The organism is Sulfurivirga caldicuralii (assembly GCF_900141795.1).
GTDB classification, from domain to species: Bacteria; Pseudomonadota; Gammaproteobacteria; order Thiomicrospirales; family Thiomicrospiraceae; genus Sulfurivirga; species Sulfurivirga caldicuralii.
In genome coordinates this window covers 53560-166114 of record NZ_FSRE01000003.1, presented here as the reverse complement: position 1 = coordinate 166114, position 112555 = coordinate 53560, and the positions used below count along the sequence as shown (strand labels likewise).

The following is a 112555-nucleotide window of genomic DNA, read 5'->3' as shown; positions in this document are numbered from 1 at the left end:
GATGCCGAGCACGCGCTGGATCCCACCTATGCCGAAAAGCTGGGCGTGGATATCGACAATCTGCTGGTCTCCCAGCCCGATACGGGCGAGCAGGCGCTGGAAATCGCCGACATGCTGGTGCGCTCCGGCGCGGTGGATATCGTGGTGGTGGACTCCGTGGCGGCCCTCACGCCCAAGGCGGAAATCGAAGGCGACATGGGGGATGCTCACGTGGGTCTGCAGGCGCGCCTAATGAGCCAGGCGCTGCGCAAGCTGACCGCCAATATCAAGCGCACCAATACGCTGGTGATCTTTATCAACCAGATCCGCATGAAGATCGGCGTGATGTTCGGCAACCCGGAAACCACGACCGGCGGCAACGCGCTCAAGTTCTACAGCTCGGTGCGTCTGGACATCCGCCGCGTGGGTGCGCTGAAGAACAAGGACGAGATTATCGGCAACGAGACCAAGGTCAAGGTGGTCAAGAACAAGCTGGCGCCGCCGTTCAAGGAAGTCCGTTTCGACATCCTTTATGGCGAAGGCATCTCACGCCTTGGCGAAATCATCGACATGGGCGTGGAGCACAAACTGATCGAGAAGGCGGGTGCCTGGTACAGCTACAACGGCCAGAAGATCGGTCAAGGCAAGGAAAATGTGCGCTTGTGGTTGAAGGAACACCCGGAAGTGGCTGAGGAGATCGAACAGCAGCTGCGCGCCAGGTTGTTGCCCAACGCCCGTGAAGCCGAATCAGCGGGTGACACTGCCGAAGAATGAGTGCGGACTGGCCCCCGCAGCTGGAACAGAAAGCGGTTGAGTTGCTGGCGCAGCGCGAGCACGGCATCCGCGAGCTGCGTGGCAAGCTGGCCCATCGTTTTGTGGAGGTTTCTCCTGAAGCGCTGGATGCGTTGCTGCAGGCCCTGGTCGAGCGCGGCTGGCTCGATGAGCAGCGCTTTGCAGAAAGTGCGGTCAACAGTTATCTGGCACGCGGTGATGGGCCGATGAAGATCCGCCACAAGCTGGCGGAGCGTTTTGAAGAGCCGTGGCGGTTGGATGAGGCGCTGGCGCTCCCCGATGAGGTGTGGGTGGAGACGGCGCGTGAAGCGCTGATCAAGAAATTCGGCGGCGCCGAAAAGCCCGCAGACCGCAAGGAGGTGGCGCGGCGGCTGCGTTTCCTGCAGGGACGTGGCTTTACGGCGCAGCAGTGCTGGGCGGCTTTTGAATGAATTCTCTCAAGATTGTGGAAGTGCAATGAATAAAATGTCCACCGCGCAGTTGCGCAAGGCGTTTATCGACTATTTCGTGGAAAACGGCCATAAGGCGGTGCATTCGTCGCCGGTGGTGCCGGCCAATGACCCTACCCTGCTGTTTACCAACGCAGGCATGGTGCAGTTCAAGGATGTGTTTCTGGGGCTGGAGCAGCGTCCCTACACGCGTGCCTGTTCGGTGCAGCGCTGCATTCGTGCCGGCGGCAAGCACAACGATCTGGAAAACGTCGGTTATACCGCGCGCCACCATACCTTTTTTGAAATGCTGGGCAACTTCAGCTTCGGCGACTATTTCAAGCGCGAAGCCATCCGCTATGCATGGGAATTTCTTACTCAGCGTCTCGGCATTCCCGAAGAGAAGCTGTGGGTCACCGTCTTCCACGAGGATGACGAGGCGGCGGACATCTGGCTGAATGAAATCGGGGTGTCGCCGCAGCGCTTCAGCCGCTGCGGCGAGAAGGACAACTTCTGGTCCATGGGTGATACCGGTCCGTGCGGCCCCTGCTCCGAGATCTTCTACGATCACGGGCCCGAAGTGCCGGGCGGGCCGCCGGGGTCACCGGAGGAGGACGGCGACCGCTACATCGAAATTTGGAACCTGGTGTTCATGCAGTTCAACCGCGATGCCGACGGCACGCTGACCCCTCTGCCCAAGCCGTCCGTGGATACCGGCATGGGGCTGGAGCGTCTGGCGGCGGTGATGCAGGGCGTGCACTCCAACTACGACATCGACCTGTTCCAGGCGCTCATTGATGCCGCCCAGCAGGTGACCGGTGCGCAGGACCGCAACAGCAGTTCGCTGAAGGTGATCGCGGACCATATCCGCTCCACCAGCTTCATCATTACCGATGGCGTGCTGCCCTCCAACGAGGGGCGGGGCTATGTGCTGCGCCGCATTATCCGCCGCGCCATTCGCCACGGCTACAAGCTGGGACAGAAGCAGCCGTTCTTCCACATGCTGGTGCAGCCGCTGGTGGAACAGATGGGCGATGCCTATCCGGAACTGAAGGCCGCCGCGCCGCAGGTGGAAAAGGTGCTGCGCCAGGAAGAAGAGCGCTTTGCCGAGACGTTGGAAAACGGCATGAAGCTGCTGGAGGCGGCCATGGCTGAGCTGTCCGGTGACACCATTGCGGGTGATGTGGTCTTCAAGCTGTACGACACCTATGGTTTTCCGGTGGATCTCACCGCCGATGTGGCCCGCGAGCGCGGCCTGAAAATCGATGAGGCCGGCTTTGAGGCGGAAATGCGCAAGCAGCGCGAACGCGCTCGCAAGGCTGGCAGCTTCAAGGTGGACATGAGCAAAAAGATCGACTTCGAGGGCGAGACCGAATTCGTCGGCTACCAGCAGGATGCGGCGGATGCCACCGTGCTGGCGCTCTACAGGGATGATGAACGGGTGCCCGAGCTCAAGGAAGGCGAAGAGGGCATGGTCATACTCGACCGGACGCCGTTCTACGCCGAGTCGGGTGGTCAGGTGGGCGACACCGGTTCCCTCACCGAGGGCATGAACAGCTTCCATGTGGCAGATACGCAGAAGCAGGGCAAGCTATGGCTGCATGTCGGGCGCGTCACTGCCGGCAGCCTGCGCGAAGGCCAATCAGTACACGCACAGGTGGATGTGGCCCGCCGTCGTGCTGCCGAACGTAACCACTCGGCCACGCATCTGCTGCATGCGGCCCTGCGCAATCATCTGGGCGAGCATGTGGCGCAAAAGGGCTCCCTGGTCACGCCGGAGCGTCTGCGTTTTGACTTTTCCCACTTTGAGCCCATCGCACCGGAAACCCTGCGCGCCATTGAGCGGGAAGTGAACGAAAAGATCATGGAAAACGTGCCCGTCGTCACCGAGGAGATGAGCCTTGATGCGGCGCGAGAAAAAGGTGCCATGGCCCTGTTTGGCGAAAAATATGGCGATGTGGTGCGCGTGGTGGATATGGGCGACTATTCCATCGAGCTGTGCGGTGGCACGCACGTGTGCCGCACCGGTGATATCGGGCCGTTCCGCATTGTCTCCGAAGGCGGCGTCGCTGCTGGCGTGCGCCGTGTGGAAGCCATCACCGGTACCGGTGCGTGGGACTGGATATACAGCCGCGAGGACGCCCTCAATCGTGCCGCAGAGACGCTGAAGGCGAAGCGGCCGGAGCAGCTGCCCGAGCGTGCCGAGCAAATCGCCCAGCAGCTCAAGCAGCTGGAGAAGCAGGTGGAGCAGTTGCAGGCCAAAATGGCCGCCGCCCAGGGCAGCGAACTGGTGAGCCAGGCACAGCAGGTGGGCGATGTGCAGGTGCTGGCCGCCAGGGTGGATGGCGCGGACGGCAAGGTGCTGCGCGAACTGATGGATCAGCTCAAGCAGAAACTGGACAATGCCGTCATCGTTCTCGGTGGCGCCAAAGACAGCAAGGTGGCACTGGTGGCCGGCGTAAGCAAACCGCTGACGAAGCGGTTCAAGGCCGGTGAGCTGGTCAACTTTGTGGCCCAGCAGGTGGGCGGCAAGGGCGGCGGCCGCCCCGATATGGCACAGGCCGGCGGCAGCCAGCCTGAAAACCTGGACGCAGCGCTGGCCTCTGTGGCACGCTGGGTCGAAGAAAGGAATGGATAAGCGACAATGGCACTGATTGTTCAAAAGTACGGCGGCACGTCTGTGGGCTCGGTGGAACGCATTCAGAACGTGGCCGACAAGGTCATCAGGACGGTGGATGAGGGTCATCAGGTGGTGGTTGTGGTCTCCGCCATGAGCGGTGAAACCAACCGCCTGACCGCCATGGCGCAGGAAATTCAGCCGCGCCCCAATCCGCGCGAAATGGACGTGCTGCTCTCCACCGGTGAGCAGGTCACCATTGCGCTGCTGAGCATGGCGCTGATGCAGCGCGGTTACCCGGCCGTGTCCTACACGGGCTGGCAGGTACCCATTCTGACCAACAATGTGCACACCAAGGCACGTATCGAAAAGATCAACGACGACAAGCTGCGCAGCGAGCTGAACGCCGGCAAGATCGTGGTGGTGGCCGGTTTTCAGGGCGTGACGCTCAACAACGAGATCACTACGCTGGGGCGTGGGGGATCGGATACCACCGCCGTGGCGCTGGCCGCCGCGCTGAAGGCGGACGAGTGTCAGATCTACACCGACGTGGACGGCGTCTATACCACCGATCCGCGCGTGGTGCCCAACGCGCGCCGTCTGGATGTGATCACCTACGATGAAATGCTGGAACTGGCCAGTCTGGGCGCTAAAGTGCTGCAGATCCGTTCGGTGGAGTTTGCCAGCAAATACCGCGTGCCGCTGCGTGTGCTCAGCTCCATGAAAGAGGGTGGCGGCACCCTGATTACCTCCGAGGACAAAGTAATGGAAAAACCGCTGATTTCCGGAATTGCATTCAACCGCGACGAAGCCAAGCTGATGATTCTGGGCGTGCCGGACAAGCCGGGTGTGGCCTATCAGATTGTGGGTCCCATCTCCGACGCCAACATCGATATCGACATGATCATTCAGAACCAGGGCGTGGACGGCACCACAGACTTTACCTTTACCGTGCACCGCAACGACTGCCCGGCCGCATTGGAGATCCTCAAGCGTCAGGCGGAAAAGCTGGGTGCGCGTGAAGTGCTCGCCGACGACGGCATCGTCAAGGTGTCGCTGGTGGGGATTGGCATGAAGTCCCATGCAGGTATCGCGGCGCGCATGTTTGAGGTGCTGGCGGAGCGTGGCATCAATATTCAGATGATCGGCACTACCGAGATCAAGATCTCGGTGATCATCGAAGAAAAATATTTGGAAGAAGCCGTGCAGGCGCTGCACGATGCCTTTGAGTTGGAGCGATAAGTGAGCATGAAGGCTCCTTTCGACGGCGGCGTGCTGATCAAGACCTATGGCTGTCAGATGAACGAGTACGACTCGGAGAAGATGGCTGCGCTGCTGAAAAACACCTTTGGCCTCGAGCAGGTAGACACGCCTGACGCGGCGGATGTGCTGCTGCTCAATACCTGCTCGGTGCGCGAAAAGGCGCAGGAAAAGGTGTTCGACGAGCTGGGCAAGTGGAAGCAGTGGAAGGCCGAAAAGTCCAACCGCATCATTGGCGTGGGTGGCTGCGTGGCTTCTCAGGAAGGGGAACACATTCGCGAACGCGCACCCTACGTGGACGTTATTTTCGGCCCGCAGACACTGCATCGCCTGCCGCAGATGATCCGCGAGGCGTTGCAGGCACGGCAGCAGTCCGAGCAGCGTGCGCCGGTCATCGATATTTCCTTCCCTGAAATCGAAAAGTTCGATCACCTGCCCAAGCCCGAAGCCAGCTCGGTGACGGCGTTTGTCTCCGTCATGGAAGGCTGCTCCAAGTACTGCACCTTCTGTGTAGTGCCCTACACCCGTGGCGAAGAGGTGAGTCGTCCGTTTGAAGACGTGATGGCTGAGGTGCGCGCACTGGCCGCGCAGGGCGTGCGTGAAATCAACCTGCTGGGGCAGAACGTGAACGCCTACCGAGGGGAGATGGCCGACGGCGATATTGCCGATCTGTCCGTGCTAATTCATGCGGTGGCGCAGGTGCCCGGCATCGACCGCATCCGCTTTACCACCTCGCACCCCAATGAGATGACACAGGCGATTATCGATACCTTTGCCGAAGTGCCGGAACTGGTGTCCCACCTGCACCTGCCCATTCAGTCCGGATCGGATCGCATTCTTGCGCTGATGAAGCGCAACCATCTGGTGCTGGAGTACAAGTCTGTCATTCGCCGCATTCGCCAGCATCGGCCGCATCTGAGCCTGTCCGGCGACTTTATTGTGGGCTTTCCCGGGGAGACGGAAGAGGACCATCTCAAGACGCTGCAACTGGTGGAAGAGCTGCAGTATGACCGTTCCTTCAGCTTTATCTACAGCCCCCGTCCCGGCACACCGGCGGCGAGCCTGCCCGATGACGTGCCCATGGAAGTGAAGAAGCGCCGCCTCTACGAACTGCAGGAACTGCTCAACCGGCAAACACAGGCATTCAGCGAGGCGATGGTGGGTACGGTGCAGCGCGTGCTGGTGGAGCGCCCGTCGCGCAAGAGCGTGCATGAGATGGCCGGGCGCACCGAAAACAACCGCGTGGTCAATTTCCCCGGCAGCGTGGAGCTGATTGGCCAGTTCGTGGATGTGAAAATCACCGATGCCTTTACCAACTCCCTGCGGGGTGAAATCGTGGACACGCCCGAGGCGGATCGCGTGCGCGCGCCGCAGTATTACGCCCTATGAGCGACCATCTGCTGCATACTGCTGCCTTCGAGCTGACGCCCCACGACAATGAACGCCTGCAGAATCTGGTGGGGTATCACAACGAACACCTGGAACAGGTGGAGCTGCGTCTGGGGGTGGAGGTCAACCACCTCGGTTTTCAGTTTCGTGTGACCGGTCTGGCCGACCGCATCGTGCGTGCAGAGCAGGTCATCCGCGATCTTTATGCTCTTGCCGCCAATGAAACCCTCGATCCGCAGAAGGTGCATCTCGCATTGCAGGCGCACGGCCACACCGAGGCGCAGACAGTGCAGGAGTGCGAACGCCTGCTCAAGCTGCGCCGCAAGGTGATCCGTACCCGCAACCCCAATCAGGCGCAGTATCTGGACAATCTCGGCCGCTACAACATCAATTTCGGCGTGGGGCCGGCCGGCACGGGCAAGACATGGCTGGCAGTGGCCGCTGCGGTGGATGCGCTGGAAAAGGAAGCGGTGCGCCGCATCGTGCTGACACGTCCGGCCGTGGAGGCAGGGGAGCGTCTCGGTTTTCTCCCTGGTGACCTCTCTCAGAAGGTGGATCCCTATCTACGCCCCCTCTACGACGCCCTGTTTGAAATGTTGGGCTTTGACACGGTGGAGCGCCTGATCGAAAAGAATGTGATCGAAGTGGCGCCGCTGGCCTTCATGCGCGGGCGCACCCTTAACGAGTCCTTTATCATCCTGGACGAGGCGCAGAACACCACCACCGAACAGATGAAGATGTTCCTGACGCGTCTGGGCTTTGGGTCCCGGGCGGTGATTACCGGCGACATTACCCAGTGCGACCTACCGCGTCATCAGACCTCCGGCCTGCGCGATGTGCTGGAGGTATTGGAAGGCGTGGATGGCATCGGTTTCACCTTTTTTCAGGCGCAGGATGTGGTGCGTCATCCACTTGTGCAGAAGATCGTGCGCGCCTATGATCGACGGGACCGACATCGCAACCGGGAGGAGGGGACGCCATGATCGAGTTGCAATGGGGTATCGAACCACAGGCCGTGCCTACAGAGGAGCAGGTTACCCAGTGGGCGCAGACTGCGCTGAGCCGGGCCGGCCGCAGCGGCGATCTGACTGTGCGCATCGTATCTCCTGAAGAGATTCAGGCGCTTAACGCGACCTATCGCGGCAAGGATCAACCCACTAATGTGCTCTCGTTTCCCTTTGAAATCCCGCAGGATGTGGCCGACGCACTGGATGATGCCTATCTGGGCGATGTGGCCATCTGCGCCGAGGTGGTGGCGAATGAGGCCGAGGCGCAGGGTAAACCCCTGACAGCGCACTGGGCGCACATGGTGGTGCACGGCACCTTACATTTGCTGGGGTTTGACCATATAAAACCTGACCAGGCGCAGGAAATGGAACGCCTGGAAACTGAGATTCTGGCTGAACTGGGTTTTGCCAACCCGTATGAAGAGGTTTGAAATACATACATGGACGCTGAACAGACATCGAGCTGGTTTGATAAGGTCAAGCATCTGTTTAACGATGAACCGGAATCCCGCGAGGACTTGCTGGAGATTCTGCGTGAGGCTGCCAAGCGTGGCCTGATTGAGACGGACGCGGAGCGCATGATCGAACGGGTCCTGTACGTCAGCGACCTGCGCGTGCGCGACGTGATGATTCCCCGTTCGAAAATGGTCTATATCGAGGATGAAGCGCCGCTGGAGGAAAGCCTGCAGCGGATTGTGGAGGAGGGTCATTCCCGTTATCCGGTGCTTAATGAAGAGCGCACAGAGGTGTTGGGCATCCTGATGAGCAAGGACGTGCTGCGCGCGCTGATTGCCGGGGAGCTGGAAGACAATGAGGCGCTGCGCAAGCTGTATCGCAAGCCAGTGTTTGTGCCCGAATCCAAGCGGCTGAATGTGATGCTGCGGGAGTTCAAGTCCGGCCGTACCCATCTGGCGCTGGTGGTGGATGAGTATGCCGAATTGTCCGGGCTGATCACCATCGAAGACGTGCTTGAAGAGATCGTGGGCGAGATCGAGGACGAGCACGATGAAGGGGCCCAGCTGGTGAAAAAGCGCAAGGGCTTCTTTGAGGTGGACGCTACCATGCCACTGGAGGACTTTAACCGCTATTTCGACACCCATTATGAATGTCCGGGTGTGGAAACCATAGGCGGATGTGTAATCTCGCGTCTGGGGCATATCCCGGAAGCGGGCGAACAGTTGGCGCTGGATGGTCTGACGCTTGAAGTGCTGAAAAGCGATGGCCGTCGCGTACAGACCATGATTGTGCGCAAAGTGAAAGATGAAGCCACCGAGGCAGCGGATGCCGCGGATCCGTCAGGCGATTAAACACCCCTTTCAGTGGTTCGCTGCGGCACTGCGACCTGATCGCCAGGGGCTTGCAGCAGCCGCGTTCGGCGCGATGGCAGCTTTTGCCTTCGCGCCGTTTTCTTTTGCGCCACTGGCGCTGCTGGCGCAGGCAGGTCTGTTCTGGTTATGGTTGAAAACCGACACGTCGGGTCAGGCGGCGCGGCTGGGGTTGTGGTTCGGTCTCGGCCTGCATGCGGTGGGCAGCAGCTGGCTGTATAGCAGCCTGTATGTATATGGCCAGACGCCACTGTGGCTGACGCTGATCAGCGTCGCGCTGTGGGTGCTGTATCTGAGCCTCTTTCCGGCGCTGGCGGGCTGGATTGCGCGTATTTTCTTCAGTCCACGATTCCCGGTCATCAGTCTGCTGACGCTGTTTCCTGCAGCATGGGTGCTGAGTGAGCTCATCAAGCAGCATCTGTTCGGCGGTTTTCCCTTTCTGCAGATGGGCACCAGCCATGTGCTGACGTGGCTGGACGGCTATGCACCGGTTTTTGGGGGGCTGGGGGTGAGTTGGGCGCTTGCTCTCAGTGCCGCAGCCCTGGTGTGGCTGGTGCGCAACGGCGCGTGGATGGGCGCAGCGTTCATTTTTGCGGTGGTCTGGCTGGGTGGCGGACTGTTGCAGGATATCAAGTGGACGCAGCCAGTCGGGGATCCTGTGGATGTGGCCCTGTTGCAGGGTAATATTCCCCAGGACAAAAAGTGGCAGCCGGATCAGTTCATGCCGACGCTGAAGCGCTACATAAAGATGACGCGTGAGAACCTGGGCGCAGATGTGATCGTGTGGCCCGAGACGGCCGTGCCTGCCTTCTTTGATCTGGTAGAGCGGGGCGCATTGAAGACGTTTATCCGCGATGCTCGCCTGATTCACAAGCCCATTCTGGTGGGCAGTATCTGGCGGGACGTGGAAAAGCGTCGGTATTACAACGCGCTGATCAATGTGGGCAGTGATCCGTATCAGGTGTATCGCAAGTATCATCTGGTGCTGATCGGCGAATACTACCCGTTTTCGGACTGGCTCAAGCCGCTGTTTGACCTGTGGAACATTCCCTTCGATCAGTTCAGCCCGGGACCGTTTCCGCCCGAGCCCATGAAGCTGGGCGACCATCATGCCGGCATGGCCATCTGTTTCGAGACCATGTTTGGGCATGAACTGGCGGCGCAGTTGCCGCAGGCCGACTACTTCATCACCGTGAGCAACGATGCATGGTTTGCGCATACGCTGGAGCCGGCACAGGCGCTGCAGGATGTGCAGATGCGCGCCATCGAGCTGGGGCGCCCCTTTGCGCGAGCCACCAACACGGGCTACACTGCCGTGGTTGACCACAACGGCCACATCGTCAAGCAACTGGCACCGTACAAACAAGGCGCCTTGCGGGCGACCCTGCAGCCGCGTCAGGGCATGACGCCCTTTGCACGCTGGAAGGAGCTGCCGGTTTTGCTACTGTTATTGCTGGTATTTGGCGTGGTGCTGGGCGATCGTTACCTGCGGCGAGCCGTGTAAATTTTTCTTGCATCGGTCGATAAGATGTAAGAACATTAAAGTTAACTTTATCATTCAATATGGTTGAATGGATTTGATAGAGTGTTGGCACGCCTTGTACTGTACACTTCACAAAAGCCATTTCAATCTATCAAGGAGCAGGTGATGAAAGGCACAACCACGCTGTCCGTTTTATTGACCATGATACTTAGTGGGGCAGGTTATGCCCAAACAGATGAGCCCCATGCGCCGCTCAAAGCCCCCATGAAGCCGGATACGCTCAAAAAATACTATGTCGATCTGGATCGTGATGGAGTCGTGGATGTGCTGGATGAATGCCCCAACACGCCCAAGGGGGTCAAGGTGGATCTGCTGGGCTGCGAGATAGACAGCGACAACGATGGCGTGCCGGATTCAAAAGATATGTGCCCGAATTCGCCTGCGGGGACCAAGGTCAATCTTGTGGGCTGTGTGGGCGATGATGATCAGGATGGCGTTCCCAATGATCGAGATGCCTGTCCGCATACCATTCTGGGCAAAAAGGTTGATGCCAAGGGTTGTGCACATGACGATGTTTCATCCCATGCCCAGGCAGCTCCTTTGGAGGAAGCGCCACTGGAAAGCAAGCCGCTGAAGGAGGTTGAGCACGGCGATGCGGTGACAGTCAGTTTGCATTTGCGCTTCCCGACGGGAGAGTATCACCTGAGTGCGGCGCAAAAGCAGAAGATACGCGATGCCTTTGCCAAGTTGAAAGCGCTGGAAGGCGATCAGGTCCTGCTGATTGAGGGCCATACCGATGCCATTGGCTGCCAGGATGATAACCTGAAGCTCTCCTGGAACCGGGCGGAGGCGGTTCGCCAGTTCCTGGTTAATGAGCGCTATTTGCCTGCAAGCAAAATCTATATTGTTGGCTGGGGCGAGAATAAGCCTGTTGCAGATAATTATGATGTGGCTGGCCGTGCCCAAAATCGTCGTGTGGACATGAGTGTCGTCAGTCCTGATGCCTTGCCGGCTGAGGCCGTGCATGAGATTCCGGATGACATGCGTGGCTATGTCCGTCGTCCCGGCCGTTGCCCATTGCCGGACAGCAAGTAAAGAAAAGCAGTGCTGCGTGCAACGTTTGCCATCGCCATCGTTGTGGCGACAACATTTGGGTGGGCTCGTCTTGCAAGCGGGCCACCCGTTGTTGTTTCCCCGGCAACCATTCAGAAAGTGGAAAAGCGTTATGGAAAGCCGGCGGCAGATCGGCTCAGAGCCTGGCAGCGCTTGGTTGAAAAGGGGTGGGGCAAGCCAGAGTTGGAGCAGCTGAAACTGGTTAATGATTTTTTCAATAATCGCATTTTTACGACTGACCGACGCCTGTGGCACAAGGAAGATTACTGGGCAACACCTGTTGAATTTCTGATAAAAAATGCCGGAGACTGTGAAGACTTTGCCATTGCAAAGTACTTTACCTTGAGGAAGTTGGGCGTCCCAGACAGCAAACTTCTGTTGACCTACGTTAAGGCTATTCGCCTTAATCAGGCCCACATGGTGCTCACCTATTACAAAACTCCTCGCTCAGTCCCCCTGGTTCTCGACAATATCAATCCCCGTATTCTGCCCGCTACGAAACGCCCTGATCTGGTGCCCATCTATACCTTCAATGGTGGCGGACTGTGGTTGGCAAAACAGCGTGGAAAAGGTAAGTTGCTGGGTCAGAGTGGACGACTCAAAAAATGGCGTGAACTACAAACGCGTCTGGAGGGTATTAAATGAGTCTTAAAAAGCAGTTGATGCTATTTATCAATGGGGTGGTGATTGTGCTGCTGGCGGCCACCTTTTGGATCAACCTGGATAACACGCGCAGCTTTTTACAGCACCAGCTGGAATCCCATGCACAGGATACGGCGACCAGCCTGGGATTGACGCTGAGTCATGTAGCGGACCCCAACGATGTGGCGACGATGGAGACGATCATTAATGCCATTTTTGATCGGGGCTATTATCGCGAAATCACCTTGACCGATCCGGACGGAAAGGTGCTTTACAAGCGGGAAAACCCCCTCAGGATCGAAGGTATCCCCAGTTGGTTCATCAACCATATTGATCTGCATCCGGCTTCTGCCGAAGCCTATGTGGTGGCAGGCTGGATTCCCATTGGCCATGTCAAGGTGGTGAGTCATCCTGGCTATGCCTATGCGGAGTTATGGCAGAGCTTTTTGAACCTGCTGAAGCTGTTTGTCATTATTACGCTGGCATCATCAATCATCGTGCTGCTTTACCTGAAAAAACTGCTTGCGCCGCTGCAGAAGTTGGTGGACCAGGCACGTTCGATTGTGCAGCGACGCTTTGTTTATCAGAAAGAGTTGCCCAAAACGCCAGAGTTGCGTCAGGTTGTTATCGCCATCAATAGCATGGTGGAGCGTTTGAAGACCATTTTTGAGCGTGAAGCGCGACATACGGCGGAGCTGCAGAAACTGGCCTATACCGATGAGGTGACCGGGCTAGGCAACCGTGCACACTTCGAAGTGATTTTGAATTCTACCCTTTCAGATGACGCCAATGCGTTGCCCGGTTCGCTGGTCATTGTTCATCTGGACGATCTTAAAAAGATTAATTCTGAACACGGCTATCTTAAAGGCAATGCGGTCATGAAGGCCCTTGCTGACCTCTTTTCTGACCTGGCAAGCCGTTATCCCCAGAGTACACTCGCCCGTATCAATGGCGCAGAAGTGGCCATACTGCTGCCCCAGGTTCCCACTCATCAGATTGTGGAAGCAATAGAACAACGCATTCAACAGTGGCCAGAGCGTCTTAAAGATCTTTTACTCTCTCCTTCGGAAGCGGTGGTGTACGCTGCAGTGACCGATTTCAGAGCCGGCGAGCACAAGGCGGATGTGCTTGGCCGGGTGGATCATGCCTTGAAGACGGCACGCGATCGCCACCTTAAGGTTTGCGTGCAGGCAGCTGTGGCGGAAGAGAATCAGGATTTCGTCCCTGTAGTGCGGGATGCGCTCGAACGGGGGCGCCTCATTCTGCTGGGGCAGCCTACCGTGCATGCAGAGGATGCCCGGCGACTGCACGATATTGAGATTTATGCCCGTCTGCAGGATGACCAGGGCAATCTGCTGGAAGCCCGGCGATTTATCCCAGTATTGAAAGCGCTGGGAGCCGAAGGCGAATTTGACCGTCTGGTTCTTAGCAAGGTTTTTGAACACGCCAGTCGCCAGCAAAGGACTGTGCCCTTTGCGGTTAACGTAACCGAGCGCGTATTGCTGGATGGTGATCTGCAACATTGGTTGCTGCGGCAGCTAAAAACGCATCAGCGCTCCATTGCTTTTGAAATGCCGGAATATTTCCTGGAGCAGCACGCCAGCGCTTGTCAAGACTTTATGGCGCGTGTGCGTGAAGCGGGCGGACTTGTTGGTTTTGATGGTTTTGGCCGAGAACTTGGCGAACGACACGATCTGCATGCCTTGCAACCTGATTATGTCAAACTGGCCCATGGCTTTATCAAACCGCTGCTGCAAGGGGATGAGAAAACGCAGGCCTATCTGGCCAGCATTCTGGAGATGACGGAAAATCTGGGCATTGATGTCATTGCCACCGGCATCGAAAGTCAGGAGGCTGCTGAGGCCTTCAGGGTGCTGGGCTATGAATGGCTGCAGGGGCGGTATATGGCAGATGCAGAGCGATTGAATACCGATGAGTGAACCAACCCAAACCACGCCGGAAAAAGAAGAGTTTGTTGTCCCAGCCGGGGATGAGCTGCGCGATCTTTCGTTTCGTCATGATCCGCTGCTGGCCGCGATGGTGGTGGTGACCCGCCTTTTTCATCGTGAGCTGACGCCTGAATCGCTGGTGGCCGGACTGCCGCTTAATGACAAGCCCCTCACGCCGGAGCTGTTGCCGCGGGTAGCGGAGCGCGCCGGGCTCAAGGCGAAATTCAAGCGGCGCAAGCTCAGCGAACTCAACAAGCTGGTCCTGCCTGTTATTCTCATCCTGAAAAACCGCCAGGCGGTGGTGCTGACGGATATCGATCACTCCGAGGGGAAAGCCCAGCTGATTATTCCGGAGCTGGAAGAGGGCGCGCGCTGGTTTCCACTGGATGAGCTGGAAGAACAATATACCGGCTATGCCGTGCTGTTCAGCGAACAGTTCACCCCCCAGCAGAAACCGGCCAGTGATATTTCCACCTATGATGGTCACTGGTTCTGGTCCACCCTGTGGCAGAACAAGAGTGTCTATCGCGATGTCATTATCGCCAGCATTGTTATCAATATCTTTGTACTGGCCAACCCGCTTTTTATCAAGAATGTGTACGACCGTATCGTCCCCAATAACGCCATCGAATCCCTGTGGATGCTGGCGATTGGCGTGTCGGTCATGTATCTGTTTGATTTTCTGCTCAAGTACCTGCGCAGCTATTTTTTGGAGATTGCTGGCAAGAAGTCCGATATTTTGATGTCGGCGCGTCTGTTTGAGCAGACGCTCGGGCTGAAAATGAGTGAAAAGCCCGATCGGGTTGGTGTTTTTGCCAATCATCTGAAGGAATTTGACAGCATCCGTAACTTCTTCACCTCGGGCACTATCGCCAGCCTCGTGGATCTACCATTTGCCATTCTATTTATCGTGGTGATTTACTGGATTGCCGGGCCTCTCGCCTATGTGCCGGCGTTCATTATCGTGCTCGTGTTGCTCTACAGCCTGTTAATGCGTGGTCCGATTCAACGGGCTGTTGAAGCCAGCTATGCCGCTTCAGCCCAGAAGCATGCCGTTCTTATTGAAACACTGAATGCACTGGAAACCGTCAAGGCGCTGGGCCTGGAAGCCAAGTCTCAGTGGAAATGGGAGCAGGCGGTCGGTGAAATCGCCAACGCCAGTCTGCGGGCCAAAATGCTGCAGAGCAGTGTGGGGCGTTTTACCGGCTTCATGCAGCAGATGAGCACCATACTGGTGATCGTTGTCGGTGTTTATCTGATTCGCGACAACGAGATTACCATGGGGGCGCTGATTGCCTCGGTGATGCTGGCGCAGCGAGCTATTGGCCCCATGGGGCAGGTTGCCAATCTGATTACCAGCTACATGCAGACCAAAACGGCGTTGCAGCAGCTGAATGAGTTGATGAAAAAGCCTGTAGAGCGTCCGCAGGCGCAGCACTTCATACACCTGAACTCGGTGAAGGGAAAAATCGAGTTCGAGCATGTCAAGTTTGCCTATCCCAATGACAATAAGTTGGCGCTTGATGATGTCAGTTTCGTCATACAGCCCGGTGAGCGGGTGGGCATCATTGGCCGTATCGGTTCCGGAAAAAGCACCATTGCCAAGCTGATCCTTAAGCTGTATGAGCCGACGGAAGGCATGGTGCGGATTGATGATATCGATATTCATCAGATCGACCCGGCCGAGCTGCGCCGCTTTATCAACTACCTGCCCCAGGAGATACAGCTGTTCAAGGGCACGGTGTGGGAAAACATCGCCTACCGTGCGCCCTATATCAGTGATGAACGCGTGCTGGAAGCGGCAAGAATTGCTGGGGTGGACGATTTTATCCGCCAGCATCCTTCCGGCTATCATCTGGATGTGAGCGAAGGGGGCAGTTCGCTTTCTGGCGGGCAGAAGCAGAGTATTGCAGTGGCGCGGGCACTGTTGCTGGATGCGCCTATTTATATCCTTGATGAACCCACGAACGCCATGGATGCCCGTTCTGAGCAGCAGTTTCTGGCGCGCATGCAGGATCGCATAAAGGGACGCACGCTGGTGGTCATCACGCACAAAACCTCGTTGCTGACACTGGTGGATCGATTGATCGTAATGGAAAAAGGCCGGATTATCGCTGACGGACCGAAAGAGGCCATTCTCGAGTCGTTGAAGGCGCGGCAGAAGGGGAGTTCGGCATGAACGGTAGAAGGGCAGGGTCATGAGCGAGAAAATGCCTGCACCCAGGGATGACGATCTGGAATTTGTGCACAGTGTTGCCCAGGCGGCACTGGAAAAACCGACCACCAAGTCGCAGCTATTGGTCTGGTCGGTCTTCCTTCTGATCGCCGCGTTTTTGCTGTGGGCTAACTGGGCCCAGGTGGATGTGCGGGTCCAGGCCGAAGGCCGTGTCATCCCTTCTTCACAGCTGCAGGTGGTACAGAGCTTTGACGGCGGCATTGTGCGCGAAATCTTCGTCAAGGATGGAGACAAGGTGAAAAAGGGACAGGTGCTGATGCGGCTGGACCGCACGCAGTTTGCCAGTTCTTATGGGGAGAATCTGGTCAAGGAGGCTTCATTACGGGCACGGATTGCGCGCTTGCGTGCCATTGTTGAAAACAAGCCCTTAAAGCTGAAGCTGCCCAGTGACCCTCGCCTTGCTGAAATTTATCAGAATGAAATTGATCTGTACAAGCGCCAGCTAGCCCAGCTCAAGACACAGGAAAATATTCAAAGTACCAAGATCCGTCAGGCCCAGCTGGAGTTGAAGTCTGCCCAGGATCAGCGTGCCCAGCTGCAGGAAAGCTATAACCTGATTCAAAAGGAAATCCGCATTACCCAGCCACTGGTAAAGCGTGGCTATGCATCGGAAGTGGACCTGCTCAAGTTGAAGCGGGAGGCGAATGATATTCGTTCAAAACTCCAGGACGTTCAGAACACCATTCCCAAGTTGCAGGCCTCCATTCGAGAAGCGCGTGCCGAGTTGAAAAAAATCCAGCAGGAGTTCCAAAACAAGGCCCATCAGGAGCTGAATGATGCCGAGTCGGAACTGGCGGCGCTACAGGAAACCCAGAAAGCGCTGCGGGAGCGGGTACAGCGTACGGATCTGGTCAGTCCCGTTAATGGTATCGTTAAACGGGTTCTGGTGACCACCATCGGTGGCGTGGTCAAACCGGGCGACCCGGTGGTGGAAATCGTGCCCGAGGATGATGTGCTGATTATCGAAGCGCGCGTACGGCCACAGGATATCGGCTTTCTGCGCCCGGGATTGCCCGCCAAGGTTAAGTTTTCCGCTTATGACTTTGCCATTTATGGTGGACTGGAGGGTAAGGTGGTCAACATCAGTGCGGATACGATTACCGATGAAAAAGGTGACAGTTACTATCTGGTGCGTATCAAGACCGACAAAAAATACCTCGGTACCCCGGAACACCCCTTGGCGCTTTTGCCGGGCATGACAGCGACGGTAGACATTATTACTGGTAAACGGACCATTCTGCAGTATCTGCTGAATCCGATTGTCAAGGTTAAGGAAAACGCACTAAAGGAATGAGGCATGAGCAAGCCCGTCTATCTCGATCTTGAAAGCGCCAGTTTGAAATCCCACTGGGGCAAGGTCGTACCCAATGCAGAGTTATTGTCTGACAAGCGGGTGCCAGGCTCGCCCGGTATCGTGGTATTGGAAGTCAAGGCGGGCAATGACCTTGAGCCATCGGATCGTGACACCATTCAGGCACTGACTCGGCAGGGGCATCGCGTGCTGGTGACGACGCTCTATCCTTTGCCCGCCCAGGGGGTTGCCGTTATCCGGGCGGGTGGGCATGGCTATATCCATGGGCTGGCGCACCCGGATCGAATCAGGTCCGCACTGGATGCGCTGCAGAGTGGTCAGGTGTGGCTGAATGAAGAGGTGCTGTCGTCACTGGTTGCCGCACTGGCGCCTGCTGAACCGAAAATCAAATGGCCCGAAAATCTTACCCGGCGGGAGCGAGATATTGCTCAGGCGATTCTGGAAGGAAAAAGCAATGCGGAAATTGCCGAGACGCTCTTTATCGCCGAATCAACGGTTAAAACCCACATCAAGCATCTGTTTGAAAAAATGGGGGTGCATGATCGTTTGGGCCTTGTACTGAAGTTGCGGGGCGAAGCGCCGATATCTTAAGTTGGGGCAAGCTTTCATCTTTTTGTTCTTTTGGGTCAATTTTGTGGCACGGTGATTGCTTAGAAATATCCCGAAAGCAAAGAGGATGAAACCATGCGTCAATATTCCATTACTCCAATTGTATGTGGTCTGCTGATCAGTTGCTCGACGTGGGCAGATACGCTGCCGGAAGCCATCAAGGATGGCCTGAAGCTCAATCCTGAAGTACGGGCAGAGCTGGCCAAGTACCGTGCCTACCGTTACGACCTTCGCGAAGGCAAGGCCGATTACTATCTGCAGATTGACCTGAATGCCGGCATTGGCTACGAGGAATACAAGAGCCCAACGGTTAGCAAGGCCAAGGGGCTGACGCGGCAGGAGCTGGCAATCAAGCTGACGCAGAACCTGTTCCGCGGTTTTGCCACGCAGAACAATGTCAAGCGTCTGCAGGCCCGTCTCGATGCCCAGGGGCTGTATGCCGAGTCGGTCGTCAGCGACATTGCGCTGGAAATTTCCAAGGCCTATCTGGATATCCTGCGTTCGCAGGAGCTGGTGCAGCTGGGCAAGTTGAACGTGGAAAACCACAAGAAGATTTTCCAGCAGATCAAGATGCGCTTTGATTCCGGTCTTAGTGACGAAGTGGAGCTGGATCAGGCCAAGGCCCGCTATGCACTGGCCCAATCCAACCTGCTGGCGCAGAAGTCAAAACTGGCGGATGCGCTGGCACGCTATCACCGTCTGGTTGGTCATGATGCACCGCGTGAACTGAGTCTGCCAACATTTGATTACAAGATACCGCCCGATCTTGAAACTGCCATTAAGATTGCCCTGACGGATCATCCCCGTCTGCTGTCTGCCTATGCCGACGTGGCAGAAGCCAAGGCCCAGGCGTTTGCCAACAAGGGGAACTTCTACCCGACGGTCAATCTGGAAGTCGAAAAACGCTGGGATCGGAATACAAATGGTGTCAAGGGTAGCACGGAAGACTTCCAGGCCATGGTGCGCATGAACTACAACCTGTACAAGGGCGGTGCCGATGAGGCCAAATACAAGAGCACGGTTGCGCTTTATCAGCAGGCCATGGAAATTCGCAACCGCGCGCGCCGTGAGGTGATGGAGGACCTGCGCTATGCCTGGGATACCATGACCATGGCGCAGAACCAGCTGCAGTATCTGGACCAGCACATTCAGCTGACTCGTAGCACGCTACTTGGCTACCGCAAGCAATTTGCGCTGGGGCGTCGCTCACTGCTGGATCTGCTCAATACCGAAAACGAGTACAACCAGGCGCTTACCAAGATGACCGAAACCCGCTATGACCTGCTGCAGGCGCAGTATCGCGTAGTGGCGGATATGGGACATCTGCTGGACATGCTTAAAATCAACTACGATGTTAAAACAGCAGCGGAAAAGGCTGAAGTGGAGTCCAGCTATCTGAAAGAATGAGCGAAGTGTTTCTACCGCGCTAAAACCCGCCGGGACGGCGGGTTTTTTATTGGCGAGTCATGGCGTTAATCAGTGCCTCGTCGGAGAGCACCACCGGATTCCCGAGCATGGAGCCGGCGCGGCAATTCTGGATGACCGGTTCAATGGTGTCCGGGGTGATGCCATAGCGTGCCAGATTGCCGGGGCCATACTGGCGGTTGAGCGTTTCCAGTGCTTCCACCAGGGCCTCAAGTGCTTCTCGATCGTTCAGTTCGGGGCGGTGGGTCAGCAGTCGCCCCACCTGTGCGTACTTGTGCAGGGTCTGCTGGTGTGCGGGCTCGTCACTGGCCATGAGGGCACGGATGTTGGCGGCGGTCACGGGTGCCAGCAGCGCCGCGCATACGGCACCGTGCGGCGCTTCGAAGAAGGCACCGATGGGACCGGCCAGACCGTGCACGGCCCCCAGCCCGGCATTGGCGAGGGTAATGCCGGACAGCGATGCCGCCAGCATGAGCCAGCCGTAGGCATCCAGTTTCTGATAGGCGTCGCCGCGCTCGATCTGCTCAAAGGCATTGAGCCACAGCTGCATGCCGTGCCATGCCAGCGCATCGGTAATGGGGTTGGCCTTGCGCGTGGTGTAGGACTCCAGCAGTTGGGCAAAGGCGTCCATGCCGGTGCTGTGCAGCACCTCGCGGGGCAGGGTTTCGAGAAAGAGGGGGTCGAGCCAGGCCTCTTTGGCCAGCAGAGTGTCGTGGCGGAAGGACTTCTTGAATTCGCCCAGACGGGACAGGACGGCATTCTTGGTGGTTTCGGAGCCGGTGCCGGCCGTGGTGGGGACAGCCAGCCAGGGGATCGTGACACCGGGAAACAGCTTGCCGGCACCGACACCTTCCAGGTAGTCCATCACTGAAGTGCGCGTGGGTAGCAGCCCCGCGACCGCCTTGGCCGTATCCAGCACGCTGCCGCCGCCAATGCCGATGACCCAGTCCACGTCGGCCGGCGTGCGCGCCACGATAGCGTCCACCAGCTCCGGACTGGGTTCTCCGCTGACCGTTTCCACAGGGGGGTCCCCGACTTTTTTCAGATCGCGCAAAAACTGTTGTCCGAATTGGCTGGCCAGAACGCTCGGGGAGGCCACAATGAGCGGTTTTCGGCTGATTTTGGCGACATACGCGGCCAACTGATCGCGGATGCCGGGGCCAAACCGCAACGCGGGCAGCTGGGCGAGATTGAATGGGGTCAGCGAAAACGGCAGGGCGGGGATAAAGTTGTCACAGGCCATAAGGGCATCTCCGAAGAAACTTTGAATGCGCTCGCGTTGCTCGCTAGATGGTAGCAGATTCAGGGTGGGCAGCGCAGCCATAGGCACTACCAACGCATGACGTCCAACGCGAAGCGGTCGCCTTTATGCTGCAGCTCGCAGGGACAGGGCGATTCCGAACCCATTGTTGCACCACGCCCGCATGGAGCGACCCTCTCACATTCCCTGCGTCTTGTCGTCTTGAACCGGGTCGTTCCTGTTGCGACCCTTCAGCGCTTTTGCGAAGGGGCCTGCACGGGTCTTCTTCAGGCTTCCTTGCTTTGGGCCAGCATGGCTTTGAGGGTAGCCAGATGATCCATGCCCCTGGCTTTGGCGGCTTCGGGATCGCTCTGCTGACCCGGACGCCCTTCCCATTCCAGGTGTTCGTCAGGAATTTCGAATAGGAAGCGGCTGGGTTCGGGGGTGATATCCTCGCCATAGCGGCGGCGCTTGCGGGCGTAGGTGAGGGTGAGGCTGCGCTGTGCGCGGGTGATGCCCACGTAGGCGAGGCGGCGCTCCTCTTCCAGCCCCGGGGATTCCAGATTTTCGCGGTGGGGCAGCAGCTCTTCTTCCATGCCGACCAGATAGACGTGGGGGAACTCCAGCCCCTTGGCGGCATGCAGGGTCATCAGGCTGACCGCGTTGACCGCCTTTTCGCCCTGCTGGCGGTCGAGGATGTCGATCAGCGAGAGGTGGTTGATGATGTCGGCGAGGCTGAGGTCCTTCTGATCCTCTTCCTGCGCCTTGGCGATGAGGCGCTCGATCCACAGCAGCAGGTCGCGCACGTTTGCCATGCGCCGTTCCGCCTGGGCGGGGGAACTGGCGGTTTCGCGCAGCCATTCGTCGTATTCGATGTCTTCCAGCAGCTGGCGGATAAAGGGCAGCACCTCATTGCCCGCAGCGTTGTCGGCGGTCCGAATCCAGTTCATCAGCTGTTCGCCAAAGGCGTGCACGCGCTGCAGGCGGCGGGCGTCCAGTACGGCAGACAGGCCCACTTCGCTGCAGACATAGGCGAGGCAGGTGTTGCGGTTCTGGGCGTAGTGGCCCAGCTTCTGCAGGGTACCGGCACCGATTTCGCGCCGCGGCGTGTTGACGATGCGCAGAAAGGCGGCGTCGTCTTCAGGATTGACCACCAGCCGCAGGTAGGCGAGCACGTCCTTGATTTCGGCGCGATCAAAAAAGCTCTGCCCGCCGGAGACCACATAGGGGATGTTGAGTTCGCGCAGCGCTTGCTCCAGCGCGCGTGCCTGATGGTTGCTGCGGTAGAGGATGGCGTAGTCCTCCCAGCGGGTCTGGTGCTTGAACTTGTGCACCTGAATTTCCGTGGCGACCCGTTCGGCTTCGCCCTGTTCATCCTCTGTAGGCAGGACGCGGATCGGATCGCCCAGCCCAATTTCCGACCAGAGGCGCTTTTCGAACACGTGCGGGTTGTGGCTGATGAGCGCATTGGCCGCCTGCAGAATGCGGTTGGTGGAGCGGTAATTCTGCTCCAGCTTGATGACGCGCAGTTTGGGGAAATCCTGCTGCAGCAGGGCCATGTTTTCCGGCTCGGCGCCGCGCCACGCGTAGATGGACTGGTCGTCATCGCCCACCACGGTAAAGCGGGCTTCGGTGCCTACCAGCGCCTTCACCAGCGCATACTGGGCGCGGTTGGTGTCCTGATATTCGTCCACCAGCAGATAGCGCACCCGGTTCTGCCAGCGCAGGCGCACGTCGGCTTCGCTGGAGAGGATCTGCGCCGGTAAGGTGATCAGGTCGTCGAAGTCTACGGCGTTGTAGGCCTTGAGCTGCTGTTGATAGCGCAGATACATCTGTGCGTGAAACTGCTCGTTTTCGTCCTCGGCTGCAGACAGGGCTGCATCGGGCGTAATCAGCGCGTTTTTCCAGCGGGAGATGGCGTGCTGCGTGGCGGCGATCACGTCGGCATCCACCTCGTGCTTTTTCAGCAGCTCCGCCAGCAGTTTCTGCGTGTCGGCCGCATCCATGATGGTGAAGTTGGCCTTCAGGCCCACATGGTGACCCTCTTCCCGCAAAAAGCGCAGCCCCAGCGTGTGGAAGGTGGAAACATTCAGCCCCTTGGGCGGCGTATCCTGCATCAGCGCCGCTACCCGCTCCTTCATCTCCCGTGCTGCCTTGTTGGTGAAGGTGACGGCATAGATGTTGCGCGGTGAAACGCCCTTGTCCCTCACCAGGTGGGCAATCTTGAGGGTGATGACGCGCGTCTTGCCGGAACCGGCCCCGGCGATGACCAGCAGTGGGCGCTCGGTTTCCAGAACGGCCTGACGTTGTTGGGGATTGAGACTTTGCATAGGCGGCTCATTATACGGCACCGCCACTGCACCGCTGCACGCTCGCGACAGGGGCGATTTGTCCATTCTGGGCAAAAGGTGCTCTCTCGGCATACGGCCTGTGATACCGCAAGCGCTGCATTGGGCTAAAATCGCCCTTGTCCCACCAGGTTGCGGCAATATGGCCGCATCTGCCACGTTACGCGCCTTGAATTTGGCCCCACCAGACCCTGCGGCGCGCGCCTTGCATCTGCGGCCATCATGCCCCAGCAACGCGAGGCGCACAGCGGCACTGTGGCGGTACCAGGGCCCTCATCAATCAGGAGAATGGAAGAAATGGACGCAGCAACCATTGCGCAGCTGAAGCAGGACATAGTGTTTGAAACCGAACTGGCCGGTCGCTCCATGAACTTTCACAGTACCTGGGGCCTGTTCAGCCCGCGTCAGATCGACAGCGGCACGGCGCTGCTGCTCAGGCACCTGGATGTGCGCGAGGACGAGGTGGCGCTGGATATCGGCTGTGGCTATGGGCCGCTGGGGCTGGCCATTGCGGCGCAGGCACCGCGTGGCGAAGTGCATATGGTGGATAAGGATTTTGTCGCCGTGGAGTACGCCAACCGCAATGCGCAGATCAATGGGCTGGCCAATGCCCGGGCCTATCTATCCAACGGCCTCTCCCACGTGCCCGAAGGGCAGCGATTTACCACCGTGGTCTCCAACATACCGGCCAAGGTGGGCAAGGAGCTGCTGACCATTCTGCTGTGGGACAGTTATCAGCGTCTGGAACCGGGCGGGCAGATGGTGGTGGTGACCATCAATGGTCTGCGTCAGTTCATGAAGCGCTACATGGCGGAGATTTTCGGGGACTACAAGAAGGTCAAGCAGGGACGGGATTACACGGTATCGCGGGCGGTAAAGCTGGCATGAGATGTGCTTTGCGCTCTTGGAAGCAGATAAATATAAGGTGGCCGCACCCCGTGAGCGGCACCTGAAAGCAGAGAGGTGCATCTGAATCATGTTTTGCAGCAAGGAAAAGGCTCGTATTGAGCAGCTAAGTCAGGAAATCGAGCGTCTGCAGGCGGAAAAGCGGCAACTGGAGCAGCAGCTTGCCGAGGCGGCGCGGCAACAGCCTGCCGCTGTGCAGGATGAGGAAGCGACCATTACCCCCTTCTGCCGCAAAATGAGCCAGGCCTACGACAAGTTCTACGGCAGCTGCAAGGACTTTCAGGGCAGCATGACTACCATGGGTCAGCGCCTTGCCGTCGGCAAGCAGGATGTGGTCAACAGCGCCAAGCTGTCCAGTCAGGCTCAGCGGGATATTAATGACATGGGTGCGCGTATCCTCAAACTGTCGCAGGAGGCTACAGAAACGGCTGGCGCAGTGGATACGCTCAAGCAGCGTGCTGAGGAGATTGGCAGCATCCTCACCATGATCGAGGACATTTCCGAGCAGACCAACCTGCTGGCCCTGAATGCCGCCATCGAAGCGGCCCGTGCCGGGGAACACGGTCGCGGTTTTGCCGTGGTGGCGGACGAGGTGCGAGCGCTGTCGGGCCGCACAGCCAATGCCACTGCGGATATTTCCCGTCTGATTCAGCTGGTGCAGCAGGAGGTGGGCGCGGCGCGCAGAAGAATGCGTGATGTGGCCTCTGAAAGCGAACGTCTCAACGAAACAGCGCAGCAGGCCAGCCAAAACCTGGGGCAGATGCTACAGACCTCAACTCAGATCGAACAGACGGTGACGGCCGGCGCGCTACGCAGTTTTATCATGAATGCCAAGATCGACCATCTGATCTACAAGATGGAGCTGTACCGCCTGATGCTAGGCCTGCGCAATGACCTGCGGCCGGAAGATGTTGACAATCCCAAGGCGTCCCGTCTCGGCAAGTGGTATTACGAAGGCGAGGGCCGCGACTGCTACAGTCAGCTGCCGGGTTACGCGGAAATCGAGCCCATTCATAACGAGATGCACGTGCTCGGGCGCCGGTTGGTCGAGGCGTGGCTGGCCGGGGATCAGGAGCAGGCGCTGGAGACGCTGCTGCGTCTTGAAGACGTGAGCGCCCGTCTGCAGGCGGCGCTGGAGCATCTGGCATCTCAGGGGGAAGAGCGCCCGGATATCCTGTGCATGGGTGGGCACTAATTTCCTTCCTTGTGGCGCGCTACGCCGGTAGAATAGGGCTTATCGCCACGCATAAGGAATCATGATGAGCCGTTTCCCCCTGTATAGTTTTCTTGCCCTGCTATTGTTTGCCATGAGTGCGGAAGCCGCCAAGTTTGGTGGCGGGCGCAGTTTTGGCTACAAGAAGCCCATTCAATATCGTGCGCTGAATGCCAAGCCCAAGGCGGCCCCTACCTCGCCCAAGACCACAAAACCCGCTGCCAGTCAGCGGCCGCGCAGCGGTATGACTGGCTTGCTTGGCGGTCTGCTGGCAGGCGGTCTGCTGGCGGCGCTGTTCATGGGCGGTGCGTTTGATGGCATCACCCCGGGCGACATTCTGGTGCTGCTGCTCATCGGCGGCGCTATCTGGTGGTTCGTGCGCCGCCGCCGGCCCCGGCCGGCCGTCGCCGGCGGCGCGGACTATGCCGACGACGCTGCGCCGGCGTCCGCCGCCCAGCAGCGCAGTAGCCTTTCCGATGGCATCCGCATCGGCGCCAATGTGGGCGGCAGTGGTGTGAAGGAGAACAGCGTCGGCGGGGAAACCCTGCCGCCGCCTCCGCCGTGGTTTGAGGTGTCCGGTTTCGAGCAGGGCGCCGTGGACAATTTCCTCGCCGTGCAGAAGGCCTGGGATGCGGGCGATACGGAAACGCTAAAGGCCTATTGCGATCCAGCCTGTTTTGAAGCTATTGCCGAGCAGATTCGCGCCGGCGAAAACCAGACCGAGGTCGAACAGGTGACGGCGCAGGTGATCGACTGGGATTACGACAACGACCGCTTTGTGGTGTCTGTACGCTTCAGCGGTCTGGTTCGCGAAAACGGTGGCCCGGCTCACGGCTTCACCGAGGTATGGCATGTGGCAAAACCGGCAGACGGATCGGGCGACTGGAAGATTATCGGAGTGCAGCAGCTGTAAGGCGCAGGGAGGCGCGATGAAACGTTGGCTGAGCATGGCCGTTCTGACCCTGGGGCTGATGCTGAGCGGGTGCGGCCAGGAGAAGCTTCACATCAAATCGGTCAGGTTCGTGGATGTGGACAGGGGCTCGGGCCTGTTTGACCGTGCCATTGAAATCTGCTTCGACAAGCCGGTGGAATCGGAATACTGGCATCGTGTCATCTTCATGTCCAAGGATGGGGTCAAGTTTGAAGGCGAAGGCATCATCAAGCCGCTGGCCACAGCAAAAGACCCCCGCTGTCAGGTCAAGATCATCTACATGTACATCAACAAGAATTCGCCCCCCAATGCGCGGGTGCTGGTGCACGACCATATCAAACAGGGCAATATCGCCCAGTTGCTTATCCAGCTCTATCCGCACAAGCCGGAAAGCGACAAGGCGGTACCCATGGATGAAAAGCTCTTCCGCGACCTGTAGAAGCCGCAGCGTATAACGGCTAAGCAGCGTATAACGGCTAAAAAGTGCCGTGGCGAGAGTGGCTGCAAAGTTGCCACGGCTTCGACCGTTCAGAGGTGTTGCGCAGGTGCTGACGTTCCACAGCCCGCAAATGGCTCAACCCGCCGCATGGCGGGTTTTTTATGGGCATGTGCCTGCGCATGACGGTGGCCGGTTCAGGGGGGCTGCCGGCCTGGCGGGAACGCCCTAAACGGAGAATGCATGACGTGATGGAAAACATAATGGCCTTGCCGCGCGCGTGGGGCGGGGCGGTGATGCGCGCTGACTTCAAGGCGCAGCTGGAGGACTTTGAGGTCATCGAACAGCTGCCGTTTGTGCTGGACGGCGCGGGCGAGCACTTGTGGCTGTGGGTGGAAAAGCGCGGCGCCAACACCGAGTGGGTGGCACGTCAGCTGGCGCGTTGGGCCGATGTGCCCCTACGGGATGTGGGCACGGCAGGGCTGAAGGATCGCCACGGCGTCACCCGGCAGTGGTTCAGCATCTGGTTGCCGGGCCGCGCCGAGCCCGATAGTTCACCCGAGATAGACGGTGTGCATGTGCTTGAACAGGTGCGCCACGGGCGCAAGCTGCAGACGGGTGCCTTGTCCGGCAACCGCTTTGTGATTACCCTGCGCAATGTGGTGGGTGATCGCTCGGCAATCGATGCTCGCCTGCAGCAGCTGGCAACAAAAGGCTTTCCCAATTATTTCGGGCCGCAGCGCTTCGGCCATGACGGTGCCAACTGGGCGCGGGCGCTGGCGTGGGTCGGTGCCGGCATGCCCAGGGTCAAGCCCGCGCAGCGCAGCCGACATCTTTCCGTGCTGCGCAGCGGCGCCTTCAACGCGGTGCTGGCGGCACGGGTGCAGCAAGGTAGCTGGAACCGCTTCATGGCTGGGGATGTGCTGCAGCTGGACGGCTCCAAGCGTGTCTTTGCCGATGACAACAGTGCCGAGCTGGCTCTGCGCGTGCAGCAGAAGGATCTGCATCCCACCGGTCCGCTGCCGGGGGAAACACCTTCGCTTGCGCAGGGGGAAGTGCTGGGACTTGAGCAGGCCGTGCTGGCCCCATTTGAGCTGGAACCCGTCTGGCGGGCGACACGCATGAAGTCAGCGCGACGGGCGCTGCGCGCCGTGGCGCAGGAGCTGACATGGGTGTGGCTGGATGCGCACATGCTGCAGCTGCGCTTTTTTCTGCCGGCGGGCCGCTATGCCACTGCGCTGTTGCGCGAACTGATGGACGATGACCGGCTGAGCGACCCTGCAGTATAGGGGGTCTCTGACCTTTTCGATGCGCAAAAAATTGGCTCGCAAAAAAGTCGGGGACCCCCACTTCCACAGCCGTCTGCGAGGGAATTTTGGTGTGTTTCACCTGCTGGTGCGTGCATAGGTTTACGCTGACTGGATTTGTTTCGGGATTCGCAGTAATCGACAGGTCTTGCTAAAGTCTGGCTCTGGCGGGCAGAATTTTTCCCCGCATACAAAAAACCCGCCGAAGCGGGTTTTTTGCGGGGTTTGAAGCCGATCTTATACGGAGTAGTACAGATCGAACTCCAGCGGGTGAGTGGTCATGCGCAGTTGCGTGACGTGCTCCATCTTCAGGTTGATGTAGTCGTCGATCATTGCGTCGGTGAACACGCCACCGGCCTTCAGGAACGCACGATCCTTGTCCAGCGCATCCAGTGCTTCTTCCAGGGAGGCGCACACCTTGGGAATGGCCGCTTCTTCTTCCGGCGGCAGGTCGTACAGATCCTTTTCCGCCGCCTCGCCCGGATCGATCTTGTTGAGGATGCCGTCCAGACCGGCCATCAGGCAGGCTGAGAATGCCAGGTAAGGGTTGGCGCTGGGATCGGGGAAGCGCAGTTCCACGCGGCGCGCCTTCGGGTTGGGTGCATACGGAATGCGGATGGACGCAGAGCGGTTCTTGGCGGAGTAGGCCAGCAGAATGGGCGCCTCGAAGCCCGGGACCAGACGCTTGTAGGAGTTGGTGCCAGGGTTAGTGAAGGCGTTCAGGGCGCGGGCGTGCTTGATCAGACCGCCGATGTACCACAGGGCTTCCTGCGACAGGCCGGCGTAGAGATCGCCGGCGAAGATGTTCTTGCCATCCTTGCTGAGGGACTGGTTGATGTGCATGCCGCTGCCGTTGTCGCCGACGATGGGCTTGGGCATGAAGGTGGCGGTCTTGCCGTGGGCGTCTGCGGTGTTGTGCACCACATACTTGAGCATCTGCACTTCGTCAGCCTTGTTCACCAGCGTGTTGCCGGCTACGCCGATTTCACATTGACCGGCGGTGGCCACTTCGTGGTGATGCGCTTCCACGCGCAGACCGATCTGCTCAAGCAACGTGCACATGTCGGCGCGGATTTCATGCAGTTGATCCACCGGCGGAACGGGGAAGTAGCCGCCCTTCACACTGGGGCGGTGGCCGATGTTGCCGTTTTCATAAACCTTTTCACTGCTCCAGTCGGCTTCCTGTGCGTCGATTTCATAGAAGGCCTTGCCCATCTGCAGGCCCCAGCGCACGCTGTCAAAGATGAAGAATTCGGGCTCAGGTCCAAAGAAAGCCGCATCGGCGATGCCGGTGGATTTCAAATAGGCTTCCGCTTTTTTGGCGATGGAGCGGGGGTCCTTTTCGTAAGGGGTATAGTCGGTTTCCAGAATTTCGCAACGCAGCACCAGGGTGGTATCGTTGGTGAACGGATCCAGGAAATAGTTTTCAGCGGTGGGCATCAGCACCATGTCGGAGTCATTGATGCCTTTCCAGCCTTCGATGGAAGAACCGTCGAAATTGTGCCCTTCGGTGAACATGCTTTCGTCGGCCTCATGCGCTGGAATGGTGACGTGTTGTTCCTTGCCGTGGGTGTCGGTGAAGCGAAGATCAACCCATTTAACGTCGTTTTCCTTGATAAAGTTGAGGGCGTCCTGAGACATAGGGCCTTTTCCTTTTGGTTGGTTGAACGTAAGAGTGAAAAATTCGTCTCCCAATGTTAGCGAACCCCATGCCAGATTGCCAGTTAAAAATTCTTATGCGTGCAAGCGATTGAAATCGCAGGGATAATGAAGGGGGTGGTGCCTGTTTCAGCAGATTGCACCGGGGCGGCGATGCTGTGGGGTGGTGAATACATGCACCAAGTTGGTGCAGGTGTCGCGACACAGAAATGTCATAAAACCACTGGTAAACTGTTTAAAAATAAACCCCAAATTTGAGGAGAAACCCCATGCGAGCCAGTCCGAGCAGTTTCAAGAGCCACTCTTTGCAATCCTACAACCGCGACCTTGAGGCGCTGATGAACCATATCCTCGAGCTGGGCGGGCTGGTGGAAAAACAGCTCGACCTGGCAGTGTCGGCCATGCAGCTGGGCGATGTGGAAAAGGCCAAGGAAGTCCGTCAGCTGGATCGCCTGATCAATGAAACCGAGCAGAACACCGACAAGGCGGCCATTCAGCTGGTGGCACGTCATCAGCCAGCCGCCTCAGATCTGCGTCTGATCATCAGTTCTCTGCGCATTGGTATCGATCTGGAGCGTGTGGGTGACGAGGTGGTCAAGCTGGCGCGCATGGTGGAGTTTTATGAGCGCATGGGCGGTGAATGTTCACAGCTGAAGATCGGTTCGGACTTTTATCGCCTGGTGGATATGGCGCGGGAGATGCTCAAGCGTGCGCTGGATGCCTATGCGCGTCTGAACATGAAAGAGGCGGTCGGCCTGCTGGAGGATGAGGAGCGGGCGGATGAACTCTACAAGCGGATCATCGATGCGGTGAAGGCGGAAATGCACGAAAACCCCGCTGTAAAGCTCGGCTGCTATCTGGAATTTGTCAATGTGGTCAAGGCGGTTGAGCGCATGACGGACCATCTGGCCAATGTGGCGGAAAGCATTATTTACATCATTAATGGTCGCGATGTGCGCTCGCCCGACCACGACATGATCGAGAAGTTGGCGAGCGAGGCTGGAGAAGCGCCGCAGGCGGACGAGTAGGCCGATGAGCGAGATGCAGCGCATTCTGGTTGTGGAGGACGAAGCGGCCATTCGCGACATGCTGGCATTCACCCTGGGGGCGGCAGGTTATGAGGTGGTGCAGAGTGCCAATGCCGAGCAGGCGTGGCAGCAGCTGCAGGACCGATTGCCGGATCTGGTACTGCTGGACTGGATGCTGCCCGGCACCTCGGGTGTTGCCTTTCTGCAGCGCCTGCGCAAGGATGCCCGTTTTGCCCGGCTGCCGGTAATCATGCTGACGGCAAAGGGTGAGGAGCTCGATCAGGTAGAGGGCTTTGAAGCGGGGGCCGACGATTATGTCGTCAAGCCGTTTTCGCCGCGTGCGCTGGTGGCACGCATCGGTGCCCTGCTGCGACGCGGTGGGGTGAGCGAAAGACGCCCTGAAGCGGACGTCCTCAAGGTGGGGGATCTTGTTCTGGAGCGTGCCAGTCACCGCGTGCGCTGCAAGGGCAAGCCAGTTGCGCTGGGGCCCACCGAGTACCGTCTGCTCGACTTTTTCATGCATAATCCCGACCGTGTGTTTACGCGCACGCAGCTGCTGGATCAGGTGTGGGGCAATCACGTGGTGGTGGAAGAGCGCACCGTGGATGTACACATTCGCCGTTTGCGCAAGGCGCTCGAGCCGGCAGGGTGTGAGCGCATGGTGCAGACGGTGCGCGGCGCCGGCTATCGTCTTTCCGAGTTCGAGGGGGAATAATGCGTGCACTGCTGCGCGCGGAACTCCCCAATCTGCTTGTCTTTGCAGGTGCCGCCCTGCTGTGGGGGCTGCTGACAGACCTCTGGAGTATCGGCTGGTTTGCGGCCTTTGTCGGTTATACGCTCTGGCACATCTGGATGGGCAGCCGCCTGTATCACTGGTTCAATAACGCCTTTTACGAAACTCCTTCCGAGGAATTTTTCGGCCTGTGGGGCGAGTTTGAGAGGGCCCTGTGGCGGCGCTTGAAGCGGCTGCAGGCCAATTTGCGCCGGTTGCGTACAGCGCGTGATCATGCTCGTGCCCGACTCGAGCACCTCCCCATGGCGCTGGTTGAGCTGGATGAGGGGTTTCGACTTGTGTGGCGCAACCCTGCCGCAAAAAAACTGCTCGGCTTGCAGCGCAGTGATGCCGGTCGGCATATCCGTCAGTTTCTGCGTGCACCTGAATTTGTCCAGTGGCTTGAGCGGGGTGCCTTCGAAAGGCCTCTGAAATTGTCGCTGCCAGGGCAGACGCTACAGGTGGTGCAGGTGCAGCTCATCCCCTTTGAAGGGGGGTGGCTGATGCTGCTGGAAGATATTACCCAGGCGTATGATCTGATGCAGATGCGACGGGATTTTGTCGCCAACGCCTCTCATGAACTGCGTACCCCCCTGACAGTGTTTACTGGCTATCTGGAGACGCTGCTGGACATGCTCCCGCCGGATCTGGAAAGCCTGCGCCCGGCGCTGGAGCAGATGGAGCAGCAGGCGGTGCGCATGCGCAGAATCATTGAGGACCTGCTTACCCTGTCGGCCGTGGAGCGGCAAAGTCGCCTGGAAAATGAACACTGGATCGATATGTGTGCACAGCTGGATACGTTAAGAGACGAAGCGGACCTGTTAAGTGCTGGCCGGCATGAAATCACCTTTTCCTGCGAAGAGAAGGGACGCCTTTATGGGGATCCGAATTTGCTGCGCAGTGTCTTTACCAACTTGTTGTCCAATGCGGTGCGCTATACGCCTGAAGGCGGGCGCATTGCGGTGCGCTGGTATGTCAGTGAAAAAGGCGGTTTTTTCGAGGTGGAAGATACCGGCATCGGCATTCCGCGGGAGCATATCCCGCGCCTGACGGAGCGTTTCTACCGCGTGGATACAGCGCGTTCCCGGGAAACGGGTGGAACAGGTCTGGGGTTGGCCATTGTCAAGCATGTACTGGAGCTGCACGGTGGGCATTTGGAGGTGGAAAGCTTGCCTTATGTGGGCTCAACCTTCCGGGCGGTATTTCCGATCAACCGTGTCACATAACTTTCATATTTGTGTCATGCGGGTGTTAAACCCTCGCGGCACAATATGCTCTGTCCTTGAGACACCATCTTTGTTTATCTTGGAGGATAGTCATGCTGAAGAAAGTCATGCTGGCCGGCACATTTGCTGTAGCCGCAACCACTGCCTATGCAGGCACCACTGTTCAGGGTACCGGATCATCTTTTGCCTACCCACTGTACAAATCATGGGCAACCGAGTACTACAATGCAACCGGCAACAAGGTGAACTACACCGCCACGGGTTCCGGTACTGGCATCAAGGCCGTTTCTGCCCGCGAAGTGGATTTCGGTGGTTCTGACAAGCCGCTGGCGCCCAAGACCCTGAAGAAAAAGGGACTGTATCAGTTCCCGACAGCCATGGGCGCAATCGTCATGGCTTATAACGTGCCGGGTGTTGATCACCTGCGTCTGAGCGAGAAAGCGCACGAAGGCATCGTGCTGGGGTCTGTGAAGTATTGGGACAACCCGCTGCTGAAGAAAGAGAACCCCAATGCCAACCTGCCGCACAAGCCCATTCTGTTTGTGCACCGTTCTGACAAGTCCGGTACCACGTTTGCCTACACCTACTACCTGTCCAAAATGAGCAAGACCTGGCGCAAGCGTTTCGGTGCCAAGAAGATGGTTAACTGGCCGATGGAAAACCGTATCGGCGGCAAGGGCAACTTCGGTGTTACCACAGCCATCAAGACCAACAAGTATTCTATCGGCTATGCGGACTATGCCGATGCGGTACACAATGGTTTGAAAATGGCGGAAATCGAAGCGCCGAGCGGTGAATACATCAAACCTTCTCTCGCTTCTTTCCAGGAAGCGGCCAAGTATGCCGACCTGGATCCCAAGAAGGATTTTTATGCTAATATCGCTTACCCGCCCAAAGGGTATCCCATCGTAACCGCTACCTTTGTGCTGATGCCTCAAGAGAAGCCTGAGCGAAGCAAGGAAGTGGTTAAATTCTTCGACTTCGGCTTCAAGAATGGCGATGACAATGCCACAGAGCTGGGTTACGTGCCGCTGCCGGCAGACGTTAAGGAAAAAATCCGCGGTTACTGGAAGGAAAAAGGTCTCTATTGATCCATTTGCCTGCCTCGCACACGGGCAGGCTGGATTAAAATGTGATGTTGTTGCCCCCGTTAGGGGGCTTTTCGTGCACTCGCTAAGGGTTTAAGGGTGCCTTTGCCCATACGGTGTTTGCTCACCTTATGGGCAAAGGATGAGGGTCAGGCTTTATGGAAAAAATCTTTTCTCGGCTAAGCTGGTTCAGTGCAACGACTGTACTGTTGGTTCTGCTCGCAACACTGTATGTGCTGTATGTTCAGGCCAAACCCGCTATCGATGCGTATGGGTGGAAGTTTATCTTGGACCCGCGCTGGGGCGTTGAGGTGGCCATTGACGAGCAGGGTCGGGAAATTCCTCGGGATGAGTTTTTTCACACGGAAGAAAACGCTGCGGGCAGCATGGTTCTGGATGAAGATGGCATCCCCATGGAGGATGAAACGGAAACCGGGCAAGCTGACCTTGAGCGAAATGCTGAAGCGGGCGTCACAATCAAGGAAATCTATGGCGGTCTGGTACCCATTGTCGGCTCGGTACTCTCGACCTTGATTGCCATGGCCTTCTCCATTCCCATTGCCATGGGCATCGCGGTCTTTCTCTCAGAAATTTCCATTGAGGCCCTCAAAACGCCGGTGGGCGTAGCGATCGAGCTGCTGGCGGCGATCCCTTCCATTATTTACGGTATGTGGGGCCTGTTCTTCTTTGGTCCATTCATCGCTTCCATATTTGGCGGCAGTTCGGTGTCGCTGCTGGTAGCCGGGCTGGTACTGGGCGTGATGGTCATTCCGTTCATGGCTGCACTCAGTCGTGATGCCATTAATACCACGCCCGATGTGCTTAAAGAGTCAGCCTATGCGGTGGGCGCAACCCGTTTCGAGGTGGTGAAGGACATTATCTTCCCGTACGCAAAGACCGGTATTCTTGGTTCCATCATTATTTCTCTCGGCCGTGCACTGGGAGAAACCATGGCAGTGGCGTTCGTGATCGGCGGTGTTTATCAGCTTGCCGAACATGTTACAGATCCGACCATTTCAATCCCGGTCGCCCTGGCGAACAACTTTGCTGAGTCCAGTGGTTTGAGTCTGGCGGCGCTGTACTATTTGGCCTTTATCCTCTTTGTGGTGAGTTTTGTCATCATCTTCCTCGCGAAGGAATTCCTGCTGCGGAGGGCGAAAGTATGAATCTGCAGAACCGTCGCCTGTTCTATAACCGGGTATTTTCGGTGCTCTCTATAGGAACTGCCCTGTTGGGCCTGATCTTTCTGGGCTGGATCATCGTGACGCTGGTCATTAAAGGGACAGAAGCCATGTCTCTGGATCTGTTTACTACGGATCTGATTAACAATGGCCTGCGCAACCTTCTGTGGGGGCAGTTCGTGCTGTCCATTCTGGCCACGGTGCTTGCCATACCCATTGGCATGCTGGCGGGTATCTGGCTGCAGGAGTATGGCAATCACACCAAGTTCGCCACCTTTATTCGCGATCTGTCGGATGTGATGATGTCGGCACCCTCCATTGTTATCGGTACCTTTGTGTATGCCATTCTGGTGGTGCCGGTAGGGCATGCCAACGGTTGGGCCGGCATCGTTGCGCTGGCGATTCTGATGCTGCCAATCGTGGTGCGCACAACTGATGACATGCTGGGGCTGATCCCTCGGGAGCTGCGCGAGGCCGGTGTGGCACTGGGCATTCCCAAGTACCGCATCATCCTCGATATCATTATTCGCGGTGCCAAGGTGGGTATCATGACCGGTTTGCTGCTGGCGTTTGCCCGCATTGTGGGCGAAACGGCGCCTCTGTTGTATACCAGCGGAACCAGCCAATACTGGACCACCAATCTGAATGAAACCTTCCCGTCCCTGACGGTATCGATTTACAACCTGGCCACGCACCCCCAGGAAGAGATGGTGAAGCTGGGCTGGGCGGGCGCGCTGATTCTGGCAGTATTCGTACTGGCTTTGAATATCATTGGCCGCTACCTCGTGCGCAAGAAACACTAAAGGATAAGGGATAGAAAACGTATGGATGCGAATCTGATGATGGAGGTGAAGGACTTTTCCTTTACCTACCCCAATGCACCCAAACCTTCGCTGAAGCACATCAATCTGCGGGTCGTGAAAAATCGCATCACGGCCCTGATCGGGCCGTCCGGGTGCGGCAAGTCCACGCTGCTGCGTGCCATGAACCGCATCCACGATCTCTATCCCGGCTGCAAGTACGAAGGTGCCATCAACCTGCAGTGTGTGGATGGCTCTGTCAAGAATATTCTCGAGTGGACAAAGGAAAACGACCTGATCCGTCTGCGCCAGAAGGTGGGCATGATCTTTCAGAAGCCGACGCCGTTTCCCATGTCCATTTATGACAACATTGCCTATGGGCTTAAACTGCAGGGTATTCGCAGCAAGTCCGAACTGGATGACCGGGTGGAAGAGGCCTTGCGGGATGGAGCACTTTGGAATGAAGTCAAGGACCGCCTGAAGGATGATGCGCGTGGACTTTCTGGCGGCCAGCAGCAGCGTTTGTGTATTGCCCGTTCCGTGGCCTTGCGTCCGGATGTGATTCTGTTCGACGAACCCACCTCTGCGCTGGACCCCATCTCCACCGTTGCCATTGAAGAGATGATCATGGAGCTGCGTGAGCAGTACACCATCTGTATCGTGACGCACAACATGCAGCAGGCGGCGCGGATTTCCGATTACACCGCATTCATGTATCTCGGTGAGCTGATCGAATACGACGAAACGGACACCATCTTTACCAATCCGTCGCAGAAACAGACCGAGGATTACATCACCGGACGCTTTGGCTGATTGGTAACCGGTTGCGTGCTACACTGAAAGGCCCGGCTTCCACGCCGGGCCTTTTGCTATTCGATGTGTGGAGGAGGTGACTTATGCGGCGTACCATTCTGGTGATGATGCTTTCTGCGGCGGCTGTCCCCGCCATGGCCTACAACGACTTTGAATCCTGGTCGCATCAGCAGCGCATACAGATTCTGCAACAGGCGGAGGAATGCAACCGCCAGGCCAAGACACGTGATGAGTATCGACGCTGCGAAGCGAAGGAGCGTGAAGCCCGGCAGGCCTTCAAGCAGGAGGCCTTCCAGCGGCGCAAGCAGAAACTTATCGAGCACATCAGGGCGCGTCTGCAGTGCGTTGAGCAGGCAGATTCGCCCGAGGCACTCAAGGCCTGCAAACCCGGCAAGCGTCGTCATCAGCGTTGATGCAACCCTCCTCGCAGCGGCCTAGGCCCCTTCCACCCGAGTTTTTTGACAAGCCATCGCTGCAACTGGCGGTGGCCCTGCTCGGCAAGGTGGTCATGCGCCGTGTGCAGGGCGAGTGGCTCGGCTGTCGCATTATTGAGACGGAAGCCTATTACCTGAACGAGAAGGCGTCACATAGCTCCCTAGGGCGTACGCCGGCCCGGGAAGCCATGTTCATGCCGGCGGGCACTATCTACATGTATTACAGCCGCGGCAAGCCCTCGCTTAACGTGAGTGCGCATGGGGCGGGCAATGCAGTGCTGATCAAGTCGGGCGTGGCCTGGCGCACGGATCCGCAAGCCCTGGCGCTGATGCGCGAAGGGCTCGGGCGGGATAAGCCCGCAGACAAGATCTGTTCCGGACAGACGCTGCTGGCGGAGGCGCTGCATCTTCAGGTGGAGGACTGGCGTGGAAAGAAGTTTGATCCGGAGCAGTTTTATATAGGCGATGACGGCCACCAGCCTGAGCAGATCATTCAGACAACGCGATTGGGTATTGCCCCGCAACGGGATGCGCATCTTCCCTATCGTTTTGTGGATGCAGCCTTTGCTCGGCAGGCGACGCAGAATCCAATTCGACGCACCACCGTGGAGGGGCAGGATTATGGGGTGCTGTCTTATGACGAGGCGCTGAAAGTGGAGACACAGCATGGTTGAAAGTCATGGCATCAGCTGGGCGTGGTGGGTGCTGGCATGGATCGGCACGGCACTGGCCGTGTGGGGGCTGTATCGGTTGCTGCGCGGCCCTTCGCGTCCGCCTGCGCCCTCGGAAGACGAGAACAAGTTGTGAAAGAGGGCGGGTGTCACAACGGCGGGCAGTTTAAGCAGCGAGCGTTTCTGTCCACTTCCTTATCAATAGGCTGCCTTATAAAAATGGTAAATATTTCTATTTTTTGTGGTGAGGCGCGGCAGCATTAACTTGGGGGAAATGACTAAAAGGGCTTCCCTTGCTGTTCTGCCATATTGGCAAAATGCGCCGTGGCAAAATCCATGGTGTTCACATGGTTGTCAAACCAGTTGGGCCAGGTTTCCATGACAAACTGTTTCAGTGGTGCCAGTTCGCCTTCCTTGCGATAGCGCTCAATCACCTGGGTCAGAATCTCAAACACCCGTTCGTGTTCGCCACGATGTACTGCATAGGCCGGAAAGCCGCAGGCTTCCATAATAGCGTGCTCACTATCGAAGTGGGCGCGGGTATGCGCCAGCCATTCGTCCAGTAGCGGTACCAGATCCCCACGGCTGTCGCCCAGTTCAAGCGCTTCGATGGCGTCGGCAATGCGGTTGACCAGCGCCACTTCTTCCTCGTGGGTGTGGTTCATGTCTTCCCGGGCAACGCGGGGCATGTTTTCCGGTGAGTAAAGCATGGCAGCGACTTTGATCTGAAGGTATTTGACTATCTTAATCAACAAGGCCTCGCTCTCTTATAAAAATCACACGCTACATGTCATTTATCGATTAAATGGCACAAAATATGTTTGCTGTTTGAGCGATTGTCATGACAGCTTCCTTTTGTTGAGTTACGATGGGTAGTAGCAGTTAGGACAGAGGGCGGCGTTTTGCATGAGGTGAGAGGACTTATAAGGCAGCTGGCGTTTGTCTTTGCCGGGATGTCCCTGCTCTTCGGCCTTGTTGGTTGCAGCGAGCAATCATCGTCGTCTATCGGCAAAACTCAGTGGGCCTATGGGGATCAGTCCCCCCTTGATGGTGAAACGAAGACCTACACCTTTGCCATTCATCCCCTTTACAGCCCGGCCCGTCTGTTTGAAGCCTTCGGCCCCGTCATCGATTATCTGAATGCGCGCCTTCCCAATGCGCGGCTGGTGCTGGAGGCTACGCGCAATTATCCCGAGTACGATCAGAAGATCATTGCGGGTCGACCGGATTTTATTGTCCCCAATCCGTTTCAAACGCTCATTGGGCTGCGCCATGGCTATCACGTCTATGCCAAGGTTGCCAATGATGAGGACTTTCGCGGCATTATCCTGGTGCGAAAGGATGGCAGGATTCGAACCCCCAAGGATTTGAAGGGCAAGGTGATTGCGGCACCTGGCAAAACCGCGCTGGCGGCGACAATGATGCCGAAATATTTTCTGGCCACGCACGGTGTCGATGTTCACAAGGATGTGCGTTATCTGTATACCGGAACCCAGGAGAGCACCATCCTGTCATTGACATTGGGCAAGGCTCAGGCGGCGACCACATGGCCAGTGCCCTGGCGATTGATTCAGGTACAGCGGCCGGAGCTGGCGAAACAGATTCGCCTCGCATGGCAGACGGACACGCTCCCCAACAACAGCGTCATGGCGCACGAACGTGTGCCCCGTGCGCTGGCGAGACAGGTTGCAGATCTTCTGGTTGCGATGAAAGACGATCCGCAAGGGCGCCGCCTGTTGGAGCAAAGCACCTTTACGGCCTTTGAGGCCGCAAACAACGCCACCTATGATCCGGTGCGCATGTTTATCGAGCGATACAGCAAGCTGGTTGAACCTGTCGAGATTCCCTGATGAGTGTGCTGAACCCATTCAAAAAAACCCGCCTGCGTACCCAGCTGATTCTGGGGGTGGCGCTTGTGCATGCCGTGCTGATGGCCTTTTTTGTGTGGGATTTGTCCCAGCGGCAGGAAGAAACACTCTACAGGCAGGCCAAGGATTCAGCCACCCATCTGACGCGTATTTTTGCCGACAGCATCAGCCTTTGGGTGGCCTCCAATGATTTTCAAGCAGTGGGGGATGCCCTTAATTCATTGAAGAGCCAGGTGCCCGATCTGATCAAGGCTGAAGTATTTGATAGCCGTGGCCAGATTCTTGCCCATACGGAGCCAGAGCAGCTGGGCCGTTTTGTGGCAGATGAGAAAGCTGTGGCGCTGTTGCGCACACCGCCTGATGCCAGGGTGCTGTCTTTGCACATGGACCAGTGGACTTTCGATCTGGCAGCACCGGTTTATCTTCAGGATCGTATCGTAGGTTGGGTGCGGCTGCTGTTGGACGAGCGGGACCTTGCGCAGGCGAATAGGCGTGTCATTGTTGAGGGGATGGCTTATACCCTGTTTGCCATTGCGGTTGGCAGCCTGCTGGCGTGGCTGATTGGGCGCATGCTGACACGGCGCCTGCAGCGCCTCGAACGTGTAGCCGAACAGGTGGCAGCAGGAGAGCGATCGGTTCAGTTTGAGGACGAGCCGGGCTATGCGGATGAACTGGCCCATCTTACCGCCAGTTTTCAAAGCATGCTCGCTGAGCTGCAGAGAAAGGAGCAGGCACTCATTCAAGCCCATGACCGCCTCAAGCGCATTTTTGACATGCTGCCGCTTTACATCGTGGAACTGGACGAGAACGGGCATATTGAATACGGCAACCCGCGTTTTTACCGCATTACCCACTTGAGCCCGGCCAACCGAAACGTGCCTTTCGAGCAGATCGCTCAGTTGGTCTCTACTGAGACGGACACGCCCATTTCATTGGACCGCCATGCCCTTGCGCTGGTGAACAGGCCACGTCAGTTCAGCGCCCGGCTTGAAGGTGGAGAACGCGAGGAAGCGGTGGATGTCAACATGTTGCCCATCACCGATGAGGCGGGGCGGCGTCATGTCATCCTGCTGATGCAACCTGAGGAAAGGGATAATTACCTGCTGCAGGAAATCGCCTGGCAACAGCGTCATGACCCGCTGACAGGTCTGTTGAATCGTCAAGGTATTCTTGCACATCTGGAGCAGATGCGGGAGGGGCTTGACCAGCAGGCACCATCGGAGAATGCCTGCTGGGCCGTTCAGATCAATCTGGACCATTTCCGCTCCATTAACGAGATGCTCGGATTCGCAGGCGGTGATGAGGTGCTGCAGATCGTGGCGGTCATGCTCAGTCAGCACTTTGCAGACAAGGGCGTGCTTGGCCGCCTGGGCGGGGATGATTTTGTTTTTGTGTCTCGCGAGCCCATGACTGAAGCGGGAATTCGCGCACTGGTTGCAGACTTTCAGGAGAAATGTCGTAAGCCAATCGTGATCAATGGCCGCCGTATTTCCCTGGATGCCAGTGGGGTGGCACTGGCGCTGCAGGAAGTGGACATGACCCCGGAAGAAATCCTGCTCAAGCTGGATTTTGGCATGCAGGAACTGAAGCATTCCATGCGCGGGCAGTTTGTTGTGCTCCTGCATGATACGGACGCGCTGCTGGATCGGAAGCTGGCTCAGGTGAGCTGGCTACAGGAAGTGAAAAAGGCCCTGCAGGAAGATCGCGTTGCTTTGGTCGCCCAGCCCATCGTCTCGCTGCAGCCGCCGTTTTTGCGCAAGGCAGAGGCTTTGGTGCGGATCCGGGACGATCAGGGTGAGTTGGTCGCGCCCTATCACTTCCTGCCGGTGGCGGAGCGGTTTGGCCTGATGCCCGAGCTGGAAAAGCGTATTTTCGAAAAAGCGCTGGATTGGTTGAAAACACACGGCGCTACAATCGATCAGCTCAATTTGAACATTTCTGCGGCGACCTTGACTTCGCCACTTTATCGCGATGTCCTGATCGCTCAATTAAAACGCCTGCCGGTTGCGCATGTCCGCAAGCTGTGCTTCGAGGTGACGGAATCGGCCCATCTGGGGGATGTGGAAGAAACACGGGCATTGCTTGAGCAGCTGGGTGCACTGGGCTGCAAGCTGGCCATTGACGATTTCGGCTCCGGCTATGCGTCCTTCAACTACCTCAAGGCGTTGCCGGTGGATTACGTCAAGGTCGATGGCGAGTTCATCAAGGGCATGCTGGAAAACCAGGTGGATCGCGCCATGGTGGAAGCCACGGCCAGGATTTGCCGCGAGATGCGACTGACGGTGGTGGCCGAGTATGTGGAGAACGCTGAGCTGGTGCAACTGTTGCGTTCCATGGGCATAGCCTATGGACAGGGCTACTATTTCTCTCCACCCGTTGAGCTTGATGTGCTATTAAGCGAAGACTTCTGGATGGAGCTGGAAAAGCGCCTTGAAGTGACCAGCATAGAACAGCGCGCTGGCCATATTCATTGATCAGCTTTCAAAGCGCGCCATCACTTCCACATGGCTGGTATGAGGGAACATGTCCAGCAGGCGAATGTCATGCAGCCGCCAGCCGTTTTCCCTCAGCAGTACAGCATCGCGAACTAAGGTGGCCGGATTGCATGAGACATAAACCACTGCTTCTGCCATTTTAGGCGTCAGCCAGCGGCTCACGGCTTCGGCACCTTCGCGCCCCGGATCCAGCAGCACCTTGTTGAAGCGCACCCCGGCCCACAGGCTTTCCTGCGGCGGATTGAACAGGTTGCTCTTGAAAAAGCGTACATTGTTGAGACCATTGCGTGCTGCATTGGCGCGTGCATGCGCTACCAGGCTGTCCAGTCCTTCCACACCCACCACAGCGGCGGCACGTTTGGCCAGCGGCAGACTGAAATTGCCCACTCCGCAGAAAAGATCCAGCACATGGTCACCCGCCGTCGGTGCAAGCCATGCAACTGCCTGTGCCACCATGGACGCGTTAATGGTACGATTGACCTGAATAAAGCCGGCAGGATCAAACTGCAGGGCAAGACCGTCCACCTGGTATTCGGGCAGGGTTTCAGCGTGCTGATCCGCCCAGAACACGCCATTGTCTGCATTGACGAGCGTCCATTCCTGCGGACTGCGTCCGAGCTGACCGCTCAACGCACTGCGCCGCTGCTGCCAGGCGGCATTAAGCGGTTCCTCCAGCACGGGGCATGATTCAATATCCACTATGTCCCGACTCCTTGCAGCACGAAACCCCAGCTGGCCGCCTTTTCGTGTCCTGATCCCGGCAAAACGTGCTCGGCGGCGATAGCCCTGATCCGGTCCGATGATCGGCTCGTGCCAGCGCAGGAGGTCGTCCAGCCCATGGCGGGCGAGCTGCTGCAGCAGATTGTGCTGTTTCCAGTGGTGCTGGGCGGCCGGCTGCAGGTGTTGAAGCTGACAGCCGCCGCAGCGTCCGAAATGGGGACAAAAGGGGGTTTGTCGCTGGGGCGAAGGCGTCAGGATTTCGATCAGCTCCGCCTCGGCAAAGCGGCGCTTGCGCCGGGTGATGCGCGCGCGGACCGTTTCCTCGGGCAGGGCGCCGGCCACAAACACGGCCAGGCCGTCGTGGCGGCCAACACCGCGGCCATCGTGGGTGAGGCCGGTGATTTCAAGCATAAGGGTTTCAGCCACGCTTTTGTCCTGCCAGCAACGTCCAGTTGTCCTGCTCGTCGTGCAGCGTCAGCACGATGCCATGGTTGGCGTAGTGCTGGATCAGATCGGCCGCCTGTTCCGTGAGCAGGCCGGAGAGGATGAGGCTTCCACCGGGCTTGAGATGCTGCGCCAGAGTGGGCGCTAGCTCCTTGAGCGGGCCGGCGAGAATATTGGCCATGACCAGGTCAGCCGGTTGTGGGGGGGCTGCTTCAAAGTCCTTTACCAGACGAAAATCGATGGTTACGTCATTGCGACGGGCGTTTTCTTCGCTGGCGAGAATGGCCTGTGGGTCGATGTCGGTACCGTAAACGGCCTGAGCGCCCAGCTTGGTCGCGGCAATGGCCAGCACGCCCGAGCCACAGCCATAATCGATGACCTGTTGTCCGGCAGGCGGGTGGGCATCGAGCCAGCGCAGGCACATGGCAGTGGTGGGGTGGGTGCCGGTGCCGAAGGCCATGCCCGGGTCTAGCAGCAGGTTGACCGCGTCGGTTTCGGGTGGTTCGCACCAGCTGGGTACGATCCACAACCGCTCGCCAAAGCGCATGGGCTGGAACTGATCCATCCATGCGCGCACCCAGTCCTTGTCCTCCAGTATTTCCACCTTGAACGGCGTGTCTTTCAGTACCGGCAGGGCGTGTTTAAGTGCCTGTACGATGGCCTTGCCATCCACGTCAGCGGAAAAAAGGCCGGTGACGTGGGTCTGCTGCCACAGGGGTGTGGTGCCCAAATCCGGTTCAAAAATTTCCTGCCCGCCGCCCTCGGCCTGGGTGACGGAAAGCGCCCCCTGCGCCATGAGCGCTTCACTCAGGGGCTCTACCTGGGCTTCCGGAACCTGTGCGGTAATCTGTATCCAGCTCATGCGCAATCGTCATCCCATGATTCGCTTTCATGCCACAGGGTCTCCTGATCAGTGAAATTTAGCCACGCCAGCTCTTCTTCTGTGAGTGGCTCTGGTGGATCAGCCAGAAAGCGAGACAGCCAGTCGGACTGATGAGAAGGCTGTGACGTATCCGAGGCGTGCTGTTGGACTGTGTGAGCATGTTTCATGGCGTTATCTCTCAAAAGAAAAACGCCCCGCAGGGCGTTTTTGCAAACTCATACGGGCTTGATCAGACCAGGTGTTCCAGCCGGTGCTCCAAGTAGTGGATGTTCTGGCCGCCTTCGCGGAAGCCGCCATCGGCCATGATCTCCCGCTGCAAATGCACGTTGGTATCGATGCCGAGAATCACCAGCTCCTGCAGGGCATGCTCCATACGGGCGATGGCTACGTCACGGGATTCCCCATGGGTGATCAGCTTGCCAATCATGGAGTCGTAGTAGGGCGGCACTGTATAGCCGGTATAGATGTGGCTGTCCCAGCGCACGCCCGGGCCACCTGGCAGGTGCAGGCGCTTGATGGTGCCGGGTGAGGGCATGAAGTTCTTCGCAGGGTTTTCTGCATTGATACGGCATTCAATGGCGTGGCCACGCAGCTGCACGTCTTTCTGTCTGATGGACAGGGGCTTGCCCATGGCGATTTCGATCTGGGCGCGCACCAGGTCGATGCCGGTGACCTGCTCGGTAACCGGGTGTTCCACCTGCAGGCGAGTGTTCATTTCGATGAAGTAGAACTCGCCGTTTTCATACAGGAATTCGAAGGTACCGGCCCCGCGGTAGCCGATATCCAGACACGCCTGCACGCAGGCGGCGCCGATGCGCTGGCGTTGTTCTTCGGTAATGCCAGGTGCGGGGGCCTCTTCCACCACCTTCTGATGGCGGCGCTGCATGGAGCAGTCCCGTTCGCCCAAGTGGATGGCGTTGCCCTGGCCGTCAGCCAGCACCTGGATTTCGATATGGCGCGGGTTCTCGAGGAACTTCTCCATATAGACTTCCGGGTTGCCGAACGCGGCCTGCGCTTCGGTCTTGGTCATCTGGATCGACTTGATCAGATTGGACTCGGTATGCACCACACGCATGCCGCGGCCACCGCCGCCGCCGGAGGCCTTGATAATGACCGGATAGCCGATTTCGCGGGCGATGCGCTTATTTTCCTCGTCATCATCCCCCAGCGGGCCGCCGGACCCGGGCACGGTGGGCACGCCCGCCGCTTTCATCGCCTTGATGGCGGAGACCTTGTCGCCCATTAGGCGAATGGTCTCCGGGCGCGGGCCGATAAAGATGAAACCGGAGTTCTCAACCTTTTCGGCGAAGTCGGCGTTTTCGGACAGGAAGCCGTAGCCCGGGTGAATGGCTTCGGCGTCGGTGACTTCCGCTGCGGCGATAATGGCAGGCTGGTTCAGGTAGCTGTCAGTGGAACTGGCCGGGCCGATGCACACCGACTCGTCCGCCAGCAGGACATGTTTAAGCTCGCGGTCTGCTTCGGAGTGTACCGCCACGGTCCTCAGCCCCATTTCCCGGCAGGCGCGCAGCACGCGCAGGGCGATTTCACCGCGGTTGGCGATCAGAATCTTTTCCATGCAAGCCTCCGCTCAGTCCTGCTCGATAATGAACAGCGGCTGGCCGAATTCCACCGGCTCGGCGTTTTGCACCAGAATCTTCTTGATGGTGCCGGATACTTCGGCCTCGATGGGGTTCATGATCTTCATGGCTTCAATGATGCACAGGGTGTCGCCCACATTGACGTGATCGCCCACCTGCACGAATGGGTCGGCATCCGGCGCGGGAGCGGCATAAAAGGTGCCCACCATGGGGGATTTGACCACAAAGCCGCTCTCTTCCGCTGCGGCCGGGGCCGCTGCACTGCTTTCCGCACTGGGTGCAGCTGTCTGTGGCTGTGCCGGCGCCGCAGCAGGTGCCGGGGCGGCCTGCACCACCTGCTGGGTCGGTGCCTGCATGATTACCGGCTCCTTGTTTTTGGTGATGCGGATGTTGGTGTCGCCTTCCTTGATCTCGATTTCGGAGATGTCGTGGCTCTGGACGATTTCCAGCAGTTTACGGATGGAGCGTAAATCCATGGGAGGTATCCTCGCTTGTTTATTTCATGAGTTCGGCGGCCGCCTGCAGACCCAGCAGGTAGCCCTGGGGACCCAGCCCGGCGATGACGCCCTGAGCCAGATCGGAAAAATAGCTGTGCTTGCGGAAGGGTTCGCGCTGATACACGTTGCTGATGTGGATTTCGATAAAGGGAATGCGCACCGCTGCCAGCGCGTCCCGTAATGCCACCGAGGTGTGGGTGAAGGCGGCCGGGTTGATAAGGATGAAGTCGGTGCCATCCTTCCACGCTTCATGAATGCGCTCGATCAGTTCGGCTTCGCTGTTGCTCTGAAAGTGGTCCAGGCGCACGTGATAGACATCGGCGAGATTTTCCAGCTGTTCGACGATTTCATCGAGGCTGAGATGGCCGTATTTGTCCGGCTCGCGGACACCGAGCATATTGAGATTGGGGCCGTTGAGCACCAGCACTCTGCGCATGGCGAATTCCTTCACGAATTTGTTCAGATTATAGCGATTCGTGAAGCAAACAGGCGCGAAAATGCGGTAAAAATGCCCAAAAACGGCCTCTTTGCGACATCCGGGACGACTGGCGAAAAAACGGCCCGTGAAAAAGTCGGGGACCCCCTCTCAGCGGCGCCCGGCGAGCGCCTTGCGCAAGGTGGCGGCAAATTCTTCCGGCGACTGGGTGCCCACCACGCGCAGCGCCTTGATCTCGCGCCCCAGCGGGTCAAAGAAGAGAATGGCCGGCGGACCGATGATCCCCAGCTTTTTCATCAGTGCCTTGTGTTCAGCCGTGTTGGCGGTGACGTCCGCCTGCAGCGTGACAAATTGCTTCATCAGCGTCTGCACCTGCGGGTCGCTGAAGGTGAAGCGCTCCATCTCCTTGCAGGAGACACACCAGTCGGCGTAGAAGTCCAGCAGCACCGGCTTACCTTGACCCAGACGCGCCTGCAGTTGCTCGAAGCTGTCAATCTTTTCAAACAGGTCGTGCGCCGAGGCAGTGGCAGCTGCCGTGCCGCCGCTCACTGGCTTCAGCGGGGTGAGCAGATCCGGTGTGCCCCGTGCCAGGCCGATCAGCAGGACGATACCCCACACCAGCAGGGCCACGCCCAGCGCCTTCCACAGCTTCCACCAGCCGGATTTTTCGCCTACTGGTTCCAGCGCACCCAGGTAGATGGCCGAGCTGATGGCCAGCAGCGCCCAGCCCAGGACGCTGAGCCAGTCGGGCAAAATGCGATCGGCGATCCACAGCGCCAGTCCCAGCATGACCACGCCGAATACGGCTTTAACAGCATCCATCCAGCCGCCGGCGCGCGGCAGGTATTTGCCGCCGAGGGTGCCGGCCACGATCAGCGGCAGGCCCATGCCCATGCTCATGGCAAACAGCGCGGCACCGCCCAGCACGGCATCGCCGGTCTGACCGATGTAGATGAGTGCACCGGCCAGCGGCGGCGCCACGCAGGGGCCCACAATCAGGGCAGAAAGCACACCCATAATGGCCACGCCGGTAAGCGTGCCGCCTTTCTGTTTGTTGGCGAGGGCATTGATGCGCGTCTGCAGGCTGGCGGGCAGCTGCAGTTCATAGAATCCGAACATGGACAGTGCCAACGCCACAAACACCAGTGAGAAGGCGCCCAGCACCCAGGGGTTCTGCAGCGCCTGCTGCAGGTTGGCACCGAACAGGCCCGCCAGCACGCCGGCCACGGTATAGGCCACCGCCATGGCGAGCACATAGGTGAGCGAGAGCACAAAGGCGCGGCGCGGCGTGATCTGCTCGCCCTGACCGACGATGATGCTGGAGAGAATGGGAATCATCGGGAAGACGCACGGCGTAAACGCCAGCAGCAGGCCGAAGATGAAGAAGGTGCCGATAATGACCCAGAAGCCGCTGTGCTTGAGGGTTTCGGTAATCTGGTCGGTTTCGGACAGGGCGCCGTCCTGCCTCGCCTGCATTGCAGAGGCGGCTTGAGAGGCCGGGCCTTTGGGTGCGGTCTCTGCCTGCCGGGGCGGCGCCTGCTCGGCTGAGGTGGTGACCGCTGCAGCGGCTTTTATCGTCAGAGTTTTTTCCTGTGGTGGGTAGCACACGCCGCCTTCCCAGCAGCCCTGATAGTGCACGGTGAGCGTGCCGCTGCCGGAGACGGGCACTTCGATTGCCAGACCGCGGTGATAGACCTCGGTCTTGCCAAAAATGGGATCATCCTTGATGTCTGCCGGCGGCAGCGCCCAGCTGCCCAGCTTCAGGCCCGTGCCGGGGGTGAGCTTGATCTTGTCCTTGTACAGGTAGTACTTGGGTGCGATGGCCCAGCGCAGCGAAAGCACGTCATCCTTCTGTTCCGTGCTGAAGGCAAAGGCCTTGTCCACGGGCAAGGGCTCGTCGTCATCGCTGCCGTCGGGCGTGATCAGCGATTGCAGCGCCGCCAGTGGGTTGTCGCCATGGGCCTGGTCCGCGGCGGCCTGTTCGGGCAGGGTGACGCTCACGGTGCGGGTCTGGGGTGGGTAGCACACGCCCCCTTCCCAGCAGCCCTGATAGCCGATGGTGAGCTTGACCTCACCCGCAGCCCCCTTGATGGTCAGCGGCACATCCAGATTGCGGTGATAGACGGGCGTCTTGCCGAAAATGGGATCGTCCTTGATGTCCGCCCTGGGCAGCTGCGGCTCAACCGTGCCCTGACTGGCGCTGAATTTCAGTTTGTCGCGGTAGAGATAGTAGCTGTCGGCGATGCGCCAGTGGGCCACGGGCTGGCCGTTTTCAACGGTTACGCCCTGAAACTCGAAGGCCTGGTCAACGGGCAGAGGATCTTCGGCGTTGGCCCATGTAGTCAAAAGGGTAAGCACAAGAGTTATTAGTAAGCGCATCATGGCAGCTCCTTCGGGCAGCGAGTGAGAATCGTTATCATACCGTATTGCGGATGGAACCAGTGACTGGCGGGCGCAGGATCGTCTCTTTGACCAGTTGCCAACTGAATGGACGCCCATTGCGGTTGAATGTGGTGGGCAGGGCTTTCATGGGCCAGCGTTCGATTTCCCTGCCGTGCGCATCCCGCCGGTGTTGCACAGTAGCCGTATCCGCCAGCGCATTGCTGATGAACAAAACGGTCAGTGCCAGAACGGATCCTCGCATGGGTCACACCTCTGCTGAAGCGGTTGAAAGTCGTTCAATGGTGGCGAAAAGCGCTGCGCTGTAGGTATGTGCGGGGCGGGGAAGGACGCCGTCAACGGCGGCCTGCATGATTCGCAGGGTTGGGCCGAATACGGCCGCAGTCAGGACCATTTCATCCAGTGGTGGCAGATCGCCGTTTTCCCGGGCACGCACCACCAGGCTGCGCATTTTTTCAAAGGGCTGCTGGGTGCACAGCGGTGGCTGGTGCGGCAGAAATTCACGGTGACGCGCATACAGAATGAAACTGACCAGTTCCGGCTCGGCATCAGTGAGCGTGAGCATCCATTCGATCAGGGCGTGGATCTGTTCCATGGGCGTTTCATGCTGGCTGATCAGCTTCGCCATGGCCTGATCCAGTCCGTTAATCAGCTGCGTGATCAGCGCTTCAGCCAGATGCTGTTTGTCCTTGAAATGGTGGTAGATGGAGCCGGTGCTCACGCCGCTTGCTGCGACAATGTCCGGAATACGGGTGTTGAAATAGCCCTGCTGGATAAAGCAGTGCAGCGCACCCAGCAGAATTTTCCGCTCGGTTTCAGACAGGGTTTCAAGGTGCAGCAGCTGCTCGGCAGATTGCGCGCTCATGGTCGTGTGTCCAGCTTATGAATGGCGTCATGCAGCTGGCGCTGGAACTTTTCCGGCGTGGTGATTCCTACCAGTGGCGGAGCGAGCAGTTCAGCCCGGTTATCGAGGATAACCGTGGTCGGGAACAGGCCCAGAGCGTATTTTTTATACAGGTCCCGTTTCTGGATATAGTCGTTCATGGGGTCGAAGTAGAACCATTCACTCTTGTCGGTCATGTTGATTTCATAAAACTGGTCGGCAGGCAGTTCGCCGCTGGCAACCATGGGTTCCATGACGCGTTCGCGCAGCATCTGGCAAAAGGCGCAGCCATCAACAGTAAACAGCACTACATAGTATGGCTGTTTCTCCGGCTGTGCGGCGGGTGTCGTCAGGGGGAAGAAAGCCAGAAAAATGGCAATGAGGGTGGAACGAATCATGTAGCACCTCGCGTAGATTGAATGTTCATTCTAATGGCGTTTTGGGGTGTGTCAAGACAAATTGGCTACAATGGATGAGTCGGAAAGGAGTATGGAATGTTTCAATGGATTTTTCTTGCGCTGCTGCTGATCCCGCTGGTGGAACTGTATGTGCTCATCAGCGTGGGTAGTGTGATCGGTGCTCTGCCCACTATCCTGTTGACCCTGTTCACCGCCGTTGTGGGTGCGTGGCTGATGCGCAGTCAGGGCCTGATGACGCTGCAGCGGCTGCAGGCACAGCTGGCCATGGGTGAGCCCCCGCAGCTGTCGCTGGTGGAAGGCGGCCTGATTCTGCTCGGCGGCATGCTGTTGTTGATCCCGGGGCTGATGACCGACGCGCTGGGCTTTGCCCTGTTGATTCCGCCGTTGCGCAAAAAGCTTGCCGAACGGTTTGTGGTGCGCCGTTTCGGTCCCGGTGCGGCTGGCTACCGCACCACCGTGATCATCGATGGTGAAGTGGTCGATTGGGATGAGCGGCCTGCGTCTGCCTTGCCGCCCCAAGACCATAACGAGCGTTCATAACGTCCAGCGTCGCTCAGGCGATCTTCAGGTGTTGACGCAGCACCCAGGTTTCGATGCTTTCAGGAAGGCCGAGCAGGAAACCCTGCCCCATATCACTGCCGGCCTTCTGCACAATCTCCAGTTGAACCTGCTTTTCCACGCCCTCGCTGATACTGCGCAGCTCGAGAATGTGGGCGATTTCCACCAGCAGGCGATAGAGGCGTTCGGCCTTGGGGTGGGTCTCCATCCGCTGCGTCAGTTCGGCGGAAATTTTCACAAAGCGCACGGCTTCGGTATCGACAAGATCTACCACAGTGCTCAGCGACGCATAGCCCGCACCAAAATCGTCGATGGCAAACAGAAACCCATGGCGTTTGTGCAGCTCGATCAGGTGCCGGGGATTGGCTGCCGCGTCTTTTTCGTTGATTTCCAGAATGACGAGGCGGTCATTGAGCACCCGATGGGTGAGGTGATGCAGAGCGGTCAGAAAGGTTTCATCTTCGAGTGAGTCGGGCAGCACATTAATAAAGAAGATTTGCGCGAGCTTTTTCAGTTCCTCGGCTTCTTCTGCGATTTGCCGAATCACCTTTTCGTCAAAGGCGGCACTCAGCCCAAGTTTGTGGATGCGCGGCAGCAGCAGCTCTGCACTGATCAGCCCTTCTTCGCTCGGTACGCGCGCCAGAATCTCGAAGGCGGTGCGTTCCTGCGTTTTCAGATTAACCAGCGGCTGGAGACACAGCGTCACCTGCCCATTCGAAAGGAAATGGCGGAGGGTGCTTTCCTTGAACAGGTCTTCCTCAATCCGGTTCAGCAGCGCTTTCAGTGCTGCTTCACTATCTAGGCGGGCGATGAGGGTGGCTGCCTTGAAGGTTTGCGGATGGCTGAGCAGGCGTTTGAGGACGAGGCGATCCACCGCCGGCAGGGCATTGAGTTGCACGGCAATGCAGGTGGGTGGGCTCGCTTCGTTGGATGCCTCTACATACGCCTGCAGGATCTGTTGCAGCGCCTCACCGTCCAGATCCAGGCTGAGCAGATAGAAAGCATTGTCCAGCCCGTGAGCGTAGCAGAGGTGTTGCGGGTGGCGGGCAACCAGCTGTGCCACGCGCTGCTCTTCCCGGCTCAGATGAGCATCTCTAGCTTCCTCCCCCTGTGCGGCTGCCAATTGCTGAAGCCAGTCATGGCGAACAATGGTGAGGTAGCAATGATCGCTGAGTGTGGGCGCGGATTCAAGAAATTTGACGAACTGGCTGAAGCGATTGGTTTCGTAATTGAAATACAGGGTGATCAGCAGCGCCACGAGCTGCTTGACATTGACCTTTACATCTTCAAACAGCAGGTAGGCTTGTTCATAGGCTTGCTGCAGCAGTTTCTGTCCGATCAGGGCCGCCAGGCGCAGCACGTTGCCATGCAGGTTGCGGATCTCCCGGGTGGACTGGGGATCAGTGCATACCATGAGGGATTCGGGGTAGCTCAACGCTGTCTCAAAGGCATCGCTGAGCGGTGCGAGCTGCTCAAAATCGGCGACGGCCTTGGTGTTGAGTGCATGGATGAGCTGCTGATACCACGCCTGATAGCGCTGGATAAGGACACGGTCCGCCAGGCGCGAATTCTTGGGGAAAACGTCGCCATTCTGAGACAAGTGGGCGAGATAGTGCCAGGCGATGGCGTTTTTGGTGGTCTCGAAGGCGGTATCGATACGATCAAACAGAGCGATCAGGTCCGTATCCTGCTGATGTGTGCGCTCATAACGGAACAATGCTGCCTTGAGGGCATTGATGTCGCCCATCAGCAGGGCATAAGGCAGATCGTTGGCGATGGCTTCTTCCGCCAGAGCGCTGGCAACGTCCAAGGTTTCTTGCGGGTTGAGGAAGGTGCGCAGAAAGGTGCGCACCATGCGATCTACCGGTGCCTTGTCGTACAGCGCCTGCAGTTCCGCGCTCAAGGGATGTTGCTGGCGGAACTGCGCCAGTTCCTCCATCAGCGCGTCGATGATTTCTTCCGCCAACAGCATGTCTCGTCTTTAAATGTTTTGATTTAATCATAGCATAAGATTGGCGGATCGGGGGCGTTTAACGGGGCCGTGCAAGCCATGCCTGCTGCTTGGCTTCCAGCGCTTCCCAGCGCTCGAAGGCGGCTTCCAGCGCCTGTTCAAGCGCTTCCAGTTTTTGCTGCGCTGCCTTGATGGCGTCGGGGGCCTGCTGAAAAAAGGCGGGATCGCTCATCTGCTCGTGCAGCTGGGCAATGTCGGCCTCCAGCGTTTCGATGTGCTCGGGCAGCTGTTCGTATTCGCGCTGCTCCTTGAAGGTGAGCTTGGGCGGCTGATTTTTTCGGGTGGCAGAAGGGGGGTCCCCGACTTTTTTTGCCGCCGATTTTTGCGCCGGCTTCTTGCCCGGGTTTTCCCAGGCATTTTTGTACTGTTCAGGCCGCTGGCGCAGCCAGTCCTCATACCCGCCCACATATTCGTTGACCACGCCGGGGGCGTCGAACGCCAGCGTGCTGGTGACCACATTGTCGATAAAGGCGCGGTCGTGGCTCACCAGCAGCAGCGTGCCGGGATATTCCAGCAGCTTTTCTTCCAGCAGCTCAAGGGTTTCCATATCCAGATCGTTGGTGGGCTCATCCAGCACCAGCAGATTGGAGGGGCGGGCGAAGACACGGGCCAGCAGCAGGCGGTTGCGCTCGCCGCCGGAGAGGGCAGACACCGGCTGGCGCGCCCGCTCGGGACTGAAGAGGAAATCCTGAATGTAGCGCATCACGTGCACCTTGCGCTCGCCAATCTGCACCCAGTCGGAGTCGTCCACCACGGAGTCGGCGACGCTCTTGCCGGGATCCAGCTGTTCGCGGTGCTGGTCGAAATAGGCGATCTCAAGGCGGGTGCCCAGCTTGACCTTGCCGCGTTCGGGCTTGAGCTGTCCCAGCAGCAGCTTGAGCAGGGTGGTCTTGCCGCAGCCGTTGGGGCCGAGAATGCCCACCTTGTCGCCGCGCAGAATCAGCGTATTCAAATCCTGCACGATGGGCTTGCCGTCGATGCTGTAGCTGAGGTGCTCCACTTCGATGACCTTTTTGCCGCTCTTGTCGGCAGCATTCACGCTGATGCTGGCCCTGCCCTTGCGCTTGCGGCGGTTGGCGGCGGCTTCGCGCAGCGCCTTGAGGGCGCGCACACGGCCCTCGTTGCGGGTGCGCCGGGCCTTGATGCCCTGGCGGATCCAGGCTTCTTCCTGCGCCAGCTTCTTGTCGAACTCGGCATTGGCCCTTTCTTCGGCGGCCAGTTGCTCGGTCTTGCGGCGCAGGTAGTTGTTCCAGTCGCCGGGGAAGCTCTGCAGCTTGCCGCGATCCAGTTCGACGATGCGCGTGGCCAGCTTCTGCAGAAAGGCACGGTCGTGGGTGATGAAGACGATGGCGATATCGAGACTCTTGAGGAACTTTTCTAGCCACTCGATGGAAGGAATATCCAGATGGTTGGTTGGCTCGTCCAGCAGCAGGATATCCGGCTGCTGCACCAACGCCTGCCCCAGCAGCACCCGGCGCTTGAGCCCGCCGGAAAGATCGTCGAAGCGAGCCTCGGCGGGCAGGTTCATCTCGGTGATGATGGTATCCACCTGATTGGACAGGCGCCAGCCGTCACGGGCATCAAGTTCGTGCTGGATGCTTTCCAGCTCGCTGAGCAGCGCCTTGTTGTCCGGTGTCTGCGCCAGTTGCTGACTGAGGGCATGGTGGCGGGAGAGCAGGGCGCTGATGTCGCCCGCGCCGGTGGCAATCTGGTCGTATACGCTGCCGGGCAGGTGCTCAGGCACCTCCTGCGGCATCATGGCCACGCGCATGTTGTCGGCGGTGATGATTTCGCCGTCGTCCGGCTGGATCTGCCCGGCGATGATTTTAAGCAGGGTGGATTTGCCTTCGCCGTTGCGTCCGACGATACAGATGCGCTCGCCGGCCTCGATTTCCATGTTCTGGTGATCGAGCAGGGGCTTGTCGCCGTAGGCGATGGAGAGGTTGTGCAGGGTCATCAGGGCCATGGCGGTATTATCGGTGTTTTACTTCCAGAATCCAGTTGGGACTGGAGCGCATGGTGTGCAGGTAGGTTTGCACAGTCGCTTCGCGGCGCAGCCAGGGCAGCAGGACGTATCTGGCGGCATCATCGTGCTGCCACAGGTTGATCAACAGCGTGCCCTGTGGAGTGAGGGCATCCAGCAGGGGCTGTATAAAGGCGTCCGAAGTGAATTGCGTCGGCATGCCGATGTCATCGTACAGGTCCACAAAAATGGCATCGAAGCGCTCGCTGTTGCTGAGGGTAAAGTGGAAGGCGTCCTCAATGTACGCCTGTTGCGCCAGTTCTTCGGGCAAATGGAACCACTCCTGCGCCACCTTGATCACCTTTTCGCGCAGCTCCACCAGCGTCTGTCGGCACTCGGGCAGGGCCATGTGCAGCTGGGTATTGAGGCACCCGCTGCCCACACCGAGCGTGAGCACTCGGGCAGGGCGCTGCTGCATCAGCAGATCAAATACGGTCTGTTGGTATTCAAAACCGAGGGTAAAAGGTGCATTGAGATAGTAGCGCCCCTGTTCTACCGGCGTGCCGAAATGCAGGGTGCGCACGGTGTGCTGACGGTCCTGGCGCACCTGAATCAGCCCGAACGGGTCGCGCGTGGCGAAAACGACCTGCAGGTGCTTCACAGGCTGAGCCACCACAGGCGCAGACGATAGCCCCATGCGGTGCCAATGCCCACGGCGTTCATCCGGATGGTGCCATCCCTGCCCACAAAGAAATCGGCCGGCACGGCTTCGGCACCAAAAAGTTTCAATAAACGACCGTCCGGGTCATTGACTGCTCGATCCAGTGGAATGTCATGGTCTTTTGCATACTCAATGGCGGCATCTTTGTTGCCGCTTTGTGTAATAATTTGAACAACCGGCCACTGCTCATTGATGCTGGCAATCGCTGGCGCCGTGAGCTTGCAGATGGGGCACCAGCTGGCGGTAAAGTGAATCAGATAGGGGTGCGGCAGGCTGTCCAGCGGCAAGGGCTTGCCGGTTAAAGTCGTCAACGCTTCGACCGGTAAACGGTCATGGGCCAGCTGGCGCGTCTGCCACCACTGCACGGCCTGGAAGACGAGCACCATCAGCAGGAGTGTGCCCAGCAGTTGACGCAGAAATGCCCTGATTTTTGTCCTGATTGTTTTTGACTCCATAAGTTGGCATTGACCTTGCATCTTTTTGGAAGCAGTCATTTTACGCATAGGAGCAACGCACCATGAGCAAATCCAGTCCGATCGCGCCCACCGGCGTGCGCCATACCTTTGACGAGGATGTGATTCTCGTCTCCAAGACGGATACGCATGGAACCATCAAGTATGCTAATCCGGCCTTCTGCCAGATCGCAGGGTACAGCGAAGAAGAACTTCTCGGCCAACCGCACAATATCGTGCGTCACCCTGATATGCCCCGAATTGTCTTCAAGCTGCTGTGGGAGCATATTCAGAGCGGGCACGAGTTCTGGGGCTATGTGAAAAACCTGAGTCGTGATGGCGGCTATTACTGGGTGTTCGCCCATGTGACACCGACGTTTGATACCGCCGGAACCATTATCGGCTATCACTCTGACCGCCGTGCACCCAAGGAGAGCGCGCTGGCAAAGGTTGAACAGCTTTATGCAACGCTGCGCAAGCTGGAAGCCCAGGGCGGCATGGCCGCTGCCGAGGCCTTTTTGAACGACATGCTTGACAAAGAAGGGAGTCGCTACGATGAATTTGTGTTCAGCCTGTAAGAACTGGTCTTCCCTCGACAAGATTCGCTATGCCAACTACGCCTCACTGGCGCTGTTTGCCATCGCCGAAGGTGCGGACGTGGTTGAAGGCAATATGGACTGGACCACGGCGCTGGGACTGTTCAACTTTCTGTTCGCGTGGATGATCTTTATCAATGTCCTCAGCATGCGAGAGAGTCTCAAGACCATTTCGAGTCAGATCGCACAGGGTGCAGATGGCAATCTTGAACCCCGTATCGTGGGGTTCAAAGACAAGGGCCACGTAAGAGAAGTCGTTGACAACCTCAACTATTTTTTCGATGAGATTGATGCCTTTATGCGTGAATTGCGCACACCAATCCACGAAGCGGCCAAGGGCAATTTCTACCGCCCGATGGTGGCAACCGGTTTCCGGGGTGACTTCAAGGAAGCTGCTGAAGAGATTGCCAAGCCGCTGGAGGCGATGAAGCAGAACCAGCTGTTTATCGAGCGTGTCACCCTCAACAGTGAGCTGAGCAAGCTGGGTGGTGGGATGAGCAAGGGGCTGGTGATCCTGCAGAAGGATTTGCTGCGCAGTAACGAAAAGGCGCAGCGTATTCGTGAAGCCAGCGAAGAGACCGCCCGAGTTGCTGATCGCAGCAATCGGGAACTTTCGCGCATGTCTGAAATTCTGGATTCGCTGATCCACTCAGTGGCGCAGTCGGACGAAGTGGTGCAGAAGCTGAGCGAAAAGGCCGAAAGCATCAATAACATCGTCAATCTGATCAAGGACATTGCCGAGCAGACCAATCTGCTGTCACTCAATGCGGCCATCGAGGCGGCCCGCGCCGGTGAATATGGCCGCGGTTTTGCTGTGGTGGCAGACGAGGTACGCGGCCTGGCCAACCGCACGCAGGAAGCGGCCAATGAGGTGACAACCACTGTAGAACAGCTGGTGCATGAAGCACGTAATACCAGTGACCGAACGCGGGAAATGGCGCGTAGCGCGGCCACGGTGCAGGACTTTATGGACAAGTTCCGTGAGGTGCTGAAGGAAGTGGACGAAAACGCGAACTTCTCCAGTGCCTATGCCCGGGTAATGTTCGAAACCGTGCATCTGGCCATGGTCAAGCTCGATCACATCATCTACAAGAGCAAGGCGTTCAGTAGCGTGTTTAATGGTGAAATTGAGCTGCAGCAGACCGACCACACCAGCTGCGCTTTTGGCAAGTGGTATTACAATGAAGGTCAGCAGCAGTTCAAGGACTTCATGGACATCTACCGCCGCATTGAGCCACCCCATGCCGACTTCCATGCACACATCAAGGATGCGCTGGAGTATGTGGTGGATGACGAAACCATCATCAAGCATAGGGATGAGATTCTGCACCACTTCACCCGGGTGGAAGAAGCCTCGGATATCCTGTTTGGCCTGCTGGATCAGCTGCTGCAGCGTTTCGAGGAAAAGGTTCTGCAGGAGAGCGACCGCTGAGGCGCTTGCGCAAACCCTCTCAACGGCTGTTACAGGGGTGATTCTTGTGCAAGGGCGCTCCCAACGTGGGGCATTTCATGGGAGTCAGCTGCAACGCAGCCTTGACCGAGAATCGTCCTGTCTTGGCAGGATGCGGCGGTACGGCAGCATCGACGGCGCCGCGTGTCCTGGATTTGAGCCTGCCAAACCCTGCGACGTGCGTCTTGTAGCGGTCAGCGTCGCGCCAGCAACGCGAGCGCATTATAGGGTTTGCAGGGGTGCCCTGAGTGTGTTCGGCATGAGACAAAAACCGGTTGCGGTAGCCGTGTAAAAAACCATCCCCTGCTAGCGTGCAGGGTGTTTTTATTCTCGAAATGGTCACGCCGACAGCTGCATCAGCGGTGCAGCCTGTTATCCTGCTCCGTTTATGGGGGGGTGAGCTAGCATCCCACCAACGACCAGAAGATCGATCGTCCGTGTCAGGTTTTGGCCCAGCACAGTCAAATGGTTTTTTGGGCAAGGGGGCACGCTTCCCACGATGGTATTTCGCTTGCCAGCCTTGAGCGGCAAAAATTGCCATTGCAAAAAGTCGGGGACCCCCTCTCTTCAGGGGGCGGGGGGCATGATCTCATCGAAGCTGTGAAAGCTGGGGAAGCCCCTGGGATCCACTGGCGGCATGTGCGGGCTCACGTGGCTCGCGGCCAGCAGATGGCGGATGCCATATTGCTGCGCGGTCTGCAGCGCGTGGATATTGTCGTCGATCAGTAGCGTGCGTACCGGGTTGTAGCTGAAATCCCGGCGGATGGCTGCCCAGATGCGGGCATCTTCCTTTGGCATGCCATAGTCGTGGGCGCAGAGAATGGTGTCGAAATGGTCGCCGATGGCGGTCTGCTCCAGCTTGAGCATCAGACTGTCGCGATGCGCATTGGTGACCAGCGCCAGCCGCTTGCCCAGCGCACGCAGCCGTTGCAGAAAGGTTTCCACGCCGGCGTGGGGACGGATCAGGTGTTTCAGGTCATGCTTGTGCTGCGCCACCGGCAGGTCAAACACCTGTGACCAGTAGTCGGTGCAGTACCATTCCAGCGTGCCCTGCTTGACTTCGATGGCGCGGGTTACCTTTTCTCTGGCCGCTTCCAGCGGCAGCCCTTCCTTTTCCGCCACAAGGCGGGGCAGGTAGTCCCTCCAGAAGTGCCAGTCGAAGTAGAGATCCAGCAGCGTGCCGTCCATGTCCAGCAGGACGGTATCGATTGCTTCCCAAGGCAGCTTGACCATCGTAGAATGACTCCCATGAAAACCTTGCCGCAGATTCTATCCCAGCGCGTGGTGGCCCGCTCACGCATATTCACCGTCGAGGCGCTTGACCTGCGTTTCTCCAATGGAGCCGAGGTGGGGTTCGAACGCCTGCAAAGTGGCTTGAATGGGGCGGTGCTGATCGTGCCGATCACCGACGATGACCAACTGGTGCTGATCCGCGAATACGCTGCGGGCATGGGGCGCTACGAACTGGGTTTTCCCAAGGGCAAGGTGGACGCGGGCGAAGGCTGGCGTGAAGCCAGCGTGCGCGAGTGCATGGAGGAAGCGGGCTACCGCCCCGGCCAGGTGACGCTGCTGGATAGCGTCTCGCTGTCGGCCGGTTACATGAACCATGTCACCCACCTGGTGGCGGCGGAAGCGCTGGTGCCGGCCACGCTGCCCGGCGATGAGCCGGAGCCGCTGGATGTTATCCACTGGCCCCTCGGGGACTGGAAGGCGCTGCTGGACGAGCCGGAATTCAGCGAGGGGCGCGCCTATGCCGCGCTATTGCGCACGCTACTGCATAAGGAAATGTTGTGAATAACGTTGATCTGCGCCTGTGGCTGCCTCAGGTGTGTGCGCTGGCAGAGAAAGCCGGGGCGAGCATTCTGGAGATCTACCGCAGTCATGACTATGACACCACGCGCAAGACGGATGGCTCGCCGGTCACCACGGCGGATACCGCGGCGGATGCCATCATTATCGCGGGGCTACAGGCGCTGACCCCTGACATTCCCGTGGTGACGGAAGAAACACTGGCCGAGATTCCCTTCGAGCGCCGCCGCGACTGGCGCACCTACTGGCTGGTGGATCCGCTGGACGGCACGCGTGAGTTTCTTGCCCGCACCGATGAATTCAGTGTCAATATCGGCCTGGTCGTCGATGGCAAACCGGTGCTCGGCGTGGTGTATGGCCCCTGTCTGGACACGCTCTATTTTGGTGGCCCGCTGCTGGGCGCCTGGCGGCAACAGGGGGCGCACGTCACGCCGATCCGTGCGCGCAAGACGCTGCTGGCACCAGCTCGGGTGGCCATGAGCCGCCGCCATGGCAAGCGCGCCGACGCCTTTGCCGAGGCCTTGCCGGTGCCCACGGAAACGGTACACATGGGCTCCGCACTGAAAACCTGTCTGGTGGCCAGCGGTGAGGCCGACTACTATCCGCGCTTTGGCCCCACTTCCTACTGGGATACTGCCGCAGGGCATGCAGTGCTGCGCGCCGCCGGCGGTGACATTGTGGACATGCACGGCCAGCCATTGCGCTATGTGCAGAGCGAAGACCTGCTCAATCCATTCTTTATAGCCCGTGGACCGGTCATTCCAGCCGAGGCGCTGGCCGTAGCCGCCCAGCTGGCCGCGCAGGGCTAGTTCCTTCGTTCATTCAAGAACAATGATGCTGTCGGTGCGAACTTACTGGCTGAAATGGGCTGTCAGCTGCAGGCTGAGGCGCGCATTGGCGGCATAGTCGTGCTGCCGTTCGAAGGCGATCTCCGGTGAAATGCTCAGCAGCAGCCAGCGGCGCAGCACCGGACGGCTGTAATTCATGCCTGGCCCCCACCACACCAGCTCAGGCTGAGGCTGATTGCTCCACTGGGCGCTCAGGTGGCCATTGAGAGAATGGGCGGCAGGCAGCCAGACGAACAGTTCTTCGCTGGCGGTGAAGTCGAGCGTCTGCGAATCCAGATAGCCGTCGAGCTGCAGCCGCTGACGCCACAGGCGGCGGCTGTCCAGCCCCCTGTCAAACAGCCAGGCGTAACGCCCGCTAAGGCCGCGGTCGCTTTCCCACAGCCACTGCAGATGGGTGGTCCATTGCCAGCTGGGCGTGAGCGGCTGGCGGTCTCGGTTGCGCCAGCGCACGAATACGCCCGGCGTGATGCCGTGAAAGTTGGCGCCGAAATCCAGCGTGCGCAGAATGCGGGCGGTGCGCTTTTCAATGCTGCGGATGCCCACGAAGGTCTGATCGTCGGTGCTACTGTTGGAAGCATGGCCGCCCAGTTGTTCCGGCTGCGGTGCGCGGCTGGTGTCGTTGAGCTGGCGGGTGACGAACAGCTTGAGCCTGCGCTCGCTCACCGGCAGGCTCAGGTCGAGCCCGATGCGGGGTTTCCAGTCGGGCTTGTCCAGCCGCGAAAGGGTGACGCCGTAACCCAGCTTGAGGCGGGAAAGGTTGCTTTCTGGCACGGTTTCACCCGACAGGCGTGCATCGACCCAGCGACCCAGTTCGCTGACCCACACCGTCATGCGCGTATGCGATCGATCAACCCAACTGTCCGTTGCCGCGTGGAGGGTGAGCGGCAGGCAGCATGCACACAAAAGCAGCATCAGTTTTCGCATAATCCCTTGAATCCGTAGCCGCCCCCGCCGGGGGTTTTTAGCAGCAGGCGCTCACCTGGCTCCACCGTGACACAGGCGCAGGGCGGCAACACTTCTTCGCGGCCATCGGCCCGCTGCAGGGTCTGTCTGCCTGCTCGTCCCGGCAGGCCCCCAGCCAATCCATAGGGACGGGTGCGCCGCCGGGAGGTAAGCAGGGAGAGCTGCATGGGGGCGAGGAACTCGATACAGCGTTCCACCCCCTCGCCACCGCGCCAGCAGCCGTCACCGCCGCTATTTTGCCACAACTGAAAGCGGCGCAGGCGCACCGGATAGCGGCGTTCGAGGATTTCCGGATCGGTGAGGCGGGAGTTGGTCATGTGGGTATGCACGCCGCTGGCGCCATCGAAACCGGGGCCGGCACCGGCACCACCGCAGAGGGTTTCGTAGTACTGATGGGTGCCGTCGCCGAAAGTGAGGTTGTTCATGGTGCCCTGACTGGCGGCCACCACCTGCAGTGCACCCAGAAGCGTATCGGTAATCTGCTGGCTGGTTTCCACATTGCCGGCCACCACGGCCGCTGGATAGCGCGGCGACAGCACCGAGCCCTCGGGCACGATCAGCTCCACCGGACGCAGAAAGCCGTCGTTGAGAGCGATGGGATGCTGAATCAGGCAACGCAGCACATACAGGGTGGCTGCGCGGGTAATGGCGCGGGGCGCATTGAAGTTGTTGGGCTGCTGTTCGCTGGTGCCGGTAAAGTCGATGATCAGTCGGTTGGACTGCGGGGTAATGGTTACGGCGAGGGTGTAGCCATGGTCGGTGGTGTATTCGAAACGGCCGCCCTGCAGATCAGACAACAGCGCGCGCACCGCCTGTTCGGAAAACGCCAGCACGAAATCCATGTAGCGCTGCACAATATCCACATCCATCTCGGCGCACAGCGCCTGCAGTGCCTGAATGCCGCGCTGATTGGCAGCCAGCTGCGCTTTCAGGTCGGCCAGATTCTGTGCCAGATTGCGTACCGGCCAGCGCGCCTGCGTCAGCGCGTCCGTTACGGTTTTTTCCTGCAGCACGCCGCGGCGCATCAGCGGCACACAGTCCAGCAACACGCCTTCTTCCTCAATGTGGCTGGAGTCAGCCGGCATGGAGCCGGGGGTGGTGCCACCTACATCGGCGTGGTGGCCGCGGCTGGCGACGAAAAAGGCGAGACGGTTGTCCACGAACACCGGGGACACCACGGTGATGTCGGGCAGGTGGGTGCCGCCGGCGTAGGGATCATTGAGCACCCAGGCATCGCCGGGCGCGAGCAGATGCCCCACCTTATCGCGCACGGCACGCACCGACTCACCCATGCTGCCCAGATGCACCGGCACGTGGGGTGCATTGGCGATCAGTTCCCCATTGGCGTTAAACAGTGCACAGGAGAAATCCAGCCGCTCCTTGATGTTAACTGAATGGGCGGTGCGCGCCAGCACCACACCCATCTGCTCGGCGATGTGCATGAAGCGGTTGTTGAACAGCTCCAGCCACACGGGGTCGGCCTGTTGCAGTGGCGGGCGGGCCGTGGTGCGGGCCTGTGTCTGTTCAAACAGCAAATTGCCATCGTCCTGCAGCGTGCCCCGCCAGCCTGGGGCCAGATAGAGGGTGCCGGTGGGTTCCAGTACCAGCGCTGGTCCGGCAAGCGTTTGGCCCGACGTCAGCGCTGAGCGTTCATAGACGGGCACCGTCTGCCAGCGGCCTTCGCTGTAGAGAGGTACCTGCTCCAGCGGGTTGGCGGGCGGGCCGTGGCGAATCGGCATGGGCGGCAGGTCGGGTGCGGCGGCGGCGACCTCCAGTGTGAGGCTGTGCAGTTGGATGGGGGTATCCGCCTGCACAAAACCAAACTGCTGCTGGTGCAGGCGCGCAAAGGTCTGCGCAAGCGTTTCGGGGTCGGTCTCGAGTGGGGCGGCAATGTCCAGCAGCGTCTGGGCACCGGCGTAGTGCAGGTGGAAGAGGGTTGTGTGGCGCGCCGGGGTTTCGCCCTGTGCCGCCAGTTCTGCCTCGGCCGCCTGCAGCCAGGCGCGTGCCTGCGCCTGCCACTGGGGCCAGGCCTGCAGCGGTGCTTCAATGGCGTGGGTGGCAAGCACGCTGGGGGCCGCCTGACCAATACCCCACGCCGACAACACGCCGGAGTAGGGGTGCAGCAGCACGCGATGCACACCCAGCTTTTCCGCCACGGCGCAGGCGTGCTGGCCGCCGGCGCCGCCAAAGCTCACCAGTGTGTAGTCGTCCAGCACAATCCCCTTGCGGGTGGTAATGTCGGCAATGGCGTTGGCCATGTTTTCCACTGCAATGGCCAGTGCGCCCTCGGCGGTTTCTTCCGGCGACAGGCCAGTCTGGAGGCTCAGGGCCTCGAAACCGCGGCGGGTGGCGTCCACATCCAGCGGCTGGTCGGCGTCGGGACCGAACACGGCGGGGAAGTGCTGCGGCTGAATGCGGCCCAGCAAGACGTTGCAATCGGTAATGGTGAGCGGACCGCCACGGCGGTAGCAGGCCGGGCCCGGATTGGCGCCGGCGGATTCCGGCCCCACGCGCAGGCGGCCGTGTTCATAGGTGACGATGGAGCCGCCGCCAGCTGCCACGGTGTGGATGGCGAGCATGGGCACCTGCAGGGCCACATTGGCGATTTCGGTTTCCAGCACCCGTTCCAGCTGGCCGGCGTAGTGGGACACGTCGGTGGAAGTGCCGCCCATGTCAAAGCCGATCAGCTTGTGAAAGCCGGCCCCTTCACCGGCACGCACCATGCCGACGATGCCGCCGGCAGGCCCGGAGAGGATGGCGTTGCGGGCGTGAAAGTGCTCGGCCGGCGTCAGCCCCCCATGGGACTGCATGAACTGCAGGGGGATGCCGGCAAGGGCATCCCGAACCTGTGCCACATAGCGTTGCAGCACCGGATCCAGATAGGCATCCACCACGGCCGTGCGCCCGCGGGCGATAAAGCGGGGCAGGCCGCTGAGTGCATGGGAGGCGCTGATCTGGCTGAAACCTTCCGCCTGCGCCCATTGCGCCACCTGTCGCTCGTGCTCGGGATTGCGATCGCTGTGCAGCAGGGCAATGGCGACGGCGTCATAGCCCTGCGCCTTGAGCTGCTGCAGTTGCGCGCGGGTGGCGATTTCGTTGAGCAGCTCGATTTCGCGGCCTTCGGCATCCAGACGACCGTCAATTTCCACCACGGTGGTGTAGAGGGGCTGGGGCAGACGGATGTTCAGCGCAAAGATGTGGGGGCGGTGCTGATAACCGATCTGCAGGGCATCGCGGAAACCCCTGTGGGTGATCAGCGCCACCGGCACGCCCTTGTGTTCCAGTAGCGCATTGGTGGCCACCGTGGTGCCCATGCGCACCTGACTGACCTGTTCGGCCGGAATGGGCGCGTCAGCAGGCAGACCAAGCAGCTGGCGGATGCCGGCGATGGCGGCGTCGGCGTAGTGCTCCGGGTTTTCCGACAGCAGCTTGTGGGTGTGAATGCGCCCTGTCGGGTCCAGCGCGACAATGTCGGTAAAGGTGCCGCCGCGGTCGATCCAGAACTGCCATGCGCCCATCAGCCGTCTCCCCTCTGTGCGCCCTGCCAGCGGTGATGGGCCGCATCGGTGCGGCTGCTCACCGGCTCCTGATGAATCATTACATCCGCCTGCGGGAAAGCCTGTTTCAATGCTTCGGTGACCTCTTCGGCAATCCGGTGCGCCTCTACCAGCGGCAGGTGGTCGTCCAGCTCCAGGTCCAGCTGGATATGCAGCGTCGGACCGGAACGGAAGGTGCGCAGGTCATTGAAGCCCCACACCCTGGGATGGGTGAGGACAATTCTGCGAATCTGTTCGAGCGTCTCTTCCGGAAGCTGTTTGTCCAGCAGTTGATCCAGGGCATCCCGGCCTACTTCGAGGGCGCTGTAGCCGATCCACAGGCCCACCAGCAGGCCGAGCCAGACATCCGCCTGTGTCCAGCCGAAATGGGCCAAATAGAGGGCAGCCAGAATGACCAGATTGCTGGCGATATCGCTGGCGTAGTGCAGGGCATCGGCCGCCACCGCGGTGGAGCCGGTCTTTCTGGCTACATGGCGCTGAAAGCTGACGAGGACGAGGGTTACGGCGAGGGAAAACCACATTACGGCGATCGCCCATTCATCGTGCTGCAGCGGCTGCGGATGCAACAGGCGATCGAGCGCGTGCAGGAGGAAAAAAATGGCCGAGCCAAGAATAAATACGCTCTGTGCCAGCGCCGCCAGCGGTTCTGCCTTGCCGTGGCCGAAACGGTGATCTTCGTCGGCGGGCCGCAGGGCGTAGCGCACCGCCAGCAGGATGATGAGCGAAGCGATGGCATCCATGCCGGAGTCGAGCAGGGAGGCCAGCAGGCTGACCGAGCCGGTGACATACCATACCACCGCCTTGACGCTCACCAGCAGCAACGCGGTGAGGAACGAGGCGAGGGTGATGCGGCGCAGCAGAGCGTTGTTCGCGGTCATGGGAGCATTATAATCAACTGCCTCCTCCCCGGCTTCTCGGAGCGGTAAGATGGTGCCATGCCCAGTTCGGATACAAACACCAACCTCTGGCCAATCGTGTTTCAGGGCGCCTTCTGGCGATCTGTGTGGGCGCGTTTTGTTCAGGCTGGCGGGCTTGACAGCGCCGCCGCATTGGCCTATACCACCCTGCTTGGGCTGGTGCCGCTGATCGCGCTCGTCCTGAGTGTGCTGTCGGTGAGCCACTGGTTTGACGCTTGGCGTGATGAGATCGTACATGCGTTCGTGCGCATGCTTTCGCCCGAGGCGCTGGACCGGGTGGAGGCGGCGCTGGTGAGCTTTTCCCGTCAGGCGGCGGCGCTGAAAGGCCCAAGCCTGCTCTTTCTGGCGGTGACGGTGGTGTTCCTGCTGGATGCGGTTTACAAGAAGGTGGCAGCCATCTGGCTGGAGGCCGAGCGTTCTCGCTGGTGGGTGCGCGTACTGCATTATCTGGGAGTGAGCCTGTTGGGGCCGATTCTGCTGGTGGCGAGCCTGGCGATCAGTTCCTGGCTGCTGGCGCTGCCATGGCTGACCGATTCCGACCTGATCAGTCAGGCCCGCTATCAGTTGCTGAAGGGTGTGCCGACGCTGCTGACTGTGGTCGGTTTTTACCTCTTTTATCGCTATGCGCCGCCGGTGCCGGTCAAGCCACGAGCCGCGCTGCTGGGTGCGTTGCTGGCCACTCTGCTTTTGGGGTTGCTTAAGTTCGGCTTCAGCCTGTATGCCCAGTGGGTGCCCACCTACAAGGTGATCTATGGCGCGCTGGCGGCGGTGCCGCTGTTGCTGGTGTGGCTCTACCTGCTGTGGGTGCTGGTGCTGTTCAGTGCGGCGGTGGTGTGGGGGCTGGATCGGGTTTTGTTGGGTAAGTCGTTGAAAACGGGCTATAATGAAATGGACCGGCAAAACGGAGGGGTAAAACGATGATCAACGGCATTAACGAAGGTCTGCAGTCTGCACTGCAGAGCGTGGTGCCCAAAAATGAAGAGGCGCGTGAAGCGCCCGCACAGCAGCGCGTGGAGCGCGAAGCGGAAGGCGTAAAGGTGTCGCTGGGGCAGACGCAGCAGGCGCAGGAGAGCAAGGCGGTGGAGGATTACCGCGCCCTGGCGCAGAAGGCAACCTTGGCCAAGTCGCAGGTGGAGGATCAGCAGGCCGAACAGCAGCAGCGTACGCTGACACGGGATCAGGCATTTCTGGCTGCTGCGGCCGTGCGCAATAACGGCTGATCGCACTTTTTGGTCTCAGCATAAAACCGCCGCAAGGCGGTTTTTTTGTGCCTGACAATAGATTGTGTATCTACAAAATGTATATACGGTGAGTGTCGGCAGGAGAGGCGCGAAGAAGATGGCTTGCTGCAACAGCGGGACAGTTTCTGATGCCGTATCAGCTGGATACGAATATCTGCATCGCTTGATAGGGGGTCCCCGACTTTTTTCAGTTGCCGTTTTTTGCGCGCTTCGCATCGATGCGTGCAAGCACGTAGTCGGCGTATTTTTCTGCCATATTGAGCCCCAGCCCCTCCAGCGCGCCGCGGAAGCCGCCGAAGGCGCTCACTTCAAAGCAGACGGGGCCGTCAGCGGTTTCCGCCATGTCCACAGTGGTAAAGTCCAGCCCGAACAGCGCCTGCGCCCGGCGGGCGATTTCGATGGTCTCGTCGGTGGGGTGTGCCTCGGCATACTTGCCGCCCCCGCTGGTGCTGGTATGCCACTGCTCTCCCTTCACGCGCGCGTAGGCGCCCTGATATTCGCCGCCGAGAAACACCAGTCCCATGTCCTGTCCGGGCAGCTCCAGCTTTTTCTGCAGATAGAGGATGCCGTGCTGACTCTTGTAGGCGGCGAGGCGGCTCATGAGCTGCTTTTTATTCAGTTTGCCGGCCTCCAGCACCACCATGCCCTTGGCTTTGGTGGAATAGAGGGGCTTAAGGATGACGCTGCCAAACTGATTCACCACGTCGATAGCTTCGTCCACCTGCTCGGTGATGACGGTGGGCGGCATGGGAATCTGCCCGCGGCGCAGGGTGAGCGTGCCGCTGAGGCGATCTACTAGCCGGGCGATGCGCTCAGGACGGGAAAAGACGGGCACGCCGCAGACTTCCGCAAACTGCAGCAATTCCAGCCGGTCGAGCATGAGCGGGCTGTATTGCGGGCCGACCTTCTTGATGACGATGCCGTCCAGTTTACACAGGTCGTGGCGGTCACTGTGGATAACGCGGCCATCCAACTCCACGCGCAGGTGCGCCGGGTCGAGGATGGCGCGGAAGCCGGTGCGGGCTTCCAACGCGTCTGCGAGGGCTTCGGTGGACCATTTGCCGGGCAGGCCGACGACGGCGATCTTAGGGGTGCTCATGGAACAGGGCCTCATCAAGGGTATAGCGTGGCAGGTCTTTTCGTTTCATGCGTGCCAGACTGGCGAGCAGCACCTGTCCCAGTTCCAGCAGGCGCTGGGCGTGCCAGGGTTCATACACGAAGCGGGTGCTGGTAATCAGGCCACGGGCCAGTCCCAGCGCAAGACGGGCGTCAATGGCGGGATCTTCCAGACGGGGGCCGACGTGGTGAGCGAAGCGGTGCACGCGGGACATGGCGTTGACGATGCGACGCCGCACCGTGCGCTGATAATTGGGCGTGCGGTAGAAGGATGCCATGAGGATGGCCAGATCCTGAATGTAGTCGCCCTCGCTGGCGCGATTGAGGTCGATGAGCGTCAGGGTGTCGCTGTCAGGATCGTAGAGCACATTGTCAATATTGAGGTCACCGTGAATGGGGACCGCCAGCACCGGGGCGAACTTTCTTTCCAGCCGTTCGCAGCGCTCGATCAGTTTCTCCAGCGTGGGGATGTTGGCTTCGCCTATGCCCTGCAGCCCCTTTTTGAATTCGGGATGCACGCGGTAGATATCGGGCAGCCGCCGGCGCAGTTGCGCCATGAAACGCGGCGGCTCGGCGCGTTTCTTGCCTGGCTGCCATATCTCGTCCAGTGCGGCAAAGAGGGCAGCCAGTCCGCTGTAAAGGGCTGATTCGTCATCAGCCAGCAGCCAGTGTTCAAGGGTTTCGCCCGGCGCACTGGTCAGCGCCATTACCGCCTGTTTTCGGTTGCGCTTGAAGGCGAGCACTTCGGGCACCCGTTCCGGCCACCGTCTGGCCCATTGCTGCAGTTGCTTGTGCTCCTGCGCCAGTTTTTCTGCCGTGCCCTGCTTGACGATGATGCTCTGCTCGCCATCGGCCACTTCATGTACCAGCGCGCCGGAGCGGGTATGGGGGATGGGTTCGAAGTGCAGTTCGCCCTTGACCTGATCGCTCAGGGGCTTGAACAGAATGGCGGCCTCCAGCCGTTGCGGGCTGCCCAGCTGCCAGGTCATGAGGCCCTCGATGGCCTGGGTAAGCGGCCCGTCCAGCGCTTCCAGCTGCCACAGCCACTGGTACTGGCGCAGGATGAAAGGGGCATTTTGTCCGCTCTTGAAACGCTTGTCGAGCAGGCGATGCAGACTTTGCAGCGGTGGCGCCAACGCCTGCAGGGCTTTGTTGAGTTCCTCGGGGGAGAGGCTCTGCTCCACGCCCTCTTCGAGGCGGCGCAACAGGTGCTGCAGGGGGGCGAAAAAGGCAGGCAGTCGCTTGCGCAGGCTTTTCAGCAGCTTGCCGCGCCTAATCAGCTGCCCCTGTTCCGCCAGTTGCAGGCCGCAGGCGCGCAGGCCCAGCTGTAGCTGGATCAGCCCCAATGCCGGCATGCGGCGCGAGTCGTCCGCCAGATCGGGGCCGAGCAGATCCCACAGCGCCACCTGCTGGGTATCCAGCGCCAGCCGCGCCTGTTGCAGGACGGGGTCGGGATCCGTCTGCTGCAGACACCAGCGCCCTAATGCTTCCAACTGCCGATGCAGGGCGGCAAAGCTGAAGTGCAGGGGCGCCAGCGGTGTGGTGGGTTTCATCGGGTTTCGATAAATAGGGGCGTATCGTCGATATCGCTTTCGTCGTCACCCTGCCAGGTGATCTTGAGGCGTAACGATTGGCTCTTGGGCGACTTTTGCACCTTGACGCGAAAGCGCCCCAGTGCCTTGGGACGCAAAGTGAGGGTGTCGTCTTCGTCGGTAAAGGTGATTTCGCCCTTTTTGATGCCCTTGGCGATCGCTTTGAGGAAGGCCGCCAGATTGTCGGCGTCCTGCAGGGACTCGTGCTCGAAAATCTGCGGCTTGTGGCTCATGGCAGCGCTCCTTACAGGTCAAAGTCCTTGAAGTCTTCCACATCCACGTCGCTGTCCACCTGACCGACCAGGTAGGAGGTGATTTCGGACTCCTGCGGCGCCACCTGTACATTGTCAGACACCAGCCAGTTGTTCATCCATGGCAGCGGATTGGAGCGCTTCGGGAACAGCGGCTCCATGTTGATGGCACGGATGCGGATATTGGTGATGTATTCCACGTAATCCTTGAGAATGGAGGCGTTGAGACCAATCATGGAGCCGTCCTTGAACAGATAGTCGGCCCAGCGTTTCTCCTGCTCGGCGGCCTCCAGAAAGATGCGGCGTACTTCATCGTCCAGTTCGTGGGCGATCTGAGCCATTTCCGGGTCGTCCTTGCCGTCGCGGATGATATTGATCATGTGCTGGGTGCCGGACAGGTGCAGTGCCTCGTCGCGGGCGATGAGCTTGATGATCTTGGCGTTGCCTTCCATCAGCGAGCGCTCGGCAAAGCTGAAGGCGCAGGCGAAGGAGACGTAGAAGCGGATCGCCTCCAGTACATTGACCGATACCAGCGTGAGGAACAGCGCCTTCTTGATTTTGCGACGGAAGTCGTCGTTGCTGTCCAGATCGATCTCGTCCGCGTACATCTTGTTGGTCAGGTAGATAAGGCGGTCGTAGTGCTCGGTGACGGAAATGGCCCGCTCGATGATCGCTTGGTTGGTGACGATGTCGTCGAACACCTTGGAGGGGTCGGTGACGATATTGCGGATGATGTGCGTGTAGGAGCGGCTGTGAATGGTTTCGGAAAAGGACCAGGTTTCGATCCAGGTTTCCAGCTCCGGAATGGACACCAGCGGCAGCAGCGCCACGTTGGGTGAGCGGCCCTGCACCGAGTCGAGCAGCGTTTGATATTTCAGGTTGGAGAGGAAAATGTGGCGTTCGTGATCGGGCAGCTTGGTGTAATCGGCGCGGTCCTTGGTCAGATCGATCTCTTCCGGGCGCCAGAAAAAGCTCAACTGACGCTCGATCAGCTTTTCGAAGATGGGGTGTTTCTGCTGGTCGTAACGGGCCACATTGACGTTCTGACCAAAGAACATGGGCTCCTTGAGCGCGTCGTTGGGCGCGCGACAGAACGTGGTATAACGGTGGTTTTCCTTGCAGCTCATGGATGTCCCTCGGTACGTTTGATTATGGTATTGTAGTCAAAAACCCTGTGGACACCTATCGACCAGTGAACCGTTTTGCCGAAGGACTGCGCACCCTGTATGGCCGCAAGATGGTGGTGGCCAGTGAAGATGCGGCGCTGCGGGACGAGCTGGCCGGCTTTCTGCGCCGCTATGGCGTGGATGTGACGCTGCTGGACAGTGCCGCTGCGATTGAAGCGGAGATCGAAAAGCGCCTGTTGGGCACGCAACGGGTCTATCTGGCCATCCTGATCGACGAGCCGCTGGCTGAGGCCATTCTGCCCCGCTGGCGCTCGGCGCTGCGCATTAACCCGGTGCTGGGCGAGACGCCCGTAGCGGTGCTGGCATCGCCGGCCCGTGAAGGCGCATGGCAGGCGGTGGAAGAGGTACGCTATGTGCTTTCAGCGCCGCCGCTGCCGCGGCAGATGCTGAAGTGGCTGGGCACCATCAGCCGCTGGCGCAGTTTTGTGCAGGAGCTGGAAAAGGTGGGGCCGCCACCGGTGCACCTGCAGCGCCGGCAAAAAGAGGTGCCCGGCAAGCATTGATCCTTTGTTTTGCCCGGTTCGTCTTGCGCCTTTTCATGCCAAGGCTTTGGTAAAAACGGCCAATCTTTTTACAGCGGAAAGCACGTATGCCTGCTCCCAAAGGCGCAGGCAGTCGCTCTGTGCGGCTCGGCATTTGTCCCTGGCATTTATCCGGTGACATTCTTTAGCCACTGCGGCGTGTTCGCATCGCCGTCCCAGGCGATGACATCAATGCGCAAGCTGGCGTTGGCATAGCGCGGGTGCTGCTGCACAAAGCGTTGAAAGCAGTGCATCAAGCGCTGCAGCTTATGTGGGGTAACGCTTTCCATGGCCGACCCATGCGTGCTGTTTTTGCGGTAGCGCACTTCAAAGCAGATCAGCGTGCTGCCGTCCCAGCCCAGCAGATCCAGTTCGCCGCCGCGGCAGGCATAGTTTTCCGCCACGATTTCGATCCCCTGACGCTCAAGCCAACGCTTGGCCGCCTGTTCCTTTTTCTGTCCGAGCCAGCGGGAAAAGCCTTTCATGATCCAATATAGACCCACAACGGCGCCAGCAGGCTGAGCACGAAGGGGAGCGTGGTGATCAGCACCGCAGCCGCGGCCATATCCTTGATACGGCCGATAGCGGGGTGGCGTTCGGGGTGAAGATGGTCGCACAGCGCTTCGATGGCGCTGTTGAAGAGTTCTGCCGCCAGCATAAGCGCGCTTGCCAGTGCAAACAGTAGCCAGTGTGTCGCACTGGCCTGCCAGCCCAGCAGCCACAGGCTTCCCGCACCTGCCAGCAGCACCTGCGTGCGCAGGCTGTTTTCGCGCTGAAACGCATACCAGCCGCCGTGCAGGGCGTGGCGGAGGCGTTGCAGGAAGGGACGGTTTTTCATGGCAACCTGGGCTCCGAAATCAACGCGCGGGCGCATGCAATCGCGGCAAGGCCAATCAGCGCACCGCCGATCACGTCACTCGGATAATGCACATTGAGTATAACGCGACTGGCGATGATAAGAAGCGCCAGCACGCCCAGCATCACCGCTACTAGGTGCTTATGGACACGCCACAGCAGCCAGCCGCTGAAGGCATACAGAGCGATGGCGACGGCGGCGTGGCCGGACGGATAGCTGAAACCGCTGGCATCAAAGAGCATGCCATCCGGTCGAGGGCGTGCAAACAGCCGCTTGAGTCCTTCTATCAGCAGCGCACTGCTCAGAGTGGCACACCAGAGCTGCCACACCAGATGCCGGTACCGTTGCCAGAAAAGCAAGGAGAGAAACGCCAGCCAGAGCAGGTCCGGGACGCGATAACCCAGCTGGGTGAGGGCAATCCACACAGGCAGTGCATGCTGGGCGGCATTGTCGCGCGCCCAGTGCGAGACAGCAGTATCCAGTGCTTGCACTGCAGGCACTTGGATCGTGACGCCCAGCGTCAGTGCGGTCAGCAGCAGCAACAGGGCAGCAAGGGTGAGGCGCAGGCGTGGTCTCATGCCGTCGCAAAGGGCGCCAGGATGCGCACCTCGGGGAAGGAGGTCTGCACGGCGGCTGCCGCCGTGTGAGGGAGCAGCAGTTTCAGATTGGGGCCGGCGTCCATGGTGAACCACACCGGTGTGCCGCTGGCACGGAGCTGCTGTACGGTGTGAATCGCTTGCACGGTCTCGGGTGTCCAGTAAAGGATAGTGGGCCGGGTGGCAATCATGGTGGCGTGCATGGTCAGCGCATTGTGCTCGGCGCTGTCGCCCAGTTTTTCCATGTCGTGGTCGCGGATGGCCGCCAGTTGGGTCTGCACGCTCTGTTCGGCAAATGTCGGCCAGGCGGTATACAGCGGGCAACTGTTGACAGTCTGCTGCATGCCGGCGGTGGAGCCGATGGGCTTTTGCGAGGTGTCCACCTCTACCAGCCCGATGCGCAGGTCTGGCCAGGTCTCGGGCAGGCCTTCGGCGTAGCTGTCCGTGCCGTCGTCTTTCTCGCCTCGATGCCAGACGGCGAAGCCATCATACAGGGAACGGCTGGCGGAGCCGGAGCCGATGCGTGCCAGCATGGACAGCGTCTTGTAGTCCAGTTGCCAGTCGAACAGGGCGTCCAACGCCTTGATCAGCGCGGCAAAACCGGAGGCGGAGCTGGCCAGACCGGCAGCCGTGGGGACGGTATTGGTGGTTTCCACCGCAAAGCCCAGCCCGTCGGGACGAAACAGGTTGAGAAAACGGCTAAGACGCTGCGCAAAAGCTTCCGGGGCTAAAGCGCCATTGAGCGTGACGGTGTCCGCACCTTCCGTGAGCGTCAGACGGGTGTGGGTGCCCAGCTCTGGCAGGCTGATGGAGAGGCTGCTGTTCTGCGGCAGATTGAGTTCGGCATTGCGTTTGCCCCAGTATTTGGCCAGCGCGATATTCACCGGTGCCCAGGCTTCGCCGTGCTGGCCGGGCGTGCCGGTGCAGTGCGGCACCAGTTGGGTGACAAAATCTTTGCGGTTCATGCTTCCGTCCACCATTCGGCGCCGTCTTCGCTGATGTCCAGTGTCAGACACTCATAACCGGGCAGATTGACTTCACCCAGAGCGAGCACGCAGTCGCCCAGACCGGAGCCGCTGATTTTGGCGGCGTGGCCCAGCTCGCGCGCTTCATAGACGATTTTCGCCAGGGTCAGGTCGCACACGCCCAAGGCGTCCATCAGGCCGTGATAGACATTGAACAGCCGGTTGAACAGCGGGTGGGTGATGTCTTCATCGGCCAGCGCCTTGACGGCGCGGCGGGTGGTTTCGCCCATCAGGTGGTAGAGATCGTCGCGCAGCTCCGGCACAGGATCCCACGCCTGCGCGACGCGCTCCAGCACTTCGCCGGTGGGCGTCTTGTAGCCGCTGTAAATGAGTGTGACCCGTTCGCAGAAGGGAATGGGGGTGATGGCGGGCAGCTTCGGATCCAGCAGAATGGTGCCACCGTAGAGGCTGGCAGCCAGATCCGCACCGGAGCCGCGCCCCTGGATCATCTGAATCAGTTCGCGTCCCTGCTGAAACAGGTGTAGCTTGTGGGCAGCTGCCCCCGTCAGCAGTGGCTGCAGACCCACCAGCGTTGCCGCCAACGCGGCGGCGGAGCTGCCAAGCCCCATGGTGGGGGAAATGTCACTTTCTATGGTGAGCTCGACGCCGGAGGTGAGACAGTGCGCCTGCTGGCGCAGCGGTGCCAGCACAAAGCGCAGCTTGGGGTCGTCGTGCAGGTCGTCCAGTGGCGCGGCATAGTCGGCCAGAGCCGAGGTGATACGCAGCTCACGCGCGTCCAGACGCTGCCAGCGGATGGTGAGCCACTGGTCCAGCGCGCTGACCAGCGCCGGTTCGCCATAGACCACGGCATGTTCGCCCAGCACCATGGTGCTGGCCGGGGCGCGACTAACCCAGCGGGAGGGCGGTGGCATTGAAGTCATGCAGCAGGACCTTGTCGGGGGGTGATTCACCAAAGTATAGCACCATGCCGGCTGCCACTCCGCGTACGCTGCCGGCCCCGGAAACCTTCGCGGCACCGCTGCGGTTCAGTTTGCGAATCAGGGCATTGACGCGGTCGGGCACCACACCGATCTTGCGCAGCAGCACGTGATTGGTCTGAATGGCCTCGTGCAGCTGCTGCATGTCGTGCCTTTCCAGTGCAGTTCTAACGGTTTCTGTGGTGGCGGCAAAAGCCTCCCAGATGGAATGTGAAGCAGGAAAGCGCTGGCGCACGGCGTATACGCACTCACCGGTGCTGGCATCGGGTGGGCCCGTGTCGACAAGCCAGAAACGGGGAAGCGCAAGGTCGATGGGTTCCCATTCCAGTCCGGTCGGACTGCGCGTCAGCCACAGCGGCGTATTGTGCAGGATGGTGGCCGGGTCCAGCCCGCTGCTGCGGCCGTGGGCGTAGTGCTCGCTGCGGATGGCAGTGGCGAGCAAAGCATCATCGGCCAGCGGTGTGTCCACTAATTCATTCAGTGCCTTGAGCAGTGCCGCGACCACGCTGGCGGAGCTACCCAGGCCGCGCCCCTGCCACGGATGTCCACTGATGCGTACCTGCCACTGACCTTCCGGCAGTGGCAGCAGGGCGTGATATTGCCACAGCGTCAGGGCGACCAGATCGGTAGGGGATTCAAGCACGGCCCGCTGTGTCTGCTGCCAGAGGGCATGTTTTTGGGCGCATTGTGCGGCCCAGACGTCCCAGGGCAGGGCACACTGTGCATCGAGGTCAGGCAGGTCGATGAAAAAAGTCGGGGACCCCCTTTCGCAGTAGGTGATTTCAGCCGTGGTCTGTAGGGGAAGGGGGACGGCAATGGCCGGTGCGCCGGCGACAATGCTGTGTTCGCCGCTGAGGATGGCCTTGGCGGGCGCCTGCGCGGAAACCGTGGTCACGTCATGCCTCGCGGCGTTCGTACAGGCGCTTGTGATCCTTGATGGCCTTCAGCCGGAAGGGGCCGCGGTTGTATTCGGGCAGCACCACCTGACCCTCGTAAAGGCCCTCGGGCTGGGTGTGGTACAGCTGCAGATACTCGGCGTAGTTGAGCGGTGCGCGGTGTTCGATCTGCCAGCGGTGATCGTCGCTGAACAGGTGATCCTGATAACCGGGCTGGACGACGCCGGTAAAGAATTCGGACACGCAGCCGGAGCCGTAGCTGAACAGACCGATGCGTTTGCCTGTCAGGTCTTCGCTGGCGTTGTCCAGCAGAGAGGCGAACCCGATAAACAGGCTGGCGGTGTAGCTGTTGCCCAGCTGGCGGTTATAGGCCTGCCCGGGTGCCAGCAGCGCCTTCATCTCCTCGTCGCTCAGGGAAACGCCGGCAACTTTCGTGAGGGCCTTGTGTGCCTTTTCTGCCATTTTGGTAAACGGCAGGTGGTAGCAGAAGTAGTCGATATCCTCATAGCCGCGACCGGTATTGATAGTAAAGTGCTTCCAGGTTTCCTTGAGGCTGTTGAGATAGACCTTGGTGGAATACTTGCCGTCCACCAGCGCGGTTTCGCGGTAGTTGGGGCGCCAGAAGTCCATCACGTCGTCGGCGTAGAAGCCGGAGCCCGGCTCCAGCACCAGCAGGCGCGGATCCTTCTTGATGATCATGGCGGCCGCGCCGCACCCCTGGGTGGCTTCGCCGGAGGAGTCCACATCGTACTTGGCGATGTCGGCAGCGATGACCAGCACCTTTTCGTTGGGGTTGGCGTGCACGAGGCCCTGCGCCATCTGCAGGGCGGCGGCACCGGCATAGCAGGCGTGCTTGAGCTCGATCAGGCGGCAGTTCTTGTGCAGGCCCAGCAGGCCATGCAGATAGGCGCTGGCAGACTTGGACTGATCCACGCCGCTTTCGGTCGCCAGCAGCACGGCGGTAATCTTGTCGCGTTCGATCTGATCCAGCAGGGGGGCGGCGGCCTTGGCAGAGAGGGTAACGATGTCCTCGTCAGGGGGCGCAATGGACATGCGTTCCTGACCGATTCCCACGTAGAACTTGTTGACATCGATGCCTTTTTCTTCGGCGAAGGTGTCCAGCCCCAGATAGTAGTCCGAGGTGGCGAAGTGGATCAGATCAATGCCTACATTCATATATGAGACTGTCTCGCTGTCATGCGCGCAGAATGAGCTGCGCGTTGTCATACGCCTGCTCAAAGGTGGCGGCGCCGGTTAGAAACTGGGCGGTGCGGTATTCCCGATAAAAGCGTTCGATGACCTGAATGACCGCTTCGGTGGATTCGGTGGCGGCCTGCAGCAGTGGGCCGGCGACCCCGCACATAAAGCTGCCCATTATAACGCATTTGTAAAGATCCACACCGGAGCGCAGTCCGCCGCTGGCAATGAGGTGGGCACGCTCCCGATAGGGGCGGGCGAGCTGCAGGGCTTCCAGCGTGGTCAGCCCCCAGTCCTGAAAGGTGATGCCCAGATCGTCATCGCTGCGGTGGGCCTCAATACGGCTCCAGCTGGTGCCGCCACGCCCGGCCACGTCGAAGTAGCGCACGCCCGCCTGTAGGCCAAGCTCAATATCTGCAGGGGAGAGGCCGCAGCCCACTTCCTTGAGAATAACGGGAATGGGGAGATAGTCAGTCACTTCGGCAATTTTGTCGGCCAGCCCGGCAAAGTTGCGATCGCCTTCGGGCTGGATGACTTCCTGCAGGGGATTAAGGTGCAGATACAGGGCATCTGCTTCCAGCGTATCCACAATGCGGTCGATATCGTCCAGGGTAATGCCTTCGTTAAGCTGTACGGCGCCCAGGTTGGCGATCAGCGGAACCGATGGCGCGTAGCGGCGCAGGCGAAAGCTTTCCGCCGCTTCCGGATGCGCCAGCATGATGCGCTGCGAGCCTACGGCCATGGCCACGCCCATGGCTTCGGCGGCTTCGGCCAGGTGCCGGTTGATACGCCCCAGCGCATCCCCTTGCCCGCCGGTCATGGAACTGATGAGGAATGGAAAGCTGAGCGTGTAGTCGAGAAAGGTGCAGCGGGGGTCGACGGCGTCGTAATCCAGCTCGGGCAGGGCGCGGTGCATGAGGCGAATCTGTTCCAGGCCGCTCTGGCGGCGATCCACCGCTGTGTCCTCAAGCACCACGCGGATATGGTCTTCCTTGCGCTGCTGCAGCGAGCTCATGAGCCTTTGCGCTCCAGTTTCAGGTGGGCGGCCATCAGCTCGCCTGGATTGGTTTGCGCCGCCAACAGGGACAGCTCGCCGCACAGCACCGTGGCGGCGCAGATGCCTGCCAGGCGCCGGGCGTTTTCGCCGGGGAGGGCGTCGGGATCTGTACAACCCATGCGCGCCAGATTTTCCTGCACGAAATCCAGCCCCTTGCCGTTGCCGACGGTGCCGACGATCAGGTTGGGCAGGGTGGTGGAAAAATAGAGATCGCCGTTGTCGTGGACTTCGGCGTGATCAATGCACTGGGAGCCTTCCACGATATTGGCAGCATCCTGCCCGGTGGCCAGATAGAAGGCGAGCAGCATGTTGGCGGCGTGGGCGTTGGCACTCATCAGGCTGCCAGCGGCGATGCTGCCCAGCAGGTTTTTCTTGATGTGAAGCTCCACGAGTTTTTCCGGTGTGGTCTTTAGATACCGTCGCACCAGTTTTTCCGGCAGCCAGGTTTCCGCGACCACGTTCTTGCCACGACCGTGCAGAGCATTGACGGCGGAAACCTTCTTGTCGGTGCAGAAGTTGCCGGAAATAGAGACGTAGCGCAACTGCGGGTGATGTTGCAGTAGCCACGGAATCAGCTGATCGGCTGCATGGGTCACCATGTTGTGCCCGGAGGCATCGCCGGTGGTGAACTCGAGCCGCAGAATAAGCAGGTTGCCGATGATTTTAGGGTGGATTTCGATCAGGCGGGCGAAGCGGCTGCTCTGGCTGACCACCGCCTGCAGACGGTCCTGCTGTTCGAGGATGGCCTGTGCTGCCTGGTGCGCTTCATGGGCATTGACAGCCTGCAGGGTGATGGAGCGGCTCATGCGCGCATCAATCAGCGTGATGCGTATGCCCCCGGCCTTTTCCGTCACGCGGGCGCCTCGATTGACCGACGGCCATAGCGGTGTTTCATAGGTAGCCATGGGGGCTTCCACGCGGTCCTCAATGTCGCCGCGAAGAAGCAGGGGGCCCACCCACTGCATGGGAATCTGTGCAAACTGCATGGAAGCGACTCGGTCCTTGAGTATGAAGCGTTTCGGCATTATTAAAGGCAAGTGGGTGGCTGTCAAGAAACGTTCATCATTGTTATATGAAAATTTAATTAAACTTTAAATGTTGATAATGACTGTCTGTTGAAAATAAAATGAGATGCCCCCATGTTCAGAAAGTGTTATTGAGTCTTTTTCAACCCATTCGCCAAGGAGGTGAATCATGACAACCGAAACCCGTATGCCATTGCTGGGCGAAACCTTTCCATCCCTTGAAGTGCAAACCACCCATGGTCCCATGTCTTTGCCTGACGATCTGAAAGGCAAGTGGACCGTGCTGTTCAGTCATCCGGCTGACTTTACGCCAGTGTGTACCACGGAATTTGTCGGCTTCCAGAAGCGTGCCGATGAGTTTGCCGCGCTGAACTGTCAACTGATCGGCCTGTCCGTGGACCAGGTGTTCTCGCACATCCAGTGGGTGAAGTGGATCAAGGAGAAGCTGGGTGTCGAGATCACCTTCCCGATTATTGCCGCGACCGATACCATTGCTGCACAGATCGGCATGCTGCATCCCAACAAGGGCAGCAATACGGTCCGTGCCGTATTCGTGATCGATCCGGAAGGCGTGATCCGCACCATCCTGTACTATCCGCAGGAAATCGGCCGCAACATTGACGAGATCGTGCGCGTGGTCAAGGCACTGCAGACCTCCGATGCCAATGGTGTGGCCACACCGGCCAACTGGCCGAACAACGAACTGGTGGGTGATCACGTGATCATTCCGCCGGCCTCCGACGAGAAAACCGCGGATGAGCGCGTCACGCAGTACGAATGCTTTGACTGGTGGTTCTGCCACAAGTCGCTGTAATCGTGTTTTTCTCTGCGCTAATAGGGAAAGCGGCCTGCGGGCCGCTTTTTTGTTGGCATGAGCCTTGCTTGGGTTCGCGTGGAGAAAACTTGCGTGCTGGAAATTTGGCGGAGACACCATGCTCAAGAACATGACGATACGACAGAAGCTTTACATGGGGATGGTCGGCGTCACCATTCTGCTGGTGGTGATCACCGCCATGGCGGTGGTAAGCCTGAACATGGCGCAGAAGCAGGTCAATACCGTGATTCGGGTGGATCAGCCCAAGGCCTTCGGCACGCTGACGCTGGCCAAGGAGATCGAGCATTTCGAAGTGGGGCTGGTGACCTACATGCTTACCGGTGATCCAAAACGATATGCCGAGCTGAAGAAGCGCCTTGCCGGACTCAAGAAGAAAGTGGCCCGGCTCGAGCAGCGTTTTGACGGAGAGAACCGTGCCCGCCTGCAAAAAATTGCTGCCTATCTGAACGAGCTGGAACAAAAGTTGCCGCATATCGAGGCGATGCAGCAGGACAATCAGCTGAAGTACCCGGCGCTGAAAGTGGTGAGCAGCGGCATGGACCGTGCCGCTCAGACGATCCAGACCGGTCTGTCCGAAATGGTGCTGTCCGAATTGACTGAAATGGATCCTGACCGGGTGGACCTGTTGCAGCAGCTCATCGAAATGCAGAAGACCTGGCTCAATATCATGATCAACCTGCGCGGTTATGTGGCCTTCCGCAGCGAGAACATGGCGCAGAACATCGACAATTTTCTCGATACCTTCGAGTCGCAGCTGGACAAGTTGTCTCAGGCCGAAGACCTGATGCTTGTAGAAGAAGACAACCTGCCCAGGCTTCGTGAAGCCTATCAGACTTGGCGGGAAAACTACATGACGCTGAAGGGCATTCTCAGTGGGCCCAAGTGGCGCATGGACGTGTGGACCCAGGTGCATGAGCTGGATCCCCTGCTGGAACAGATGACCGCCGAGCTCAATGCGCTGCTGAAGGTGGTGCTGGATGAAATCCGCCAGAAGGGCGAGGCCGTTGAGGCGAGCACCTCCAAGAATATCTGGATCATGAGCTCACTGGCCGGTGTGGGTCTGCTGATGGGTCTGCTGGTGATGGCGGTGGTGATGCGTTCCATCATGCAGTCGCTGGACCGTCTGCGCCATGCCATGGACAAGGTCTCCAGTGGGGAGGCCGACCTCACCCTGCGTCTGCCCGAAGACGGGCGTGACGAGCTGGCGGAAATCTCCCGCGGTTTCAATCAGTTCGTCTCCCGCATTCAGAACGTGGTTCGCCAGCTGGTAAATGATGCGCAGAATATGGAGCGCGTCGCCCTGACCTTGTATGAGCAGAGCGAGCAGGCCGAAAAGGGTATCGAAGCGCAGTTCTCCAGCGTGGAAAAGCTCACCGACTACATGCAGCGCCTGCACGAAGAGGCACGCCGCATCGAGGGCTTCAGCACCAATACGGCCGGCGCGGCGAAGGATGCCCACACCCGCGTGGAGAAGGGTATCGAAGTGGTGGGCGAGGCCCAGTCTACCATGCAGACGCTGAGCGAGGTGATGCACAGCCTGCGCGAGAGCATCACTCTGCTGGATAAGGAGAGCGAAACCATCGGTTCGGTGGTGAACGTGATTGAGGAAATTGCGGAGCAGACCAATCTGTTGGCGCTCAATGCGGCCATCGAGGCGGCACGCGCCGGCGAGCATGGACGCGGCTTTGCCGTGGTGGCGGATGAAGTGCGGCAGCTGGCGCAGCGTACGCAGGAATCCACCCATCAGATCACGCAGGTGATTACCCGTATCCGCGATAATACGCGCAAGACCGTGGAACGCATGGCTGCCGGCGAAAAGGCCACCGAGCAGGGCGTGCACGCCATCGAGATGGCCGAGCAGGGACTCAAGCCGGTGGCCGTGCTCATGAACGATCTGGATTCACTCAGCGATGAGATGCTGCGCGTGGCACGGGAAGAAGCCAGTTTGGTGAGCACCATCGGCGATCAGGTTACCCAGATTCGTGAAGTCACTGAAGAGACGGTCACCCGCACTCAGTCAACCCGGGAAGAGGGCGAGCGTCTCAAGCAGCTGGCCCAGCATCTGGAGTCGCTGCTGCGCAATTTCAGAGTGTGAGTGTGTGCAAATCACTTCCTTTTGCGTCTAATTTCATTAAGAGATTGACTTTTTGATTTTGGGTGCGGGTGTGGGGGCAGGATCAAGCCGTTTTGTTCAAGGGGAAAACCCGCCGTTTTGCGACGTGGGTGCTGCTCGTTTTTCTTTCTGTCTGGGTTGGCGTCAGTTACTACGTTTACCAGATGACCTGGCACACCATGCTGGAGCGGGCAGAAAACGAAGTCCGCAAGATGACAGTGATGGAGCTGGCCATCCGGGGTTATGTGGATGAAGAGCTGAAACCATTGTTTTATCAACTTCAACAGGCAGGACATATCTCCGCTGACTATTATGCGCCTCAGGGCTTTTCGGCCACCTATGTCATCAGACATGTTTTTCAACGTTACGACGCGGCGATTCAGGCACGGGAAGCCCTTCTGAAAAACGGTGTCCGTTTTCGTATCGTATCCGACAACCCCCTGAATCCTGCCAACCGTGCAAGTGCTGACGAGTTGCAGTGGTTGCAGTATTTCAGGGCGAATCCGTCCACTACTGAGCACTTCGAACTGTTAGAAAAAAGGGGGTCCCAGCAACCCTGAAACTTTATCGCCCTTCACAGCCCAATACCCAGGCGTGCTTGCGGTGTCATGGAAACCCTGTTCAGGCTCCGCCGGGGCTGCGCAAGCTTTACGGCGGAAGCAACGCTTTTGGTGAGTCGCTCGGGTGGATCCGGGAGGTCAGCGTTTATGAGGTGGACCTGCAACCCCTGTGGAGTGAGGCGCTGTCCCGGATGGTACAAATATCAGTGCTGTTGTTTGGGGCTTTAATGGTGCTTGCTTTTGCGGTGATCTGGGTATACAGACAGCTGATGAAAGATCGTGTCATTATTCTGGAGCAGAAAAGGCAGTTGTTTGATCTGGCCAACCGGGATGCGCTGACGGGCCTGTTTAACAGGCACCGATTGCAGACGCTCTTGCCGCAGAAGCTGGCCGCACTTCAACAGGGTAGCATCCATTCTCTGGCAGCCGTCATACTGGATATCGATCACTTCAAGTCATTTAATGACCGCTTTGGGCATGACGTGGGTGATCTGGTGTTGAATCAGGTAGGAAAGGCTTTTCAGTCCATGTGTGGGCTGGTCGTCTTCCGTTTATCGTCTGGGCGGTGAAGAGTTTCTGCTACTGATCGAAGATCCACCGGAAAACGTTTGTGAACATATCAGGGCGTGTCATGGTCAACTCCCGCAGGTGTTTGAAGGGGTGCCCGACCAGATCCATTACAGTATTGGCGTTGCACTGGCCACCCCTGATGATACACTGTCATCCTTGCTGAAAAAGGCAGATATTGCTCTATATTATGTAAAACGAAATGGGCGTAATGCGGTGGCCTGTTTCGACGACCTGCCTCCAGAGATCAAACAGAACCCAAAGCATTAGCCCAAGGCAATCAGATTATTATGGCGCTCGATTACCCACGTCTTGATCCCGTTGCCCTTGATCTGGGCGTTTTTCAGGTGCGCTGGTACGGCTTGATGTACCTGATCGGCCTCGGCGGCGGCTGGCTGATCGCCCGCTGGCGTGCACGGGCTTCGCACATCTGGGACGCAGAGCGGGTGGATGATCTGCTATTCTATGTGGCGTTTGGAGTCATCCTTGGCGGGCGCCTTGGCTATGTGCTGTTCTATAACCTGCCCCATTATCTGCAACACCCGCTGGAGATTTTCGAGGTCTGGCATGGCGGCATGTCGTTCCATGGCGGTCTGCTGGGCGTGATCGTGGCCATCTGGCTGTTTCAGCGCAAGTACCGCATTCCGCTGCTGGTCATCGGCGACTTCATCGCGCCGCTGGTGCCGCTGGGCCTGCTGGCCGGGCGCATTGGTAACTTCATCAACGGTGAGCTGTGGGGGCGTGTCGCCTCGCTGGACAGCCCGTTGGCGATGCGCATTGTCGATCCGCTCACCCAGGAAGTGATGGTGCGCTACCCCACGCAGTTGCTGGAAGCCCTGTTGGAAGGGCTGGTGTTATTCGTGGCACTTAATCTCTACGCGCGCTTTCGCCCGCCCGTGGGGGCGCTCTCGGGCGCCTTTCTGGCGGGGTATGGCCTGTTTCGCTTCATTGTGGAATTCTGGCGCTCACCGGATCCGCAGCTGGGCTATTTGGCGTGGGGCTGGCTCACCATGGGGCAGGTGCTCAGCACGCCGATGATTCTGGCCGGCATCGCCCTGATGGCATGGGCCTATGCGCGCAACCGCGGACAATTTGCCTGGTAAGGAGGGCAGTGTGAGACAGTATCTGGATCTTTTGCAGCATATTCTTGACCATGGCACGGACAAGTCGGACCGCACCGGTGTGGGCACCCGCTCCGTGTTCGGCTATCAGATGCGCTTTGACATGGCGGACGGTTTTCCGCTGCTGACCACCAAGAAGCTGCATATCCGCTCTATCATTTACGAACTGTTGTGGTTTTTGCGGGGCGACACCAATATCAAATATCTGCACGACCACGGCGTCACCATCTGGGACGAGTGGGCCACGGAAGACGGCGAGCTGGGGCCGCTCTACGGCAAGCAGTGGCGCGCGTGGGAAACGCCTTCCGGTGAAACCATCGACCAGATTTCCGAGGTGATCGAGACCCTCAAGACCAATCCGGACAGCCGCCGCATGATCGTCACCGCCTGGAATCCGTCCGACCTGCCGGATGAGTCCCTGTCGCCCCAGGAGAATGTCAAGCACGGCAAGATGGCGCTGGCGGCCTGCCACGCCTTCTTCCAGTTCTACGTGGCCAACGGGCGTGTATCCCTGCAGCTCTATCAGCGCAGTGCGGACACCTTCCTCGGCGTGCCGTTCAATATCGCCAGCTATGCGCTGCTGCTGCACATGGTGGCGCAGCAGACCGGCTACGAACCGGGTGAGCTGGTGTGGACCGGTGGCGATGTGCACCTGTATCACAACACGCTGGAGCAGGCGAAGCTGCAGCTCACCCGCGCGCCGCGGCTGCTGCCGAAGCTGACGCTGAAGCGCAAGCCGGCCAGTATTTTTGATTATCAGTTCGAAGACTTCGAGATCAGTGATTACGACCCGCACCCGCACATCAAGGCGGAGGTGGCGGTGTGATCAGCCTGATTGCCGCCATGGACCGCAATCGCGCCATCGGCCGCGGCAACGCGCTGCCGTGGCACCTGCCTGATGACCTGAAGCACTTCAAGGAGCTGACGCTGGGCAAGCCGATGGTGATGGGACGCAAGACGTTTGAGTCGCTGGGCTGTCGCCCACTGCCGGGTCGTCCCAATCTGGTGGTCAGCGGCAATGGGTTTGCCCATGAGGCAGTGCAGACCTTTCCTACACTGGAAGCCGCACTGGCGGCGGGTGAAGCCATGCACGACGAGGTGATGGTTATCGGTGGTGGGCAGATTTATGCCCAGGCGTTGCCACTGGCGCAGCGGCTGTATGTCACGCGCGTGGATGCGGAGATCGAGGGAGCAGATACGTGGTTCCCGCAGTGGGATTCACACTCTTGGCAATGTGTGGAGCGAGTCGAACATGCCGCCGATGAGCGTCACCCTTGGCCGTTTGTCTTTGAGACCTGGGTGAAGCAGGCGGTTTGAAGGTTGTGCCGCCAGCGCAAACAAAAGAAAACCCCGCGAGCGCGGGGCTTTGTGTATCAGAACATGAGCATCTGCAGGCGGCGGCGATATTTCTTGACCAGCTCCGGTTCTTCGGCCACCAGCATGTCGAACACCTGCAGCAGCAATTCCTTCACCTTACCGTCCATAACATTGACGTCCGGCGTCAGCGCCTCGATAAAGGTCTGCAGTGCGCCTTCGTAATCCTGCGCCAGCAGCTTGTGCGCGGCCAGTGCCACTTTCAGCTCCACATTGTTGGGATCTTCGGCCAGCTTGCGCTCCACTTCCTCGCGCGGACCGGCGCTCTGGGCGGTTCTGGCGAACTTGAGAATCAGCCCCAGCGGCTTGCCGCGCTCCGATTCGCGCACCGCCTGCGGCAGGGCGTTGTAGATTTCGGCCGCCGCGTCGATCTGACCGCTCTTGAGCAGCATGTTCACCAGATCCAGATGAATGCGGGTATTGTTGGGGTCCTGCGCTGCGGCTTCCTTCAGCAGGCCGATGGCCTGTTCCACCTGAGCGGCGCTGAATGCGGCCCAGGCCTGCTGGCGCAGCGCATCGGAAGGTCGGCTCAGATGGGGTTCCAGAAGTTGCTTGAACGCTGCTTCCGGTTGAGCGCCCATCAGCTCGCCGACCACCTCGCCATTGCTGAACAGCTTGAAGGTGGGCACGGAGCGTACCCCATACTGCATGGCCAATGCCTGCTCTTCGTCGATATTGACCTTGGCCAGCACGAACTGACCGGCCATTTCTGCGGCCAGCTTTTCCAGCACGGGCATGACCATGCGGCAGGGGCCGCACCACGGCGCCCAGAAATCCACCAGCACCGGGCGTTCCTTCGAACCCTCAATGACGACATCGTTGAAATTGGCCTGATTGACGTTGACGATGAACTCATTCTGACGCATGACGCAGCTCCTTGATCTTGTATAGTATCTCCAGCGCCTCGCGCGGGGTGAGGCTGTCCGGATCGAGTGTGTCGATAAGATCCAATATGGGGTCCGGCGGCGCGTTTTCAACGGCGCTGAACAGCTCCAGCTGTGGCGTCGGCGAGGCGCCCAGCGCCTGTTGCTCCAGCTCGTGCAGTTTGGCTCGTGCCCGCCGGATCACCCCTTTGGGCACGCCCGCCAGTGCCGCCACCTGCAGACCGTAGCTCTGGGATGCCGGTCCGGGCTTGACCTGGTGCATGAACACGATACGGTCGTCATGTTCCACCGCGTCCAGATGCACATTGGCCACGCCGCTGAGCTGTTCTGCCAGCGCGGTCAGTTCGAAATAGTGGGTGGCAAACAGGGTATAGCTGCCGCGCTGTGCCATGGCTTCGGCCACGGCCCACGCCAGCGCCAGCCCGTCGAAGGTGGAGGTGCCGCGGCCGATTTCGTCCAGCAGCACCAGCGACTGTTCGGTGGCGTGGTGGAGGATGTTCGCCGTTTCGGTCATCTCTACCATGAAGGTGGAGCGGCCGGAGGTCAGGTCGTCGGAGGCGCCGATGCGGGTGAAGATGCGATCTACCGGGCCAATGGCGGCGCGTCGGGCGGGCACGAATGCGCCCATGTGTGCCAGTACGACGATCAGCGCAGTCTGGCGCATGTAGGTGGATTTGCCGCCCATGTTGGGGCCGGTGATGATCTGCATGCGCGCATCGACAAGATCGGTATCGTTGGGGATGAACGGTTCGCTGGAAAGCGCTTCCACGGTGAGGTGGCGCCCCTGCTCGATATGAATGCCTGGCGTGTCGCTCAGGGTGGGACGGTTCAGCGCGAGCGCATCGGCCCGTTCTGCCAGGGTGGCGAGCACGTCCAGTTCAGCCAGCGCATCAGCCAGGCGCTGCAGCGTGGCCAGATGTGCATTGAGTTGCTCAAGCAGCTGCTGGTAGAGCCACTTTTCCCGTGCCAGCGCCTTTTCGCCGGCAGAGAGGATCTTGTCTTCGAAGGCTTTCAGTTCGGGGGTGATGTAGCGTTCGGCACCCTTGAGGGTCTGGCGGCGCTGATAGTGCAGCGGCACATCGTCGCTGTAGCTCTTGCTCACTTCGATGTAGTAGCCGTGCACCTTGTTGTAGCCCACCTTGAGGGTGGGAATGCCGGTCTGTTCCCGCTCGCGCGCTTCCAGCTGCAGCAGAAAGTCGCCGGCCTCGTCGCGCAGAGCGCGCAGTTCATCCAGTTCGGCATCGTAACCTGCGCGGATTACACCGCCGTCGCGGATGAGCATGGGGGGGTTGTCCACGATGGCGCGTGCCAGCAGGTCAGCCAGTTCTGGCTGGGGTACGCACGCCTGTTGCAGTGCATGAAGAGCGGGCATCTCCGCCAGCAGATCTGCCAGCGTGGGAAGCTGCGCCAGCGCCTGACCCAGCTGCAGCAGGTCGCGCGGGCGCGCCGAATAGAGGGCGACGCGGGAGAGAATGCGTTCCACATCGCCCACCGGCTTGAGCGCGTCGCGCAGGGACTCGAAGCGCCAGTTTTCCAGCAGCGCGGCGATGGCGTCCTGACGGGCACTGATGGTGGCGCGGTCGCGCAGCGGCTGGTTGATCCAGCGCTTGAGCATGCGGCTGCCCATGGGGGTGCGGCAGGTGTCGAGAATGCCGGCAAGGGTGTGGCGGTCATTGCCGTGCAGGCTTTCGGTCAGCTCCAGATTGCGGCGGCTGATGGCATCGAGGATGAGGGTATCATCCAAATGGATGCGCTTCGGTGGATGCAGGTGGGTCAGATCGTGCTGCAGCATCTGTTCGGCGTAGTGCAGCAGGGCGCTGGCGGCCCCGAGCAAAGCGGGGCTGTTTTCCAGACCGAAGGCGTCCAGCGATTGCACCGCAAAGCGCTGCAGCAGGCGCTCGCGGCTGCTGGTCGGGTCGAAATGCCAGGCCGGCAGTGGTGTACAAGGGGGGTCCCCGACTTTTTTCAGGTCGATTTTTTCGGCGTCCGGTTTCTCCGGCAAAAGAAGCTCTGCAGGGCGCAGACGGCTCAATTCGGCTTCCAGTTGCGCGAGTGTGTCGCATTCGCAGCCTTCGAAGCGGCCGCTGGAGACATCCAGCCACGCCAGCCCCCAGCGGCCGTTGTGGGAGAAGACCGCGGCGAGCAGATTGTCACGGGCGGCGTCGAGCAGGCTGTCTTCGGTTAGGGTGCCGGGCGTGACGATGCGCACCACCTTGCGCGCCACCGGCCCCTTGCTGGTGGCCGGATCGCCCACCTGTTCGCAGATGGCCACGGAAATGCCGGCCTTGACCAGGCGGGCCAGATAACTTTCGGCGCTGTGGTAGGGCACGCCAGCCATGGGAATGGGCGCGCCGGCGGACTTGCCGCGGGTGGTGAGGGTAATGTCCAGCAGCTGCGCGGCCTTCTCGGCGTCCTCGTAAAAGAGTTCATAGAAGTCCCCCATGCGGTAAAACAGCAGGTGGTCGGGATACTGCGCCTTGATGCGCAGGTACTGCTGCATCATGGGAGTGTGCTGGTCCAGGTTCTGGCTCATGGGGGCGGGCATCCGGTTCGGGAAGCGTGATATGCTAAACAACACACACCCTGCATGCAATCGAGGACAGCCATGGACGCACTTGTTGAAACCCTTGCTCACCGACTGACGGCGCACGAGTGGATGCTGGTGACGGCGGAGTCGTGCACCGGTGGTCTGATCGCCAAGCGCTGCACCGACCGCCCCGGCTCCAGCAGCTGGTTTTTCGGTGGTTTCGTCACCTATGCCAACGAAGCCAAGATGCGCTGGCTGGGGGTGGAGGACGCCACCCTGCGTCTGCATGGCGCGGTGAGCGAGCAGACCGTGCGCGAAATGGCGGCGGGTGCCCTGCGCCGCAGCGATGCCCACATTGCCGTGGCGGTGAGCGGTATTGCCGGCCCCGGCGGAGGAACGCCGGACAAGCCGGTAGGCACGGTGTGGATCGGCTGGGCGACGCTGTCTGGCACCACCGAGGCGCAGTGCTATCATTTTGACGGCGAGCGCGCGGCGGTGCGCGAACAGGCGGCGCGGGCGGCACTGGTCGGCGTCGTACACATGATTGAAAAAAGTTAAAATAGCTTTCTTCTTCGATTAAGAAACGATCCCATGAAAAAGACGTCCATTGAACGCGGCATTTACTTTCTGCCCAATCTGATGACCACAGCGGCGCTGTTCGCCGGGTTCTACGCGGTCATTGCGGGCATGAACGGCCACTATGAGGCCGGTGCCGTGGCGATCTTCATCGCCATGATTTTCGATGGGCTGGATGGGCGCATCGCGCGCATGACCAACAGTACCAGCGCCTTCGGTGCCGAGTATGACTCGCTGGCGGATATGGTTTCGTTCGGACTGGCACCGGCGCTGTTGCTGTATAGCTGGGGCGTGCATGAGTTTGGCAAGCTGGGCTGGCTGGCGGCCTTTGTCTATACCGCCGGGGCGGCGTTGCGTCTGGCGCGTTTCAATGTGCAGGCGTCGAGCCTGAGCAAGAAGTACTTTCAGGGCCTGCCGTCTCCCGCTGCGGCCGTGCTGGTGGCCGGCTGGGTGTGGGTGATCGAGCACCATGCCCTGCCGTGGAATGTGGCGGCGCATCTGATCGGTGCCGGGCTGCTAGTGGCGGCCGGTGTGCTGATGGTGAGCAACGTGCGCTATTTCAGCGGCAAGGAGTTCAACCTCAAGCGCAAGGTGCCGTTCGTGGCACTGCTGGTGGTGGTACTGGTGCTGGTGGTGATTTCGCTGGAACCGCCGCTGACGCTGTGGGGCTTTTTTGCCGTGTATGCCTTCAGCGGGCCGGTGATAACCCTGCGCCAGCTGCAGCTGCGCCGTCGACTGCGGGCGCAGGCCCGCGAACGCATACGAAAAAAACGGGCGCAGGCGGCCCAGGAAACAACAGCCGCAGAATCCCCAAACCGCACAACACGAGAGAACCGAACATGAGTGACAAGGAACGTTTGATCATTTTTGATACCACCTTGCGCGACGGCGAGCAGAGCCCCGGCGCCTCCATGACCAGGGATGAAAAGGTGCGCATTGCCAAGCAGCTGGAAAAGCTGCGTGTGGACGTGATCGAGGCGGGCTTTCCCGCTGCCAGCCCAGGCGACTTCGAGGCAGTAAAGGCAGTGGCCGAAGTGGTGCAGGACAGCACCATCTGCGGTTTGGCCCGTGCGGTGGAAAACGACATCGTGCGCGCAGGCGAAGCCATTGCGCCAGCCAACAGCGGGCGTATTCATACTTTTATCGCCACTTCACCCATCCACATGGAAAAGAAACTGCGCATGACCCCCGACGAGGTGGTGGAGCGTGCCGTGTGGGCGGTGAAGCGGGCGCGGGACTTTACCGATAATGTGGAGTTTTCCCCGGAAGATGCCGGCCGCTCCGAGCTGGATTTCCTCTGTCGCATTATCGAGGCGGTGATCGATGCCGGCGCCACCACCATCAATATCCCGGATACGGTGGGCTACAACGTGCCCGAACAGTTCGGCGCGCTGTTCAAGCAACTGATTGAGCGCATTCCCAATTCCGACAAGGCCATTTTCTCGGCCCACTGCCACAATGACCTTGGGCTGGCGGTGGCCAACTCGCTGGCGGCGGTGTGCAATGGCGCCCGTCAGGTGGAGTGCACCATCAACGGTCTGGGTGAACGGGCCGGCAATACCGCGCTGGAAGAGGTGGTGATGGCGGTGCGGGTGCGTCAGGACTACTTCCCGGTGGATACGCGGATCAACACCCGCGAGATTCTGGCCACCTCAAGGCTGGTCTCCAGCATCACCGGTTTCCCGGTGCAGCCCAACAAGGCGATCGTGGGTGCCAATGCCTTTGCGCACGAGTCCGGCATCCATCAGGATGGCGTACTTAAGCACCGCGAAACCTACGAAATCATGCGCGCCGAGGATGTGGGCTGGAGCGCCAACAAGATGGTGCTGGGCAAGCATTCCGGCCGCAACGCCTTCCGCACGCGCATGAAGGAGCTGGGCATCGAATTCGATTCCGAGGAAGCGCTCAACGATGCTTTCATGCGCTTCAAGGAGCTGGCCGACCGCAAGCACGAGATTTACGACGAGGACCTGATCGCGCTGGCCACCGATGCACAGAACCTGCTGGCGGAAAACGAACGCTATCGTCTGGTGAGCCTGCACGTGTGCGCGGAAACGGGCGAAACCCCGCAAGCGCAGCTGACTTTGTGGATCGACGGGGAAGAGAAGCGCGCCACGGCGCAGGGCGGCGGTGCGGTGGATGCCACCTTCAAGGCCATCGAAAGCCTGGTGCACTCCGGTGCCGAGCTGAAGCTCTATTCTGTCAGCAATGTCACCAACGGCACCGACTCGCAGGCGGAAACCATGGTGCGCCTTGAGCGTGCCGGGCGCATCGTCAATGGCCAGGGTGCAGACATGGATATCATCATCGCCAGCGCCAAGGCGTACATCAATGCGTTGAACAAGCTGTGCGTGGATGACGACCGCGCTCATCCGCAGCGCGAGGCCGATGTCTAAGCTGCCACCGGAACTGCTGCTGCACTGGAGCGTGCCCCTGTGGCGGCAGAGAAGGGGGGTCCCCGACTTTTTACAGCGCGCGGAAAATCCTCCTGCGCCAGAACCCGCACAAACGGGGCCTGCGGCCCATTTTTCGGGTTTTTTTGTGCCGGAAACGCTCTCGGAGGCTGCAGAAGCCCTGCTTGCCAATATTCTGCGCGCTTGTCCCTGGCTGGGAGAACGTCATGATTACGCGGACGTGGCTGCGCCGCTGAGCGCTGAAAGCGGACAGGCATGGGTCTTCGGCGAACCTGACTGGTGGGAAAGTGCGGACGAGCTGCCGGTGCGCTGCATTCAACTGCCGGACCTTGACGCCATGCTCGAAGAACCGCTGCTGAAGAAACAGGCCTATTTGACGTTGCTAAAGGCGCGTGATGGCGAACTTTGACCGTAGAGAGCTGTTCGTACAGGCATTGCAGCGGCTGAAGGCTGCCTGCGCGCAGCCCAAGGATGAGTTTATCCGTGATGAGGCGCTGGCGCAGACACTGACGCGCTCCTATGACTGAACACACACGCCTTCCCTTGCATACGCGGCGAGTCTTGCTGGATATCCTGCGTCGGTTTCCGGCGATCGAGGCTGTGTGGCTATTTGGATCACGGGCGCGGGGCTCGGCACGGGAAGGATCGGATATCGATCTGGTGGTATCGGCACCGACCATGTCGGAGGCTGACTTTGCCCGGTTGTGGGATGCCATTGATGGCTCTCCAATCGCCTTCAAGGTGGATCTGCTCCACTGGGAGCGGCTGGACAATCCCACCCTGAGGGCTCAGATCCAGCAGGATCGAGTGCAGATTTATCCGTAAAGATGAGCATATCGTTCAGCCACCTGCGCGTCATGGATCAAAGCGATCTGGACTGGGTTGCTGCCATCGAGCCGCACTGTTATCCCATCCCGTGGAGCCGCAGGGGGCTGGAGCTGGCGCTGCGCCACGGCATGGGTTTTGTCTTTTGTGATCGCGACGATGCGCCGCTGGGCTACTGTTTTGTGCAGATGGCAGCGGACGAGGTGGAGCTGCTCAACTTTACCGTGGCACCGGAAGCTCAGGGGCGTGGTGTTGGTAAGGCGGCGCTGCAGGCGCTGCTGAATCGATTTGACGGCGGGCGGTTTGCGCAGATGTTTCTTGAAGTGCGCGTCAGCAATACACCGGCGATTCGCCTTTATCAGGGAGCGGGTTTCAATGAGGTCGGCCTGCGTCTTAACTATTATCGCAATCCCGACGGCAGCCGCGAGGATGCCATTGTGATGGCGTTCACCTTTTTATAGGCGGGAATATGGGTGGGCAGCGTATTTCCATATTGGGTGGAACTGGTTTTGTAGGGCGGCATCTGGCGGCGCACCTGCGCAGCGAGGGCCATGCAGTGGCGCAGCATGGGCGCGCGGCGTTTGCCGATGCTGCGCATCTGGCGCAGGCCGTTGAAGGGGTGGATGTTCTCATTATGCTGGCGGGGGCGAATGTGGGCGAACGTTGGACATCCGCTCACAAGCAGGCGCTGTATGAGAGTCGACTCAAGACCAACGCCCTGCTGGCCGAGGTGCTTGCTCAAAGCGCGACGCCGCCAAAACGCATCCTCAGTGCCTCGGCGGTGGGTTTCTATCCGGAGGCGGACTGCGATGCGCCCTGTGATGAGGGCTGCCTGCAGCCGGGCGAGCATGCGCTCGGCCGACTGGCCGCGGCATGGGAGGCTGCCAGTGAAAAACTCACGCCGCAGCCCGCCATCATGCGCTTTGGCGTGGTGCTGGGGCCGGACGGTGGCGCATTAAGCAAGATGCGCCTGCCGTTTCAGCTGGGATTGGGCGGTCCGGTCGGCAGCGGTCGCCAGTGCATCAGCTGGATTCACATCGACGACCTTTGTCGTGCCATCTCTTTTTTGCTCGAGCGGGATGAGATGGTCGGTCCGATCAACCTGTGCAGCCCTGAGCCTGTCAGCAATGCACGTTTTGGGCGCGCCCTGGCAAACGCGCTGAAACGTCCCTTCTGGCTACCGATGCCTGCCGTGGCGCTCAAGGCGCTGTATGGGGAGGGCGCGATTGTGCTGTTGCTGTCCAATGCGGCGGTACCCAGGCGACTGCTGGAGGCCGGTTTTCGCTTCAGGTACGCGGATATCGACGCGGCCATGGCCGCCTGCGTGGGCTAGGTTTTTTGTGCCTTGAGCCAGGCCACCCGCTGCAGGTGTGCGGTGCGGCTTTGCTGCAGGTCCACCATGGGGATGTCGGTCAGTCCCCGTTGCCAGCGAGTGCGGTCGTCGGCCGTCTCCGTGGCATCGCGTCGCCATGGAAATGCGCGATAGGCCGACTGATGTGGCGCATCCTCCAGATCGGGAAAGTGGTTGAGCAGATAGCGGTAGAACTCGCGCTAGAAGAGCTGGCGCGCGCCATGTGCCCGAAATGCAGGGCGGGCGAGAGTCTGGAGGTGGCATCCTCCGCCGGAATGTCCCGCTTGTCGGGGTAGTCAGTCAGCCGCCGCTCGAGAAAGTCAATCAGCTGCGTTTGTGCAGCCGTTTCGCCTACCTGCCAGTGCTGCATGACCTTGCGGGCCCACGGCGCTGTTTCAAGCGCTTCCAGCCAGCGGGGCCGGGTAGCGAAGGCATCCGGGCGTGGAATGCGCGCAGTCTTGTGCAACAGGCTGACATCGAGTAATACTACAAGAGCGGTCATATTCATCATGCTCCAGGGAGGCGTCCATGCTGGAAACCCCAGATTTTCCCCGACTTCATCTTGGAGTGAGTGCATGCCTTGCCGGGCAGCCGGTTCGTTTCAATGGCGGCCATGCGCAGGATGACTTCGTCAACCAAACGCTCAGGCGTGTGGCCGATTTTACGCTTTTCTGCCCCGAAGCGCCGGTGCTGGGGACACCGCGGCCAACCATTCGTCTGGTGAATATGGAGGGCGAGATTCGCATTCAGGAGGCGAAAGGCCAGCAGGACGTGACTGATCTGGTGCAGCAAAGCAGTGCCGAACAGGTGCAAAAGGTGCTGGTCAGCAATCCGGATGGCGTCGTGGTCAAGTCGAGATCACCCACCTGCGGGCTGGAGCGCATCAAGGTCTATCACCCGGATGGCAGCTGGTATGGCTCGCGCGACCCGATGACGACCGGCGTGTTTACTGCCCGGCTCCAGGCGGCGGATCCGTTGCTGCCCATTGAAGACGAAGGGCGCCTGCACGATGCCTGGCTGCGGGAAAATTTCATGCTGCGCGTCTATACGCGTGCCCGTTGGCGCCTTTTTCTGGCGCAGGCGCCGAGTGTAAAGGGGCTGCAGAACTTTCATCGTCGTCATAAGTTCCTGCTGATGGCGAAGAATGAACAGCTTTACCGCGAAATGGGGCCGCTTGTGGCCGAGGCCCGAAACGCAAGCCTGGAAGAAACACTGGATGCCTATGGCAAGCGCCTGCATGAGGCCATGGCGACCCTGTCAACACGCAAGCGTTTGCGCAATGCCCTCGACCATCTTTATGGCTATTACAAGACCCATCTGGATCCGGAGGAAAAGACCTATTACGCCCGCACTGTGCAGGAGTTCATGGACGGCATTGTGCCGCTGATCACGGTGATCAAGGTGCTGGAGGGTTTTCAGCACCGCTATCCAGACGCCTACCTTTCCGATCAGGTCTTCTGGAACCCCTATCCACCGCAGCTGGCGCTGCGCACCGATGTCAGCGCCACGCGGTGACAGGGATTATTTGCGGTATTCTTCCGGAATGGTGCGGGCGATGACCCGGGCCATTTCGCGAATCAGGTAGGGGTTGGCGGCAAGAATATTGCCTGAGTTCAGATAGTTGTCACCCCCGGCAAAGTCGGTGACGATGCCGCCCGCTTCCCGCACGATAATCGCACCTGCGGCGATGTCCCACGGGCGCAGATTGAACTCCCAATAGCCGTCCACACGTCCGCAGGCCGTATAGGCCAGGTCCAGCGCAGCCGAGCCGGGGCGGCGGATGCCGGCGGTGTTCATCATGAAGTAGCGCAGGCTCTGCATGTAGCTGTCCACATAGTCGAACTCCCGGTAGGGGATGCCGGTGGCCAGCAGGGCATGCTCCAGCTTCTTGCGTTCGGACACGCGGATGCGCACGTTGTTCAGGCGAGCGCCTTCCCCCTTGCTGGCGGCAAACAGCTCGTCCCGTAGCGGGTCGTAGATGACGCCGTGGGTCAGGCGTCCTTTCTCGCGCACGGCGATGGAGACGGCGAAGTGGGGAAAGCCGTGCAGAAAGTTGGTGGTGCCATCCAGCGGATCGATGATCCATTCCACCTCGGCGTCGGTGCGCTCGCCGTGCCCTTCCTCCGCTATAATGCTGTGGTCCGGGTAATACTTGTGGATGGTATCCACGATAATGGCCTCGGCGCGACGATCCGCCTCGGAGACGAAATCATTGGGCCCTTTCTCCTCCACCGTAAGCTGATCCAGGCGCTGGTAGTAGCGCTCCAGCAGGGCACCGGCCTTGCGCGCGGCTTCGGTGGCGATATTGAGAAACGGGTGCATGGCAAATCCTTGATACTGAATTGAATTGACGCGAATTATAAATGAATCCTGATCATTGCGAGGCACCGGACCTGCGCCAACTGCGCATCGTGCTGGTGGAGCCGTCTCATCCCGGCAATATTGGCGGCACGGCGCGCGCCATGAAGAATATGGGTATCTGCCAGCTGGTGCTGGTGAATCCGCCTGAGGACTGGCAGGGCGAACAGGCGCGGGTGCGTGCTACCTCTGCGCTGGATGTGCTGCAGCAGGCACAGGTGGTCGATTCGCTGGAGGCGGCCATTGCGCCGTGCTCGCTGGTGCTGGGCGCCAGTGCGCGTCTGCGTTCCAGCCGCTGGCCGCAGATGCCGGTGGACGAGGCCGCCGCGCTGACGCTGGGGCGGGCTCAGCAGGGCGATGCGGTGGCGCTGGTGTTCGGACGGGAAAAGTCGGGCCTGACCAATGCGGAGCTGGATCTGTGTCACGCATTGCTGCATATTCCCACCAATCCGGCGTGCAGCAGCCTTAATCTGGCGGCGGCGGTGCAGGTGGTGGCGTGGGAAATCTACAGGCGGCACCTGGGCGACGAAAAGCCGGTCAGCACCACGTTTGAGGGGGCGCCGCGTGTCAGCGCAGAGGTCATGGAAGGCTTTTATGAACACCTGTTTACCCTGCTGCAGCAGTCGGAATTCATGGACCCCGACAAGAACGAGCATTTTCGCCGCCGCCTGCGCAAGCTGTTCAACCGCGCCGGCATGAACCAGAAGGAGGTGGATATTCTGCGCGGCATTTTCCGTGCCTGCCAACGCAAAATGGGAGTGCTGGAGTGATGTGGGAACAGATTCGCGAGGATGTCCGCTGCGTGTTTGACCGCGACCCGGCGGCGCGCAACGTTTTCGAGGTGCTCACCACCTATCCGGGCGTGCACGCCATTATCTGGCATCGCATCAATCACTGGCTGTGGCAGCACAATCTCAAATGGCTGGCGCGCTGGCTCTCCACCTTCGCCCGCTGGATCACCGGTATCGAGATTCATCCCGGTGCGCATATCGGTCGCCGTTTCTTCATCGACCACGGCATGGGTGTGGTCATCGGCGAAACGGCTGAAATTGGCGACGATGTCACCCTGTATCACGGTGTCACCCTGGGCGGCACCAGCTGGCAGCCGGGCAAACGCCATCCCACGCTGGGCGATGGTGTGGTGGTGGGGGCCGGCGCCAAGATTCTCGGCCCCATCGAAGTGGGCGAGAATGCCCGCATCGGTGCCAATGCGGTAGTGGTGCGTCCTGTGCCGGCGGGGGAGACGGTCGTGGGCGTGCCCGGTCATCTGGTCAAGCGCGCCAAGGCGGAGCAGGCGCAAAAGCGCAAGCGTGCCGAACAGCTGGGCTTCGACGCCTACGGGATCACGCCTGATCTGCCGGACCCGGTGGAGAACGCCATCTACTCCCTGCTGGAGCATATTCACGCGCAGGATCGCAAGCTGGAAGAGCTGACCGAAGTGGTGCGCCAGCTGGGTGGTGATGTCGGTCCGGTGCAGTTGCCAGAGCTGGATGATGCCGAGCTGGACAAAAAGAGTGATGAAACCCGTCGCAATTCCGAGTAAAATAGTCGGAAATAAACAGAGAATACGACAAGCGGGTAACACAACTATGAAACTGACATCACGTGGGCGTTATGCCGTGACCGCCATGCTGGACATGGCGCTGCGGGATCCGGAGGAACGGATTACGCTCAATGAAATTTCGCAGCGACAGGATATTTCCCTGTCGTATCTGGAGCAGATTTTTGCCAGATTGCGCAAGGGAGGACTGGTGACCAGCATGCGCGGGCCCGGCGGTGGTTATCGTCTCGCGCGGCCGCCGGCGGAAATCAGCGTTGCGGACATCATTCATGCCGTGGACGAGGTGCTGGATGCGCGCTACTGTAATGGTGGCCGCGATTGCCATAACGGCAGCGAATGCCTGTCCCATCAGCTTTGGAACGACCTGAGTGAAAAGATCGAAAGCTATCTGCATGGCATTACGCTGCAGGGACTGATCGATCAGCGCCGCGCCGGTGCAGCACAGACGGCAGAAATCAAGTTTGAACGCGAGGTGGTGTAATGGCAGTAACCCTGACGCCGGCTGCAGCTGAACGTGTCAAGACCATGCTGGCCAAGCGTGGCAAAGGTATCGGCATGCGCCTGGGCGTGAAAAAGTCCGGCTGTGCCGGCTATAGCTATGTGGTGGACTTCGCTGACGAAGTGGGTGAAAACGATGAAGTGTTCGAGTCCCACGGTGCCAAGGTCATCGTGGATCGCGATGCGCTGAAGTTTGTGGACGGCATGACGCTGGATTATGTGAAGGAGAGTCTGCTCAACGAGGGCTTCGAATTTCACAACCCCAACGTCAAGGACAGCTGTGGCTGTGGCGAGTCGTTCAGCGTCTGAAAACCGCTTTATGTTCGGAGACATTTGACGCGGGTGGTAAAATACCCGCGTTTTTCATTTGAGAATTCCCATGTATCAACAGACCTTTGCCATCATCAAGCCCGATGCAGTGGAACGCAACCTGATCGGCCAGATCGTCAGCCGCATTGAAGCGGCCGGGCTGGAAGTATGCGCCATGAAAATGGTGCACATGAGCCGACGTGAAGCGTCCGGCTTCTATGCCGAGCACGAAGGCAAGCCCTTCTGGGAGACCCTGCTGGGCAACATGACGGCGGGGCCGAGCGTGGTGATGGTGCTCAGTGGCGAAGACGCCATCCAACGTTGGCGTGAGCTGATGGGGCCAACCGATCCGGCAAAGGGCAAGCCGGGTCAGCTGCGTCGCGACTTTGCAGTGAGCATGGAGCGCAACAGCGTGCACGGTTCCGATTCGCCTGAAAGCGCTGCCCGCGAAATCGCCTGGTTCTTCGCTGGCGTGGAGCTGCACTACCGTGAACACTGAGATGGCCGACAAGATCGACCTGCTGGGCATGGATCGCTCCGCACTGGAAGGCTTTTTCGCCGAGCTGGGTGAAAAGCCGTTCCGTGCCGTGCAGGTGATGAAATGGATTCACCAGCGCGGTGTCAGCGATTTTGATGCCATGACTGACCTGTCCAAGGCGCTGCGCGAAAAGCTCAAGCAGGTCGCGCAGATTCGCACGCCGCGCATCGTCACCGAGCAGAAGTCGGCCGACGGCACCATCAAGTGGCTGCTGGAAGTGGACCAGCACAACTTTGTGGAAACCGTGTATATCCCGGAAAAGGATCGTGGCACCCTGTGCATCTCATCGCAGGTGGGCTGTGCGCTGGACTGCAGCTTCTGCGCCACCGGCAAGCAGGGCTTCAACCGCAATCTGGAAAACTGGGAAATCATCTCGCAAATGTGGGTTGCCACCAAGGCGCTGGACGCAGATCCGAAGCGCAACCGCAAGATCACCAATGTGGTGTTCATGGGCATGGGCGAGCCACTACTCAACGTGACCCATGTGTTTCCGGTGGCCAACATCCTCATGGATGACAACGCCTACGGTCTGTCCAAGCGGCGCGTCACCATTTCCACGGCCGGCGTGGTACCGGCCATTGACAAGATGAGCGCTGAGCTGGATGCCTGTCTGGCGGTGAGTCTGCATGCACCCAATAACCTGCTGCGGGACGAGCTGGTGCCCATCAATCAGAAATATCCGCTGGAAGAGCTGTTGCCGGCGCTGCACCGCTATGTGGCCGCCTCCAGCCACAAGAAGCATATTGTCATCGAATATGTGATGATCGACGGCGTCAATGACCGGCTCGAGCACGCGCAGCAGCTGCTGGAAATCCTCAAGGGCTTGCCGTGCAAGGTAAACCTGATCCCGTTTAACCCTTTCCCCGGCTCCAGCTACCGTCGCTCCAGCAACAACCAGATTCACCGTTTCCAGCGCGTATTGCTGGAGGCAGGGCAGAACTGCACCATCCGCAAGACCCGTGGTGATGACATCGATGCTGCCTGCGGTCAGTTGGCCGGCAAGGTGAAGGACCGCACCGGTCGGCAGAAGAAATATCAGGAAATCTCACTGGATACGCTGAAAGTATGAGTAAGCAGATTACCGCTGTGCGCGGCATGAAAGATATCTATGGCCGCGAGGCGGCCGCATTCGACCATGTGGTCAACACGGCCACGCGCCTGATGCGCCGCTACGGCTATCAGCCCATCCGCCTGCCGGTGGTGGAGAAGACGGAGCTGTTCGTGCGCTCCATCGGCGATGTCACCGACATTGTGGAAAAGGAGATGTACACCTTTGAGGACCGCAACGGCGACAGCCTTTCCCTGCGCCCGGAAGGCACGGCCGGTTGCGTGCGCGCGGTGATCGAAAACGGCTTGATTCACAATCAGGTGCAGAAGCTCTACTACACCGGCCCCATGTTTCGCCATGAGCGCCCGCAAAAGGGACGTTACCGCCAGTTCCACCAGTTTGGCGTGGAGACCTTTGGTATTGCTACGCCTGACGTGGATGCCGAGCTGATCGCACTGACTGCACGTCTGTGGGACGAGCTGGGGCTGGACGGGTTGACGCTGGAGATCAACTCTCTGGGAAATCTGCACGCCCGCGCCCAGTACCGTGATGTGCTGGTGGATTACTTCCGCGCCAACGCGTCATTGCTTGACGAGGATTCCAAGCGCCGTCTGGAAACCAACCCGTTGCGCATCCTCGACTCCAAGAACCCGGAAATGCGTCCGTTGATCGAAGAGGCGCCCAAGCTGATCGACTACCTGCATCAGGAGGATCGCGAGCACTTCGATGCGGTGCTGGGCTATCTGGATGCACTGGGCATTCCCTATGAAGTGAATCCCAATCTGGTGCGCGGGCTGGATTACTACAACCGCACAGTGTTCGAGTGGACCACCACCGAGCTGGGCGCGCAGGGCACTGTGTGTGCCGGCGGCCGCTATGACGGACTGGTGGAGCAGATCGGCGGTCGTCCCACACCCGCGGTCGGATTTGCCATGGGTATCGAGCGTCTCATGGCGCTGATCCTGGACAAGAACCGCCTGCCCTATTACAGCGATGCCGACATCTACATCGTTGCCGCCGGCGACAAGGCGCTCAAGCCGGCCATGGTGCTGGCAGAACAGCTGCGCGAACAGCTGCCGGGTCTGAATGTTCAGCTCAACTGTGGCGGCGGCAGCTTCAAGAGCCAGTTCAAGAAGGCAGACAAGTCCGGTGCCGCCTATGCAGTAGTGCTGGGCGACGAAGAAGTGGAAAGCCGAATCGCCGGGGTCAAGCCGCTGCGCGGACAGGGTGAGCAGGAAGTGGTGAGCTGGGACGAGCTGGCGGATCACCTTGGCGGCATTATGGGCTGCTATTTGCGCTAAACTTTCACCGCATTGACTTTTAAAAGGAACAGGCGATGAGTCGTTACGAAACCGACGAAGAACAGTGGGAAGCCATCAAGCGCTGGTGGCACGAGAATGGCAAGCAGCTGCTGCTGGCGGTGATTGTGGCGCTGGCGGCCGTAACCGGCTGGAACTACTGGCAGCAGGTGCAGTACGCCAAGGCGGTGAATGCCTCCGCTACCTTTGAAATCCTGCAGATGAAGGCGGCGCAGGGCCAGTTCAAGGAGGTGGCCCGCGAGGCTCGCAAGCTGATGGCCGAGCATCCAAACAGCCCCTATGCGTCCGGTGCCGCATTGCTGTTGGCTGCCTGGCTGTATGAAGAAGAAAAGGATCTGAAAGGCGCATTGGAACAGCTGGGCTGGGTGACCGAGCATGCGCCGGAAACCGGCATGAAGGATATTGCCCATCTGCGCGCCGCGCGACTGCTGGCGGATGCCAGCCAGTTTGACGAGGCGCAGGCGCAGTTGAAGCATGTCGCCGTCGCGGGGCTGGCGGCAGAGAGCCGAGCACTTTATGACTATGTGCGGGGCGAAATCGCCCTGTTCAAAGGCGACCTGAAGGGGGCGAGTGAAGCCTTCGCAGCCGTGCAGAACAACGACAAGGCCGATGTGGGCCTCAAGCAACTGGCCCAGCTGCAATTGGATGACTTGACCGAGGACCGTTCATGAGACGAATTGCCCTGAGCGCCAGCCTGCTGGCGCTTTTGTTTTTAAGCGGGTGCAGCTTCAAGAAAGTGGGCGACTTCTTTCTGGAGCCCGCCCGTGCGCCGCAGCCGGTGGCCCTGAAACAGATCGACAACCGTCTCAATGCCACCATGAACTGGACCCAGTATTACGCCCCCCTTAACGGTGCGGATGCGGAAGGACTGGGCGTGGCGGAAAGCGATCGTTATGTGTTTCTTGGCATGCCCAATGGTCTTGTCACCGCCTTTTACCGCAGCGACAAGCCCAGCTGGGATGATCAGGTAGCCTGGCAGGTGAAACTGCCTTCGCCGGTGCTGTCCGGTCCGGTGCTGGCCAATGACAGGCTCTATGTAGGCACAGCTTCGGGCAAGCTGGTGGCCATGGATCCGGTGGATGGTCATGTGCGCTGGCAGAAGCAGCTGAGCAGCTCCGTGGATGCCGACATGGTCGTTGCCGGTGATTGGCTGCTGGTGCGCACTCTCGACAGCAAGCTCTACGCAATACGTCTCGGTGATGGTGACATCGTCTGGCAGGTCGAGCACGAGGCGCCGGCTTTGGCCCTGCAGGGCGAGCCGGCGGTTACCGTGGCCGGCTCCCGTCTGTTTGTGGCGTGGGAAAATGGCCTGGTGGAAGGACTGGCGCTGGAAAATGGTGTCGGCCTGTGGCAGCAGCGCATTGCCACGCCGAAAGGACGTACCGATCTGGAGCGCATGGTGGATATTCAGGCGCGGCCGCACCTGTATGCCGGGCGCCTGTTTGTGGGCGGCTTCCACGGCAAGCTGGCGGCGCTGGATCCGGCCACTGGTCAGCTCTACTGGGTAAAGGATTTCTCCACCTACCGCGACATGGCCTTGGTGGCTGGCAAACTGATCGCCGTGGATGATGACGATGTGCTGCACGCCTTTGACCTGATTACCGGCACGCCGGTGTGGCAGAACAGCGAGCTGAAGTACCGCGAACTGACCGATCTGGCTGTCTGGCACGACAAGGTGGTGTTTGGTGATGAGAAGGGACTGCTGCATGTTGTAGATCCGACCACCGGCAGTCTTGTCGGTCGCTATAGTCATCACAGTGCGCCGGTGGTGAAGGTGCTGCCGCTTGGCGATGATGTGTACGTGATCGATGGCGAGGGCTATCTGTCGCAATATCGCTTTCAGTTGACGACGCATGAGTAGAAAACCCGTGGTGGCACTGGTGGGCCGTCCCAATGTGGGCAAGTCCACCCTGTTCAACCGGCTCACCAAGAGTCGGGATGCCATTGTGGCCGATTATCCGGGTCTGACCCGTGATCGCCAGTATGGCACCGGCAAGGTGGGCAAGTATCCCTATATCGTGGTGGATACCGGTGGCCTCAGCGGGGAGGAGGCGGGCGTTAATCCACTGATGGAACAGCAGGTGATCGCGGCGCTGGAAGAAGCCGACGTCATTCTGTTTCTGGTGGATGGGCAGGCCGGTCTCACGCCCGCAGATGAGCAGATTGCCGCCATGTTGCGGCAGAAGTTCGCCCACAAGCCGATTTATGTGTTGGTGAACAAGGCGGAAGGGCGTGATCCCGATGTGGTCAAGGCCGAGTTCTATCAGCTGGGACTGGGCGAGCCGCTGGTGATTTCCGCCGAGCACGGCGATCATGTGCGCGAGGCCATTGACTATATCCTCGAAATCGTCGCGCCGAAGGCTGACGAGGACGAGGCCCCCGAACCGGATGACGACAGCGGCATCCGTGTGGCGGTGGTGGGTCGCCCCAATGTGGGCAAGTCCACGCTCATTAACCGCATGATCGGAGAAGAGCGGGTGGTGGCCTACGACATGCCGGGCACCACCCGTGACAGCATTCGCGTGCCCTTCGAGCGGGACGGGGTCAAGTACACTCTGATCGATACCGCCGGGGTGCGGCGGCGCAAGAAGGTTTACGACAAGATCGAGAAGTTCAGCGTTATCAAGGCCATCGAGGCCATGGATCAGGCCCATGTGGTGGTGCTGGTGATCGATGGATCGGAAGGGATCACCGATCAGGATCAGACCTTGCTGGGCCACGCGCTGGAAAGCGGGCGTGGCCTGATTATCGCCATCAACAAGTGGGATAACCTGGATCCGGATCAGCGCAGGCAGGTCAAGGCGGACCTGGACCTGAAGCTGCAGTTTGCCGATTTTGCGCCGCGCCATTTCATCTCGGCGCTGCACGGCACTGGCGTGGGCAACCTGTTCGACATGATTCGGCAGGTTTATAAAGCGGCCACCACGCGGGTGTCCACCAGCGAGCTGAACCGCGTGCTGCAGCAGGCGCTGCTGGAACACCAACCGCCCATGGTCAGTGGCCGCCGTATCAAGATGCGCTATGCGCATCTGGGTGGTATCAACCCGCCCACGGTGGTTATTCACGGCAACATGGTGGACCGCGTGCCGCAGCACTATACCCGCTACCTGACCAACGTGTTCCGCAAGGCCTTTGGCTGGGAGGGTACGCCGGTGAAGATCGAATACCGCGTCACCGACAATCCCTTTGAGGGCAAGCGCACCAAACTCAGCGAGCGGCAGATTCGCCGCAAGCGCAAGCTGATGGCATTCGTGAAACAGAAGAAAAAGGCACTCCAGCGCAAGAAACGGGGCAAATAAAGGGGGGTCCCCGACTTTTTCAAAGTCGAAATTTTCCCACGCCGTGGCGTGGATGCAGGAAGCCCCACATGGGGCTTTTTGAGTTAATAACAAGCAGGCGAACCATGACACAGCAACGTATCCGCGAAATTCCATACAACTACACCTCGTTTTCCGATCGGGAAATCGTGCAGCGTTTTCTGGGCGAGGAGGGCTGGCAGGTGATCGAGCATCTGCGCGGCCAGCGCCGTACCGGTCGTTCCGCAAAAATGCTGTTCGAAGTGCTGGGCGACATGTGGGTGGTGACGCGCAATCCCTACCTGCAGGATGACTTGATCGAGAACGAAAAGCGCCGTGCGCAACTGATTCAGGCACTGCGTCATCGCCTCAAGCAGGTGGAAAAGCGCCTCAACGGCAACGAGGAAGCGGAGCGGCTGCTGCGCAAGATCGAGCGTGCCGTGGATGAGTTCGAGGCCTGGTTCCCCGAGCAGGCCGCGCTGCGGGAGAAGATTCTCAAGCGTCTGAAAAAGGTCACCCGTGCCGACAATGTGGACTTCTCCGGTCTGGCGCGCATCAGCCACGCCACCGATGCCACCGACTGGCGTGTGGAGCTGCCGCTGGTAGTGATTAGCCCGGATACGGAAGCGGAGGTGGCGCCCATCGTGCAGGCGTGCATCGAGCTGGGGCTGACCATCATTCCCCGTGGCGGCGGCACGGGCTACACCGGCTCTGCCGTGCCGCTGGTGCCCAATACCGCGGTGATCAATACCGAAAAACTGGAATATATCGGCCCGGTGGAAGAGATTCCGCTGCCGGGGCTGGAAGCGGTGACGGTGCACAGCGTGCACGTGGAAGCGGGCGTGGTGACGCGCCGCGTTTCCGAAGTGGCGGAAGCCCACGGGCGGGTGTTTGCGGTGGATCCCACCTCGCAGGACGCCTCTACCATCGGCGGCAATATTGCCATGAACGCCGGCGGCAAGAAGGCGGTGCTGTGGGGCACCACGCTGGACAACCTCATCAGCTGGAAAATGGTCATGCCCGACGGGCGCTGGCTGGAAGTGACCCGTCTGAACCACAACCAGGGCAAGCTGCACGATCAGGAAACCGTTCGCTTCTCGGTGCAGTGGTTCAAGACGGACGGCATGAGCAAGGATGGCGAGCCTACCATTCTGGAAATGCCGGGCAGCATGTTCCGCAAGCACGGGCTGGGCAAGGACGTCACCGACAAGTTCCTCGCTGGCCTGCCCGGGGCGCAGAAGGAGGGCTGTGACGGCATCATCACCTCGGCCCGCTTTATCCTCCACCGCATGCCGGCCTATACGCGCACCTTCTGTCTGGAGTTTTTTGGCCACGACCTGAGCCAGGCGGTGCCGGCCATCGTCGAGATCACCGACTTCATGGAGAAAAAACGCGCCGAAGGCGTGGTGCTCTCCGGTCTCGAGCATCTGGACGAGCGCTACATCAAGGCGGTGAAGTACAACACCAAGGCGGATCGCCGCGAGCTGCCCAAGATGATTCTGCTGGGCGACATCTCCGGCGACAACGGCTTCGAAGTGGCCAAGACGGCGGAAGAGATCGTTGAGATGGCGAAAAAGCGCAATGCCGAAGGTTTTATCGCCATTACCGAAGAGGCGCGCAGAAAGTTCTGGGCGGACCGTTCACGCACCGCTGCCATTTCCGCGCACACCAACGCCTTCAAGATCAACGAGGACGTGGTTATTCCGCTTGCGCGCCTGAATGAATACAACACCGGCGTCGAGAAGATCAATATCGAGTTGTCGCTGGACAACAAGCTGGGCTGCCTCGATGCCCAGTTGGACTACCTGCGCTCCGATGCGTCCGAGCTGCGTCAGCACGAACCGATCGAAACCACCGAGGGCGACGTGGAGGATCTGGTGCAGCACCGTGTGCAGCTGGCCATCGCGCATTTGGAAACCGTGCGATCCCGCTGGCAGCTGTATCGCGACAACTTCGACACCCCGGCTGCCAAACTGGCCGAACAGCTGCCGGAAAAGGCGCGGGCGAGAATCCGTGAGGGCGATACGCTCATGGATCTGCTGCTGCGCCGCGATCTGACCGCCCGCTTCCGCGAGGATGTGCTGCCGTTTGTGCACGACAACTTCCTCGGCTACGACTTTGAGCCGATCCTGAAGAGGCTGCGCGACATTCACGCCCAGTTCAAGAACGTGCGCCTGTTTGTGGCGCTGCACATGCACGCCGGAGACGGCAACGTGCACACCAATATCCCGGTGCACTCCGACAACTACGCCATGCTCAAGAAGGCAGACGAGGTGGTGGATCGCGTGATGGAGCTGGCGCTGTCGCTGGACGGGGCCATTTCCGGTGAGCACGGCATCGGCCTGACCAAGATCAAGTATCTGGAACCGGAGAAGGTCGAGAAGTTCGTCGAATACAAGAACCGGATCGACCCGAACCATGTGTTCAACCGTGGCAAACTGATGCCCGACTCCAGCCTGGAGATGGCCTATACGCCGTCGCTGACACTGGTGGAGCAGGAGGCGCTGATTCTTGAGGCCTCCGATCTGGATGCGCTCAACAACGAAATCCGTCACTGTTTGCGTTGCGGCAAGTGCAAGCCGGTGTGTCAGACGCACATACCCCGGGCGAACCTGCTCTATTCACCGCGCAACAAGATTCTCGGCACTGGCGCGGTGATTGAGGCGTTCCTGTACGAGGAGCAAACGCGCCGCGGTATCTCGCTGCACCATTTCGACGAGATGAACGACATCGCCGATCACTGCACCACCTGCCACAAATGTGCCACGCCGTGTCCGGTAGACATCGACTTTGGCGATGTGTCCATTCACATGCGCAACATCCTCACCCGCATGGGCAAGAAGCGCATGGGTCTGATGACCAAGGCGGCGCTGTTCTATCTGAACGCCAAGGATCCACGCACCGTCAAGCTGCTGCGCAAGACCCTTATCGGCTGGGGCGCCACGGCACAGCGGCTGGGCTACAACGTCTTCAAGGCGCTGGGGCTGATCAAGCCGGTGCAGGCCGAGCTGCCGGAGCGATCCGACAAGCCGCAGCCGGTGCAAAAGCAGGTGGTGCATCTGGTACGCAAGCCGCTCAATACCGGCCCTAACGAACCGCCCATGCGCGCCATGCTGGGGCTGGAAGATCCGCGCTATGTGCCCATCCTGCGCCGCCCGGACGTGAGCGAGGATGCGGAAGCGGTGTTCTACTTCCCGGGCTGCGGCTCCGAGCGGCTGTTCTCGCAGGTGAGTCTGGCCACACTCGCCATGCTGTATGACGCCGGCGTGCAGACCATTCTGCCGCCGGGCTACCTGTGCTGCGGCTACCCGCAAACGGCGGCGGGGCAGGAGCACAAGGGTGCGCAGATCACCACGGAAAACCGCGCACTGTTTCATCGCGTGGCCAATACGCTCAACTATCTGGACATCACCACCGTGATTGTCTCCTGCGGTACCTGCTACGATCAGCTGCTCAAGTATGAGTTCGAGCGCATCTTCCCGGGCTGCCGCATGCTGGACATTCACGAGTTCCTGCTGGAGCGCGGCTACAAGGTGGAGGATGTGCCGGGCGTGAAATACCTGTATCACGATCCGTGTCATACGCCCATCAAGACGCAGGACCCGCTCAAGGTGGCGCAGCAGCTCATGGCGGGCACCGAGGTGGAACTGACCGACCGCTGCTGTGCCGAAGCGGGCACCCTGGCTGTAAGCCGTCCAGACATCTCCAATCAGCTGCGCTTCCGCAAGGAGCAGGAACTGTTCAAGGGCATAGCCGATCTGACCGGCGAGGCCCACAAGGTGAAGCCGGATGAAGTGAAGGTGTTGACCGCCTGTCCGGCCTGTCAGCAGGGGCTGAATCGCTACGAGGATGCCACCGGCCTCAAGAGCGACTACATCGTGGTGGAGATGGCCCGCTTCCTGAAAGGGGAAGACTGGAAGGCGCAGTTCCTCGCCGAACTGAAAAATGGCGGGGCGGTGGAGAAGGTGCTGCTGTAAGCGCAGCGGTTTTTTTCGTCATCCATTAAAAAGCCGGGCAGTGCCCGGCTTTTTGTTTGCGTGAAAGTAAGGGCATCTTCGCAGAACCTCTGAATGCGCTCGCGTTGCAGGCGCGATGGCGCCAAAGGCAAGACGTACAACACAGAAGGTGCTGCCATCCCGCCGCAACCCGAAAGGAGAGGGCGATTCCGGCCCAATGCGGCGTTCCGCCTCACTTGCATGGAATGGATCATGCCACGTTCGGTGCGCCTTGCCTTGAACCGGAATCGCCACTGTTGCGACCCTTCATAGGCTTTGCGGAGGTGCCTAAGTTTACTTGGCCTTCTGGCTGGAAAAGTACTGGGCGATGGCCTTGATGTCTTCGTCCGTCAGTCCCTTGGCGAAGCGAGTCATCATGTCGTTGCGGCGGAAACCGTCGCGATAGGCCTTCAGCGCATTTTCCAGATACTGGGCATGCTGGCCGGCCAGTTTGGGGAAAATGGGCGAAACGGAGTTGCCGTCGGCGCCATGGCAGCCAACGCAGGCTTGAGCCTTGGCAGGCATGTCGGCAGCCTGGGCCGTGAAGGGCAGAGCTGTCAGCAGAGCAGGGAGTACGAGCTTTTTCATGGTGCAGTCCTCAAGGTAATGATCGTTGATCATTCTACCTTGAATGGCGGGCATAAAAAAACCGCCCGCAGGCGGTTTTGCATCGCAGTGGCGACCTGAATTACTTCAGGGTCGCGATGTAAGCAGCGATGTTGTCGATGTCTGCGTCAGACAGGCCTGCAGCCATGGGCGCCATCATGGAAGTCATGGGGCCAACTTGCTCGCCAGCCTTGTACTTGTGCAGCTTGGCAGCGGTGTCTTCAGCAGACTGGCCGGCCAGCTTGGGACCAACACCACCTTCACCGTTGGCGCCGTGGCAGCCAACACAGGCGTTGCCGTAAACCGCTTTACCAGCCGCTGCGTCGCCAGCAAAAGCGGACGCACCGAAGGAAACCAGACCAGCAGTAGCCAGAGCAATGATCATCTTTTTCATGGGATTTCTCCTTTGTTTTGAAACTGGAGGGCAGTTGCATGCCCGTTCAGTTTCTATTATCGGGATTTGTTGACGTTTCTCAACGCACAAGCCTGACAAGAGTCTTGAGATGGCCGGATGGACATCAATAGAGGCTATTATGCGAAAAACCCGCTGCAGGCGCAATGCCTGAGCGGGTTCAACATGCTGAAAAAACAGCTGGTGTCTATTTGTCACGCAGCTTGCGTGGCAGCACAAACGCCAGGGCAATCAGTGCACCGCCGAAGATCAGCGCAGTCAGCCAGCCCGGCAGGTGAATCAGCGCTGGCAGTTCGTGACCGCGCACCACGACACCCTCTGCCAGTACGGGCTTGGGCGTGCCGTCGATGACCAACTGGAACAGCGCCGTCTGCGCAAGCCATTCCCAGCTCAGCGCCAGCAGGAAGGTACCCACCAGACCACCCAGCACATAGAACACCGCGTCCTTGCGGCCTTCGCCCAGCGCGGCTACGCCGGTGCCGGGGCACAGCGCGCTGAGCGCGAAGCCCAGGCCGAAGATGAGCCCGCCCACGAACACGCCCCAGTAGGCCGCGCGCACGCTGAAGTGCACCGCACCAGGGAAAAGGGTGTTGATGGTGAACAGGGTGATCATGGTTGTACCGATGGAGAAAAGAATGACCTTCTCCAGCTTGAGGTCGGACAGGCGCAGCATGTCGATCAGACGTGTAGGGTTGGTGGCGCCGATACGGTGCAGCACAAACCCGAAGGCTCCGCCCAGAATGATGGCCAGCAGTAGTTTCATTGGTTGTTTCCTCCCCGTTTGCGGTAGAGCCAGATGGCGGTCGGAATGGCGGTAATGAATACGCCCGCGGCAAACAGCAGGCTGGACACCGCCGTTTGCGAGATGCCGCTGATCATGTGACCGGAGGTGCAGCCGCCCGCCAGGCGTGCACCATAGAGGGTGACGATACCGCCCACAAAGGCGAGGGCGTAGCGCAGCCACGGCTTGTGGCCAAAGTAGCGTTGGAAGCCTTCCGGCACCCTACGCTCTTCCTTTGAGGGTTTGGGCCCACCGGTCAGTACGGAGAGAAACGCACCGCCGATCATGGCCAGCACGAAAATCAGCCCGTAGTTGAGCGGATTTTCTGCCGCACGGGCATAGGCCGCATGAGACTTGTTGATATAGGCATTGGGACTGGTAAGCACTTCCTTGCCGTTGACTTCCTTTTTCTGCACGATCTCGGGATCGATGGTTTTCCAGATCATGGTATCGACCACGGCAAACTGGGTAGATACCCCCAGCGGCTTGACCAGCAAAAACGCGGCGATGGCCACGGCAACCATGGCCAATCCGCCTTTCAGCCAGTCCCATTCTCCTTTAGGATACATGGATACTCCTCCAGCTCTTGTTGAACGGTTCCTGTTGAATAAGGGTTTGTGAATATAACGGAACCATTATAAGGGACAGCTTAATATGCTTTATATCATTCGCTTCTGGTTGTTTGTCATCGTCATGACGATGATCACCTTTCTGGTGCTGAAGCTGTTCGGGCGCGAGCGGGCGCTGCTGAAAATATTTCTGTTCTGGATTGCCGCCACACTGCTGTCGGTGGCGTTGCTGTATGGGGTGTCGCTGCTGGTGTCGGAACGCGGCGTGGAATAGGAAAAGGGGCGGCTATCTACCCGTGCAGGCGTGTTGCTGTCTTTTGGAGGTTAAAACCCCTTTTACCCTACCCGCACCGGCCCTTTTTGTGCGCGCCAAAAAACGGCGCTGAAAAAAGTCGGGGACCCCCCTTACAAACCGAATTCTTCGCGCAGGCGTTGGAAGCTGTGATAGCGGCTGAAGGCGATGTCGCCCTCCGCAACCGCTGCCAGGACGGCACAGCCCGGTTCGTCGGTATG

At 59.5% G+C, this 112555-nt stretch carries 113 protein-coding genes and 2 pseudogenes (2 of these 115 running past the window's edge); 72 read left to right on the top strand and 43 right to left on the bottom strand.

Annotated features, from left to right (window positions below; translation table 11 throughout):
* The 16 genes from recA to BUQ81_RS06510 form a co-directional block, all read left to right on the top strand.
* Window positions 1-753: the 3' portion of a recombinase RecA gene (recA, locus tag BUQ81_RS06585; protein WP_074201823.1), read on the top strand. 279 nt of this gene lie to the left of the window's left edge; only the last 753 of its 1032 coding nucleotides appear in the window; its start codon lies beyond the left edge, outside the window; it ends in the stop codon at window positions 751-753.
* The gene (locus BUQ81_RS06580) at window positions 750-1202 is read left to right on the top strand and encodes a regulatory protein RecX (protein ID WP_074201600.1); all 453 of its coding nucleotides are present in this window, start codon (window positions 750-752) and stop codon (window positions 1200-1202) included. The genes recA and BUQ81_RS06580 overlap by 4 nt, the downstream gene beginning before the upstream one ends.
* Before the next feature lie 34 nt (window positions 1203-1236).
* Window positions 1237-3837, top strand: a complete 2601-nt coding sequence (gene alaS, locus BUQ81_RS06575) for an alanine--tRNA ligase (RefSeq protein ID WP_074201599.1) — start codon at window positions 1237-1239, stop codon at window positions 3835-3837.
* A 6-nt stretch (window positions 3838-3843) separates the two neighbouring features.
* Window positions 3844-5058, top strand: a complete 1215-nt coding sequence (locus BUQ81_RS06570) for an aspartate kinase (RefSeq protein ID WP_074201598.1) — start codon at window positions 3844-3846, stop codon at window positions 5056-5058.
* A gap of 6 nt (window positions 5059-5064) precedes the next feature.
* On the top strand, window positions 5065-6465 hold the full coding sequence (gene miaB, locus BUQ81_RS06565; RefSeq protein WP_074201822.1) for a tRNA (N6-isopentenyl adenosine(37)-C2)-methylthiotransferase MiaB: 1401 nt from the start codon (window positions 5065-5067) through the stop codon (window positions 6463-6465).
* On the top strand, window positions 6462-7448 hold the full coding sequence (locus BUQ81_RS06560) for a PhoH family protein (RefSeq protein WP_074201597.1): 987 nt from the start codon (window positions 6462-6464) through the stop codon (window positions 7446-7448). Before miaB ends, BUQ81_RS06560 begins: the two co-directional genes overlap by 4 nt.
* The gene (gene ybeY, locus BUQ81_RS06555) at window positions 7445-7903 is read left to right on the top strand and encodes an rRNA maturation RNase YbeY (protein ID WP_074201596.1); all 459 of its coding nucleotides are present in this window, start codon (window positions 7445-7447) and stop codon (window positions 7901-7903) included. Before BUQ81_RS06560 ends, ybeY begins: the two co-directional genes overlap by 4 nt.
* 9 nt (window positions 7904-7912) lie before the next feature.
* Window positions 7913-8779, top strand: a complete 867-nt coding sequence (locus BUQ81_RS06550) for an HlyC/CorC family transporter (protein ID WP_074201595.1) — start codon at window positions 7913-7915, stop codon at window positions 8777-8779.
* Window positions 8754-10301, top strand: a complete 1548-nt coding sequence (gene lnt, locus BUQ81_RS06545; protein ID WP_074201594.1) for an apolipoprotein N-acyltransferase — start codon at window positions 8754-8756, stop codon at window positions 10299-10301. The genes BUQ81_RS06550 and lnt overlap by 26 nt, the downstream gene beginning before the upstream one ends.
* A 144-nt stretch (window positions 10302-10445) precedes the next feature.
* Window positions 10446-11375 carry an OmpA family protein gene (locus BUQ81_RS06540; protein WP_074201593.1) on the top strand — a complete coding sequence of 310 codons (930 nt, stop codon included), beginning with the start codon at window positions 10446-10448 and terminating at the stop codon, window positions 11373-11375.
* Between the two features lie 9 nt (window positions 11376-11384).
* Window positions 11385-12038 (top strand): transglutaminase-like cysteine peptidase, encoded by a 654-nt coding sequence (locus tag BUQ81_RS06535; protein ID WP_084188285.1) that lies wholly within the window; start codon window positions 11385-11387, stop codon window positions 12036-12038.
* Complete coding sequence (locus tag BUQ81_RS06530) at window positions 12035-13975, top strand: bifunctional diguanylate cyclase/phosphodiesterase (protein ID WP_074201592.1); 1941 nt, start codon at window positions 12035-12037, stop codon at window positions 13973-13975. The genes BUQ81_RS06535 and BUQ81_RS06530 overlap by 4 nt, the downstream gene beginning before the upstream one ends.
* On the top strand, window positions 13968-16163 hold the full coding sequence (locus BUQ81_RS06525) for a type I secretion system permease/ATPase (protein ID WP_084188284.1): 2196 nt from the start codon (window positions 13968-13970) through the stop codon (window positions 16161-16163). Before BUQ81_RS06530 ends, BUQ81_RS06525 begins: the two co-directional genes overlap by 8 nt.
* A 19-nt stretch (window positions 16164-16182) precedes the next feature.
* Window positions 16183-17514 (top strand): HlyD family type I secretion periplasmic adaptor subunit, encoded by a 1332-nt coding sequence (locus BUQ81_RS06520; RefSeq protein ID WP_074201591.1) that lies wholly within the window; start codon window positions 16183-16185, stop codon window positions 17512-17514.
* A 3-nt stretch (window positions 17515-17517) separates the two neighbouring features.
* On the top strand, window positions 17518-18123 hold the full coding sequence (locus tag BUQ81_RS06515) for a response regulator transcription factor (RefSeq protein WP_074201590.1): 606 nt from the start codon (window positions 17518-17520) through the stop codon (window positions 18121-18123).
* A 93-nt stretch (window positions 18124-18216) separates the two neighbouring features.
* The gene (locus BUQ81_RS06510; protein ID WP_074201589.1) at window positions 18217-19548 is read left to right on the top strand and encodes a TolC family outer membrane protein; all 1332 of its coding nucleotides are present in this window, start codon (window positions 18217-18219) and stop codon (window positions 19546-19548) included.
* A 46-nt stretch (window positions 19549-19594) separates the two neighbouring features.
* Here BUQ81_RS06510 and BUQ81_RS06505 read toward each other — a convergent pair whose 3' ends face one another.
* A complete protein-coding gene (locus BUQ81_RS06505; RefSeq protein ID WP_074201819.1) occupies window positions 19595-20809 on the bottom strand; it encodes an iron-containing alcohol dehydrogenase in 1215 nt (404 codons plus the stop codon).
* 284 nt (window positions 20810-21093) lie between these two features.
* A complete protein-coding gene (locus tag BUQ81_RS06500) occupies window positions 21094-23136 on the bottom strand; it encodes a UvrD-helicase domain-containing protein (RefSeq protein WP_084188283.1) in 2043 nt (680 codons plus the stop codon).
* Between the two features lie 315 nt (window positions 23137-23451).
* Here BUQ81_RS06500 and BUQ81_RS06495 point away from each other — a divergent pair, with 315 nt between their 5' ends.
* The 5 genes from BUQ81_RS06495 (at window position 23452) to truD (ending at window position 27929) form a co-directional block, all read left to right on the top strand.
* A complete protein-coding gene (locus tag BUQ81_RS06495) occupies window positions 23452-24042 on the top strand; it encodes a class I SAM-dependent methyltransferase (protein ID WP_074201818.1) in 591 nt (196 codons plus the stop codon).
* 88 nt (window positions 24043-24130) lie between these two features.
* Window positions 24131-25255 (top strand): methyl-accepting chemotaxis protein, encoded by a 1125-nt coding sequence (locus tag BUQ81_RS06490; RefSeq protein WP_074201587.1) that lies wholly within the window; start codon window positions 24131-24133, stop codon window positions 25253-25255.
* A gap of 64 nt (window positions 25256-25319) precedes the next feature.
* Complete coding sequence (locus tag BUQ81_RS06485) at window positions 25320-26186, top strand: Tim44 domain-containing protein (RefSeq protein WP_074201586.1); 867 nt, start codon at window positions 25320-25322, stop codon at window positions 26184-26186.
* A gap of 16 nt (window positions 26187-26202) precedes the next feature.
* Window positions 26203-26643, top strand: coding sequence for a hypothetical protein (locus BUQ81_RS06480; protein ID WP_074201585.1), 441 nt, complete (start codon window positions 26203-26205; stop codon window positions 26641-26643).
* Window positions 26644-26903: 260 nt separating this feature from the next.
* Window positions 26904-27929: a tRNA pseudouridine(13) synthase TruD gene (gene truD / locus BUQ81_RS06475; RefSeq protein ID WP_234947379.1), complete on the top strand. Its 1026-nt coding sequence runs from the start codon at window positions 26904-26906 to the stop codon at window positions 27927-27929.
* Between the two features lie 255 nt (window positions 27930-28184).
* Here the strand turns inward: truD and glnA are convergent, their stop codons facing one another.
* Window positions 28185-29588 (bottom strand): type I glutamate--ammonia ligase, encoded by a 1404-nt coding sequence (gene glnA, locus BUQ81_RS06470; protein ID WP_074201584.1) that lies wholly within the window; start codon window positions 29586-29588, stop codon window positions 28185-28187.
* Between the two features lie 287 nt (window positions 29589-29875).
* Here glnA and phoU point away from each other — a divergent pair, with 287 nt between their 5' ends.
* The 10 genes from phoU (at window position 29876) to BUQ81_RS08720 (ending at window position 37755) form a co-directional block, all read left to right on the top strand.
* On the top strand, window positions 29876-30634 hold the full coding sequence (gene phoU, locus BUQ81_RS06465; RefSeq protein WP_074201583.1) for a phosphate signaling complex protein PhoU: 759 nt from the start codon (window positions 29876-29878) through the stop codon (window positions 30632-30634).
* 4 nt (window positions 30635-30638) lie between these two features.
* Window positions 30639-31349, top strand: coding sequence for a phosphate regulon transcriptional regulator PhoB (gene phoB, locus BUQ81_RS06460; RefSeq protein WP_084188281.1), 711 nt, complete (start codon window positions 30639-30641; stop codon window positions 31347-31349).
* Window positions 31349-32632, top strand: coding sequence for a phosphate regulon sensor histidine kinase PhoR (gene phoR, locus BUQ81_RS06455; protein WP_074201582.1), 1284 nt, complete (start codon window positions 31349-31351; stop codon window positions 32630-32632). Before phoB ends, phoR begins: the two co-directional genes overlap by 1 nt.
* A gap of 92 nt (window positions 32633-32724) precedes the next feature.
* Window positions 32725-33723 (top strand): phosphate ABC transporter substrate-binding protein PstS, encoded by a 999-nt coding sequence (gene pstS, locus BUQ81_RS06450; RefSeq protein WP_074201581.1) that lies wholly within the window; start codon window positions 32725-32727, stop codon window positions 33721-33723.
* 155 nt (window positions 33724-33878) lie between these two features.
* A complete protein-coding gene (pstC, locus tag BUQ81_RS06445; RefSeq protein ID WP_074201580.1) occupies window positions 33879-34886 on the top strand; it encodes a phosphate ABC transporter permease subunit PstC in 1008 nt (335 codons plus the stop codon).
* Window positions 34883-35704: a phosphate ABC transporter permease PstA gene (gene pstA / locus BUQ81_RS06440; protein ID WP_074201579.1), complete on the top strand. Its 822-nt coding sequence runs from the start codon at window positions 34883-34885 to the stop codon at window positions 35702-35704. Before pstC ends, pstA begins: the two co-directional genes overlap by 4 nt.
* 21 nt (window positions 35705-35725) lie before the next feature.
* Window positions 35726-36514: a phosphate ABC transporter ATP-binding protein PstB gene (gene pstB / locus BUQ81_RS06435; RefSeq protein WP_074201578.1), complete on the top strand. Its 789-nt coding sequence runs from the start codon at window positions 35726-35728 to the stop codon at window positions 36512-36514.
* Between the two features lie 83 nt (window positions 36515-36597).
* On the top strand, window positions 36598-36927 hold the full coding sequence (locus BUQ81_RS06430; protein ID WP_074201577.1) for a hypothetical protein: 330 nt from the start codon (window positions 36598-36600) through the stop codon (window positions 36925-36927).
* Complete coding sequence (locus BUQ81_RS06425; protein ID WP_074201576.1) at window positions 36927-37622, top strand: DNA-3-methyladenine glycosylase; 696 nt, start codon at window positions 36927-36929, stop codon at window positions 37620-37622. The genes BUQ81_RS06430 and BUQ81_RS06425 overlap by 1 nt, the downstream gene beginning before the upstream one ends.
* A complete protein-coding gene (locus BUQ81_RS08720) occupies window positions 37615-37755 on the top strand; it encodes a hypothetical protein (protein ID WP_159432270.1) in 141 nt (46 codons plus the stop codon). Before BUQ81_RS06425 ends, BUQ81_RS08720 begins: the two co-directional genes overlap by 8 nt.
* Before the next feature lie 142 nt (window positions 37756-37897).
* On the opposite strand, the gene BUQ81_RS06420 is transcribed toward BUQ81_RS08720, so the two are convergent.
* Window positions 37898-38371, bottom strand: coding sequence for a bacteriohemerythrin (locus BUQ81_RS06420; protein WP_143598475.1), 474 nt, complete (start codon window positions 38369-38371; stop codon window positions 37898-37900).
* Between the two features lie 201 nt (window positions 38372-38572).
* Here BUQ81_RS06420 and BUQ81_RS06415 point away from each other — a divergent pair, with 201 nt between their 5' ends.
* Together BUQ81_RS06415 and BUQ81_RS06410 are read left to right on the top strand one after the other, a co-directional pair.
* Complete coding sequence (locus tag BUQ81_RS06415) at window positions 38573-39469, top strand: phosphate/phosphite/phosphonate ABC transporter substrate-binding protein (protein WP_074201574.1); 897 nt, start codon at window positions 38573-38575, stop codon at window positions 39467-39469.
* The gene (locus BUQ81_RS06410) at window positions 39469-41961 is read left to right on the top strand and encodes an EAL domain-containing protein (RefSeq protein ID WP_074201573.1); all 2493 of its coding nucleotides are present in this window, start codon (window positions 39469-39471) and stop codon (window positions 41959-41961) included. The genes BUQ81_RS06415 and BUQ81_RS06410 overlap by 1 nt, the downstream gene beginning before the upstream one ends.
* Here the strand turns inward: BUQ81_RS06410 and rlmD are convergent, their stop codons facing one another.
* From rlmD to BUQ81_RS06365, 9 genes are all read right to left on the bottom strand, one after another.
* Window positions 41962-43128 (bottom strand): 23S rRNA (uracil(1939)-C(5))-methyltransferase RlmD, encoded by a 1167-nt coding sequence (gene rlmD, locus BUQ81_RS06405; protein ID WP_084188280.1) that lies wholly within the window; start codon window positions 43126-43128, stop codon window positions 41962-41964. It abuts the gene before it with no gap.
* Window positions 43121-44008, bottom strand: coding sequence for a 50S ribosomal protein L11 methyltransferase (gene prmA / locus BUQ81_RS06400; RefSeq protein WP_074201572.1), 888 nt, complete (start codon window positions 44006-44008; stop codon window positions 43121-43123). The genes rlmD and prmA overlap by 8 nt, the downstream gene beginning before the upstream one ends.
* Before the next feature lie 250 nt (window positions 44009-44258).
* Window positions 44259-45605, bottom strand: coding sequence for an acetyl-CoA carboxylase biotin carboxylase subunit (gene accC / locus BUQ81_RS06395; protein ID WP_074201571.1), 1347 nt, complete (start codon window positions 45603-45605; stop codon window positions 44259-44261).
* A gap of 12 nt (window positions 45606-45617) precedes the next feature.
* Window positions 45618-46103, bottom strand: coding sequence for an acetyl-CoA carboxylase biotin carboxyl carrier protein (gene accB, locus BUQ81_RS06390; RefSeq protein WP_074201570.1), 486 nt, complete (start codon window positions 46101-46103; stop codon window positions 45618-45620).
* 19 nt (window positions 46104-46122) lie between these two features.
* On the bottom strand, window positions 46123-46560 hold the full coding sequence (gene aroQ, locus BUQ81_RS06385) for a type II 3-dehydroquinate dehydratase (protein WP_074201569.1): 438 nt from the start codon (window positions 46558-46560) through the stop codon (window positions 46123-46125).
* A gap of 150 nt (window positions 46561-46710) precedes the next feature.
* Window positions 46711-48942: a protein-disulfide reductase DsbD gene (gene dsbD / locus BUQ81_RS06380; RefSeq protein WP_074201568.1), complete on the bottom strand. Its 2232-nt coding sequence runs from the start codon at window positions 48940-48942 to the stop codon at window positions 46711-46713.
* 34 nt (window positions 48943-48976) lie between these two features.
* Window positions 48977-49204, bottom strand: a complete 228-nt coding sequence (locus BUQ81_RS06375; RefSeq protein ID WP_074201567.1) for a hypothetical protein — start codon at window positions 49202-49204, stop codon at window positions 48977-48979.
* Window positions 49205-49207: 3 nt separating this feature from the next.
* Window positions 49208-49825 carry a TetR/AcrR family transcriptional regulator gene (locus tag BUQ81_RS06370; RefSeq protein ID WP_074201566.1) on the bottom strand — a complete coding sequence of 206 codons (618 nt, stop codon included), beginning with the start codon at window positions 49823-49825 and terminating at the stop codon, window positions 49208-49210.
* A complete protein-coding gene (locus BUQ81_RS06365; RefSeq protein WP_074201565.1) occupies window positions 49822-50241 on the bottom strand; it encodes a thioredoxin fold domain-containing protein in 420 nt (139 codons plus the stop codon). Before BUQ81_RS06365 ends, BUQ81_RS06370 begins: the two co-directional genes overlap by 4 nt.
* Before the next feature lie 96 nt (window positions 50242-50337).
* Here BUQ81_RS06365 and BUQ81_RS06360 point away from each other — a divergent pair, with 96 nt between their 5' ends.
* Window positions 50338-50802, top strand: coding sequence for an FxsA family protein (locus BUQ81_RS06360; protein ID WP_074201564.1), 465 nt, complete (start codon window positions 50338-50340; stop codon window positions 50800-50802).
* A gap of 13 nt (window positions 50803-50815) precedes the next feature.
* On the opposite strand, the gene BUQ81_RS06355 is transcribed toward BUQ81_RS06360, so the two are convergent.
* Genes BUQ81_RS06355 through BUQ81_RS06340 form a run of 4 tightly spaced genes read right to left on the bottom strand, consistent with a single transcriptional unit; the run spans window position 50816 to window position 55970 of the window.
* Window positions 50816-52792 (bottom strand): EAL domain-containing protein, encoded by a 1977-nt coding sequence (locus BUQ81_RS06355; RefSeq protein ID WP_074201563.1) that lies wholly within the window; start codon window positions 52790-52792, stop codon window positions 50816-50818.
* A gap of 58 nt (window positions 52793-52850) precedes the next feature.
* Complete coding sequence (locus BUQ81_RS06350) at window positions 52851-54797, bottom strand: ATP-binding cassette domain-containing protein (RefSeq protein WP_074201562.1); 1947 nt, start codon at window positions 54795-54797, stop codon at window positions 52851-52853.
* A 7-nt stretch (window positions 54798-54804) separates the two neighbouring features.
* Window positions 54805-55455, bottom strand: coding sequence for a spermidine synthase (locus BUQ81_RS06345; protein WP_074201561.1), 651 nt, complete (start codon window positions 55453-55455; stop codon window positions 54805-54807).
* Window positions 55452-55970, bottom strand: coding sequence for a redoxin domain-containing protein (locus BUQ81_RS06340; protein WP_074201560.1), 519 nt, complete (start codon window positions 55968-55970; stop codon window positions 55452-55454). Before BUQ81_RS06340 ends, BUQ81_RS06345 begins: the two co-directional genes overlap by 4 nt.
* A gap of 62 nt (window positions 55971-56032) precedes the next feature.
* Between BUQ81_RS06340 and BUQ81_RS06335 the strand changes: the two genes are divergently transcribed.
* The 3 genes and pseudogenes from BUQ81_RS06335 (at window position 56033) to BUQ81_RS09005 (ending at window position 57995) form a co-directional block, all read left to right on the top strand.
* Window positions 56033-56545: a PAS domain-containing protein gene (locus tag BUQ81_RS06335; protein WP_074201559.1), complete on the top strand. Its 513-nt coding sequence runs from the start codon at window positions 56033-56035 to the stop codon at window positions 56543-56545.
* 721 nt (window positions 56546-57266) lie between these two features.
* Window positions 57267-57512: pseudogene (locus BUQ81_RS09010) on the top strand (methyl-accepting chemotaxis protein); the annotation flags it as partial.
* Window positions 57498-57995 carry a CZB domain-containing protein gene (locus BUQ81_RS09005; protein ID WP_407702711.1) on the top strand — a complete coding sequence of 166 codons (498 nt, stop codon included), beginning with the start codon at window positions 57498-57500 and terminating at the stop codon, window positions 57993-57995. The pseudogene BUQ81_RS09010 and the gene BUQ81_RS09005, both read left to right, overlap by 15 nt.
* Before the next feature lie 585 nt (window positions 57996-58580).
* Here the strand turns inward: BUQ81_RS09005 and yrfG are convergent.
* Window positions 58581-59246: a GMP/IMP nucleotidase gene (yrfG, locus tag BUQ81_RS06325; RefSeq protein WP_074201557.1), complete on the bottom strand. Its 666-nt coding sequence runs from the start codon at window positions 59244-59246 to the stop codon at window positions 58581-58583.
* 15 nt (window positions 59247-59261) lie between these two features.
* On the opposite strand from yrfG, the gene nudE reads away from it, so the two are divergent.
* Complete coding sequence (gene nudE / locus BUQ81_RS06320; protein ID WP_234947377.1) at window positions 59262-59807, top strand: ADP compounds hydrolase NudE; 546 nt, start codon at window positions 59262-59264, stop codon at window positions 59805-59807.
* Entirely contained in the window at window positions 59804-60631 is an 828-nt protein-coding gene (gene cysQ, locus BUQ81_RS06315; protein WP_074201555.1) for a 3'(2'),5'-bisphosphate nucleotidase CysQ, read from the top strand. The genes nudE and cysQ overlap by 4 nt, the downstream gene beginning before the upstream one ends.
* Window positions 60632-60673: 42 nt before the next feature.
* Here the strand turns inward: cysQ and BUQ81_RS06310 are convergent, their stop codons facing one another.
* The 3 genes from BUQ81_RS06310 to BUQ81_RS06300 all read right to left on the bottom strand — a co-directional run bounded on the left by BUQ81_RS06310 (window position 60674) and on the right by BUQ81_RS06300 (window position 66068).
* Window positions 60674-61501 (bottom strand): hypothetical protein, encoded by an 828-nt coding sequence (locus BUQ81_RS06310; RefSeq protein WP_074201554.1) that lies wholly within the window; start codon window positions 61499-61501, stop codon window positions 60674-60676.
* Window positions 61502-61581: 80 nt separating this feature from the next.
* Window positions 61582-65151, bottom strand: a complete 3570-nt coding sequence (locus BUQ81_RS06305) for a hydantoinase B/oxoprolinase family protein (protein WP_074201553.1) — start codon at window positions 65149-65151, stop codon at window positions 61582-61584.
* Window positions 65151-66068: a cation diffusion facilitator family transporter gene (locus BUQ81_RS06300; protein ID WP_074201552.1), complete on the bottom strand. Its 918-nt coding sequence runs from the start codon at window positions 66066-66068 to the stop codon at window positions 65151-65153. The genes BUQ81_RS06305 and BUQ81_RS06300 overlap by 1 nt, the downstream gene beginning before the upstream one ends.
* 57 nt (window positions 66069-66125) lie before the next feature.
* Here BUQ81_RS06300 and BUQ81_RS06295 point away from each other — a divergent pair, with 57 nt between their 5' ends.
* Both BUQ81_RS06295 and BUQ81_RS06290 read left to right on the top strand, forming a co-directional pair.
* Window positions 66126-67028 carry a YihY family inner membrane protein gene (locus BUQ81_RS06295; RefSeq protein WP_074201551.1) on the top strand — a complete coding sequence of 301 codons (903 nt, stop codon included), beginning with the start codon at window positions 66126-66128 and terminating at the stop codon, window positions 67026-67028.
* Window positions 67025-67327, top strand: a complete 303-nt coding sequence (locus BUQ81_RS06290; RefSeq protein ID WP_074201550.1) for a hypothetical protein — start codon at window positions 67025-67027, stop codon at window positions 67325-67327. Before BUQ81_RS06295 ends, BUQ81_RS06290 begins: the two co-directional genes overlap by 4 nt.
* A gap of 208 nt (window positions 67328-67535) precedes the next feature.
* Here the strand turns inward: BUQ81_RS06290 and BUQ81_RS06285 are convergent, their stop codons facing one another.
* The 4 genes from BUQ81_RS06285 to nrdB are packed head-to-tail and all read right to left on the bottom strand — an operon-like array spanning window position 67536 to window position 71434.
* Window positions 67536-68447, bottom strand: coding sequence for a GAK system ATP-grasp enzyme (locus BUQ81_RS06285; RefSeq protein ID WP_074201549.1), 912 nt, complete (start codon window positions 68445-68447; stop codon window positions 67536-67538).
* The gene (locus BUQ81_RS06280; protein ID WP_074201548.1) at window positions 68434-70017 is read right to left on the bottom strand and encodes an aminoglycoside phosphotransferase family protein; all 1584 of its coding nucleotides are present in this window, start codon (window positions 70015-70017) and stop codon (window positions 68434-68436) included. Before BUQ81_RS06280 ends, BUQ81_RS06285 begins: the two co-directional genes overlap by 14 nt.
* Window positions 70014-70289 carry an amphi-Trp domain-containing protein gene (locus BUQ81_RS06275; RefSeq protein ID WP_074201547.1) on the bottom strand — a complete coding sequence of 92 codons (276 nt, stop codon included), beginning with the start codon at window positions 70287-70289 and terminating at the stop codon, window positions 70014-70016. Before BUQ81_RS06275 ends, BUQ81_RS06280 begins: the two co-directional genes overlap by 4 nt.
* 11 nt (window positions 70290-70300) lie before the next feature.
* A complete protein-coding gene (gene nrdB, locus BUQ81_RS06270; protein WP_074201546.1) occupies window positions 70301-71434 on the bottom strand; it encodes a class Ia ribonucleoside-diphosphate reductase subunit beta in 1134 nt (377 codons plus the stop codon).
* Between the two features lie 2 nt (window positions 71435-71436).
* Between nrdB and BUQ81_RS06265 the strand changes: the two genes are divergently transcribed.
* The gene (locus tag BUQ81_RS06265; protein WP_074201545.1) at window positions 71437-71997 is read left to right on the top strand and encodes a hypothetical protein; all 561 of its coding nucleotides are present in this window, start codon (window positions 71437-71439) and stop codon (window positions 71995-71997) included.
* A 146-nt stretch (window positions 71998-72143) separates the two neighbouring features.
* Here BUQ81_RS06265 and BUQ81_RS06260 read toward each other — a convergent pair whose 3' ends face one another.
* The 9 genes from BUQ81_RS06260 to BUQ81_RS06220 are packed head-to-tail and all read right to left on the bottom strand — an operon-like array spanning window position 72144 to window position 79566.
* Entirely contained in the window at window positions 72144-72500 is a 357-nt protein-coding gene (locus BUQ81_RS06260; protein ID WP_074201544.1) for a YraN family protein, read from the bottom strand.
* A complete protein-coding gene (locus BUQ81_RS06255) occupies window positions 72497-72853 on the bottom strand; it encodes a diacylglycerol kinase (RefSeq protein ID WP_074201543.1) in 357 nt (118 codons plus the stop codon). The genes BUQ81_RS06260 and BUQ81_RS06255 overlap by 4 nt, the downstream gene beginning before the upstream one ends.
* Window positions 72850-73449 (bottom strand): phosphatase PAP2 family protein, encoded by a 600-nt coding sequence (locus BUQ81_RS06250; RefSeq protein ID WP_074201542.1) that lies wholly within the window; start codon window positions 73447-73449, stop codon window positions 72850-72852. The genes BUQ81_RS06255 and BUQ81_RS06250 overlap by 4 nt, the downstream gene beginning before the upstream one ends.
* A complete protein-coding gene (gene mvaD / locus BUQ81_RS06245; RefSeq protein ID WP_234947375.1) occupies window positions 73446-74432 on the bottom strand; it encodes a diphosphomevalonate decarboxylase in 987 nt (328 codons plus the stop codon). The genes BUQ81_RS06250 and mvaD overlap by 4 nt, the downstream gene beginning before the upstream one ends.
* On the bottom strand, window positions 74429-75364 hold the full coding sequence (locus BUQ81_RS06240; protein ID WP_074201540.1) for a mevalonate kinase family protein: 936 nt from the start codon (window positions 75362-75364) through the stop codon (window positions 74429-74431). The genes mvaD and BUQ81_RS06240 overlap by 4 nt, the downstream gene beginning before the upstream one ends.
* On the bottom strand, window positions 75339-76325 hold the full coding sequence (locus BUQ81_RS06235) for a mevalonate kinase family protein (protein WP_074201539.1): 987 nt from the start codon (window positions 76323-76325) through the stop codon (window positions 75339-75341). The genes BUQ81_RS06240 and BUQ81_RS06235 overlap by 26 nt, the downstream gene beginning before the upstream one ends.
* Window position 76326: 1 nt before the next feature.
* Entirely contained in the window at window positions 76327-77502 is a 1176-nt protein-coding gene (locus tag BUQ81_RS06230) for a hydroxymethylglutaryl-CoA synthase (RefSeq protein WP_074201538.1), read from the bottom strand.
* 19 nt (window positions 77503-77521) lie between these two features.
* Complete coding sequence (gene fni / locus BUQ81_RS06225) at window positions 77522-78538, bottom strand: type 2 isopentenyl-diphosphate Delta-isomerase (RefSeq protein WP_074201537.1); 1017 nt, start codon at window positions 78536-78538, stop codon at window positions 77522-77524.
* Window positions 78535-79566, bottom strand: coding sequence for a hydroxymethylglutaryl-CoA reductase (locus tag BUQ81_RS06220; RefSeq protein WP_074201536.1), 1032 nt, complete (start codon window positions 79564-79566; stop codon window positions 78535-78537). Before BUQ81_RS06220 ends, fni begins: the two co-directional genes overlap by 4 nt.
* A gap of 208 nt (window positions 79567-79774) precedes the next feature.
* Between BUQ81_RS06220 and BUQ81_RS06215 the strand changes: the two genes are divergently transcribed.
* The 9 genes and pseudogenes from BUQ81_RS06215 (at window position 79775) to BUQ81_RS06180 (ending at window position 86118) form a co-directional block, all read left to right on the top strand.
* Window positions 79775-80419 carry a peroxiredoxin gene (locus tag BUQ81_RS06215; RefSeq protein ID WP_074201535.1) on the top strand — a complete coding sequence of 215 codons (645 nt, stop codon included), beginning with the start codon at window positions 79775-79777 and terminating at the stop codon, window positions 80417-80419.
* Window positions 80420-80537: 118 nt separating this feature from the next.
* Entirely contained in the window at window positions 80538-82535 is a 1998-nt protein-coding gene (locus tag BUQ81_RS06210; RefSeq protein WP_074201534.1) for a HAMP domain-containing methyl-accepting chemotaxis protein, read from the top strand.
* A gap of 92 nt (window positions 82536-82627) precedes the next feature.
* Window positions 82628-83113: a c-type heme family protein gene (locus BUQ81_RS06205; RefSeq protein ID WP_074201533.1), complete on the top strand. Its 486-nt coding sequence runs from the start codon at window positions 82628-82630 to the stop codon at window positions 83111-83113.
* Window positions 83110-83235: pseudogene (locus BUQ81_RS09000) on the top strand (c-type heme family protein); the annotation flags it as partial. The gene BUQ81_RS06205 and the pseudogene BUQ81_RS09000, both read left to right, overlap by 4 nt.
* Before the next feature lie 30 nt (window positions 83236-83265).
* On the top strand, window positions 83266-83682 hold the full coding sequence (locus tag BUQ81_RS06200) for a GGDEF domain-containing protein (RefSeq protein ID WP_143598472.1): 417 nt from the start codon (window positions 83266-83268) through the stop codon (window positions 83680-83682).
* Window positions 83645-83950, top strand: coding sequence for a GGDEF domain-containing protein (locus BUQ81_RS08995; RefSeq protein WP_074201531.1), 306 nt, complete (start codon window positions 83645-83647; stop codon window positions 83948-83950). Before BUQ81_RS06200 ends, BUQ81_RS08995 begins: the two co-directional genes overlap by 38 nt.
* 20 nt (window positions 83951-83970) lie before the next feature.
* On the top strand, window positions 83971-84783 hold the full coding sequence (gene lgt / locus BUQ81_RS06190; protein ID WP_074201530.1) for a prolipoprotein diacylglyceryl transferase: 813 nt from the start codon (window positions 83971-83973) through the stop codon (window positions 84781-84783).
* A gap of 10 nt (window positions 84784-84793) precedes the next feature.
* Window positions 84794-85627, top strand: coding sequence for a thymidylate synthase (locus BUQ81_RS06185; RefSeq protein ID WP_074201529.1), 834 nt, complete (start codon window positions 84794-84796; stop codon window positions 85625-85627).
* Window positions 85624-86118 (top strand): dihydrofolate reductase, encoded by a 495-nt coding sequence (locus BUQ81_RS06180; RefSeq protein WP_200770563.1) that lies wholly within the window; start codon window positions 85624-85626, stop codon window positions 86116-86118. Before BUQ81_RS06185 ends, BUQ81_RS06180 begins: the two co-directional genes overlap by 4 nt.
* A gap of 56 nt (window positions 86119-86174) precedes the next feature.
* Here BUQ81_RS06180 and trxA read toward each other — a convergent pair whose 3' ends face one another.
* Together trxA and mutS are read right to left on the bottom strand one after the other, a co-directional pair.
* Window positions 86175-87041 (bottom strand): thioredoxin, encoded by an 867-nt coding sequence (gene trxA, locus BUQ81_RS06175; protein WP_074201528.1) that lies wholly within the window; start codon window positions 87039-87041, stop codon window positions 86175-86177.
* Complete coding sequence (mutS, locus tag BUQ81_RS06170; RefSeq protein WP_143598471.1) at window positions 87028-89592, bottom strand: DNA mismatch repair protein MutS; 2565 nt, start codon at window positions 89590-89592, stop codon at window positions 87028-87030. Before mutS ends, trxA begins: the two co-directional genes overlap by 14 nt.
* A gap of 72 nt (window positions 89593-89664) precedes the next feature.
* Between mutS and BUQ81_RS06165 the strand changes: the two genes are divergently transcribed.
* Genes BUQ81_RS06165 through BUQ81_RS06135 form a run of 8 tightly spaced genes read left to right on the top strand, consistent with a single transcriptional unit; the run spans window position 89665 to window position 94734 of the window.
* Window positions 89665-90144: a CinA family protein gene (locus BUQ81_RS06165; protein ID WP_084188276.1), complete on the top strand. Its 480-nt coding sequence runs from the start codon at window positions 89665-89667 to the stop codon at window positions 90142-90144.
* A 33-nt stretch (window positions 90145-90177) separates the two neighbouring features.
* Window positions 90178-91005 (top strand): CDP-diacylglycerol--serine O-phosphatidyltransferase, encoded by an 828-nt coding sequence (gene pssA / locus BUQ81_RS06160; protein WP_074201525.1) that lies wholly within the window; start codon window positions 90178-90180, stop codon window positions 91003-91005.
* A complete protein-coding gene (locus BUQ81_RS06155; RefSeq protein ID WP_074201524.1) occupies window positions 91002-92558 on the top strand; it encodes a 2-isopropylmalate synthase in 1557 nt (518 codons plus the stop codon). Before pssA ends, BUQ81_RS06155 begins: the two co-directional genes overlap by 4 nt.
* Window positions 92551-92985, top strand: a complete 435-nt coding sequence (locus tag BUQ81_RS06150; protein WP_074201523.1) for a hypothetical protein — start codon at window positions 92551-92553, stop codon at window positions 92983-92985. The genes BUQ81_RS06155 and BUQ81_RS06150 overlap by 8 nt, the downstream gene beginning before the upstream one ends.
* A complete protein-coding gene (locus BUQ81_RS08905) occupies window positions 92972-93103 on the top strand; it encodes a hypothetical protein (RefSeq protein WP_268807729.1) in 132 nt (43 codons plus the stop codon). Before BUQ81_RS06150 ends, BUQ81_RS08905 begins: the two co-directional genes overlap by 14 nt.
* Window positions 93096-93401, top strand: a complete 306-nt coding sequence (locus BUQ81_RS06145; RefSeq protein WP_074201522.1) for a nucleotidyltransferase domain-containing protein — start codon at window positions 93096-93098, stop codon at window positions 93399-93401. The genes BUQ81_RS08905 and BUQ81_RS06145 overlap by 8 nt, the downstream gene beginning before the upstream one ends.
* Window positions 93402-93403: 2 nt before the next feature.
* Window positions 93404-93862 (top strand): ribosomal protein S18-alanine N-acetyltransferase, encoded by a 459-nt coding sequence (rimI, locus tag BUQ81_RS06140; RefSeq protein WP_074201521.1) that lies wholly within the window; start codon window positions 93404-93406, stop codon window positions 93860-93862.
* An 8-nt stretch (window positions 93863-93870) separates the two neighbouring features.
* Window positions 93871-94734, top strand: coding sequence for a TIGR01777 family oxidoreductase (locus BUQ81_RS06135; RefSeq protein ID WP_074201520.1), 864 nt, complete (start codon window positions 93871-93873; stop codon window positions 94732-94734).
* On the opposite strand, the gene BUQ81_RS08990 is transcribed toward BUQ81_RS06135, so the two are convergent.
* Window positions 94731-94913 (bottom strand): hypothetical protein, encoded by a 183-nt coding sequence (locus BUQ81_RS08990; protein WP_407702710.1) that lies wholly within the window; start codon window positions 94911-94913, stop codon window positions 94731-94733. The two genes, BUQ81_RS06135 and BUQ81_RS08990, sit on opposite strands and share 4 nt — an antisense overlap.
* A 367-nt stretch (window positions 94914-95280) precedes the next feature.
* On the opposite strand from BUQ81_RS08990, the gene BUQ81_RS06125 reads away from it, so the two are divergent.
* Window positions 95281-96267, top strand: coding sequence for a YbgA family protein (locus BUQ81_RS06125; RefSeq protein ID WP_074201519.1), 987 nt, complete (start codon window positions 95281-95283; stop codon window positions 96265-96267).
* Between the two features lie 6 nt (window positions 96268-96273).
* On the opposite strand, the gene BUQ81_RS06120 is transcribed toward BUQ81_RS06125, so the two are convergent.
* The gene (locus BUQ81_RS06120; protein ID WP_074201518.1) at window positions 96274-97074 is read right to left on the bottom strand and encodes an inositol monophosphatase family protein; all 801 of its coding nucleotides are present in this window, start codon (window positions 97072-97074) and stop codon (window positions 96274-96276) included.
* Between the two features lie 41 nt (window positions 97075-97115).
* Here BUQ81_RS06120 and BUQ81_RS06115 point away from each other — a divergent pair, with 41 nt between their 5' ends.
* From BUQ81_RS06115 to BUQ81_RS06065, 11 genes are all read left to right on the top strand, one after another.
* Window positions 97116-97880 carry an RNA methyltransferase gene (locus tag BUQ81_RS06115; protein WP_074201517.1) on the top strand — a complete coding sequence of 255 codons (765 nt, stop codon included), beginning with the start codon at window positions 97116-97118 and terminating at the stop codon, window positions 97878-97880.
* Window positions 97880-98653: a serine O-acetyltransferase gene (gene cysE / locus BUQ81_RS06110; RefSeq protein WP_074201516.1), complete on the top strand. Its 774-nt coding sequence runs from the start codon at window positions 97880-97882 to the stop codon at window positions 98651-98653. Before BUQ81_RS06115 ends, cysE begins: the two co-directional genes overlap by 1 nt.
* 46 nt (window positions 98654-98699) lie before the next feature.
* Window positions 98700-99152 (top strand): Rrf2 family transcriptional regulator, encoded by a 453-nt coding sequence (locus BUQ81_RS06105; protein ID WP_074201515.1) that lies wholly within the window; start codon window positions 98700-98702, stop codon window positions 99150-99152.
* Window positions 99152-99478 (top strand): iron-sulfur cluster assembly protein IscA, encoded by a 327-nt coding sequence (gene iscA / locus BUQ81_RS06100; protein WP_074201514.1) that lies wholly within the window; start codon window positions 99152-99154, stop codon window positions 99476-99478. Before BUQ81_RS06105 ends, iscA begins: the two co-directional genes overlap by 1 nt.
* Before the next feature lie 70 nt (window positions 99479-99548).
* A complete protein-coding gene (gene ndk / locus BUQ81_RS06095) occupies window positions 99549-99977 on the top strand; it encodes a nucleoside-diphosphate kinase (RefSeq protein WP_074201513.1) in 429 nt (142 codons plus the stop codon).
* 1 nt (window position 99978) lies between these two features.
* Window positions 99979-101085: a dual-specificity RNA methyltransferase RlmN gene (gene rlmN, locus BUQ81_RS06090; RefSeq protein WP_074201512.1), complete on the top strand. Its 1107-nt coding sequence runs from the start codon at window positions 99979-99981 to the stop codon at window positions 101083-101085.
* Complete coding sequence (gene hisS, locus BUQ81_RS06085) at window positions 101082-102365, top strand: histidine--tRNA ligase (protein ID WP_074201511.1); 1284 nt, start codon at window positions 101082-101084, stop codon at window positions 102363-102365. The genes rlmN and hisS overlap by 4 nt, the downstream gene beginning before the upstream one ends.
* A 35-nt stretch (window positions 102366-102400) precedes the next feature.
* Window positions 102401-103054, top strand: coding sequence for a YfgM family protein (locus BUQ81_RS06080; protein ID WP_074201510.1), 654 nt, complete (start codon window positions 102401-102403; stop codon window positions 103052-103054).
* Window positions 103051-104244, top strand: coding sequence for an outer membrane protein assembly factor BamB (gene bamB, locus BUQ81_RS06075; protein WP_074201509.1), 1194 nt, complete (start codon window positions 103051-103053; stop codon window positions 104242-104244). The genes BUQ81_RS06080 and bamB overlap by 4 nt, the downstream gene beginning before the upstream one ends.
* A complete protein-coding gene (gene der, locus BUQ81_RS06070) occupies window positions 104237-105682 on the top strand; it encodes a ribosome biogenesis GTPase Der (RefSeq protein WP_074201508.1) in 1446 nt (481 codons plus the stop codon). The genes bamB and der overlap by 8 nt, the downstream gene beginning before the upstream one ends.
* A gap of 104 nt (window positions 105683-105786) precedes the next feature.
* The gene (locus tag BUQ81_RS06065) at window positions 105787-109656 is read left to right on the top strand and encodes a DUF3683 domain-containing protein (RefSeq protein WP_074201507.1); all 3870 of its coding nucleotides are present in this window, start codon (window positions 105787-105789) and stop codon (window positions 109654-109656) included.
* Between the two features lie 312 nt (window positions 109657-109968).
* Here BUQ81_RS06065 and BUQ81_RS06060 read toward each other — a convergent pair whose 3' ends face one another.
* The 4 genes from BUQ81_RS06060 to BUQ81_RS06045 form a co-directional block, all read right to left on the bottom strand.
* Entirely contained in the window at window positions 109969-110262 is a 294-nt protein-coding gene (locus tag BUQ81_RS06060; protein ID WP_074201813.1) for a c-type cytochrome, read from the bottom strand.
* Window positions 110263-110362: 100 nt separating this feature from the next.
* Window positions 110363-110674 carry a c-type cytochrome gene (locus BUQ81_RS06055; RefSeq protein WP_074201506.1) on the bottom strand — a complete coding sequence of 104 codons (312 nt, stop codon included), beginning with the start codon at window positions 110672-110674 and terminating at the stop codon, window positions 110363-110365.
* 205 nt (window positions 110675-110879) lie between these two features.
* Window positions 110880-111455, bottom strand: coding sequence for a YeeE/YedE thiosulfate transporter family protein (locus BUQ81_RS06050; protein ID WP_074201505.1), 576 nt, complete (start codon window positions 111453-111455; stop codon window positions 110880-110882).
* A complete protein-coding gene (locus BUQ81_RS06045) occupies window positions 111452-112042 on the bottom strand; it encodes a YeeE/YedE thiosulfate transporter family protein (RefSeq protein ID WP_074201504.1) in 591 nt (196 codons plus the stop codon). The genes BUQ81_RS06050 and BUQ81_RS06045 overlap by 4 nt, the downstream gene beginning before the upstream one ends.
* An 85-nt stretch (window positions 112043-112127) precedes the next feature.
* Between BUQ81_RS06045 and BUQ81_RS06040 the strand changes: the two genes are divergently transcribed.
* Window positions 112128-112316: a hypothetical protein gene (locus BUQ81_RS06040; RefSeq protein ID WP_074201503.1), complete on the top strand. Its 189-nt coding sequence runs from the start codon at window positions 112128-112130 to the stop codon at window positions 112314-112316.
* 131 nt (window positions 112317-112447) lie between these two features.
* Here the strand turns inward: BUQ81_RS06040 and rsgA are convergent, their stop codons facing one another.
* A protein-coding gene (gene rsgA, locus BUQ81_RS06035) for a ribosome small subunit-dependent GTPase A (protein WP_074201502.1) crosses the window boundary here: on the bottom strand, window positions 112448-112555 show its final stretch. The gene runs 882 nt beyond the window's last position; only the last 108 of its 990 coding nucleotides appear in the window; the start codon falls outside the window, past its right edge; it ends in the stop codon at window positions 112448-112450.

Coding starts and splice junctions, on each gene's coding strand:
- BUQ81_RS06040 (WP_074201503.1), top strand. CDS start 112,128: ATGCTTTATATCATTCGCTTCTGGTTGTTTGTCATCGTCATGACGATG.
- BUQ81_RS06410 (WP_074201573.1), top strand. CDS start 39,469: ATGAGTGTGCTGAACCCATTCAAAAAAACCCGCCTGCGTACCCAGCTG.
- pstS (WP_074201581.1), top strand. CDS start 32,725: ATGCTGAAGAAAGTCATGCTGGCCGGCACATTTGCTGTAGCCGCAACC.
- BUQ81_RS06240 (WP_074201540.1), bottom strand. CDS start 75,364: ATGCCACCGCCCTCCCGCTGGGTTAGTCGCGCCCCGGCCAGCACCATG.
- BUQ81_RS06230 (WP_074201538.1), bottom strand. CDS start 77,502: ATGAATGTAGGCATTGATCTGATCCACTTCGCCACCTCGGACTACTAT.
- mvaD (WP_234947375.1), bottom strand. CDS start 74,432: ATGAACCGCAAAGATTTTGTCACCCAACTGGTGCCGCACTGCACCGGC.
- BUQ81_RS06135 (WP_074201520.1), top strand. CDS start 93,871: ATGGGTGGGCAGCGTATTTCCATATTGGGTGGAACTGGTTTTGTAGGG.
- BUQ81_RS06275 (WP_074201547.1), bottom strand. CDS start 70,289: ATGAGCCACAAGCCGCAGATTTTCGAGCACGAGTCCCTGCAGGACGCC.
- phoU (WP_074201583.1), top strand. CDS start 29,876: ATGCGAGCCAGTCCGAGCAGTTTCAAGAGCCACTCTTTGCAATCCTAC.
- BUQ81_RS06350 (WP_074201562.1), bottom strand. CDS start 54,797: ATGGCCCTGATGACCCTGCACAACCTCTCCATCGCCTACGGCGACAAG.
- BUQ81_RS06060 (WP_074201813.1), bottom strand. CDS start 110,262: ATGAAAAAGCTCGTACTCCCTGCTCTGCTGACAGCTCTGCCCTTCACG.
- BUQ81_RS06080 (WP_074201510.1), top strand. CDS start 102,401: ATGAGTCGTTACGAAACCGACGAAGAACAGTGGGAAGCCATCAAGCGC.
- BUQ81_RS06355 (WP_074201563.1), bottom strand. CDS start 52,792: ATGCTGTTGGCGGAAGAAATCATCGACGCGCTGATGGAGGAACTGGCG.
- BUQ81_RS06500 (WP_084188283.1), bottom strand. CDS start 23,136: ATGCAAAGTCTCAATCCCCAACAACGTCAGGCCGTTCTGGAAACCGAG.
- BUQ81_RS06300 (WP_074201552.1), bottom strand. CDS start 66,068: ATGACCGCGAACAACGCTCTGCTGCGCCGCATCACCCTCGCCTCGTTC.
- BUQ81_RS06050 (WP_074201505.1), bottom strand. CDS start 111,455: ATGAAACTACTGCTGGCCATCATTCTGGGCGGAGCCTTCGGGTTTGTG.
- BUQ81_RS06375 (WP_074201567.1), bottom strand. CDS start 49,204: ATGCGAGGATCCGTTCTGGCACTGACCGTTTTGTTCATCAGCAATGCG.
- BUQ81_RS06215 (WP_074201535.1), top strand. CDS start 79,775: ATGACAACCGAAACCCGTATGCCATTGCTGGGCGAAACCTTTCCATCC.
- accC (WP_074201571.1), bottom strand. CDS start 45,605: ATGGAAAAGATTCTGATCGCCAACCGCGGTGAAATCGCCCTGCGCGTG.
- BUQ81_RS06250 (WP_074201542.1), bottom strand. CDS start 73,449: ATGAGACCACGCCTGCGCCTCACCCTTGCTGCCCTGTTGCTGCTGCTG.
- BUQ81_RS06495 (WP_074201818.1), top strand. CDS start 23,452: ATGGACGCAGCAACCATTGCGCAGCTGAAGCAGGACATAGTGTTTGAA.
- BUQ81_RS06155 (WP_074201524.1), top strand. CDS start 91,002: ATGAGTGACAAGGAACGTTTGATCATTTTTGATACCACCTTGCGCGAC.
- BUQ81_RS06120 (WP_074201518.1), bottom strand. CDS start 97,074: ATGCACCCGTTTCTCAATATCGCCACCGAAGCCGCGCGCAAGGCCGGT.
- BUQ81_RS06510 (WP_074201589.1), top strand. CDS start 18,217: ATGCGTCAATATTCCATTACTCCAATTGTATGTGGTCTGCTGATCAGT.
- BUQ81_RS09005 (WP_407702711.1), top strand. CDS start 57,498: ATGGCGCGTAGCGCGGCCACGGTGCAGGACTTTATGGACAAGTTCCGT.
- BUQ81_RS06305 (WP_074201553.1), bottom strand. CDS start 65,151: ATGGGCGCATGGCAGTTCTGGATCGACCGCGGCGGCACCTTTACCGAC.
- rlmN (WP_074201512.1), top strand. CDS start 99,979: ATGGCCGACAAGATCGACCTGCTGGGCATGGATCGCTCCGCACTGGAA.
- BUQ81_RS06340 (WP_074201560.1), bottom strand. CDS start 55,970: ATGGAGTCAAAAACAATCAGGACAAAAATCAGGGCATTTCTGCGTCAA.
- phoR (WP_074201582.1), top strand. CDS start 31,349: ATGCGTGCACTGCTGCGCGCGGAACTCCCCAATCTGCTTGTCTTTGCA.
- fni (WP_074201537.1), bottom strand. CDS start 78,538: ATGAGCTCGCTGCAGCAGCGCAAGGAAGACCATATCCGCGTGGTGCTT.
- ybeY (WP_074201596.1), top strand. CDS start 7,445: ATGATCGAGTTGCAATGGGGTATCGAACCACAGGCCGTGCCTACAGAG.
- dsbD (WP_074201568.1), bottom strand. CDS start 48,942: ATGATGCGCTTACTAATAACTCTTGTGCTTACCCTTTTGACTACATGG.
- phoB (WP_084188281.1), top strand. CDS start 30,639: ATGAGCGAGATGCAGCGCATTCTGGTTGTGGAGGACGAAGCGGCCATT.
- BUQ81_RS06530 (WP_074201592.1), top strand. CDS start 12,035: ATGAGTCTTAAAAAGCAGTTGATGCTATTTATCAATGGGGTGGTGATT.
- mutS (WP_143598471.1), bottom strand. CDS start 89,592: ATGAGCCAGAACCTGGACCAGCACACTCCCATGATGCAGCAGTACCTG.
- BUQ81_RS06310 (WP_074201554.1), bottom strand. CDS start 61,501: ATGACGGTGTGGGTCAGCGAACTGGGTCGCTGGGTCGATGCACGCCTG.
- alaS (WP_074201599.1), top strand. CDS start 1,237: ATGTCCACCGCGCAGTTGCGCAAGGCGTTTATCGACTATTTCGTGGAA.
- BUQ81_RS06045 (WP_074201504.1), bottom strand. CDS start 112,042: ATGTATCCTAAAGGAGAATGGGACTGGCTGAAAGGCGGATTGGCCATG.
- trxA (WP_074201528.1), bottom strand. CDS start 87,041: ATGCGTCAGAATGAGTTCATCGTCAACGTCAATCAGGCCAATTTCAAC.
- BUQ81_RS06505 (WP_074201819.1), bottom strand. CDS start 20,809: ATGGCCTGTGACAACTTTATCCCCGCCCTGCCGTTTTCGCTGACCCCA.
- truD (WP_234947379.1), top strand. CDS start 26,904: ATGGCCTTGCCGCGCGCGTGGGGCGGGGCGGTGATGCGCGCTGACTTC.
- BUQ81_RS06255 (WP_074201543.1), bottom strand. CDS start 72,853: ATGAAAAACCGTCCCTTCCTGCAACGCCTCCGCCACGCCCTGCACGGC.
- BUQ81_RS06260 (WP_074201544.1), bottom strand. CDS start 72,500: ATGAAAGGCTTTTCCCGCTGGCTCGGACAGAAAAAGGAACAGGCGGCC.
- BUQ81_RS06370 (WP_074201566.1), bottom strand. CDS start 49,825: ATGAGCGCGCAATCTGCCGAGCAGCTGCTGCACCTTGAAACCCTGTCT.
- glnA (WP_074201584.1), bottom strand. CDS start 29,588: ATGTCTCAGGACGCCCTCAACTTTATCAAGGAAAACGACGTTAAATGG.
- ndk (WP_074201513.1), top strand. CDS start 99,549: ATGTATCAACAGACCTTTGCCATCATCAAGCCCGATGCAGTGGAACGC.
- BUQ81_RS06525 (WP_084188284.1), top strand. CDS start 13,968: ATGAGTGAACCAACCCAAACCACGCCGGAAAAAGAAGAGTTTGTTGTC.
- cysE (WP_074201516.1), top strand. CDS start 97,880: ATGTGGGAACAGATTCGCGAGGATGTCCGCTGCGTGTTTGACCGCGAC.
- lgt (WP_074201530.1), top strand. CDS start 83,971: ATGGCGCTCGATTACCCACGTCTTGATCCCGTTGCCCTTGATCTGGGC.
- BUQ81_RS06365 (WP_074201565.1), bottom strand. CDS start 50,241: ATGATTCGTTCCACCCTCATTGCCATTTTTCTGGCTTTCTTCCCCCTG.
- bamB (WP_074201509.1), top strand. CDS start 103,051: ATGAGACGAATTGCCCTGAGCGCCAGCCTGCTGGCGCTTTTGTTTTTA.
- BUQ81_RS06415 (WP_074201574.1), top strand. CDS start 38,573: ATGTCCCTGCTCTTCGGCCTTGTTGGTTGCAGCGAGCAATCATCGTCG.
- prmA (WP_074201572.1), bottom strand. CDS start 44,008: ATGAGCTGGATACAGATTACCGCACAGGTTCCGGAAGCCCAGGTAGAG.
- BUQ81_RS06265 (WP_074201545.1), top strand. CDS start 71,437: ATGTCCCTCGGTACGTTTGATTATGGTATTGTAGTCAAAAACCCTGTG.
- yrfG (WP_074201557.1), bottom strand. CDS start 59,246: ATGGTCAAGCTGCCTTGGGAAGCAATCGATACCGTCCTGCTGGACATG.
- BUQ81_RS06055 (WP_074201506.1), bottom strand. CDS start 110,674: ATGAAAAAGATGATCATTGCTCTGGCTACTGCTGGTCTGGTTTCCTTC.
- BUQ81_RS08720 (WP_159432270.1), top strand. CDS start 37,615: ATGGTTGAAAGTCATGGCATCAGCTGGGCGTGGTGGGTGCTGGCATGG.
- BUQ81_RS06220 (WP_074201536.1), bottom strand. CDS start 79,566: ATGCAGTTTGCACAGATTCCCATGCAGTGGGTGGGCCCCCTGCTTCTT.
- hisS (WP_074201511.1), top strand. CDS start 101,082: ATGAGTAAGCAGATTACCGCTGTGCGCGGCATGAAAGATATCTATGGC.
- BUQ81_RS06540 (WP_074201593.1), top strand. CDS start 10,446: ATGAAAGGCACAACCACGCTGTCCGTTTTATTGACCATGATACTTAGT.
- BUQ81_RS06490 (WP_074201587.1), top strand. CDS start 24,131: ATGTTTTGCAGCAAGGAAAAGGCTCGTATTGAGCAGCTAAGTCAGGAA.
- BUQ81_RS06580 (WP_074201600.1), top strand. CDS start 750: ATGAGTGCGGACTGGCCCCCGCAGCTGGAACAGAAAGCGGTTGAGTTG.
- BUQ81_RS06360 (WP_074201564.1), top strand. CDS start 50,338: ATGTTTCAATGGATTTTTCTTGCGCTGCTGCTGATCCCGCTGGTGGAA.
- BUQ81_RS06145 (WP_074201522.1), top strand. CDS start 93,096: ATGACTGAACACACACGCCTTCCCTTGCATACGCGGCGAGTCTTGCTG.
- BUQ81_RS06210 (WP_074201534.1), top strand. CDS start 80,538: ATGCTCAAGAACATGACGATACGACAGAAGCTTTACATGGGGATGGTC.
- BUQ81_RS06280 (WP_074201548.1), bottom strand. CDS start 70,017: ATGAAACCCACCACACCGCTGGCGCCCCTGCACTTCAGCTTTGCCGCC.
- nudE (WP_234947377.1), top strand. CDS start 59,262: ATGAAAACCTTGCCGCAGATTCTATCCCAGCGCGTGGTGGCCCGCTCA.
- BUQ81_RS06165 (WP_084188276.1), top strand. CDS start 89,665: ATGGACGCACTTGTTGAAACCCTTGCTCACCGACTGACGGCGCACGAG.
- pssA (WP_074201525.1), top strand. CDS start 90,178: ATGAAAAAGACGTCCATTGAACGCGGCATTTACTTTCTGCCCAATCTG.
- BUQ81_RS06335 (WP_074201559.1), top strand. CDS start 56,033: ATGAGCAAATCCAGTCCGATCGCGCCCACCGGCGTGCGCCATACCTTT.
- BUQ81_RS06550 (WP_074201595.1), top strand. CDS start 7,913: ATGGACGCTGAACAGACATCGAGCTGGTTTGATAAGGTCAAGCATCTG.
- BUQ81_RS06560 (WP_074201597.1), top strand. CDS start 6,462: ATGAGCGACCATCTGCTGCATACTGCTGCCTTCGAGCTGACGCCCCAC.
- BUQ81_RS06515 (WP_074201590.1), top strand. CDS start 17,518: ATGAGCAAGCCCGTCTATCTCGATCTTGAAAGCGCCAGTTTGAAATCC.
- BUQ81_RS06150 (WP_074201523.1), top strand. CDS start 92,551: ATGTCTAAGCTGCCACCGGAACTGCTGCTGCACTGGAGCGTGCCCCTG.
- BUQ81_RS06105 (WP_074201515.1), top strand. CDS start 98,700: ATGAAACTGACATCACGTGGGCGTTATGCCGTGACCGCCATGCTGGAC.
- nrdB (WP_074201546.1), bottom strand. CDS start 71,434: ATGAGCTGCAAGGAAAACCACCGTTATACCACGTTCTGTCGCGCGCCC.
- BUQ81_RS06125 (WP_074201519.1), top strand. CDS start 95,281: ATGCTGGAAACCCCAGATTTTCCCCGACTTCATCTTGGAGTGAGTGCA.
- BUQ81_RS06290 (WP_074201550.1), top strand. CDS start 67,025: ATGATCAACGGCATTAACGAAGGTCTGCAGTCTGCACTGCAGAGCGTG.
- aroQ (WP_074201569.1), bottom strand. CDS start 46,560: ATGCGCAGAGTGCTGGTGCTCAACGGCCCCAATCTCAATATGCTCGGT.
- pstA (WP_074201579.1), top strand. CDS start 34,883: ATGAATCTGCAGAACCGTCGCCTGTTCTATAACCGGGTATTTTCGGTG.
- BUQ81_RS06430 (WP_074201577.1), top strand. CDS start 36,598: ATGCGGCGTACCATTCTGGTGATGATGCTTTCTGCGGCGGCTGTCCCC.
- BUQ81_RS06115 (WP_074201517.1), top strand. CDS start 97,116: ATGAATCCTGATCATTGCGAGGCACCGGACCTGCGCCAACTGCGCATC.
- BUQ81_RS06520 (WP_074201591.1), top strand. CDS start 16,183: ATGAGCGAGAAAATGCCTGCACCCAGGGATGACGATCTGGAATTTGTG.
- BUQ81_RS06425 (WP_074201576.1), top strand. CDS start 36,927: ATGCAACCCTCCTCGCAGCGGCCTAGGCCCCTTCCACCCGAGTTTTTT.
- lnt (WP_074201594.1), top strand. CDS start 8,754: ATGCCGCGGATCCGTCAGGCGATTAAACACCCCTTTCAGTGGTTCGCT.
- miaB (WP_074201822.1), top strand. CDS start 5,065: ATGAAGGCTCCTTTCGACGGCGGCGTGCTGATCAAGACCTATGGCTGT.
- der (WP_074201508.1), top strand. CDS start 104,237: ATGAGTAGAAAACCCGTGGTGGCACTGGTGGGCCGTCCCAATGTGGGC.
- pstB (WP_074201578.1), top strand. CDS start 35,726: ATGGATGCGAATCTGATGATGGAGGTGAAGGACTTTTCCTTTACCTAC.
- BUQ81_RS06285 (WP_074201549.1), bottom strand. CDS start 68,447: ATGAGCACCCCTAAGATCGCCGTCGTCGGCCTGCCCGGCAAATGGTCC.
- accB (WP_074201570.1), bottom strand. CDS start 46,103: ATGGATTTACGCTCCATCCGTAAACTGCTGGAAATCGTCCAGAGCCAC.
- pstC (WP_074201580.1), top strand. CDS start 33,879: ATGGAAAAAATCTTTTCTCGGCTAAGCTGGTTCAGTGCAACGACTGTA.
- BUQ81_RS08905 (WP_268807729.1), top strand. CDS start 92,972: ATGGCGAACTTTGACCGTAGAGAGCTGTTCGTACAGGCATTGCAGCGG.
- BUQ81_RS06485 (WP_074201586.1), top strand. CDS start 25,320: ATGAGCCGTTTCCCCCTGTATAGTTTTCTTGCCCTGCTATTGTTTGCC.
- rimI (WP_074201521.1), top strand. CDS start 93,404: ATGAGCATATCGTTCAGCCACCTGCGCGTCATGGATCAAAGCGATCTG.
- BUQ81_RS06065 (WP_074201507.1), top strand. CDS start 105,787: ATGACACAGCAACGTATCCGCGAAATTCCATACAACTACACCTCGTTT.
- BUQ81_RS06480 (WP_074201585.1), top strand. CDS start 26,203: ATGAAACGTTGGCTGAGCATGGCCGTTCTGACCCTGGGGCTGATGCTG.
- iscA (WP_074201514.1), top strand. CDS start 99,152: ATGGCAGTAACCCTGACGCCGGCTGCAGCTGAACGTGTCAAGACCATG.
- BUQ81_RS06295 (WP_074201551.1), top strand. CDS start 66,126: ATGCCCAGTTCGGATACAAACACCAACCTCTGGCCAATCGTGTTTCAG.
- BUQ81_RS06570 (WP_074201598.1), top strand. CDS start 3,844: ATGGCACTGATTGTTCAAAAGTACGGCGGCACGTCTGTGGGCTCGGTG.